General features: G+C 58.8%; 98 protein-coding genes, 2 tRNA genes and 1 pseudogene. 70 read left to right on the forward strand and 31 right to left on the reverse strand.

Annotation, left to right across the window (positions count from 1 at the left end; all coding sequences use genetic code 11):
- Positions 1-53 precede the first annotated feature (53 nt).
- From GTP27_RS18175 to tssK, 9 genes and pseudogenes are all read left to right on the forward strand, one after another.
- Complete coding sequence (locus tag GTP27_RS18175) at positions 54-350, forward strand: GPW/gp25 family protein (protein WP_229634195.1); 297 nt, start codon at positions 54-56, stop codon at positions 348-350.
- A 4-nt stretch (positions 351-354) separates the two neighbouring features.
- Positions 355-2,181 (forward strand): annotated as a pseudogene (gene tssF, locus GTP27_RS18180) (type VI secretion system baseplate subunit TssF).
- Positions 2,145-3,182, forward strand: coding sequence for a type VI secretion system baseplate subunit TssG (gene tssG / locus GTP27_RS18190; protein WP_161040581.1), 1,038 nt, complete (start codon positions 2,145-2,147; stop codon positions 3,180-3,182). The pseudogene tssF and the gene tssG overlap by 37 nt, the downstream one beginning before the upstream one ends.
- On the forward strand, positions 3,179-5,986 hold the full coding sequence (locus tag GTP27_RS18195; RefSeq protein WP_161040582.1) for a type VI secretion system Vgr family protein: 2,808 nt from the start codon (positions 3,179-3,181) through the stop codon (positions 5,984-5,986). The genes tssG and GTP27_RS18195 overlap by 4 nt, the downstream gene beginning before the upstream one ends.
- Before the next feature lie 13 nt (positions 5,987-5,999).
- Positions 6,000-7,709, forward strand: coding sequence for an esterase/lipase family protein (locus GTP27_RS18200; RefSeq protein WP_161040583.1), 1,710 nt, complete (start codon positions 6,000-6,002; stop codon positions 7,707-7,709).
- 3 nt (positions 7,710-7,712) lie between these two features.
- On the forward strand, positions 7,713-8,843 hold the full coding sequence (locus GTP27_RS18205; protein WP_161040584.1) for a T6SS immunity protein Tli4 family protein: 1,131 nt from the start codon (positions 7,713-7,715) through the stop codon (positions 8,841-8,843).
- A 267-nt stretch (positions 8,844-9,110) separates the two neighbouring features.
- Positions 9,111-10,844 carry an esterase/lipase family protein gene (locus tag GTP27_RS18210; RefSeq protein WP_161040585.1) on the forward strand — a complete coding sequence of 578 codons (1,734 nt, stop codon included), beginning with the start codon at positions 9,111-9,113 and terminating at the stop codon, positions 10,842-10,844.
- Positions 10,841-11,926, forward strand: a complete 1,086-nt coding sequence (locus tag GTP27_RS18215; RefSeq protein ID WP_161040586.1) for a T6SS immunity protein Tli4 family protein — start codon at positions 10,841-10,843, stop codon at positions 11,924-11,926. Before GTP27_RS18210 ends, GTP27_RS18215 begins: the two co-directional genes overlap by 4 nt.
- 26 nt (positions 11,927-11,952) lie before the next feature.
- Positions 11,953-13,305 (forward strand): type VI secretion system baseplate subunit TssK, encoded by a 1,353-nt coding sequence (gene tssK / locus GTP27_RS18220; protein ID WP_161040587.1) that lies wholly within the window; start codon positions 11,953-11,955, stop codon positions 13,303-13,305.
- A gap of 16 nt (positions 13,306-13,321) precedes the next feature.
- Here tssK and murQ read toward each other — a convergent pair whose 3' ends face one another.
- Together murQ and GTP27_RS18230 are read right to left on the reverse strand one after the other, a co-directional pair.
- Positions 13,322-14,200 (reverse strand): N-acetylmuramic acid 6-phosphate etherase, encoded by an 879-nt coding sequence (gene murQ / locus GTP27_RS18225; RefSeq protein ID WP_161040588.1) that lies wholly within the window; start codon positions 14,198-14,200, stop codon positions 13,322-13,324.
- A 19-nt stretch (positions 14,201-14,219) separates the two neighbouring features.
- Complete coding sequence (locus GTP27_RS18230; RefSeq protein WP_155435664.1) at positions 14,220-14,960, reverse strand: GntR family transcriptional regulator; 741 nt, start codon at positions 14,958-14,960, stop codon at positions 14,220-14,222.
- Positions 14,961-15,126: 166 nt separating this feature from the next.
- Between GTP27_RS18230 and GTP27_RS18235 the strand changes: the two genes are divergently transcribed.
- The 10 genes from GTP27_RS18235 to GTP27_RS18280 all read left to right on the forward strand — a co-directional run bounded on the left by GTP27_RS18235 (position 15,127) and on the right by GTP27_RS18280 (position 26,377).
- Complete coding sequence (locus GTP27_RS18235; protein WP_161040589.1) at positions 15,127-15,558, forward strand: YchJ family protein; 432 nt, start codon at positions 15,127-15,129, stop codon at positions 15,556-15,558.
- A 42-nt stretch (positions 15,559-15,600) separates the two neighbouring features.
- Positions 15,601-17,208 (forward strand): carboxyl transferase domain-containing protein, encoded by a 1,608-nt coding sequence (locus GTP27_RS18240; RefSeq protein WP_161040590.1) that lies wholly within the window; start codon positions 15,601-15,603, stop codon positions 17,206-17,208.
- A gap of 13 nt (positions 17,209-17,221) precedes the next feature.
- Positions 17,222-18,007, forward strand: coding sequence for an enoyl-CoA hydratase/isomerase family protein (locus GTP27_RS18245; protein WP_161040591.1), 786 nt, complete (start codon positions 17,222-17,224; stop codon positions 18,005-18,007).
- A gap of 26 nt (positions 18,008-18,033) precedes the next feature.
- On the forward strand, positions 18,034-19,362 hold the full coding sequence (gene bioA / locus GTP27_RS18250) for an adenosylmethionine--8-amino-7-oxononanoate transaminase (protein ID WP_161040592.1): 1,329 nt from the start codon (positions 18,034-18,036) through the stop codon (positions 19,360-19,362).
- Positions 19,363-19,364: 2 nt separating this feature from the next.
- Complete coding sequence (gene bioF / locus GTP27_RS18255) at positions 19,365-20,549, forward strand: 8-amino-7-oxononanoate synthase (RefSeq protein ID WP_161040593.1); 1,185 nt, start codon at positions 19,365-19,367, stop codon at positions 20,547-20,549.
- A 1-nt stretch (position 20,550) separates the two neighbouring features.
- On the forward strand, positions 20,551-21,321 hold the full coding sequence (gene bioD / locus GTP27_RS18260) for a dethiobiotin synthase (RefSeq protein ID WP_161040594.1): 771 nt from the start codon (positions 20,551-20,553) through the stop codon (positions 21,319-21,321).
- A gap of 17 nt (positions 21,322-21,338) precedes the next feature.
- Complete coding sequence (gene bioB, locus GTP27_RS18265) at positions 21,339-22,388, forward strand: biotin synthase BioB (RefSeq protein WP_161040595.1); 1,050 nt, start codon at positions 21,339-21,341, stop codon at positions 22,386-22,388.
- A gap of 82 nt (positions 22,389-22,470) precedes the next feature.
- A complete protein-coding gene (locus GTP27_RS18270; protein ID WP_161040596.1) occupies positions 22,471-24,513 on the forward strand; it encodes an acetyl/propionyl/methylcrotonyl-CoA carboxylase subunit alpha in 2,043 nt (680 codons plus the stop codon).
- A gap of 9 nt (positions 24,514-24,522) precedes the next feature.
- The gene (locus GTP27_RS18275) at positions 24,523-25,455 is read left to right on the forward strand and encodes a 2-hydroxyacid dehydrogenase (RefSeq protein WP_161040597.1); all 933 of its coding nucleotides are present in this window, start codon (positions 24,523-24,525) and stop codon (positions 25,453-25,455) included.
- Position 25,456: 1 nt separating this feature from the next.
- Complete coding sequence (locus GTP27_RS18280) at positions 25,457-26,377, forward strand: hydroxymethylglutaryl-CoA lyase (RefSeq protein ID WP_161040598.1); 921 nt, start codon at positions 25,457-25,459, stop codon at positions 26,375-26,377.
- 137 nt (positions 26,378-26,514) lie between these two features.
- Here the strand turns inward: GTP27_RS18280 and GTP27_RS18285 are convergent.
- Together GTP27_RS18285 and rsmI are read right to left on the reverse strand one after the other, a co-directional pair.
- A tRNA-Pro gene (locus tag GTP27_RS18285) sits at positions 26,515-26,591 on the reverse strand.
- Positions 26,592-26,690: 99 nt separating this feature from the next.
- Positions 26,691-27,599, reverse strand: coding sequence for a 16S rRNA (cytidine(1402)-2'-O)-methyltransferase (rsmI, locus tag GTP27_RS18290; protein ID WP_161040599.1), 909 nt, complete (start codon positions 27,597-27,599; stop codon positions 26,691-26,693).
- A gap of 9 nt (positions 27,600-27,608) precedes the next feature.
- Between rsmI and GTP27_RS18295 the strand changes: the two genes are divergently transcribed.
- Genes GTP27_RS18295 through GTP27_RS18315 form a run of 5 tightly spaced genes read left to right on the forward strand, consistent with a single transcriptional unit; the run spans position 27,609 to position 31,119 of the window.
- Complete coding sequence (locus GTP27_RS18295; RefSeq protein WP_161040600.1) at positions 27,609-28,946, forward strand: penicillin-binding protein activator; 1,338 nt, start codon at positions 27,609-27,611, stop codon at positions 28,944-28,946.
- A gap of 7 nt (positions 28,947-28,953) precedes the next feature.
- Entirely contained in the window at positions 28,954-29,304 is a 351-nt protein-coding gene (locus GTP27_RS18300) for a YraN family protein (protein WP_161040601.1), read from the forward strand.
- Positions 29,305-29,361: 57 nt separating this feature from the next.
- Positions 29,362-29,958, forward strand: coding sequence for a phosphoheptose isomerase (locus GTP27_RS18305; protein WP_161040602.1), 597 nt, complete (start codon positions 29,362-29,364; stop codon positions 29,956-29,958).
- Positions 29,951-30,598, forward strand: a complete 648-nt coding sequence (locus GTP27_RS18310) for a BON domain-containing protein (RefSeq protein WP_202416924.1) — start codon at positions 29,951-29,953, stop codon at positions 30,596-30,598. Before GTP27_RS18305 ends, GTP27_RS18310 begins: the two co-directional genes overlap by 8 nt.
- A 2-nt stretch (positions 30,599-30,600) precedes the next feature.
- On the forward strand, positions 30,601-31,119 hold the full coding sequence (locus tag GTP27_RS18315; protein ID WP_202416926.1) for a TlpA disulfide reductase family protein: 519 nt from the start codon (positions 30,601-30,603) through the stop codon (positions 31,117-31,119).
- A gap of 63 nt (positions 31,120-31,182) precedes the next feature.
- Here GTP27_RS18315 and GTP27_RS18320 read toward each other — a convergent pair whose 3' ends face one another.
- The 5 genes from GTP27_RS18320 to GTP27_RS18340 form a co-directional block, all read right to left on the reverse strand.
- Entirely contained in the window at positions 31,183-32,502 is a 1,320-nt protein-coding gene (locus tag GTP27_RS18320) for a DUF3034 family protein (RefSeq protein WP_371865947.1), read from the reverse strand.
- On the reverse strand, positions 32,499-32,921 hold the full coding sequence (locus GTP27_RS18325; protein WP_161040603.1) for a PaaI family thioesterase: 423 nt from the start codon (positions 32,919-32,921) through the stop codon (positions 32,499-32,501). Before GTP27_RS18325 ends, GTP27_RS18320 begins: the two co-directional genes overlap by 4 nt.
- Before the next feature lie 89 nt (positions 32,922-33,010).
- On the reverse strand, positions 33,011-33,577 hold the full coding sequence (locus tag GTP27_RS18330; RefSeq protein WP_161040604.1) for a TadE/TadG family type IV pilus assembly protein: 567 nt from the start codon (positions 33,575-33,577) through the stop codon (positions 33,011-33,013).
- Between the two features lie 12 nt (positions 33,578-33,589).
- Positions 33,590-34,045 (reverse strand): TadE/TadG family type IV pilus assembly protein, encoded by a 456-nt coding sequence (locus GTP27_RS18335; protein WP_161040605.1) that lies wholly within the window; start codon positions 34,043-34,045, stop codon positions 33,590-33,592.
- Positions 34,042-35,568, reverse strand: a complete 1,527-nt coding sequence (locus GTP27_RS18340) for a pilus assembly protein TadG-related protein (protein ID WP_161040606.1) — start codon at positions 35,566-35,568, stop codon at positions 34,042-34,044. Before GTP27_RS18340 ends, GTP27_RS18335 begins: the two co-directional genes overlap by 4 nt.
- Positions 35,569-35,776: 208 nt before the next feature.
- On the opposite strand from GTP27_RS18340, the gene GTP27_RS18345 reads away from it, so the two are divergent.
- A complete protein-coding gene (locus tag GTP27_RS18345; protein ID WP_161040607.1) occupies positions 35,777-36,823 on the forward strand; it encodes a MerR family transcriptional regulator in 1,047 nt (348 codons plus the stop codon).
- Positions 36,824-36,883: 60 nt separating this feature from the next.
- Here the strand turns inward: GTP27_RS18345 and glmS are convergent, their stop codons facing one another.
- Entirely contained in the window at positions 36,884-38,713 is a 1,830-nt protein-coding gene (gene glmS, locus GTP27_RS18350; protein ID WP_161040608.1) for a glutamine--fructose-6-phosphate transaminase (isomerizing), read from the reverse strand.
- Positions 38,714-38,853: 140 nt separating this feature from the next.
- Between glmS and GTP27_RS18355 the strand changes: the two genes are divergently transcribed.
- Positions 38,854-39,306, forward strand: coding sequence for an Lrp/AsnC family transcriptional regulator (locus GTP27_RS18355; protein WP_161040609.1), 453 nt, complete (start codon positions 38,854-38,856; stop codon positions 39,304-39,306).
- Positions 39,307-39,722: 416 nt separating this feature from the next.
- Here the strand turns inward: GTP27_RS18355 and glmU are convergent, their stop codons facing one another.
- Positions 39,723-41,087, reverse strand: a complete 1,365-nt coding sequence (gene glmU, locus GTP27_RS18360) for a bifunctional UDP-N-acetylglucosamine diphosphorylase/glucosamine-1-phosphate N-acetyltransferase GlmU (protein ID WP_161040610.1) — start codon at positions 41,085-41,087, stop codon at positions 39,723-39,725.
- Positions 41,088-41,113: 26 nt separating this feature from the next.
- Here glmU and GTP27_RS18365 point away from each other — a divergent pair, with 26 nt between their 5' ends.
- From GTP27_RS18365 to GTP27_RS18385, 5 genes are all read left to right on the forward strand, one after another.
- A complete protein-coding gene (locus GTP27_RS18365) occupies positions 41,114-42,028 on the forward strand; it encodes a DUF6279 family lipoprotein (protein ID WP_161040611.1) in 915 nt (304 codons plus the stop codon).
- A gap of 46 nt (positions 42,029-42,074) precedes the next feature.
- Positions 42,075-42,722, forward strand: coding sequence for a 16S rRNA (guanine(966)-N(2))-methyltransferase RsmD (gene rsmD / locus GTP27_RS18370; RefSeq protein WP_161040612.1), 648 nt, complete (start codon positions 42,075-42,077; stop codon positions 42,720-42,722).
- A gap of 107 nt (positions 42,723-42,829) precedes the next feature.
- Positions 42,830-43,321: a pantetheine-phosphate adenylyltransferase gene (coaD, locus tag GTP27_RS18375; RefSeq protein ID WP_155435614.1), complete on the forward strand. Its 492-nt coding sequence runs from the start codon at positions 42,830-42,832 to the stop codon at positions 43,319-43,321.
- A gap of 15 nt (positions 43,322-43,336) precedes the next feature.
- Positions 43,337-43,591, forward strand: a complete 255-nt coding sequence (locus GTP27_RS18380; RefSeq protein ID WP_161040613.1) for a YfhL family 4Fe-4S dicluster ferredoxin — start codon at positions 43,337-43,339, stop codon at positions 43,589-43,591.
- 139 nt (positions 43,592-43,730) lie between these two features.
- Positions 43,731-44,324 carry a chalcone isomerase family protein gene (locus tag GTP27_RS18385; protein ID WP_161040614.1) on the forward strand — a complete coding sequence of 198 codons (594 nt, stop codon included), beginning with the start codon at positions 43,731-43,733 and terminating at the stop codon, positions 44,322-44,324.
- A 2-nt stretch (positions 44,325-44,326) separates the two neighbouring features.
- Here the strand turns inward: GTP27_RS18385 and GTP27_RS18390 are convergent, their stop codons facing one another.
- Positions 44,327-44,608 carry a hypothetical protein gene (locus GTP27_RS18390; RefSeq protein ID WP_229634166.1) on the reverse strand — a complete coding sequence of 94 codons (282 nt, stop codon included), beginning with the start codon at positions 44,606-44,608 and terminating at the stop codon, positions 44,327-44,329.
- A 167-nt stretch (positions 44,609-44,775) separates the two neighbouring features.
- Here GTP27_RS18390 and GTP27_RS18395 point away from each other — a divergent pair, with 167 nt between their 5' ends.
- Positions 44,776-45,744, forward strand: coding sequence for a LysR family transcriptional regulator (locus tag GTP27_RS18395; RefSeq protein ID WP_161035812.1), 969 nt, complete (start codon positions 44,776-44,778; stop codon positions 45,742-45,744).
- Between the two features lie 19 nt (positions 45,745-45,763).
- Here GTP27_RS18395 and GTP27_RS18400 read toward each other — a convergent pair whose 3' ends face one another.
- Positions 45,764-47,338 (reverse strand): methyl-accepting chemotaxis protein, encoded by a 1,575-nt coding sequence (locus GTP27_RS18400; protein ID WP_161040616.1) that lies wholly within the window; start codon positions 47,336-47,338, stop codon positions 45,764-45,766.
- Positions 47,339-47,395: 57 nt separating this feature from the next.
- Entirely contained in the window at positions 47,396-47,851 is a 456-nt protein-coding gene (locus tag GTP27_RS18405; protein ID WP_155435608.1) for an Lrp/AsnC ligand binding domain-containing protein, read from the reverse strand.
- 210 nt (positions 47,852-48,061) lie between these two features.
- On the opposite strand from GTP27_RS18405, the gene putA reads away from it, so the two are divergent.
- Positions 48,062-51,718 carry a trifunctional transcriptional regulator/proline dehydrogenase/L-glutamate gamma-semialdehyde dehydrogenase gene (putA, locus tag GTP27_RS18410; RefSeq protein WP_161040617.1) on the forward strand — a complete coding sequence of 1,219 codons (3,657 nt, stop codon included), beginning with the start codon at positions 48,062-48,064 and terminating at the stop codon, positions 51,716-51,718.
- A gap of 53 nt (positions 51,719-51,771) precedes the next feature.
- Here putA and GTP27_RS18415 read toward each other — a convergent pair whose 3' ends face one another.
- Together GTP27_RS18415 and GTP27_RS18420 are read right to left on the reverse strand one after the other, a co-directional pair.
- Positions 51,772-52,473: a 5'-methylthioadenosine/adenosylhomocysteine nucleosidase gene (locus GTP27_RS18415; protein WP_161040660.1), complete on the reverse strand. Its 702-nt coding sequence runs from the start codon at positions 52,471-52,473 to the stop codon at positions 51,772-51,774.
- Between the two features lie 391 nt (positions 52,474-52,864).
- Positions 52,865-55,498, reverse strand: coding sequence for a bifunctional diguanylate cyclase/phosphodiesterase (locus GTP27_RS18420; RefSeq protein ID WP_161040618.1), 2,634 nt, complete (start codon positions 55,496-55,498; stop codon positions 52,865-52,867).
- 461 nt (positions 55,499-55,959) lie between these two features.
- Here GTP27_RS18420 and GTP27_RS18425 point away from each other — a divergent pair, with 461 nt between their 5' ends.
- From GTP27_RS18425 to GTP27_RS18460, 8 genes are all read left to right on the forward strand, one after another.
- Positions 55,960-56,997 (forward strand): NAD(P)H-dependent flavin oxidoreductase, encoded by a 1,038-nt coding sequence (locus GTP27_RS18425; RefSeq protein ID WP_161040619.1) that lies wholly within the window; start codon positions 55,960-55,962, stop codon positions 56,995-56,997.
- An 18-nt stretch (positions 56,998-57,015) separates the two neighbouring features.
- On the forward strand, positions 57,016-58,644 hold the full coding sequence (locus tag GTP27_RS18430) for a GMC family oxidoreductase (protein WP_161040620.1): 1,629 nt from the start codon (positions 57,016-57,018) through the stop codon (positions 58,642-58,644).
- A gap of 123 nt (positions 58,645-58,767) precedes the next feature.
- Positions 58,768-59,538, forward strand: a complete 771-nt coding sequence (locus GTP27_RS18435) for an ABC transporter ATP-binding protein (RefSeq protein WP_161040621.1) — start codon at positions 58,768-58,770, stop codon at positions 59,536-59,538.
- Positions 59,538-60,245, forward strand: a complete 708-nt coding sequence (locus GTP27_RS18440) for an ABC transporter ATP-binding protein (RefSeq protein WP_161040622.1) — start codon at positions 59,538-59,540, stop codon at positions 60,243-60,245. Before GTP27_RS18435 ends, GTP27_RS18440 begins: the two co-directional genes overlap by 1 nt.
- A gap of 50 nt (positions 60,246-60,295) precedes the next feature.
- Positions 60,296-61,504: an ABC transporter substrate-binding protein gene (locus GTP27_RS18445; protein WP_161040623.1), complete on the forward strand. Its 1,209-nt coding sequence runs from the start codon at positions 60,296-60,298 to the stop codon at positions 61,502-61,504.
- 89 nt (positions 61,505-61,593) lie between these two features.
- Positions 61,594-62,478, forward strand: coding sequence for a branched-chain amino acid ABC transporter permease (locus tag GTP27_RS18450; RefSeq protein WP_161040624.1), 885 nt, complete (start codon positions 61,594-61,596; stop codon positions 62,476-62,478).
- A gap of 10 nt (positions 62,479-62,488) precedes the next feature.
- A complete protein-coding gene (locus tag GTP27_RS18455; RefSeq protein WP_161040661.1) occupies positions 62,489-63,472 on the forward strand; it encodes a branched-chain amino acid ABC transporter permease in 984 nt (327 codons plus the stop codon).
- 100 nt (positions 63,473-63,572) lie between these two features.
- Positions 63,573-65,636 carry a 3-hydroxybutyrate oligomer hydrolase family protein gene (locus GTP27_RS18460; RefSeq protein ID WP_161040625.1) on the forward strand — a complete coding sequence of 688 codons (2,064 nt, stop codon included), beginning with the start codon at positions 63,573-63,575 and terminating at the stop codon, positions 65,634-65,636.
- A gap of 29 nt (positions 65,637-65,665) precedes the next feature.
- On the opposite strand, the gene GTP27_RS18465 is transcribed toward GTP27_RS18460, so the two are convergent.
- On the reverse strand, positions 65,666-66,832 hold the full coding sequence (locus GTP27_RS18465) for an iron-containing alcohol dehydrogenase (protein ID WP_161040626.1): 1,167 nt from the start codon (positions 66,830-66,832) through the stop codon (positions 65,666-65,668).
- A gap of 142 nt (positions 66,833-66,974) precedes the next feature.
- On the opposite strand from GTP27_RS18465, the gene GTP27_RS18470 reads away from it, so the two are divergent.
- From GTP27_RS18470 to GTP27_RS18540, 15 genes are all read left to right on the forward strand, one after another.
- Positions 66,975-67,739, forward strand: coding sequence for a sulfite exporter TauE/SafE family protein (locus GTP27_RS18470; RefSeq protein ID WP_161040627.1), 765 nt, complete (start codon positions 66,975-66,977; stop codon positions 67,737-67,739).
- Positions 67,740-67,927: 188 nt separating this feature from the next.
- Positions 67,928-69,871, forward strand: a complete 1,944-nt coding sequence (gene mnmG, locus GTP27_RS18475; protein ID WP_161040628.1) for a tRNA uridine-5-carboxymethylaminomethyl(34) synthesis enzyme MnmG — start codon at positions 67,928-67,930, stop codon at positions 69,869-69,871.
- Complete coding sequence (gene rsmG, locus GTP27_RS18480; RefSeq protein ID WP_161040629.1) at positions 69,868-70,518, forward strand: 16S rRNA (guanine(527)-N(7))-methyltransferase RsmG; 651 nt, start codon at positions 69,868-69,870, stop codon at positions 70,516-70,518. The genes mnmG and rsmG overlap by 4 nt, the downstream gene beginning before the upstream one ends.
- A gap of 136 nt (positions 70,519-70,654) precedes the next feature.
- Positions 70,655-71,425 carry a ParA family protein gene (locus GTP27_RS18485; protein WP_161040630.1) on the forward strand — a complete coding sequence of 257 codons (771 nt, stop codon included), beginning with the start codon at positions 70,655-70,657 and terminating at the stop codon, positions 71,423-71,425.
- Positions 71,426-71,434: 9 nt separating this feature from the next.
- Positions 71,435-72,322 (forward strand): ParB/RepB/Spo0J family partition protein, encoded by an 888-nt coding sequence (locus tag GTP27_RS18490; protein ID WP_161040631.1) that lies wholly within the window; start codon positions 71,435-71,437, stop codon positions 72,320-72,322.
- 216 nt (positions 72,323-72,538) lie between these two features.
- The gene (locus GTP27_RS18495; protein ID WP_371865948.1) at positions 72,539-72,895 is read left to right on the forward strand and encodes an ATP synthase subunit I; all 357 of its coding nucleotides are present in this window, start codon (positions 72,539-72,541) and stop codon (positions 72,893-72,895) included.
- Positions 72,896-72,916: 21 nt separating this feature from the next.
- Positions 72,917-73,720, forward strand: coding sequence for a F0F1 ATP synthase subunit A (gene atpB / locus GTP27_RS18500; RefSeq protein WP_161040632.1), 804 nt, complete (start codon positions 72,917-72,919; stop codon positions 73,718-73,720).
- A gap of 64 nt (positions 73,721-73,784) precedes the next feature.
- Positions 73,785-74,066: a F0F1 ATP synthase subunit C gene (gene atpE / locus GTP27_RS18505; RefSeq protein ID WP_155435588.1), complete on the forward strand. Its 282-nt coding sequence runs from the start codon at positions 73,785-73,787 to the stop codon at positions 74,064-74,066.
- Between the two features lie 42 nt (positions 74,067-74,108).
- A complete protein-coding gene (locus GTP27_RS18510; RefSeq protein WP_161040633.1) occupies positions 74,109-74,579 on the forward strand; it encodes a F0F1 ATP synthase subunit B in 471 nt (156 codons plus the stop codon).
- Positions 74,580-74,581: 2 nt separating this feature from the next.
- The gene (locus GTP27_RS18515) at positions 74,582-75,127 is read left to right on the forward strand and encodes a F0F1 ATP synthase subunit delta (protein ID WP_161035828.1); all 546 of its coding nucleotides are present in this window, start codon (positions 74,582-74,584) and stop codon (positions 75,125-75,127) included.
- Between the two features lie 62 nt (positions 75,128-75,189).
- Positions 75,190-76,731, forward strand: coding sequence for a F0F1 ATP synthase subunit alpha (atpA, locus tag GTP27_RS18520; protein ID WP_155435585.1), 1,542 nt, complete (start codon positions 75,190-75,192; stop codon positions 76,729-76,731).
- A gap of 52 nt (positions 76,732-76,783) precedes the next feature.
- A complete protein-coding gene (atpG, locus tag GTP27_RS18525) occupies positions 76,784-77,659 on the forward strand; it encodes a F0F1 ATP synthase subunit gamma (protein ID WP_155435584.1) in 876 nt (291 codons plus the stop codon).
- Between the two features lie 29 nt (positions 77,660-77,688).
- Positions 77,689-79,089 (forward strand): F0F1 ATP synthase subunit beta, encoded by a 1,401-nt coding sequence (atpD, locus tag GTP27_RS18530; RefSeq protein WP_155435583.1) that lies wholly within the window; start codon positions 77,689-77,691, stop codon positions 79,087-79,089.
- Between the two features lie 61 nt (positions 79,090-79,150).
- The gene (locus GTP27_RS18535) at positions 79,151-79,573 is read left to right on the forward strand and encodes a F0F1 ATP synthase subunit epsilon (RefSeq protein ID WP_155435582.1); all 423 of its coding nucleotides are present in this window, start codon (positions 79,151-79,153) and stop codon (positions 79,571-79,573) included.
- A 216-nt stretch (positions 79,574-79,789) separates the two neighbouring features.
- Complete coding sequence (locus tag GTP27_RS18540; protein WP_161040634.1) at positions 79,790-80,464, forward strand: cyclic di-GMP-binding domain-containing protein, MshE-related; 675 nt, start codon at positions 79,790-79,792, stop codon at positions 80,462-80,464.
- Positions 80,465-80,486: 22 nt separating this feature from the next.
- Here the strand turns inward: GTP27_RS18540 and speD are convergent, their stop codons facing one another.
- Genes speD through GTP27_RS18565 form a run of 5 tightly spaced genes read right to left on the reverse strand, consistent with a single transcriptional unit; the run spans position 80,487 to position 83,984 of the window.
- Positions 80,487-80,885 (reverse strand): adenosylmethionine decarboxylase, encoded by a 399-nt coding sequence (gene speD / locus GTP27_RS18545; RefSeq protein ID WP_161040635.1) that lies wholly within the window; start codon positions 80,883-80,885, stop codon positions 80,487-80,489.
- Entirely contained in the window at positions 80,882-81,061 is a 180-nt protein-coding gene (locus tag GTP27_RS18550) for a hypothetical protein (protein WP_161040636.1), read from the reverse strand. The genes speD and GTP27_RS18550 overlap by 4 nt, the downstream gene beginning before the upstream one ends.
- The gene (locus GTP27_RS18555; RefSeq protein WP_161040637.1) at positions 81,058-82,530 is read right to left on the reverse strand and encodes a DUF4178 domain-containing protein; all 1,473 of its coding nucleotides are present in this window, start codon (positions 82,528-82,530) and stop codon (positions 81,058-81,060) included. Before GTP27_RS18555 ends, GTP27_RS18550 begins: the two co-directional genes overlap by 4 nt.
- Positions 82,531-82,549: 19 nt before the next feature.
- The gene (locus GTP27_RS18560; protein ID WP_161040638.1) at positions 82,550-83,581 is read right to left on the reverse strand and encodes an SPFH domain-containing protein; all 1,032 of its coding nucleotides are present in this window, start codon (positions 83,579-83,581) and stop codon (positions 82,550-82,552) included.
- A 16-nt stretch (positions 83,582-83,597) separates the two neighbouring features.
- The gene (locus tag GTP27_RS18565) at positions 83,598-83,984 is read right to left on the reverse strand and encodes a DUF350 domain-containing protein (protein WP_161040639.1); all 387 of its coding nucleotides are present in this window, start codon (positions 83,982-83,984) and stop codon (positions 83,598-83,600) included.
- Positions 83,985-84,035: 51 nt separating this feature from the next.
- Here GTP27_RS18565 and GTP27_RS18570 point away from each other — a divergent pair, with 51 nt between their 5' ends.
- The 4 genes from GTP27_RS18570 to GTP27_RS18585 all read left to right on the forward strand — a co-directional run bounded on the left by GTP27_RS18570 (position 84,036) and on the right by GTP27_RS18585 (position 89,531).
- On the forward strand, positions 84,036-85,547 hold the full coding sequence (locus tag GTP27_RS18570; RefSeq protein ID WP_161040640.1) for a polyamine aminopropyltransferase: 1,512 nt from the start codon (positions 84,036-84,038) through the stop codon (positions 85,545-85,547).
- Positions 85,547-87,172 (forward strand): NAD(P)-binding protein, encoded by a 1,626-nt coding sequence (locus GTP27_RS18575; protein ID WP_161040641.1) that lies wholly within the window; start codon positions 85,547-85,549, stop codon positions 87,170-87,172. The genes GTP27_RS18570 and GTP27_RS18575 overlap by 1 nt, the downstream gene beginning before the upstream one ends.
- Entirely contained in the window at positions 87,169-88,011 is an 843-nt protein-coding gene (locus GTP27_RS18580; protein WP_161040642.1) for a PPK2 family polyphosphate kinase, read from the forward strand. The genes GTP27_RS18575 and GTP27_RS18580 overlap by 4 nt, the downstream gene beginning before the upstream one ends.
- Positions 88,012-88,076: 65 nt before the next feature.
- Positions 88,077-89,531, forward strand: a complete 1,455-nt coding sequence (locus tag GTP27_RS18585; protein WP_161040643.1) for an NAD-dependent succinate-semialdehyde dehydrogenase — start codon at positions 88,077-88,079, stop codon at positions 89,529-89,531.
- Here the strand turns inward: GTP27_RS18585 and GTP27_RS18590 are convergent.
- A complete protein-coding gene (locus GTP27_RS18590) occupies positions 89,503-90,636 on the reverse strand; it encodes an extracellular catalytic domain type 2 short-chain-length polyhydroxyalkanoate depolymerase (RefSeq protein ID WP_229634173.1) in 1,134 nt (377 codons plus the stop codon). The two genes, GTP27_RS18585 and GTP27_RS18590, sit on opposite strands and share 29 nt — an antisense overlap.
- Positions 90,637-90,800: 164 nt before the next feature.
- On the opposite strand from GTP27_RS18590, the gene GTP27_RS18595 reads away from it, so the two are divergent.
- Complete coding sequence (locus tag GTP27_RS18595; protein WP_161040644.1) at positions 90,801-91,397, forward strand: glutathione peroxidase; 597 nt, start codon at positions 90,801-90,803, stop codon at positions 91,395-91,397.
- A gap of 34 nt (positions 91,398-91,431) precedes the next feature.
- On the opposite strand, the gene GTP27_RS18600 is transcribed toward GTP27_RS18595, so the two are convergent.
- Positions 91,432-91,836, reverse strand: a complete 405-nt coding sequence (locus tag GTP27_RS18600) for a rhodanese-like domain-containing protein (RefSeq protein ID WP_161040645.1) — start codon at positions 91,834-91,836, stop codon at positions 91,432-91,434.
- Between the two features lie 95 nt (positions 91,837-91,931).
- Here GTP27_RS18600 and ftrA point away from each other — a divergent pair, with 95 nt between their 5' ends.
- Both ftrA and GTP27_RS18610 read left to right on the forward strand, forming a co-directional pair.
- Positions 91,932-92,885 (forward strand): transcriptional regulator FtrA, encoded by a 954-nt coding sequence (gene ftrA, locus GTP27_RS18605; RefSeq protein ID WP_161040646.1) that lies wholly within the window; start codon positions 91,932-91,934, stop codon positions 92,883-92,885.
- A gap of 110 nt (positions 92,886-92,995) precedes the next feature.
- The gene (locus GTP27_RS18610; protein WP_161040647.1) at positions 92,996-93,355 is read left to right on the forward strand and encodes a DUF1428 domain-containing protein; all 360 of its coding nucleotides are present in this window, start codon (positions 92,996-92,998) and stop codon (positions 93,353-93,355) included.
- A gap of 13 nt (positions 93,356-93,368) precedes the next feature.
- Here the strand turns inward: GTP27_RS18610 and pabB are convergent, their stop codons facing one another.
- Genes pabB through GTP27_RS18625 form a run of 3 tightly spaced genes read right to left on the reverse strand, consistent with a single transcriptional unit; the run spans position 93,369 to position 96,622 of the window.
- Entirely contained in the window at positions 93,369-95,249 is a 1,881-nt protein-coding gene (gene pabB, locus GTP27_RS18615; protein WP_161040648.1) for an aminodeoxychorismate synthase component I, read from the reverse strand.
- 16 nt (positions 95,250-95,265) lie between these two features.
- Positions 95,266-95,844, reverse strand: a complete 579-nt coding sequence (gene slmA, locus GTP27_RS18620; protein WP_161040649.1) for a nucleoid occlusion factor SlmA — start codon at positions 95,842-95,844, stop codon at positions 95,266-95,268.
- 49 nt (positions 95,845-95,893) lie between these two features.
- A complete protein-coding gene (locus GTP27_RS18625) occupies positions 95,894-96,622 on the reverse strand; it encodes an HAD-IA family hydrolase (RefSeq protein ID WP_371865949.1) in 729 nt (242 codons plus the stop codon).
- 39 nt (positions 96,623-96,661) lie between these two features.
- Between GTP27_RS18625 and GTP27_RS18630 the strand changes: the two genes are divergently transcribed.
- Entirely contained in the window at positions 96,662-97,567 is a 906-nt protein-coding gene (locus GTP27_RS18630) for a TraB/GumN family protein (RefSeq protein WP_229634183.1), read from the forward strand.
- A 69-nt stretch (positions 97,568-97,636) separates the two neighbouring features.
- Here GTP27_RS18630 and GTP27_RS18635 read toward each other — a convergent pair.
- Together GTP27_RS18635 and argB are read right to left on the reverse strand one after the other, a co-directional pair.
- Positions 97,637-97,711, reverse strand: a tRNA-Thr gene (locus GTP27_RS18635).
- A 51-nt stretch (positions 97,712-97,762) separates the two neighbouring features.
- Positions 97,763-98,656 (reverse strand): acetylglutamate kinase, encoded by an 894-nt coding sequence (argB, locus tag GTP27_RS18640; protein WP_161040666.1) that lies wholly within the window; start codon positions 98,654-98,656, stop codon positions 97,763-97,765.
- A 144-nt stretch (positions 98,657-98,800) separates the two neighbouring features.
- Here argB and GTP27_RS18645 point away from each other — a divergent pair, with 144 nt between their 5' ends.
- The 3 genes from GTP27_RS18645 to GTP27_RS18655 are packed head-to-tail and all read left to right on the forward strand — an operon-like array spanning position 98,801 to position 99,864.
- The gene (locus GTP27_RS18645) at positions 98,801-99,376 is read left to right on the forward strand and encodes a sigma-70 family RNA polymerase sigma factor (protein WP_161040650.1); all 576 of its coding nucleotides are present in this window, start codon (positions 98,801-98,803) and stop codon (positions 99,374-99,376) included.
- Between the two features lie 12 nt (positions 99,377-99,388).
- On the forward strand, positions 99,389-99,598 hold the full coding sequence (locus tag GTP27_RS18650) for a zf-HC2 domain-containing protein (RefSeq protein ID WP_161040651.1): 210 nt from the start codon (positions 99,389-99,391) through the stop codon (positions 99,596-99,598).
- Between the two features lie 2 nt (positions 99,599-99,600).
- The gene (locus tag GTP27_RS18655) at positions 99,601-99,864 is read left to right on the forward strand and encodes a hypothetical protein (RefSeq protein ID WP_161040652.1); all 264 of its coding nucleotides are present in this window, start codon (positions 99,601-99,603) and stop codon (positions 99,862-99,864) included.
- On the opposite strand, the gene GTP27_RS18660 is transcribed toward GTP27_RS18655, so the two are convergent.
- Both GTP27_RS18660 and GTP27_RS18665 read right to left on the reverse strand, forming a co-directional pair.
- Positions 99,861-100,886 carry an extracellular catalytic domain type 1 short-chain-length polyhydroxyalkanoate depolymerase gene (locus GTP27_RS18660; RefSeq protein WP_161040653.1) on the reverse strand — a complete coding sequence of 342 codons (1,026 nt, stop codon included), beginning with the start codon at positions 100,884-100,886 and terminating at the stop codon, positions 99,861-99,863. The two genes, GTP27_RS18655 and GTP27_RS18660, sit on opposite strands and share 4 nt — an antisense overlap.
- A gap of 9 nt (positions 100,887-100,895) precedes the next feature.
- A complete protein-coding gene (locus tag GTP27_RS18665; protein WP_161040654.1) occupies positions 100,896-101,309 on the reverse strand; it encodes a ribbon-helix-helix domain-containing protein in 414 nt (137 codons plus the stop codon).
- An 830-nt stretch (positions 101,310-102,139) separates the two neighbouring features.
- Between GTP27_RS18665 and hxsB the strand changes: the two genes are divergently transcribed.
- Genes hxsB through hxsA form a run of 3 tightly spaced genes read left to right on the forward strand, consistent with a single transcriptional unit; the run spans position 102,140 to position 105,497 of the window.
- Positions 102,140-103,660: a His-Xaa-Ser system radical SAM maturase HxsB gene (gene hxsB / locus GTP27_RS18670; protein WP_229634185.1), complete on the forward strand. Its 1,521-nt coding sequence runs from the start codon at positions 102,140-102,142 to the stop codon at positions 103,658-103,660.
- The gene (hxsC, locus tag GTP27_RS18675; RefSeq protein WP_161040655.1) at positions 103,648-104,775 is read left to right on the forward strand and encodes a His-Xaa-Ser system radical SAM maturase HxsC; all 1,128 of its coding nucleotides are present in this window, start codon (positions 103,648-103,650) and stop codon (positions 104,773-104,775) included. The genes hxsB and hxsC overlap by 13 nt, the downstream gene beginning before the upstream one ends.
- Complete coding sequence (gene hxsA, locus GTP27_RS18680; RefSeq protein ID WP_161040656.1) at positions 104,772-105,497, forward strand: His-Xaa-Ser repeat protein HxsA; 726 nt, start codon at positions 104,772-104,774, stop codon at positions 105,495-105,497. Before hxsC ends, hxsA begins: the two co-directional genes overlap by 4 nt.
- The last annotated feature ends 160 nt before the right edge of the window (positions 105,498-105,657 follow it).

Genomic DNA, 105,657 nt, shown 5'->3' on the forward strand with positions numbered 1-105,657 from the left:
GAAGATGCCGCAGCGAACTTGGAAGATGGCAGCAAACCAGTTTGCCATTCTGTTTGGGGAACGCTTCACCAACGCGATTAATTAACTACGAACCGCGACCCCGGCACACAAAATTCCTGACAGGTCCCCGGCGCGCGATCTGCGCCGCCGTCCAGCAAACCATACAGCGCCATGAACCCCGCCTTAGCAAGCTGCAGGTACATCTGCATGCCGAAACCAGTTCCATCAACCGGCTCGGCTTTATCCTGCAGGCACAACTTAGAGACACGCCGGATACCCCACCGGTAAAGTTTGGCGGCGTACTGGAACCTGCCGCGCAGCACTACACTGTTCGCCTCGTTGGTAGCTGACCGTATGACATCGCCTTTCACCGAACTGCTGCATCGCTACGAACGCGAGCGTATCGACCAGCAGACCATGGTCCGCGAATTTACCCAGCGCTTCCCCGCCGAGACCGCCACGCTCGGCTTAAGCAGTGGCAGCGCCGAGCATCCGCAGACCCGTGCCCTGCTCGATGCCATCAGCTTTACCAATGCACGCACGCAGCAATGTCTGGATAAAAGTCAGCAGCAGCTACCCAGCGATCTGCTCTCCGTCATCTATCCGCAGGCCGTGCGGCCACTACCGCCGCTTACTATCGCGCACTTTGACAGCCGCAATACCGTATCGACTACAAATAGCCTTATCCCGCGTGGTACCACGCTACTCTCCCAACGGATCGGCCATACCCGCTGCCAGTTCCGTACCGTCTACGAACTCGAACTCGGTACGGCCCAAGTACTGCAGGCCAGCTTCCGGCATCAGATCAGCCTCCCTGCGGGCATCATGGCAGCGGAACCGCTAGACGGCGAGATCAGCTTGAAGATTTCCGTCGGACCGGACAGCACGCTACCCTATCTACGCTTGTTTATCGATGCCGATCCCGCATTTGCCGCCGCACTGCGCGACAGTCTATTCATGCGCTCGGCGGCCGTCTATCTGCAACAGACAGGCAGCCAGCACTGGCCGCCGCTCGAGCACGTCCCGCTGCGGCCAGTGGGGTTTGCCGAAGATCAGGCAGTTACCCCAGATGAGCCCCGAGCCCATGCTACCGCTAGGCTACTACTGGAATATTTTGCCTATCCGGAGAAGTACAACTTCTTCGATATCGCGCTGGACGAGATCCGCTCACAACTAGAGCCAAGTTGTCAGAGCTTTACACTGCACTTCCTGCTAGCACAAGATAGGCACAATAGCGCAACTGCTCGCACCCTGATGCCTCTGGCGGCGCATCACTTGCTCACTGGCTGTACGCCGCTGGTGAATCTGTTTTCCGTCAGTGCCTGCCCCATCTATCAGGATTACAGCAAATCCGAATACATTCTGCAGGCACATGCCCAGCATCCCGCCGATTACGAAATCTACAGCGTGGATCGGGTCACTGCAGTGAAGAAATCACGTAGTGGCATCCACGTGGATGAATACCATCCCTACTATTCGCTCAAACATGGCGAGGCCAGCGACCAGACTGGGCGTCACTGGTTCGCCCGTCGCGACGAACATCTGGCAGAAATCAGTCCCGGCTACGAAACGCGGATTGCCTTTGTGGACCATGCGCTCGATCCGCTGGATACGGATATCAGCACCGTCTCCGTCAACCTGACCTGCACCAATCGGGATCTATGCTCACGCCTGCCGCTAGGTCATACCGATGGCGACTTCCAGCTCACCAGAGGGCAGGGTGCTTATCCCATCCGCATGCTACGTCAGCCAACCCCGCCGCGGCGTCTTGCCGCTAGCGACTAATGGCGTCTGATTTCCCACCTTGCCAGCAGCCAGCAATCTTTGCTGCACGACGATCTTGCCCCCTTGAAGGAAATGCTGGTACTACATGACCCCGTACAGAGTCCCGCCAGCCGTAGCCAGATCCAGGGCCTGATTGCGCTCAATACCAGAGCGGACTTTCTGCCTTACCGCAGCGCCGCTACCCGCGGCTTTCTGTTCGGCATACGCATAGGCGTCACCATCAATGAACCTGCCTACCACACCTGCGGCCTGTACCTGTTCAGCCAATTACTCGATCACCTATTCGGCCTGAGTACGCAGCTCAACACCTTTGTGCGTCTGAGCTTGTGCTCACAACAAACCGGTAAGGAACTGATGCAATGTCCAGCACGCAGCGGTTACCAGAACATACTGTGATAGCGCGGCTCGTAAGTGCCCCCTATCGCTTCGAATTCGTCCAGGCGGTGAGACTGCTCGACGGCTGGCTGGGGCACAGCGATACTGACCGGCTCAGCTCCTGCATCCGCTTTCGCAGCCGAACCCGGCTTGGCTTTGCAACGAGCCAGATTGACGCCATCGAACTCGAATATGCCGCAGCGACCAGTACCGACGCAGGGCAACGACCTAGAATCACCCTTACACCTACACTACCCAGCCTGTTCGGCTCGACGGGCGAATTACCCTATGCCGCCAGCTATCGCCTGATGGAAACCCACAGCAGGGGACGCATGGAAAGCACACAGGCGTTCTACGATATGCTGTTTCATCGCTCTATCGAGTTGCACTATATCGCCAGCAACCGTAGCCGCATCTTCCGCTCCATCACTGCGCAAGGCAAGCCGGCATTACTGCCCGTGCTGATGGCGCTCACCGGAGTACCTGCCGGATCAAGACAGCCAGGCGGCATACCCGATGCAGCCATCGCCAGCTACGCGGCGCTTCTGCAACGCCCCGTCACGTCGGTCACCACCCTCGCGCCTGCACTGGCCGACTACCTCAGCTTACCTGTCGAAATCATTCAGTTCCTGCCTGACTACTACCAGCTTGGTGAAGAAGAAAGAGTCCAACTGGGGAAGCGAAATCATCGTCTGGGCAGGACACTCATACTGGGGCGCCGGATTCCCAATTTCCAGCGCCGTATCCGCCTGAGTATCGGTCCACTTAAACGACAGCAATATGACCCCTTACTGCCAGAGCGGGAGGGATGGCGAGCCTTGAAGAGCTTTATTTCTTTATTCAAATTGAGCAGTCTTCAGCTCGAAGTTCTGCTCTTTCTGGCGCAGGGAGAAACCCGTCAAAGCCGTCTCGGCAAGACCGCTCTCGGCTATGGCTATCACCTCGGTCTGACGGCACACGGGCCCCACTACGGGGCCATGCGCTATGCGCTACCTACCATAGCAACAGGGAATCAGCCATGAATCTGGATAGTGCCCTTACCAGTCTTTATGACGCTTTCACGCGCCTCACATCCGCCCAGCGCCCCTTGCGTCTACGTCTGGCCATGGCCGATGGCGTGCACGATAACTTACTGCTGCCACAGCGACTAGTCGGCCACGAGGCTATTTTCGACGGCCACACTTTTCACCTGCTCTGCATCGCTGACACTGCCATGTTGGCGCTTAAGGATTTCATCGGCGTGCCAGCGGAAATCCAGATCGTCACGGCGACGGGTGAGCTACGCAGCATCTGCGGCATCGTCGCCAGCGCCGCCAGCGGCGAAAGCGACGGTGCTCTGGCCACCTACGAACTGACCATCACCGATGCCCTACAGATCATGGAGCACCGTCTGAACACACGGGTGTTTCGCAACATGAACGAACTCGACATCATCTCTACGCTGGTGAACGAATGGCAGCAAAAGATGAGCGTCATGCGTAGCAGCTTTGCGCTGCAGATCGATAGCGTGCTGGCTAGCCGCGATCATCCGGCACGCGAATTCACCTTCCAGCACAATGAGTCGGATGCCGGCTTCATACGCCGGCTGATGAAACGGCGCGGCATCGCGTGGTTTTTCCAGTCCGGCCAAGGGAACGCCGAACTGCCCGCGCATAGGCGCAGCACCGACACGCCTATGCACACGCTGCTGCTGTTCGATGCCAGCATGCGACTGCCACGCAACGAGGCTGGCTCGGTCGCATTCCAGCGCGATCTCGCCACCATGGAGAGCGATGCAATTACCGGATGGAGCGCCGTCAGAACGCTGCAAAGCGCACAGGTACAGAACTTCAGCTGGGACTATCTGCAGCCAGCAGCACGCGACGCCATGCGCAGCACTGCCGCCAGCACTCGCGATCAGGGCGAACTAGGCAGCCGGCTTGCAGATGAACTGCTAAGCCATCTGGTGCTGGCGCCGCATAGCGGTGATGACAAGGCCGATCTCGATAGTCAGACAACGGCACGGCTGGATAGCCATGATTACGCCGCCAAGCACTTTCGCGGCGAAGGCACGGCACGCGATCTGGCCGTGGGTACATGGATAGAACTATGCGGCCATGCGGAACTGGACAGCCATGCGGCAAACCAGCGCGAATTCGTCATAACCGCACAGGACATTGCCGCCGACAATAATCTCCCCAAAGAGATGAATGAGCGTATCGTCCGCCTGTTCGCGGATAGCGGCTGGAGCACTGGCCGCTACCATGTCTTTCAGCAGCACGGCCGGCCTCTGCGCTTTCTGACGCGCTTTCAATGCGTGCGCCGTGGAACGCCGATCATCGCGCCTTACGACTCGCGCACTGATATCCCCCAGCCCCGGCTGCAAAGTGCCCTAGTAGTCGGGCCGGAACTGCATAAGGTCTGGTGTGACGAATACGGCCGCGTCAAAATCCGCTTTCCTGCCACGCGCGAAGAAGATCATCACCATGCAGGCGGAATAGGCGCTAACGAAGCCGAGTCGGATTCGGCCTGGGTACGCGTGGTGTCAAACTGGGCCGGCGATGGTGCGGGCAATCTCGCACAATGCGGCGCACTACATCTGCCCCGTGTCGGCAGCGAAGTGCTGGTGGACTTTCTCGGCGGTGATCCGGACAAGCCCGTCATCATCGGCCAGCTGTTCAACGGCGCGGCGCCACCGCCTGCATTCAGCCGCACTGGGGCCTTACCGGGCAATGCTGCACTATCCGGACTGCGCAGCCGTGAGCTGGGCGGAACGCGCGGCAATCAGCTCCGGCTCGATGACACGGAAGGGCAGATCAGCGCACAACTGGCTTGCGATCATGGTGCGAGCGAGCTTAATCTGGGATACCTGACCACTCCCCGCATCAATGGCAGTGCAGAACCTCGGGGCGAGGGTGCGGAATTGCGTTCGGATCAGGCGGTAGCCTTGCGCGGCGTACAGGGCGTATATCTGGTAGCGGGCAGCAGGGCAGATCTACAGCTTGAACGGCAAGCGCTGAAGGCCGTCACTGACGATGCCGAGAACGTGCGTAAGGAGCTAGACCGTCTAGCTACAGTGCACGAGCTCGCGCACGCACAAAGCACAAGCGTCGCGGAACTAGTCAGCAAAATCGAGCACTGGGACGGCGCATCCAACCTCGCACAGAATGCCACGGGCGCAACTGATGCCGGCACCATGGCCGGTGCACCGCTCATCGCAGCGCACGGCGACGCAGGCGTCGTGATCAGTAGCGCAGACACCGTGCTGATCGGTACGCAGAAAAATTTCGAGACGAGCAGCATAGGCGACCATCAGGCATCCGCTGGGCGCAGCCTATTTCTGCGAGCGACTCAGGCCGTGCAATTATTCGCTGCCAAACTGGGCATGCGTCTGATTGCAGGCGCGGGCAATATCCAGATCGAAGCCCACGAGGGCGAAATCGTCATCAAATCTCTCAAGCGCATCCACCTGATATCCAACGAATGCGTGCGACTGGAAGCACCCACACTGCAATTCATCTCGCAGGGCGCCAAGACCAGCTATGTCGATGGCCAGATTGCCGACGAATGTAAAGCCAATTACACCGTCAAATGCGCGGAGTATGTCCAGCTAGGCGCAGGCGACTCCAGCAGCGAAACACTCAAGCTGCCACACAACGACGACGAGCATGACCAGCAAGTCCAGCTACGCGATCTGCAAACTAAGGCGGCCCTGCCCAATCAGCGCTATCGCATTACGGTCGAAGATGGAAAAGTCTATGAAGGTAAGTCCGATGCAAACGGGCTGACAGAGCGCTTTAGCACCAAGGAAGCCTTCGCTCATTACGACATTGAGTTACTAGATTAATAGTGAGGAAACCATGGCAGATGGCCAGCATTTACCACTCGACCCATTTAACGCCCGAAAATGTGCAAGTGGCTTTTGTACACCGCTAGCTGATCAGAGAACCCAGGTAGTGCACATACCACCTACGGAGGTGATACCGATCATTTTTATCCCTGGCATCATGGGATCGAACCTGCGCATGTCAGCCAAGCGACAGGTACTGCTGAAAAAGAACAACAACATCGCATGGCGCGTGGACTCAGATTATGAGACCAGTCTCTTCATTGGACTCACTGCGGGTGAAAGACAAAAGCAGCTCGACCCCAGCGAAACATGTGTGGATACCTATGACGAAGGCCAAAGTGAAACTGGCGATCCTAGTGAGACGGCATTAAAGCGAAATAACGGTGTCAAGCTCAGAAAGGTCTTTCAGCAACACATCCCTAACAATTTCGGCGTTCTGCTTACCGCTGATCCTTCAGGATCAAAAAGAAGAAAGACCCATTTGGAAAAGGCACTAGAACGTGGTTGGGGTGAAATTCTTTTTGACAGCTATGGAGCGCTATTGCAGCTCCTAGAAAAACATCTGAAGGAACCTATGTGCTCGGAATCTGAATTATCAGAGTGGTGGAAAAACACCCTAGTCCAAGTTGATCCAAAAAAATGGGGAGCCGTATCACCCACAGATCTCCCACAATTGAAGGACACAGAAATCATTGCTGCCCTAGCCCAAAGATGGTTCCCGACACATGCAATGGGCTATAACTGGCTTGAATCGAATTCAATTTCAGGAATCAAGATATCTGAACGAATCACAGCACTTATTTCAAAATACAACAATACAGTCTATAAGTGTGAAAAAGTAATCTTAATCACGCATTCAATGGGCGGCCTAACTGCTCGCGCTGCCATGCATCCGGCAATCGGAAAAATCGAAAATAGTGTACATGGTGTAATTCATGGAGCCATGCCAGCCTTGGGGGCGGGTACAGCATACAAGCGCATGCGCTGCGGCTTTGAGGGCTATTCCCTCAGTATTGTTCGAAATGTTCTGGGCGCGACAGGAGCGGAAGTAACTTCTGTGCTTGCAAATGCACCTGGAGGGTTAGAACTGCTTCCCAGCAAAGCATATGGAAATGGGTGGTTACAGGTAATGCATGAAAATCAATTAATTTTCGCGCTTCCACAAAATGGTGATCCGTATAGCGAAATATATAAATTGAAGGACAAATGGTTCCGGCTATTAAAAGAAGAATGGATAAATCCGGGCCTTTTAGGCGAAAGAAATATCAATCGAAGCTTCGCTCTGCTAGATGAAGCAAAGACTTTTCATGAAAAACTAAATGGATACTTCCACCCCAATAGTTATGCAGTATATGGGGCTGACAGAAAAAAGGCCGCTTGGGGCAATGTGACGTGGCAACTCGATTTTGAAGTTACGCCAAAAGAGAATCTGGACCTCTGCGTGTCTATCGACAATGGCATAGGTGAAATCTATTTCACTCAAGAGCTTGCCCTAAAAAAATTAAGCACCGACCTCGGGCCCTTCAAAGCCGACCTCGCCACAGCTCAAGATCCAGGTGATGAGACTGTAGCAATATGCTCCTCAGATAGCCAAAGGAAATTCTGCAAAGCAGTCTTTCGCCAAACGGGTTACGAACACCAAGAGAGTTTCAAAGACGAAAAATCTATTGCAGCCACCTTCTATTCATTAATTAAAATTATTCAAAGTATAAAACGTTGAAAAATGAAGAAAATTTTAATTAGAAAATTTTTGAAGGCTTCTTTGATCATGTGCTTTATAGAACATGATTATGCGTATTCATCAGAATATAGAAAAACAGAAGTCGTGGAGAATCAAATGAATGATAGATTCGCAAATAAATTAAAAGTTCATGACATCTGTTTTACGAGATTTTTGATGTCTGCGCCAGAAAAAACTACTATTGTTTATGGCCGGCTTACCGCCGGCGGAGAAATAAGTAGGCTTAAAAATCAGGCTGAAAATTTAGGAAATATAATTCAAGAAATGATCAAAGAAAATGAAAGAAACCATCATTTATTTCCAAAAGATGAAGATGTCGATTTTGCGGTAGATGCACCAATCCTGATCAATGGAGTGAATATCACTCACTTAGTTAACATTGTCGGATTTTCCTATTACGACATATACACCTTTATAAAAATCGGAAACGATGCTTATGTTATTGAGGCGAAAGGCATGCCCAAGAGTCTGGTCAGGGAATATTTGGGGAAAAATCTTTCCACCGCAAAGCATTTAAGAGCTCTGGAAGAGAAAACAGTTCCAGATGATCCTGGAATATGTCTTGACGGAGTAATTTCCACCATAGATTCGCCTTACGAGGGCATCGAAATGGGACTCAGACTACATGATCATCCTGATGTTCATTTCTCGATAACCATAATGAAGAATCGCGATTTTTTACAGAAATTTGATTTAGCAAAAGATATCGCTAATGGACAAAAAGAAGCGGCGGAAAAAGGACTTGGCGCATGGGCAAGTCATCTCAAAGTTCTCAGGCTTAGAAAACGTGTAGTGAATAATTGGGACGGAGAGGAAGCTCTACTTCGAATTCCCAGCGGTTATGGAAAGCCTTCCGTTCATAAATTCACATTTCGGGCCAGCGGAAAAACTAACGCAGCACTTTATCCCTTTGTTCAAATGACTCTAGATACTGGAGTCAAAGGCAATATGTCCACCGGACAAAAGCCTAGCCTCTCGGACGAAGCAGCACTCGCTCTCTGGGATAGTCTGCTCAACTCCATACGTGTCCGTCCGAATGCGCTGGTGCCTAGTGCAACAACGACCGCCAAACAGAACGACTCACTGCCCAAGTCAGCCCCAACCGAGGAATAGACCATGACCGCAACGCTCAAAGTCTTGTGTCGTCGATGAATGCAAAGCCAATTACACCGTCAAATGCGCGGAGTATGTCCATCTAGGTGCAATTGCGCGATCTGCGAACTAGAGCCGCCCTGCCCAATCAGCGATACCGCATTACGGTAGAAGATGGAAAAGTCTATGAAGGAAAGTCCGATGCAAACGGACTGACAGAACGCTTCTGCACGAAGCTAGCCTTTGCGCATTACAACATCGAGTTACTTGATTAAGAGGTCGAAAATTATGCTAGACGGTCAGCATTTACCGATCAATCCTCTAGACACCCGAAAATGTTCAAGCGGCTTTTGTACATCAGCTACTGACGTTCGACCTCAGGTTGTTCTGGTGCCTCCCAAAAAGGTGATTCCTATAATTTTTATTCCGGGAATCATGGGCTCGAACCTCCGCATGACTGCAGATAGGCAGGCGCTTCTAAAAAAGAAAAATAACATCGCATGGCGCGTGGATTCCACTTCAGAAAATGCTCACTTTATGGCACTCAATGCCGCTGATCGCCAAAAGCAGCTCGATCCTGATAAGACGTCCGTCGATACATTCGACTCCGGTCATTCCGAAACTGGCAATCCCAAGGAAACGACGTTTGAGCGAAATAAAGCTGTCAACCTTAGTAGTATCGATATGTGGCATGTCTCTAATGCCCCTTTAGTGCTACTACTACCTGATCCACCGGGGGTCACTCCGCGCAAAACTCATCAGCATAGAGCCTTAGAACGCGGGTGGGGCGAGGTGCTGTACGACAGCTACGGCGAACTGCTACAGCTCATGGAAAAGCAACTTAATGATGCATTCTGCGAACTTAATGAACCTTCCATCTGGTGGAAAAAAAACGTTCTGGACATTTCCCCTCAATCATGGGGAGCAGCACCAGAGAACCAGCTAAAACCTATCCGTGCTGACGAGCTCAAATCAGCATTAACGGAGTGCTGGTTCCCTGTACATGCAATGGGCTACAACTGGCTCCAATCCAACAGAGCCTCAGGTTCAGCTACGGCCAATCGCATTAGAGCCCTAATAAAAAAATATGCTGATGCTAAGTTCGACTGCAGAAAAGTAATCCTAATCACGCACTCTATGGGTGGGCTAGTTGCAAGAGCCGCCATGCACTCATCAATTGGAAAAATAGAGGATCTGGTCTTGGGCGCAGTGCATAGTGTGATGCCGGCTTTAGGTGCCGCTATTACCTACAAGCGCATGCGCTGCGGTTTCGAAGGCGGCCCAGCAAATATTCCCAAAAGAGTCTTAGGTTATGACGGACACGAAGTAACGGCTGTATTGAGCAATTCTCCTGGTGGTCTAGAACTATTGCCTACAAAAAATTATGGCAATTCATGGTTAAAAATTGTCTTCGATAATACAACCTTACTCTCACTCCCTCAAAAAAATAATCCAATAACCGAAATATATAAAATTCAGAATAAATGGTATCAATTATTTAATCCGGAATGGATTAATCCGGCAAAGCTCCAAAATTCACAAATTTCTAGAACATTTGAATATATTGATCTAGCAGAAAAATTTCACAAAACAATAAGCAATTATTATCACAAAAACAGTTATGCCATATACGGATCAGACAAAGAACGGCTTACTTGGGGAGAGGTAGTCTGGCAATTTGATCAGGACGTCAGTTCGCTAAATAGCGAAAATTTTGCAGTTTCAAGTGACAGTGAAAACGGAAAAATAAAGTTTGAACCTATCAATGTTTTACATATACCAAAATTCAATTTTCATAATATTTCTATTCTTTCCCCCTCTGCACATTTAGTTCCGCCAAAAGAACAAGGAGATGAAACTGTACCAATTCGATCTGCAAATAATCAGGATAAGTTTTGCAAAGCAATATTTCGTCAGAAAGGGTATGAGCATCAGGACAGTTTGAAATATCAATCCTCAGTCTCAGCAACTTTCTATTCAATAATCCGAATTATTCAAGAAATGAACTGGAGCAAGACATGAAAACTTACAAAGCCATAAAGTCAGGAATTTTTATACTATCTTTTTTGTTATTTCAACCAATTGCAACTTCAAAAGATATTCACAACCAAAATATGAATAAAACATTAATTAATAGTATTGACAATTTTAAAAATATATGTTTTACAAGATTTGTTATGAATATTCCTAAAAATTCTCAAACTGTCTATGGTCGACTGTCCGTCGGCGCCGAGCTTACAAGAATTGAAAATGGGGCAGAGAAAATTGATGAGATTATCAGAGATGACATAAGAGATAACACTGAAAATGCCAAATTATTCCATTCGAACAATGAGGCCGACAAAATAGCAGGGGTAGTACTTCCTATTTTACATCCGGATGTAAAACAATTAGTCACCGTCAGCGGATTTGAAACATATATTGTGCATAGCTATTTCAAGTTGGCTCAAGATGCCTATATAAGTCCCGGGGGAAGTGTGACCGCTAGCTCCATTCACCAAAATTTTAAAGACGATATAGAGGTATTTAAGCACTTACGCGCCCGCAAAGATGATGAAATACCTACCGAGCCGGGGATCTGCATCGATGGTGCCTTCTCAACCCTCGAAACACCCTACGAATCGATCGAGTTCGGCGTTCGGCTGACGGATTTTCCGGACGTGCACTTCTCTTTCCAATCCATAAAAAGTGGCAACAAGGGCATGAAATTGGAGCTCAGAAAAGAACTGGAAGAAGGGAAGCAGAACGCACGAGCCACTGGCCTCGGCACCTGGGTGAAAAAGCTCAAAGTCCTCCGGCTCGACAAACGCACCGTGAACGATTGGCATGGCGAAGAAATGCTCTTGCACATCCCTAGTGGGAATGGAAAACCTTCGTATCATAAGTTTATCTTCCGTTCTCTCAGCATAGGAGATGACCCCCTTCATCCTTATGTGGAGATGACTCTGGACACCGGCGTTGTGGATAATCAATCTGCCTCCAGAGAACCCAGCCTCTCCGATGAAGAAGCCCTTGCGCTGTGGGATAGGCTACTAAACTCGATCCGCGTCCGTCCTAATGCCGTCGCCGCAGGATCGCGCGATTCTGTACAAACGGAAAACTAACGCCGCATCCCCCGATGGAGTAGACCATGACCGCAACGCTCAAGGTTCTGTGGACCGAAGGCCTCAATCTCGACGCCCAACACCTGCAGCAGCAAGATCGATACCACGAATCACGCCTGCAGCACATCGCAGCGACCATCGAGCCAAACCACTGGGGGGTGCAAAGTGCTCGCTGGGCGCTGCCCGATATCACCAGTGACACACTTTGCGCGCAGGCACTTACCCTCATCTTCAAAGACGGAGAAATCTATCAGGCGCCATTGGCGGACACGCTGCCGCTGCCTATCGATCTGAGCAAAATCCCAGCCGAGGCACAGAGCATTACTTTCTACGCTGCGCTGCCAGTCGCGCAAGCACACGGTGGAAACCTCGCGTCAGACGACAGTCAACACGGTGAAGCGCGCTACACACTCGACAGCCGCGAAACACCCGACCTATTTTCCACCAGCCTGCCAGCCCACATCGGCTACCTGCGCAAGGCCGTGCGCCTGCTGTCCGATCTCGACGTACGCGAAGGCTACGACTGCCTGCCCGTGATCCGTTTGCAGCGCCGCGCCGATGGCAGCTTCGATCTCGATCCACGCTTCATGCCGCCCTGCGTCAGCATCGCCGCTGACGCTGCCATGCAGGATTTGCTGCGCAGCGTACTGGCCAGACTAGGCGCCAAGTGCGAATCGCTGCAACGCTTGCAGCGCCAGCCGCGCGGCCATGTGGTGGAGCTGCACACCGGCGATGTGGCCACGTTCTGGATGCTGCAGACCATCATGTCGGCCTGCGCCACGCTGATGCATCTGTCCCGCAGCGGCCACTGCCACCCGGAACGCCTGTTCGAACGGCTGATGGCACTGGCGGGCGGGCTGATGGCGTTCTCGCGCAAATACACTATCACCGATCTTCCCAGCTACAACCACGAAGAACCAGCCAGCGGCTTCCACACCCTCAATGACATCATTCGCGATCTGCTCGACACGGTGGTTTCGTCGAAATACATCAGCATCCCGCTGACCGTCAGCGATCAAGGCATGCGCTACCATCACGCCACGCTGGATCCTACGCTGATCGAGCGCAAGGCTGCGCTCTACATTGCAGCCAGCGCCAGCATGCCCGCCCTGAATCTGGTGGCCGAAGCGCCGCGCCAGCTCAAGATCGCCTCGCCGCACGACATCGACGCGCTGGTGCGCAGCGCCTTGCCCGGCGTGCCGCTCTCGCACATGCCGCAAATACCGATGGAAGTGCCGGTACGCCCGGAAACCTATTACTTCTCGCTGGAGCAGCGTAGCGATTTGTACGAAGCCATACTCAAGGCACAGGCCATCGCCATCTATGCGCCGGCCACGCTCACCGATCTGCGTCTGGAATTATTCGCCATCTCGCCCTGATGGCGATGCCGTGCAGCTAGCGCAGCGCGCGGCGCATGTCGCCGCCCGTCTGCTCGAGCAGGCTTTGCGCCTGCTCTACCTCCAGATTTTTACGCAGCGCCACGATCGCCAGCTTCACCTGATAGTGGCAGCGCGCCAGCATGGCGCGCGCACTGGCTTCATCTACGCCCGCCACCCGCATGGTCAGACGCAAGGCCCGTTCCACCAGCTTGGCATTGGTGGCATGCAGGTCCACCATCAGATTGCCATACACCTTATGCAGGCGCACCATCAACGCGCTGGATAAGGTATTGAGCACGATCTTCTGCGCCGTCCCCGCTTTCAGCCGCGTGCTGCCCGCAATCACTTCGGGCCCCGTATCGAGACAGATGCCCACATCGGCATCGCGCAGCAGCGGCGTCGCGGGATTATTGGCGATACCTATCGTCAGCGCGCCCACTGTATGCGCCGCCTTGAGCGCGCCCAGCACATAGGGCGTGGTGCCGGAAGCTGCAATCAGCAGCACCACATCGTTATACACCGGATAAATCAGACGCAGATCGGCCGCGCCTTTGCCGTCATTGTCTTCGGCGCCTTCCACGGCATCGAACATGGCGCCTAAGCCTCCCGCCAGCAAGGGCACGGCGCGCTCATGGGGCCACGAGAAAGTAGGGAACAGTTCTACGCTATCGAGGATGCCGAGCCGGCCGGAAGTACCGGCCCCCACATAGATCAGCCGCCCGCCAGCCGCGATGCGCGGCGCCATGGCGCTAACCGCTGCGCTGATGGCAGGCGCTGCTGCCTGCACGGCGCGCACGGCCAGGGCATGATCGTCTACCAGCGCTGCCACCAGCTGATCCACGCCGTACAGATCGAGTTCGGCGTGTTCTACGCTGCTGGTTTCGGTCCTGAGCATGGTGGCAGTCTGCCGGGCCTCAGGTGGCGCGGCGCATCTCCGCAACGAAGTCATAGTGGTCGCTATGACAGTAGGAATGGGTCAGCTCCATCGCCTCGCCCGATTCCAGATAGGCGATACGGGTAATGTAGAGCACCGCCTGGCCTTCCGGCACACCGAGCTGGCGCGCCAGATCGGCCGAAGCATTCATGGCGCGGATGTGCTGCAGGGCACGCACCGGCGCCTGGCCTATGCTTTCCAGATACTGGTAGAGCGAAGCACCCACCGCGTTCGGATCATTGAGCACCGTCTGCGGCAGCACCGACACTTCGTAGGCCATCACCACATCATCGGCCAGACGCAGACGTTCCAGCCGCGCCACCTTGGAATACGGCGACAGGCCCAGACTGAGCTGCTCCTCCGGCGTAGGCGTCACCACAGCGCGCTTGAGCCAACGCGAGCCCGGCACGTGGCCGCGCTGCTGCAACTGCTCGGAAAAACTGGTCAGATTGGACAGCGGCTGCTCGATGCGGGGGGCAATATAGTTGCCCGAACCACGGCGGCGCACCACCAGACCCTGATCAACCAGCTGGTCGATGGCCTTGCGTGCCGTCACGCGCGATACGTTCAGCAACTCCGACAGGGTGCGCTCGGACGGCAGCGCCTGATCCACCTGATAGCGGCCATTGTGCACATCTTCGCTCAACTTGCGCGCAATCTGCATATACAGGGGCGAACTGTCGTTGGCGTCGGCTTTGAATTCGAAACTGGTCTGGCTCATGCAAAAATTCTCCTCACGCCTCTAGTGTAATAGCGTTAGAGAAAAGGTGTGACCCCGTCTCCATGAATTTAGCAATATTTATTCAACTACCAGTCGGGGCAGCAAGGCGCGGGGGCGCCATTTGACGGATAATGCTGGCTTGTTTCACCAGTCCGACCTTGCTGCCATGTCCAAAAAGACCTCCGCCGCCCCTGCCTGCCCCTGTGGCGGCGCTACACTGGCCACCTGCTGCGGCCCGTATCTGAGCGGCAACGCCATCCCGCCCACGGCCGAAACCCTGATGCGCTCGCGCTATACGGCCTATGTACAGGGCAACGAGCCGTATCTGTTGTCAACCTGGCATGCTAGTACCCGCCCAAGCGAGCCCATCATCAATAGCGAAGAAAAATTGCAGTGGCTGGGACTTGAGGTAAAATCTGCTTTACGTTTACGTCAACGTAAAGCAGAAGATGATGAAAACCGCGACACAGTCGAATTTGTCGCCCGCCTGCGCGTCCATGGACGCGGCCAGCGGCTGCACGAAATCAGCAACTTCGTGCGCGAGCCGGCCGAAGGCGGACTGCGCTGGTTTTACGTTGACGGTAGTTTTCCAGAATAAATCAGACGACGCGTCGGAGACCACGCGCACAAAGGAAAAGCCATGCCGCAGATCGAAAGCAAACTCAATCCCCGCAGTGAGGACTTCAAGGCCAACGCCGCCGCCATGCAGGCCGTGGTGGATGATTTGCGCGCCAAGGTGGCGCGCATGGCCGAAGGCGGCGGGGCAGCAGCCTGTGCCAAGCATGTGGCCCGTGGCAAACTGCTGCCGCGCGACCGCGTGCAGATGCTGCTCGATCCCGGCACGCCCTTCCTCGAACTGTCGCAACTGGCCGCCTACGGCATGTATGACGATGCCGCACCGGCAGCGGGCATCATCACCGGCATAGGCCGCGTAGCGGGGCAGGAATGCGTGATCGTCTGTAACGACGCCACCGTCAAAGGCGGCACCTACTACCCGATGACGGTGAAAAAACACCTGCGCGCACAGGAAATCGCCGACCAGAACAACCTGCCCTGCATCTATCTGGTCGATTCGGGCGGCGCCAACCTGCCCAATCAGGATGACGTATTCCCCGACCGCGACCACTTCGGCCGGATTTTCTACAATCAGGCCAATCTGTCGGCCAAAGGCATACCGCAGATCGCCGTGGTGATGGGCTCCTGCACCGCCGGTGGCGCCTACGTGCCGGCCATGAGCGACGAGTCCATCATCGTCAAGGAGCAGGGCACGATTTTCCTCGGCGGCCCGCCGCTGGTGAAAGCCGCTACCGGTGAAGTGGTAACGGCGGAAGATCTGGGCGGCGGCGATGTGCACACCCGTCTGTCCGGCGTGGCCGACCATCTGGCGCAGAACGACCTGCATGCGCTGTCGCTGGCGCGCACCATCGTCTCGAATCTGAACCGCAGCAAGCCGCAGCAGGGCGCGCTGCGTCCGGCCGAAGAACCGAAATACCCGACTGAAGAACTGTATGGCGTAATTCCTGTCGATACGCGCAAGCCCTTCGATGTGCGCGAAGTCATCGCCCGCATCGTCGACGGCAGCGAGTTCGATGAATTCAAGGCCCGCTATGGCACCACGCTGATCTGCGGCTTTGCCCACATCTTCGGCATGAAGGTCGGCATCATCGCCAACAACGGCATTCTGTTCTCCGAGTCGGCGCTGAAAGGCACGCACTTCATCGAGCTGTGCGCCCAGCGCAAAATCCCGCTGGTATTCCTGCAGAATATCACCGGCTTCATGGTGGGCCGCAAATACGAAAACGAAGGCATCGCCCGCAACGGCGCCAAAATGGTGACGGCAGTTGCCACCGCCGCCGTGCCCAAGTTCACCGTCATCATCGGCGGCAGCTTCGGCGCCGGTAACTACGGCATGTGCGGCCGCGCTTTCTCGCCGCGCTTCATGTGGATGTGGCCCAATGCGCGCATTTCCGTCATGGGCGGCGATCAGGCGGCCTCCGTGCTGGCCACCGTCAAACGCGACGGCATCGAGAGCAAGGGCGGCAGCTGGAGCGCGGAAGAAGAAGCCGCCTTCAAGCAGCCGATCAAGGAGCAGTACGAACATCAGGGCCATCCTTACTACGCCACGGCGCGCCTGTGGGATGACGGCGTGATCGATCCGGCCGATACCCGCATGGTGCTGGGCCTGGGCCTGTCCGCTGCGCTCAATGCGGAAATCCCCGATACCAAATTCGGCGTATTCCGGATGTAATAGGGGGCTGACTATGACTTACACCACCCTCAACATCAGCCGCACGGGCCATGTGGCCACTGTGACGCTGGACCGGCCCGACGTACGCAACGCCTTTAACGAACTAACGATTGCCGAAATCACCCGCGCCTTCCGCGAACTGGGTGAGCAGAACGATCTGCGCGCTATCGTACTGGCCGCCAACGGTCCGGCCTTCTGCGCCGGTGCAGACCTGAACTGGATGAAGAAGATGGCGGGCTACACGCACGCCGAAAATCAGGCCGATGCACTGCAACTGGCCGAAATGCTGCGCACCATCTACCTGTGCCCGCACCCTGTAGTGGCGCGCGTGCAGGGCGATTGCTATGCCGGCGGCATGGGCCTGGTCGCCGCCTGCGATATCGTGGTCGCTGCCGAAGCGGTGCAGTTCTGCCTGAGCGAAGTGCGGCTGGGTCTGATCCCCGCCACCATCGCGCCGTATGTGATCAAGGCCATGGGCGAGCAGGCGGCACGCCGCTACTTCCTCACGGCCGAACGATTCGACGCGGCGCAGGCGCTGCGTCTCGGCTTCGCCCATGAGGTGGTGGCTGTGGAAGCGCTGGACGACAAGGTCGGGGAAATCGTCAAAGCGCTAGTGAATAACAGCCCGCACGCCGTGCAGCAAGCCAAAGTGCTGGTGCGCGAAGTGAGCGGGCAAACCGTCAACGATGCGCTGCTGGCCGATACGGCCCAGCGCATTGCCCATATCCGCGCTTCGGAACAGGGCCGCGAAGGCGTCGCCTCCTTCCTCGAAAAGCGCAAACCCGCGTGGCTGCTGTAGCGCGGTAATCAACGTCTGGAGTCGTTTTGGAATTGAATCAACAGAGTGACTGGGTAGCCCGCAGCCTGCGCAGCGTATGGCACCCTTGCACGCAAATGCAGCACCACGAAACCGTTCCCCTGATCCCGGTAAGCCGGGGGCAGGGCGTCTGGCTGTATGACCATCAGGGCAAACGCTACCTCGATGCCATCAGCTCGTGGTGGGTCAATCTGTTTGGTCATGCCAACCCGCGCATCAACGCGGCGCTCAAGCAGCAGCTCGATACGCTGGAACACGCCATGCTGGCCGGCTTTACGCACGAACCCGTGATCGAGTTGTCGGAAAAGCTGTCGGCACTCACCGGCCATGTGCTGGGCCACAGCTTCTACGCCAGCGATGGCGCATCGGCAGTGGAAATCGCCCTGAAAATGAGCTTCCATTCGTGGCGCAACCGCGGCCATAGCGCCAAGCAGGAATTCGTCTGCCTCAAGGGCAGCTACCACGGCGAAACCATCGGTGCGCTGGCCGTCACCGATGTGGCGCTGTTCAAGGATGCTTACGGCCCGCTGCTGCGCGCCTCGCAAACGGTGATGTCGCCCGATGCGCGTCAGGCCGGCGAGGGTGAAACGGCTGCCGATGTAGCGCGCCGCGCTGCTGCCGATGTAGAACGCCTGTTCATGGAAAAGGGCGAGCGCATCGCCGCCATCATCATCGAGCCGCTGGTGCAGTGCGCTACCGGCATGGCCATGCACGACCCGCTGTATCTGCAACTGGTGCGCGCACTGTGTGATCGCTATTCGGTGCACCTGATCCTCGATGAAATCGCCGTCGGCTGTGGCCGCACCGGCACTTTCTTCGCCTGCGAGCAGGCCGGTATATGGCCGGATTTCCTGTGCCTGTCCAAAGGCATCAGCGGCGGCTATCTGCCGCTGTCGCTGGTACTGACGCGCGACGACATCTATCAGGCTTTCTACAGCAGCGACGTCACGCGCGGTTTCCTGCATTCGCACTCGTACACGGGCAATCCGCTGGCCTGCCGCGCTGCGCTGGCAACGCTGCAGATTTTCGAAGAGGACGATGTGCTGCGCACCAACCGCGTCAAAGCAGAGCGCCTGACGGCTGCGCTGCAGCCGCTGGCGCAGCATGAAAAAGTGCGCAACTTCCGTCAGCGCGGCATGATCTGGGCGTTCGACGCCATCGATGCCGCGCCGGACTTCTCGCGCCGCTTCTTCGCCACCGCCGTCGAGCACGAACTACTGATGCGGCCCATCGGCGCGAGCGTCTACATGATGCCGCCGTATGTGCTGAACGATGAAGAAATCGACACGCTGGCTAACAACACGCTAGCCGTGTTCAATCAGGTCATGGCGGCGTAACGATGGAACTGCTCCGACAACTAAGCCAGCAACTGCACACGCTGGATCAGCACAGCCTGATCCGCCAGCGCCGCACGGTGGACTCTCCCTGCGGCCCGCGCGTGCAGGTGGATGGCCGCGAGCTGCTGGCCTTCTGCAGCAACGACTATCTGAGTCTGGCCAACCATCCGGCCATCAAACAGGCTTTGCAGGAAGGCGTAGCCCTGTATGGCGCCGGCAGCGGCGCTTCGCACCTGATCAGCGGCCATGGCCGCGCCCACGTGCAGCTGGAAGAGCGGCTGGCAGCCTTTGTTGGCGCGCATCTGGAAGCACCGCGCGCGCTGACCTTCTGCACCGGCTACATGGCCAATCTGGCCATCATCACGGGCCTGACAGTCGCCGATCCTGACGCCGCCATCTTCTCCGAATCGCTCAACCATGCGTCGCTGATCGACGGTGCACGGTTATCGCGCAAGCGCGTGCAGGTTTATCCGCACGCCGATCTGGCCGCGCTGTCGCAGCTGCTGGCCGATTCCAACGCTGCCACCAAAGTGGTGGTGACGGACAGCGTGTTCAGCATGGATGGCGATCTGGCGCCGCTGCCGCAATTACTGGCACTGTGCGAGCAGTATGGCGCATGGCTGGTGGTCGATGATGCCCACGGCTTCGGCACGCTCGGCGCAAGCGGCCACGGTGCGCTCGAACATTTCAACCTGCGCTCGCCGTATCTGGTCTACATGGGCACGCTGGGCAAGGCCGCCGGTGTTGCGGGCGCTTTTGTCGCCGCCCACGAAACTGTGATCGAGACGCTGATCCAGAAAGCCCGTCCCTACATCTTCACCACAGCCACGCCGCCAGCACTGGCGCACGCTCTGCTCACCAGCCTCGATCTGCTGGAAGGCGACGAGGGCATAGCCCGCCGCACTCACCTGCAAAGCCTGATCGCCCAGCTGGACAGCGGCCTGCAGCTACAGCGCTGGCAACGCATGCCGTCGAGCACCGCGATCCAGCCCATCGTGATCGGCGATAATGCTGAAACCATGCGCGCTGGGGCCGCCCTGTACCAGCAAGGTCTGTGGCTGGGCACTATCCGCCCGCCTACCGTGCCAGCCGGTACGGCACGGCTGCGTGCAACCCTGTGCGCCGGCCACACCGGCGCCGATGTAGAACAACTGATAGTCGCGCTCAACGCGCTGGAAAGGACTTGAGATGAGTCTCGATGATCCGCTAATCGCCCAACCGCAAACCCAGACCCAGTCCGCTGCTAGCGGCTTTCCGCCCCGCTTCAGCTGCTTCGTCACGGGCACGGATACGGAAATCGGCAAAACCCTGATTTCCTCGGCCATGCTGCATGCGCTGGTGGCGCGCGGCGTGCGTGCCTGCGGCATGAAGCCCGTCGCCGCTGGTGCGGAACTACGCGACGGCGTATGGCATAACGATGATTGCGACCAGCTGGCCGCTGCCGGCAATGTGCACCTGCCACAGTCCATCACCACGCCGTTTCTGCTGAAAGAACCGGCGGCGCCACACATCGCCGCTGCGCTGGAGGGCAAAACCATCACCGCCGTGCCGATACTGGCCGCGTTCGTGGAAATCAATGCCGCCTCCGACGCCACTGTGGTGGAAGGGGTGGGCGGCTTCCGCGTACCGCTGAACGACACTTTTGATACGGCTGATCTGGCCGCACAGCTGGAACTGCCGGTAGTGCTGGTGGTTGGCCTGCGTCTGGGCTGCATCAGCCATGCGCTGCTGACAGTGGAAGCCATCGCCGCGCGCGGCCTCAAGCTGGCCGGCTGGGTTGCCAATGAAACCGTGGCCGACATGGCTTTTGCCGATGAGAACATAGCTACCCTGCAGCAGCGTATCGATGCGCCGCTGCTGGGCCGCGTGCCGCGCCTGGCCGAGCCTGGTGCGCAAGCGGCAGCGGCCCATCTCGATTTTACGCAGCTGCCGAACTGGCCAGCTCACACCCAACTCTGAAACTAGAAGGAAACACGATGTCCCAGAATACCCTGCAAGAACCTAAGACCGTCGAGCTGCACCGTCCTGCCGCCGCCATCAAGCTGCCGGAAGCAGCCACCTGGCCACTGGACGAAGTGATGGCCCTGTTCGATCTGCCGTTCACCGAGCTGATGGCGCGTGCTCAGGAAACCCATCGTGTCAACTTCCCGGATGGCGATGTGGAACTGGCTACCCTGCTGTCGATCAAGACCGGTGGCTGCGAAGAAGATTGCGGCTACTGCCCGCAAGCGGCACGCTACGACACCGGCGTGGAAGCGAAAAAAATCCTCGACATCGACACCGTGCTAGAAGCCGCCCGTCAGGCCAAGGACAACGGCGCAACCCGTTTCTGCATGGGCGCTGCATGGCGCAGCCCGAAAGACCGCGATATGGACAAGGTCGAAGAAATGGTGCGCGAAGTGAAGGCGCTGGGCATGGAAACCTGCGCCACGCTGGGCATGCTGGAAGAAGAACAGGCCAAGCGCCTGAAGGACGCCGGTCTCGATTACTACAACCACAATCTGGATACCGCACCCGAGTTCTACGACAACGTCATCTCCACCCGCGAGTATCAGGACCGTCTGGACACGCTGGGCCGCATCCGTGAAGCTGGCCTGAAAGTCTGCTGCGGCGGTATCGTCGGCATGGGCGAGAGCCGTTTGCAGCGCGCCGGTCTGATCGCCCAGCTGGCCAACCTGAATCCGTATCCGGAATCGGTGCCGGTCAACCATCTGGTGCAGGTAGAAGGCACGCCGCTGTACGGCCTCGATCCGCTCGATCCCTTCGAATTCGTGCGCACCATCGCCGTGGCCCGTATCACCATGCCGAAAGCACGCGTGCGCCTGTCCGCAGGCCGCCGCCAGATGGGCGAAACGGTACAGGCCATGTGCTTCCTGGCTGGCGCCAACTCGATCTTCTACGGCGACAAGCTGCTCACCACCGACAATCCGGAAGCCGACGACGACCGCAAGCTGCTGGCCAAACTGGGCCTGAAAACCCGCGGCACGGTGCTGGAATCGGCACCGAAGGAAAAGTGCGGCTGCTAAGCACTACAGCGCACCTTTCCTACTAAAGTCTATAGCCTCACAATAAAAAAACTTCCAGCCATAAGCTGCAAAGAGAGAGACCATGTTCACAAAAATACTGATCGCAAACCGGGGCGAAATCGCCTGCCGTGTGGCCGCTACTGCGCGCCGCATGGGCATCAAGACTGTCGCCGTGTATTCCGCAGCAGATGCCAACGCCAAGCATGTCGCCGTGTGCGATGAAGCCGTGCTGATAGGCCCGGCCGCCGCCAAGGAAAGCTATCTGCGCGCCGACAAGATCATCGAAGTGGCCAAGGCCACCGGTGCGCAGGCCATCCACCCCGGCTATGGTTTCCTCTCCGAAAATGCGGAATTCGCCGACGCCTGCGCCGCAGCAGGGCTGGTGTTCATCGGCCCGCCAGCTTCGGCCATGCGCGCCATGGGTTCCAAGTCTGCAGCCAAGTCGCTGATGGAAAAAGCCCATGTGCCGCTGGTGCCGGGCTACCACGGCGACCAGCAGGATGCCGACTTTCTCCACGCGCAGGCCGACCGCATCGGCTACCCCGTGCTGCTGAAGGCGTCCGCAGGCGGCGGCGGCAAAGGCATGCGCGTGATCGAAAGCTCGGAACAGTTCAAGGACGCGCTGGCCTCGTGCAAGCGCGAAGCGATCAGTTCCTTCGGCGACGACAAGGTGCTGGCAGAGAAGTATCTGCAGCGCCCGCGCCACATTGAAATTCAGGTGTTTGCCGACACGCTGGGCAACTGCATCTATCTGTTCGAGCGCGATTGCTCGGTGCAGCGCCGCCACCAGAAAGTGCTGGAAGAAGCACCTGCGCCGAACATGACGGCCGAGCGCCGCGCCGCCATGGGCGAAGCGGCTGTGGCTGCGGCCAAAGCGGTAGGCTATGTAGGCGCCGGTACGGTGGAATTCATCGCCAATCAGGATGGCTCGTTCTACTTCATGGAGATGAACACCCGCCTGCAGGTAGAGCATCCGGTGACGGAAATGATCACCGGCACCGATCTGGTGGAATGGCAGCTGCGCGTGGCCGCTGGCGAAGCGCTGCCGAAGAAACAGGACGAGCTGACCATCCACGGTCACGCCATCGAAGCCCGCATCTACGCCGAGAATCCCGAAAAAGGCTTCCTGCCTTCGATCGGCACGCTGCGCCACATGCAGATGCCAGCCGCAGTTAGCTTCGAGCTGGGTGGCACGCCGCTGGAACCTGCCGCTGTACGGGTGGATTCGGGCGTGCGCAGCGGTGATGCGATTTCGCCCTTCTACGACCCGATGATCGCCAAGCTGATCGTCTGGGGCGCCGACCGCAAGCAGGCACTGGCCCGCATGGCGCAGGCGCTGGCGCAGTACCAGATCGTCGGTCTGGCCACCAACATCGCCTTCCTCAAACGGCTGGTAGAAGGGCAGGCCTTCTCCAGCGCCGATCTCGATACGGGCCTGATCGAGCGCCACCACGCCAGCCTGTTCCCTGCTGCGGCAGCGGCGCCAGACTGCGTGCTGGCACTGGCCGCCGTGGCGCTGATCGAAGCGGAGAAGGAAGTGTCGGCTGCCCAGTCGGGCGCCAATGCGGCCGATCCGTGGGGGCAGGCACTGGGCTGGCGCATGAATCAGGCCTATCTGCGCAAGCTGTCCTTCAGCGACGAATTCAGCGTACAGTCAGGTGAGCCTTACTGCGTGGGCGTGCGCTACCGCGCGCACGACTGGCTGTTTGGCGTAGGCGACGCGGAGCCGCAGGTACTCAGCCTGATGTCGCAGCAGGGCTGCGATTTCAGCATCAAGCTCGGTGATCTGGCCGTGCACGGCAGTGTGCGGCGCGATGGCGAAGTGCTGCATGTGTTCTGCAACGGCGCCCACTATCCGCTCAGTTATCACGACCCTATGGCCCATGCCGGCGAAAGCGAAACAGAAGGCGGCCGCCTGACGGCGCCGATGCCGGGCAAGGTGGTGGCGGTGATGGCCAGCGCCGGCCAGAGCGTGAAGAAGGGCGATGCGCTGGTCATCATGGAAGCCATGAAGATGGAGCACACCATCGCCGCGCCGCATGACGGCGTGGTGCAAGAAGTGCTGTATGGTGTGGGCGATCAGGTAGCCGACGGCGCACCGCTGCTGGCGTTTACAACGGCTTAAGGAGTAGGTATGCGGATTCTTTTGCATCGCGCGGATGGCAATACGGGACCATGGATAGAGGACTTTGCCCGCCATCTGCCGGAGGCTCAGGTAGAGGTGTGGAGCGAGGAGCATAGCCAGGGCCCATATGACTATGCCGTGGTGTGGTCGCCGCCGCAGGCCATGCTGGCCCAGCTGGCACAGGTCAAGGCGATTTTCCTCACCGGCGCCGGGGTTGATGCGCTGATGCGCTACAACGACGACATTCCGGCCCACATACCCGTGATCCGGCTGGAAGACGCCGGCATGGCCGCGCAGATGGCCGAATATGTGAGCTACGCCGTGCTGCGCTACTTCCGCCGGCTGGACGAATACGAGGCACAGTCGCGCGCTGGCGTGTGGCAGCCGCTGCCTCAGCATGTGCGCGCCGATTTCAGCGTGGGCGTGCTGGGCATGGGTGTGCTGGGCAGCCGCGTGCTGGAAGCGCTGAAGACTTTCGGCTTCCCCCTGCGCGGCTGGAGCCGCAGCCCGAAACAGGTCGATGGCGTGGCATGCTTCCACGGCAGCGATGGTCTGGATAGCTTCCTGCGCGGCAGCCGCGTGCTAGTCTGCATGCTGCCGCTGACGCCGGAAACCAGCAATCTGCTCGACCGCAGCAATATGAGCAAACTGCCTGCCGGCGCCTACCTGATCAACGTAGCGCGCGGCGCCCATGTGGCCGAACCGGATCTGCTCACGCTGATCAAGTCCGGCCATATCAGCGCTGCCACGCTCGATGTGTTCCGCAACGAACCGCTGCCGCAGCAGCATCCGTTCTGGCAGGAGCCGCGCATTACCATCACGCCGCATATCTCGGCGCTCACGCTGCGCAGCGAAAGCATCGCGCAGATGGCGGACAAGATACGTGCACTCGGTGCCGGCCAGAGCGTGGCCGGTGTGGTCGACCGCAGCAAGGGGTACTGATATGAGCATCAACAGCAGCCTGCCCAAGCAGGTCAAAATCGTCGAAGTGGGCCCGCGCGACGGCCTGCAGAACGAAAAGGAAAACGTCCCGGCCGAGATCAAGATCGAGCTGGTCAACCGTCTTACCAGCGCCGGCTTCCGCAACATCGAAGCAGCGTCCTTCGTGTCGCCCAAGTGGGTGCCGCAGATGGCCACCAGCGCCGAGGTGATGGCCGCCATCGAGCGCCGGCAAGGCGTGATCTATTCCGCGCTGACGCCGAATATGCAGGGCTTCGAAGCCGCGCTGGCCGCCAAAGCCGACGAGGTGGTGATTTTCGGCTCGGCCTCGGAAGCGTTCTCGCAAAAGAATATCAACTGCTCGATCGCCGAATCCATCGCCCGTTTCGAAAGCGTGGCCAGGGCCGCCAAGGATAGCGGTCTGCGTCTGCGCGGCAGTATCAGCTGCGCTTTCGGCTGCCCGTATCAGGGCGACGTGCCGCTGTCGGCCGTGGCCGATGTGGTGGGGCGCATGCGCGATCTGGGCTGCGACGAAATCGACATTGCCGACACGATAGGCGTGGCCACGCCGCGCAAAACGCAGACGGTGATGGAAGCAGCCATCCGCGCCTTCCGCATCGACGGCCTGTCCGGCCACTTCCACGATACCTATGGTCAGGCGCTGGCGAATATCTACGCCAGTCTGGAAGTAGGCATCTCGATATTCCACTCGTCCGTCACGGGTCTGGGCGGCTGCCCTTACGCCAAAGGCGCCACCGGCAATGTGGCCACGGAAGATGTGCTGTACATGATGCAGGGGCTGGGTATCGAAACGGGGATCGATCTCGATATCGTGGTCGATGCGGGCCAGTTCATAGCCCAGTTCCTGGGCCGTAAGGGCAACAGCCGCGCTGGCAATGCCATCGCGGCCAAGCGCGCCAGCTAGGCCAGCCCGATTACGGCAGACAGAAAGCAGACCTGCACAGGGTCTGCTTTTTTTCGTCTGGCCACCGGAGGAAAAGGGGAGCACAGATAAAAAAAAGACTCAGGAGCAGAAACTCTTGAGTCTTCTTTTTTGAATCTTGGTCGGAGTACAAGGATTCGAACCTTGGACCCTCTGGTCCCAAACCAGATGCGCTACCGGGCTGCGCTACACTCCGAAGAAGCAAGATCATACAAGCTAGCGTAGCTGGCGTCAAGTATCTCTATGAAAATCTATCCAGATGGCAGCAATTCATTGTCATTTGAATAAATATCCCTCACATTGCTTCTTTGAGCTGCAAGGCACGCTCGTACAGCGCATTCTTTTTGCGCCCCGTAATCTGGGCCGCCAGATTGGCCGCCTGCTTAACAGGACATTCGACCAGCAGAATTTTCAGGATACGTTCGGCTTCGGCGTCGTTTTCCTCGTCCGCAGCAGGCGCGCCTTCGAGCAGCACGACGAACTCGCCTTTCTCGCGATGGCCGTCCGCTTTCAGCCAGGCCACGGCTTCGGACAGCGGGCAGCGGTGGATTTCCTCGAACATCTTGGTCAGCTCGCGCGCAAACACCACCTGACGCTCCCGCTCGAACACTGCCGCCAGCGCGCTGGCGCAATCGAGGATGCGGTGCGGTGCTTCGTAGAACACCATCGTCGCCGTCACGGCGCGCAAGGTGGTGAGGAAGTTCTCGCGCTGCTTGGCCTTGGCCGGCAGGAAACCGACAAAGTAGAACTGGTCGTTGACCAGCCCACTGGCCGACAGTGCCGTCACGGCCGCCGAAGCGCCGGGCAGGGGCAGCACGCGCAGGCCGGCAGCACGCACGGCATCAACGATGCGCGCACCGGGGTCGGACACGGCCGGCGTACCGGCGTCGGACACCAGCGCGATCCGCTCGCCAGCCTGCAGACGGGCAATCAGCGTCTCGGCCACTTCGCGCTCGTTGTGCTGGTGCGCCGCAATCAGCGGCTGGTGCAGACCGAAGCGCGTCATCAGCTGGGCCGTGTTGCGGGTGTCTTCGCACGCCACCGCATTGACCAGACTCAAAACGTGTAACGCGCGCAGGCTAATATCGGTCACATTGCCGATCGGCGTCGCCACCACGTACAAGGTTGCGCTAGGATAGGACTGATGTGCCATTTCGCCCATCACGGGCAGGTTGGCAATGGAACTGGTGGCTTGAGCAGTCATGGAGGTCGAATGAAAAGAATGAAGTGGTGGCAGTTCTGCATACTGGCGATGCTGGTGAGCGCCTGCAGCACGCCGTTCTGCAACGCGCCCGGTGGATTGTGCGCGTCCGGCCCGGCAATTACAAGTGCTGTAACGGCGCCTGCTGCGGTGACGCCCGCCGCGCCGTCAGCCAGCACACTGACCGCTGCCGCCCCTGAACCGGAGCCGGAGGCTGCCCAGACTTTTGCTGTCCAGCTGCCGCCGCCAGCGCCTCCTGCCAGCGCCAGCGCTGCCTATATCTCGGTGCCCCCCGCCGGCAATCATACCGACAGCAATACCGGCGCCAGCTCCGGCCCGCCGCTGCGCATTGCCCTGCTGCTGCCGCTACAGGCCGAAGCGCTGGCGCAAGCCGCAGCGGCTGTGCGTGACGGCGTGCAGGCGGCGTGGGAACGCGAACCCGATAGCATCAGCATCACCACCATCGCCACCACCGACGTGGCGCAGGACGTGCTGTACAGCTACGCCCACGCCGTGCAGCAGTACGACGTGGTGATCGGCCCGCTGTCGCGCGCCGCTGTCAGCACACTGGCCGAGAGCGTGCTGGTGACCAAGCCCACCATCGTCCTCAATTATCCGGAAGGGCATGGCGGCGCGCTGCCTACGCTGATGCTGGCCATGGGCCTGTCGCTGGAAGACCAGGCACGCCAGCTGGCCCGCCGCGCCCTGCAGGACGGAGTGACGGCCAGCGCCAGCATCATCAGCACCACCACGCCGTGGCAGCGCCGCGTGGCCGGGGCCTTTGCCGACCAGTGGCAGGATGACGGCAAGGTAGCCAACATCGAAGAACTGGGCACGCCGGAAGGGGAACTGGGCGAGGCCGAAATCCTGCAATGGTATGCGCGCCTGCGCACCGAGCGTCCGGGCCTGCTGTTTTCCGCCATGGGCGCGGAGCAGACCCGCCACCTGCTCGCCGTGCTGGCCGACGCCGATGCGTCCGAACCTGACCCCGTGCTACCACGGCTACGCCTGTATGGCACCTCGGCGCTGAACAACGGCACGGCGCTGCCCGCCCTGAACGGCCTGCGCCTGCTCGATATGCCGTGGCGGCTGCAGCCCGACCACGCCGCTGTGATGAGTTATCCGCATACGGCCGGGGCCCTGGGCCCCGATCTGGAACGGTTGTACGCGCTGGGCATCGATGCCTATCGCGTGGCGCGCGCCATCAGCCGCCAACCCGATGGCACCATCCGGCTGGACGGCGTAACGGGCCAGCTCAGCGTAGAGTTCGGCCGTGGTCCGGCCCGTTTCGAACGGCGCGAAGCGGTGGCAGAGTTCCGCGACGGCCAGCCGCAGGTGCTCACGCCTTAGGCAGGCCATGAGCAGCACCCTGCAGCAGCGGCTGGGCCAGCAAGGCGAGGATAGGGCGCTGGCATTTTTACAGCAGCAGGGGCTGCATCTGCTGGAGCGTAATTTCCGCTGCAAGCTGGGCGAGCTCGATCTGGTCATGCAGCAGGGCGGCACACTGGTATTTGTGGAAGTACGCCAGCGCGCCAGCCGCCGTTTTGGCGGGGCAGCCGCCAGCGTCACGACGGCCAAGCAGCGCCGCCTGCTGCGCGCCGCCCAGTACTTTCTGCTACGCTATGCCGAACTGCCGCCATGCCGCTTCGATCTGCTCGCCATCGACGGAGAAAACTTGTCCTGGATGCAAAACGTGCTCGAAATGTAAGCATTTTTTTCAGCACTTGTCCGGCGTACTGAACGCCTGCACTATAATCAGCACACTATGAATAATCAACGCATCCTCTCGCACTTCCACGAAAGTGCCGAAATCAAAATCCAGTCTGCCACCGTGCTGGCGCCCCATATCGCCCAGGCGATCGAACTGATGTTCTCGGCGTTATCCAATGGCAATAAGATTCTCGTCTGCGGCAATGGCGGTTCTGCGGCCGATGCCCAGCATTTCGCCGCCGAGCTGGTGGGCCGCTTCGAACGCGAGCGCTTCCCCCTGCCAGCACTGGCGCTGACCACCGATACGTCTATCCTGACGGCGGTGGCCAATGATTACAGCTACCGCGATATTTTCTCGAAACAGGTACAGGCTTTCGGCCAGGCGGGCGATATTCTGCTGGCGCTGTCCACCTCGGGCAATTCGGCCAACGTGATGGCCGCCATCGAGGCAGCGCTGGAACGCGAAATGCGCGTCGTGGCGCTGACCGGCAAAGGCGGCGGCGCCATCGGCAAAATGCTCACCGATGCCGACGTGCATATCTGCGTACCGGCCGACCGCACGGCCCGCATCCAGGAAGTCCATCTGGTAACCATACACTGCATTTGCGACGGGATCGACGTCGCCCTGTTCGGAGGAGATGTGAATGAGTAAGTCTGCCGCCATCTGGCAAACCCTGCGCCGGCCGCTGGCCATGAGCCTGCTGTGTGCCGGTCTGGTCAGCTCGCTGTCCGGCTGCGTCGCTCTGGTCGCTGGCGGTGCCATTTCCGGCACGCTAGCCGCGACCGACCGCCGCACCTTCGGCGCCCAGACGGAAGACCGTGCCATCGAAGTCAAAGGCGGCATCAAGCTCAATAACGTGATCGGCTCGGCCGGCCACATCAACATCAATGCCTTCAACCGCCGCGCCCTGCTGACGGGCGAAGTGCGCGATGAAGCTACCCGCGCCCAGGCTGAGCGCGAAGTGGCCGGCATCGAAGGCGTAGTCTCGGTGATCAACGAACTGGAAATCGCCGGTAGTTCGAGCTTCTCTTCGCGCTCGAACGACACCATGATCACCACCAAGGTCAAAGCCAGCCTGATCGACCGCAAGGATATTTCGGCCAACTCCTTCCAGGTGGTGACCGAACGCGGCAACGTCTATCTGCAAGGCCGCGTCACCCAGCGCGAAGGCCAGATCGCCGCCGATATCGCCCGCGGCGTGAGCGGCGTGGCCAAAGTGGTGAAGGTCTTCGAATACATTACCGAAGAGGAGTGGAAATCGTTCCAGCCTCGTCCAGCTAGCAACTCCTGATCATGTCTACCTCGCAAGCTTCCAAGGGCTGGGTCAAGCCCGTACTGGCCGCCGTCGTGCTGGCGCTGGCCGGCGCTGGCGCCTACGTCAGCCTGAACAAACGCCCCGCTGCGCCGCAAGTGGCTTTTGTCAGCATCAAGGGCGACAAAATCGCGCCGGATAGCCTGAAAGGCAAAGTGGTGATGGTCAATTTCTGGGCCACTTCCTGCACCACTTGCGTGGCCGAAATGCCGAAGATGGTCGAGACCTATAACAAGTTCAAGGATCAGGGACTGGAGTTCGTCGCTGTAGCAATGAGCTACGACCCGCCTAACTATGTGCTGAACTACGCGGAAACGCGCGCGCTGCCGTTCAAGGTGGCGCTCGATACCGATGGCTCGGCTGCGCGCGCCTATGGCAACGTGGCCATGACGCCCACCACCTTCGTAATCGGCAAGGATGGCACCATCCTCAAGCGCTATCTGGGTGAACCGGATTTCGCTGCCCTACACAAGCTGCTGGAAGAATCTCTGCACGGCTAAGCCCCGTGCAGACCAGAACGGCCAGCGCCTAGCTGGCCGTTTTGCTTTGTGCTGCAGCATGCATCAGAAACCGGCCTGCACCGACAGATAGGCACCGCGCTGGCGCTTGGGGTTGAACACGGTAATGTCGCCCAGCACCGCATAAGCCAGCGTCAGCGACAGGTTTTTGTTGGGGAACCATGCCGCAAACACATCGTAATAGGCCTTTTCATGGTCCAGCCCGAGGTTGTGCGGCTTGCGCCGGTATTCCGCGCCTATGGCCAGCTTGCGGTCGGCCAGATAGGCCACAGACAGTTCCGGCATCAGCCGCGTGCGCGTGCCCTGATCGCCGCCCAAGCCCAGCAGCCCCATCTGGTTGGCGCGGGTAGCGCGCACCGTCGCATTGAGCAGCAGGCTGTGCTCCAGCACCAGCTTGGTCGCTGCCAGATAGTAGTCGTAGCCATGATCGTCGCTGGCGCCCAGCTGCTGCACCCTGCTCACACCGAGCGCGTCTAGCCCGCCCAGCCGCTGATGGCGCTTGTACAGGATGCCGGCCGCTACTTGCGGCATCAGGCTGTCCTGATCGTACACCACATCACCCGCCAGCTTTACTTTCAGGCCGAAAATCTGCTGACGGATAGCCAGCCGGTCCAGCGGTGCCAGACTGCCCCGCAATTGCTGATCGGCCAGCGAGATTTCCAACCGGTCCGCGATGCCCACCACCACGCCGTAGCTGGCTAACTGATAATCCTGCGTGCCCAGATAGGTGTAATAGGCGTTTGCCCCCCAGCTATCGCGCGAACCATAACCGCTGATCAGCGCCCACGGCACGATGCCGCCCCCTGCGGCGCCTTCCACCGTGCTGACACCGCCCGTGGCCAGCAGCTTGCCCCTGTCCGGCGCTGCCGGCGTGGCGCGGGCTGTGACAATATCGCGCTGCATGGGCGCCAAGCGGGCCACCAGACGGTTGGCCGCGCTATTCGGCACGCCTTGCTGCTGCATGGCGAGCTGCAAATTTTCAGCTAGTGCATTGAACATGGCATTGCTGATTTGCAGATCCTGATGCACGGTCACCATATCGCGCACCGTGCCCACGCCATCCATGGTCCTGTCACGATATTTGCCCGTGTAGCGGCAGGGCCCGCCGCTGATTTCGCAGAACTGTTCCTGCAAGCGCAGCTTGAGCTGCTCCAGATCGAAATCGGCAAAGTTATCCTTGATGCGGGCATCGGCCACCACCAGCGGCAGGAAGGTATCCACTACGTTTTTGATGCCCGGCTGGCCACCGAGTGCACGGAACAGCGTGTCGTCGCTGGCGGCGGGCTGGGCTAGCGCCAGCGAGGATGCCAGCAGCAGGCTCAGGCCACCAAGGCGGCGCAATGATGGCATAGCGTATCGCCTCATTTCGGATACAGGATCATTTGCGTGCAGCGGAACAGCGCCATGGTTTTTCCCGTGGCCTGATTCACCACCGTGGCATCCCACACCTGCGTGGTGCGGCCCAGATGCACGGCCTTGGCCGTGGCCATCACCATGCCTTCGCGCGCCGTGCCCAGATGGTTGGACTTGAGTTCGATGGTGGTGAAATTCTCGGCGCCGGCCGGCAGGTGGGCAAAGCAGGCATAGCCGCACACGGTATCGGCCAGCGTCACCACACTGCCCGCATGGAGAAAACCGTTAGGCGCTAGATGCTGCCGGGTCACCTGGAACTGGCCAAGGACTTCGCCTTCACTGACGCGGTTGATCTGAATGCCCAGATGGTCGGGCAGCGTCCCCCGGCCAAAGTTGTTGAAATATTCCGCAGTAAATTTACTTGTATCCATCAGCAGCTTTCATGGTGGCGAGGCAGGTCACTATAGCCATGATGATAGCAAGTTGTGGCCAAGCCAGTGCGGCAGGGAAAAAATCCGCTTCAGGGCGGGCTGGCGACGTAGCCGAGTCCGTCGGCCTTGACGATGGTGGGCGCCGTGCCCAAGGCGATATTCAGCTGCACCCACGGAAAGATACATTGTAGCTGCACAGGCTGGCAGGTCGCCGTATCGGCCGCATCGCACAGGCGCACACGCACAAACTGCACGCACTGGCTGCTGTATGGGTCGGCGGTACAAGCCACCTGACTGGCGGCGGGAGAAGCCGGCAGCACCGCCATGGGGAGCAGACTCAGGCTGCCGTCACCGGCTTTGGCAATACTCAGGTAATCAATGCGCACATGGGCATCGCTCACCGGCGCGGCAAACGCCAGCAGACCGGGCGTGGAGCGGAATACCGCCTGCTGGCGTATCTGCTGTAGCGCTGCACTGTCGCTAAAGTCCGTTTTGGCGGCGGCCACCGCCGCGCGCCGGCTCACCTCCTGCACTGTATTTACCACATACAGCCCCTGCGCCACCGCCAGCAAGCCGAATAGCAGCAGCAGAAATATGACGAGCACGACGGCGAATTCCACCGCCAGCGTACCGCGCTGCTGCACAGCTAAAGGCATACGCGGCCGCATCTACTGCCCCACGTACAGCATCGACACATCGGCCTGCAGCAGCAGCCCCTGATCACCGACAAAAAGATCGCTGAACGGAGCAAACAACTGATCGGTCACCTGCATCTGCACCACCACTCTGACTTTTTCCGGCAACACCCAGCCGGTGCACGGGCTGGGCGCACATTCCACCACCACCGCCACCGGCCCTGCCTGCAAGCCCGCCATTTCCTGCTGGGCGATGCTTTGCGCCAGCAGCATGGCCGGCACCTGCGTGGCACCCGATAGCTGGGTTTTCATTTCGCGCCGCGACACCGTGGCCAGATAGCGCGCGCCATCATGCGCCGCTTTCTGCGCCATGCTGTAATAAGTGAAATAGCGGCCAAAAAATACCAGCCCGGCCAGAAACACCAGCAATACCGGCAGCACCAGCAGCATTTCCAGCGTCGCCACGCCGTACTGGCGGCGCCCCCTCATGGCAACAGCTCCAGCCTGCCGCTGAGCGTCTGCTCCGCCGCGATACCGGCAAATTCCCCATACAGGTGGCTGCTATCGGCAGGTACGGTCATGAAGAAGCGCCCAACGGCCAGCACTGTCGCGTGGCTGATGCCGCTGGCGGGCAGCGGACATTGCAACAAAGCGACGTTCAGCAGGCGCCGCCCCCGTACGCCCGGCGCCCCAGTCGCAGGCGCAAGAAAGAAGTTGCCGCCGATCGCCTGATACGGCGTCGCCGTGGCGCCCGAGGGATAGCTGGCCGTCTTGAGGCTGGGTACACCCCCACCGCTATTGACCGGATACAGCAGGTTCCAGCTCGCCTGCGAGGCGGCGTAGGGGGCATAGCCGCTGGCCGGCTCCGGCTCGCCCGCAACGTAGGCGCTGAAAGGCACGGCACGCGCATAGCTCCACAAGGGGCCATATTTATCAGGCCCCGTATTGGCGGGCAGCACGGCGGGGTCGGCATAGGTCCACAGCGGCTCGCTAGTGCCGGAAGGCGAGGCCGGATAGCGTGCTGCCGCTAGCGCGCCGAGTACGGGACTGCTGCCATTCATCCATGAAGCACTGGTACTAAACAGCCCGCTGACGCTATAGGCTTTGACGTTGGCATCGGGCGGCGCCGTGGTGGCATTGCAGGGCGCCGTGTACTGGCCGAAGCGCGAGTTGAGCTGGGAATATAGCGCGGCCAGCGGAAACGGCCCCTGTACGGTAATGGGCGCCCCCGTTACGCGCGCCATGGCCAGCGTGCCGCTACAGATAAACGGCTTAATGGTGTCGAGCGCGAAATCTTCCGGCGCACCCGGGATGCCGGGCGCCGCCAGCGGATCGATCAGATAATGCGCGCCTATGCCGTCGGTATCGGCCGGATCAAGCGCCATCAGGTCATAGCTGATGCCGCGGCGGAAACCATATTGCACGAGTTCAGTTCCGCGCGCTGCAGCGGCCTGCGCCGACATGGCACACAGCGCCAGCGGCAGCACATTGATAGAAGCCGGGCCAGCCACGCTGGGCCCGCCTACCGCCACCACTTGCAGCGCTGCCGACAGCACGCGCATAAACACGGTGGGCATGGCGGTGAGGGCGGCATCGAGCTGGAAGGGATCGACTTTGACGAAAGCCAGCCCCTGCGGCGCAGCGGCGGCGGCCGCCGCGTCCAGCCAGGGGCCGTGGGCACTGGCTGCAAAGCTCAGCGCCGCCGCATTCCAGCCCGCCTGCGCTCGGCCATACTGGTAACGCACGCCATCGGCACTGCTCAGCCTTTCGCTGGCTGCGGCCAGCGCGGCGCTGACACCCGTGCTGCGGCCATTAAGCTGGCGCGCTGCGGCCAGCGCCAGTGCGTCCGTCAGCGTCTGGATTTCCGCACGGCGGTTGAACAGCTGCCCCGTCTCCAGCGCCAGACCGGCCAGCGCGATCAGCAGCATCAGCATGGCCGCGAACAGCACCACGACGGCACCGCGCTGGGATATCCGGCGCGGTTTGCCTGAGCCTAGGCGGATCAAGTGCATCTTCCGTCCCTCCCGCCGCTTGCGGCTGCAAAAGTTGCCAACAGGAGAGATTGTAGGCAGGCATGATTAGTGAGACTTGCGTCAGCGCAAAGGCGAGCCCCGGCGATGCGCACTTTCAGCGCACGGTAAAAATCGCTATCCTTGCGCTTGACCCTGACGCAACGTCAGGCTGCAAGCTGGCATCACGCTGGAGCTGAGGGAGTGACCGATGTTGTTAAAGATAGGCGAACTGAGCAAGCGCACCGGCCTGACCGTGCGGGCGCTGCACCACTATGACGCCATTGGCCTGCTCACTCCGACCGCGCGTACCGATGCCGGCTACCGCCTCTACAACCGTGATGACATCGCCCGGCTGCACCAGATACAGGCCTTGCGCAAGTTCGGTCTGACGCTGGCCGACATCGGTACTTATCTGGCCAGACCGGACCTGCCCTTTAGCAGCGTGATTGCCGAGCAGATCGCCCAGCTCACGCGACAGATCGAACAGGCGACCACGCTGCGCAGCCGCCTGCAGGATCTGCAACAACAACTGCAACAGGGGCAGCAACCCGAGCTGGCCGAATGGCTAACGACTCTGGAGCTGATGACCATGTATGACCAATATTTTTCGCAGGAAGAACTGAAGCAGTTGCCGCTCTACCGTGCCGGCGACACCGTCAAGCAGGAATGGAAAACGCTGGTGGCCAGCGTCGCTGCGCTGATGGCCAGCGGCGCCGGACCGGAACACCCGCAGGCCATAGAACTATCCAGCCAGTGGATGCGCATGGTGGTGCGCGATACGGGCGCCCGCGCGCAGCTGTTCGCCAAGCTCAACCGCATGCACGAACAGCAGCAGCTGGTACAGGAACAGAGCGGCATTTCGCCCGAGATGATGCGCTTCGTGCTGGCCGCCTCGCGCCAGCGCCAGCTTGCCATCTACCGCAACTATCTCGATGATGACGAGTTTGCCTTCCTCAGCGCCAATCTGGGCCGCCGCTCCGCAGAATGGCCACCTCTGATTGCGCAGGTACAGGATGCTATGGATCAGGGCATGAGTCCCACTGCACCATCGGTACGCCCACTAGCCCTGCACTGGCTGGAGTTGTTCCGCTCGTTTGCCGGTGACAACCCGGCAACCCAGCAAAAAATCCGGCAGGCCCTCAACAACGAAGCGGCACTCAGCGATTCCGGCTTTGTGCATGCAGCCATGCGCGACTTCATGCGGACTGCTATTGGCAGCCTGCAAACTACTGCAGCGGCAAAGGTCACCGGCTAGGTAAAAAAAAATGCCGGCCCTGTGCGGGCCGGCATTGTGTTTGCGTCATCCGGAACTGGCTTATTCCACCGTCACGGATTTGGCCAGATTACGCGGCTTGTCCACATCGGTGCCGCGCGCCAGCGCGGCGTGATAGGCCAGCAGCTGCAGCGACACCACGTGCAGGATAGGCGACAGCAGACCATAGTGTTCCGGCAGGCGGATCACATGCAGGCCTTCGCCGGAAGTGATGCGCGAATCGACGTCGGCGAACACATACAGCTGGCCGCCACGCGCACGTACTTCCTGCATATTCGATTTCAGCTTCTCGATCAGCGTGTCGTTCGGTGCAATGGTTACCACCGGCATTTCTTCCGTCACCAGCGCCAGCGGGCCATGCTTGAGTTCGCCTGCTGGATAGGCTTCTGCGTGGATATACGAAATCTCTTTCAGCTTGAGCGCACCTTCGAGCGCGATCGGGTAGTGCATGCCGCGGCCCAGGAACAGGGCATTTTCTTTACGGGCGAAATCTTCAGCCCAGGCAATGATCTGCGGTTCCAGCGCCAGCACCGACGAAATCGCAACCGGCAGATGGCGCATGGCTTTCAGGTGGGCTTCTTCTTCCGCATCGCTGAGCCGGCCATTGACTTGCGCCAGCGACAGCGTCAGCAGGAACAGTGCGGCCAGCTGGGTGGTGAAGGCCTTGGTCGATGCCACGCCTACTTCCACACCGGCGCGGGTGATATAGGCCAGTTTGCACTCGCGCACCATGGCACTGGTGGCCACGTTGCAGATGGTCAGCGTGTGCTCCATGCCCAGACTGCGTGCATGTTTTAGTGCGGCCAGCGTATCGGCCGTTTCGCCGCTTTGCGAAATCGTCACCACCAGCGTGTTCGGATGCGGCACGCTGTCGCGGTAGCGGTATTCGCTGGCAATTTCCACATTGACGGGAATCTTGGCGACGGATTCGATCCAGTACTTGGCCGTCAGGCCCGAGTAATAGCTGGTGCCGCAAGCGAGGATCAGCACACGGTCGATCTGCTTGAAGACGTTATAGGCGCCATCGCCAAACAGCTCGGGCATGATGCCGGTGACGCCTTCGAGCGTATCGCCGATCACGCGCGGCTGCTCGAAGATTTCTTTCTGCATATAGTGGCGGTATGGGCCCAGCTCGGCCGCACCGGTATGGGCGTGCACGGTTTTCACTTCGCGCTCGACCGGCTTGCCGGCGCTATCGACCACCCAGATGCGGCCCAGCTGCAGGTCGACCACGTCGCCTTCTTCCAGATAGATGATCTGGTCGGTGGTACCGGCCAGCGCCATAGCGTCCGAAGCAACGAAGTTTTCACCTTTGCCCAGACCGACGATCAGCGGCGAACCCTGACGGGCAGCCACCACGCGGTGCGGCTCTTCGCGGGCAAATACGGCAATCGCGTATGCGCCATGCAGACGTTTGACGGCCTGCTGCACGGTATCGAACAGATCGCCGTTATACATATGATCCACCAGGTGGGCGATCACTTCCGTGTCGGTCTGGCTCTGGAACACATAACCGAGGCCCACCAGTTCGGCGCGCAGTTCGTCGTGGTTTTCGATAATGCCATTGTGGACCAGCGCAATACGGGCCTGCTCGGTGCTCGGCGAGAAGTGCGGGTGAGCATTGTGCGAGGCCGGCGCACCGTGGGTCGCCCAGCGGGTGTGGGCAATGCCGGTGAAACCGTGCATGCCGGCTTCATCGATCTGCTTTTCCAGATCGGCCACGCGCGAGGTGCTGCGCGAACGTTGCAGCTGACCATCCAGATGCAGCGCCACGCCGCACGAATCATAGCCGCGGTATTCCAGGCGTTTCAGACCTTCGATCAGAATAGGGGTGATGTTGCGTTGCGCTACCGCGCCGACGATGCCGCACATAAAAAACCTCGACTAGAAAATGGAATCGTCATGCTAGTTCAGTCGTTATGAAATATGCTTTCTATTTGATGTACATTATGGAATATTATTTCACCATCACATCGCAGTGAAATATTCTTTCATTTTATTGGAAAATTTTTATGGATGAGATAGATCGCCGCATACTCAATGCGCTACAAATTGATGCTTCGCAAACAAATGCCGAACTGGCGCTGGCGGTCCACGTTTCCGCGCCCACCTGTTTGCGCCGCGTCAAGCAATTAACCGAGAGCGGCTTGATCCAGCGACAGGTCGCCATCATCGCACCGGAAAAGGTGGGCCCCAGCCTGACCGCCATCGTTGAAATCTCGCTCGATAACCAGGCTGCCGAACGGATGAGCGAGTTCGAAGCCCATGTGGCGGACGAAAGTGCCGTGCTGCAGTGCTACCGCGTGGCGCCGGGGCCGGATTTTGTGCTAATCGTACAGGTGAACGATATGCCGGCCTATCACGCACTAGCGCATCGCCTGTTCACCGCTCACCGCAATGTGCGTAACGTGAAAGCCTATTTTTCTACCTCGCGCAGCAAATTCGAGACGCGCATCCTGCTCTAGCAGATTTATCCTCAGCCTATCCCCCGCTTGTTCCCCTGCTTGCCCACAGCTTTATGCACAGGCACGGCCAGGCAGGGGAAGTTTTCCCGCTTTTCCCACCGGCTATTCCCGCGCTATACACAGGCTTACACACAAGTTTATCCACAGATAAAACTTATCCCGCATAACCCACAGCGTTTTCAACAAGCTTATCCACATACGTGGAAAAACCACCCGTATCTGTCATCCGGAAACATTTCCAGTGATCGAATCCGGTATTTATTCACTTGTTATCCAGTGTTTATCCGTCGCTTACCCAGCCGATATCCGCAGGCTTCTCCACACGTTTATCCACAAGGATAAAAACACTGCTAATAACTCGAGCGGCAACAAAAAAGCCGGGAAGAATCCCGGCTTAGGCTGGCGCTATGCTGCGCTTATTTCGGCTTCTTGACGGGACGGGTCCATTCTTCGATGGTCAGCTGGCGCGCCCGCGAAATGGTCAGCTTGCCTGCCGGTGCGTCCTTGCTCAGCGTAGTGCCGGCACCCAGCGTGGCGCCTTTGCCCACGGTGACAGGGGCGATCAGCTGGCTGTCGCTACCGATAAAGGCATCATCCTCGATCACGGTGCGGAACTTGTTGGCGCCATCGTAATTGCAAGTAATCGTGCCGGCGCCGATATTCACGCGCGAGCCCACGGTGGCATCGCCGATATAGGCCAGATGGTTGGCCTTGCTGTGTGCGGCCACCTGACCATTTTTGATTTCGACGAAGTTACCCACATGCACATCTTCCGCCAGCACGGTGCCGGGACGCAGGCGTGCATAGGGGCCGATGATAGAGACCGGGCCCACGACGGCTTCCTCGATATGGCAGAACGGCTTGATCTGGGCACCGGCTTCGATGCGGGCATTCACCAGCACGCTATGCGCACCCACCTGCACGCCATCGGCCAGTTCGACCTTGCCTTCGAACACACAGCCCACATCGATCACCACATCGCGCCCGCAGATCAGTTCGCCACGTACATCGATACGGGCCGGATCCATCAGAGTCACGCCCTGTTCCAGCAATTTCAGCGCAATATTGCCCTGATGAATGCGCTCAAGCTCGGCCAGCTGCACCTTGCTGTTCACGCCCGCCACTTCCCACTGGGCCGAAGGCTGCGCTGCCACCACCGGCACACCATCAGCCACCGCCATGGCGACGATGTCGGTCAGATAGTACTCGCCCTGCGCATTGTTATTTTTCAGCGCGCCCAGCCACTGTTTGAGGCGGGCAGTCGGCACCACCATGATGCCGCTATTGATTTCCTTGATAGCGCGCTCTTCCTCGGTGGCATCTTTCTGCTCGACGATGCGCTTGATTTCGCCGTTTTCGCGGACGATACGGCCCAGACCGAAAGGGTCGTCCTGCACCACGGTCAGGATGCCCAGCTTGTCCTGCCCGGCCACATCGATCAGACCTTGCAGCGATGCGGCGGTGGTCAGCGGCACGTCGCCATACAGGATCAGGGTAGGCGCCCGATCATCGAGTTCCGGCAGAGCCTGCATAACTGCATGACCCGTACCCAGCTGCGGTTCCTGCAAGGCAGTCGCCACCTTTTCCGGCTGCTTAGCCAGCATGTCCAGTACGGCCGCGCCACCATGGCCGTAAATCACGCATAATCGGCTGGCCGCAAGACTGCGCGCGGTATCGAGTACGTGCGACAGCAGCGGCTTGCCGGCCAGCGGATGCAAAACTTTCGGCAAAGCGGACTGCATGCGTTTGCCCATGCCTGCGGCGAGGATCACTACGTTCATAGTTGCCAGTTCAAAAGAGTTAACGAATGCGAAAGTTTAACATGGCCTTTCCTGCTGCCCGTGCACTCTGGCCTTACACCTTTGCACTATTTCTGCTGCTGGCGCTGGGTGCCTGCAGCTCGCTGCGACTAGCCTACAACCACGGCGACACCTTGCTGTACTGGTGGCTGGACGGCTATGTCGATCTTGACCGCGAGCAAAAAACTCAGGTCCGGAAGGATATCGATCAGCTCTTCCAGTGGCATCGCACCAGCCAGCTGCAGGATTATGCCCAGCTACTGCAGACGGGCCAGCAGCGCCACCTGAATAATCCCACCGATACGGCCAGCCTGCGCGCCAGCTGGGGCGAAGTACGCCAGCGCATGCAGGTGCTGCTGCTGCATGCCGTGCCGGAACTGGCTGACCTGCTGCGCTCGCTGCGGCCCGAACAGATCCGCTCCATGGAAAAGAAGTTCGCGGCCAATAATGCCGAATTCCGCGACAAATATATGCGGGGTGATATAGCAACCCAGCAAAAGGCGCGCTTCCAGCAAGCGCTGGACCAGTTCGAACTGTGGTTTGGTGATTTCAGCCGGACGCAGGAAGCGCAGATCCGCCAGCTGTCCGATGCCCGGCCTCTGCTTACCAGCCAGCTGCTGGAAGAGCGCATGCGGCGCCAGAGTGAAATCGTGGCGCTGGCGCGCAAAATCCAGCAGGAACAACCGGGCCGCGTCGCCACCATGGAATTGCTGCGCCAGCTGATCAACGACACTTTCCGGCAGATGGAGAGCGGGCCCCGTGCGCCTGCCCTGGTCGAGTATGAGGAAAGCACCGTGCAGATGGTGCTGGGCGTCATACAGTTATCCACAACAAGTCAGAAAGCTCACGCCCAGCACAGAATACAGGACTGTATCCACGACCTGAAAGTGCTGGCGCAGGAAGGCCACAGCAGCAGGCCGTGAAGCCCCGTATGTTATAGTCGCGCCTGATAAATCAACCACCTGCATCATGCCTAGAAAGCCCGCCAGCAAACCCGCCAAACCGGCCAAAGTTCCCGTCCATGGCCCGCAGCACAGCCATCAGGTGCGCATCATCGGCGGTAGCTGGAAACGCACGCCCCTGCCAGTGCTCAGCGCCTCCGGCCTGCGCCCGACCCCGGACCGCGTGCGCGAAACCGTGTTTAACTGGATCAACCACCAGCGCGATGGCGATTGGGCCAGCGCGCGCGTGCTCGATCTGTTCGCCGGCAGCGGTGCGCTCGGTTTCGAAGCGGCCAGCCGGGGCGCGCTCAGCGTCACCATGGTCGATAGCGTGACGGCCGTGGTGCAGCAGCTGGAAACCATCAAACAGAAACTCAAAGCCGACAAGGTGCAGATCATGCGCGGCGATGCTCTGGCCGTGGCGCAATCGGCCGCCAGCCGGGGCCAGCGCTACGATCTGGTCTTCCTCGATCCGCCTTACCAGCAAAGCTTTATCGAGCGTGCTTTGCCGCTGTGCAGCAAATTGCTGGAAGAGGGTGGACTGGTGTATGCCGAGTCGGGCATACCGCTCGAGTTTGCCGATGATGCCAGCCCGGAATGGATGGCCGGCTGGGAAGTGATCCGCGCCGATAAAGCGGGCATGGTGCACTTCCATTTACTAAAACGCAAGATTTAAGCCCGCCGGCTGTCCAAAAGCCGCCGTCAGAGTGCCCGAAATGCGGGCAAACGGCATTTTTCAGGCATAATGGCGCGTTCTAAATTGGTGCACTGCAAGGAGCCGACATGGTCGTAGCTGTTTATCCGGGAACTTTTGATCCGCTGACCCGTGGTCACGAGGATCTGGTGCGTCGCGCATCGGGTCTGTTCGACACGCTGGTGGTCGGGGTCGCCGATAGCCAGAGCAAGAAACCATTTTTCACGCTGGAAGAACGCCTGACCATCGCCAATGAAGTGCTGGGTCACTATCCCAACGTAAAAGTGCAGGGCTTTTCCGGCCTGCTCAAGGATTTCGTGCGCGAGCATGATGCCCGCGTCATCGTGCGCGGCCTGCGCGCCGTGTCCGACTTCGAATACGAGTTCCAGATGGCGGGCATGAACCGCTACCTGCTGCCCGATGTCGAAACCATGTTCCTGACGCCATCCGACCAGTATCAGTTTATTTCCGGCACCATCGTGCGCGAGATTGCCGTACTCGGTGGCGATGTTTCCAAATTTGTGTTCCCCTCGGTCGACCGCTGGCTGCAAAAGAAAATTGCCGCCACCCGTGACCAGTAAGCAGCGAGTACCAGCATGGCCTTAATGATTACCGACGACTGCATCAATTGCGACGTGTGCGAGCCCGAGTGCCCCAACGACGCCATTTTTATGGGCGCCGAAATTTACCAGATCCACCCCGACAAATGCACCGAATGCGTGGGCCACTTTGACGAGCCGCAGTGCCAGCAAGTGTGTCCGGTAAGCTGCATACCCTTCAATCCTGCCATGCGGGAGAGCAAGGAAGAACTGCAGGCCAAGTTCGAGCGCCTGCAGGCAAGCAAGGCCTGACAGGCCACACCACCATGCCGCAGCGGCCAATTCCGGCTGCCTGCGGTTTTCCCTGCATGATGTCGTGCCAGCGGTGGTATATTCCGATCGAGTCCAGAGCGCCCGGTGCGCCGGCCCCACTACCTTTCGGAGACGACATATGAAACGCAGAAATATCCTGAAAAGCCTGTTTGCCGCCACCATGCTGGCTGGCAGCTTCTGCCTGCCCGCACTGGCTGCGGTGGAAGTCGCTGGCGTCAAGTTCGACGATAGCATCAAGGTCGCGGGCAGCGAGCTCAAACTCAATGGCGCAGGCGTGCGCACCAAAGTCATCTTCAAGGTGTATGCCGCCGGCCTCTACCTGACAGAAAAGAAAACCAGCGTGGCCGACGTGCTGGCCACCAGCGGCCCGCGCCGGGTTGCCATCACCATGCTGCGCGAAGTCAGCTCGGAAGATTTCGGCAAAGCCTTCATGGATGGTCTGAACAACAATACCGACAAGAACGAGCGCACCCGCATCCTGCCGCAGACCATGAAGTTCGGTGAAGTGTTTGCCCAGATTCCCGCCCTGAAAAAGAACGACCAGCTGACGCTGGACTGGACCCCGAACGAGGGTACCCAGTGCTATCTGAACGGTAAAAAGATCGGTGAGCTGATGCCTGACGTGGCGTTCTACAACGCCGTACTGCGCATCTGGCTGGGTGAGCATCCGGTCGATAGTGACCTGAAACCAGCACTACTGGGCGGAAAGTAAGTCTAGACGCGCGAAGCAATCGCGCGCAGCTCGGCCACGTGACTAGGCTCGCCTTCGATGGAATTGAGCATATGCTTGAGCAGCATGGCATCGCGCATCTGGCGGCGTTGCAGCTGCTCTTCCTTGCTCAGGCGCGGGCGGACCAGCAGCATGGCGGCGCGGGCCAGGCCCGTCAGCAAAGGTTTAAACAAGAGCAGCACGGCGCACACGGCGCCGCTTGCCAGCGCCAGCTCGCCAGCGCTGATCAGAGAGATATTTTGTACGGCAGAAATCAGGGTAGACATGGTGTTACAAGGCATTTAGAATCAGACGGTACTATAGTGCAGTGCAACATAAGTAGCCAATTTACTTCCCCGATAACAATTATTCATTTGGTGAATGGAATGTCGTATCATTGATGCAAAATGATATTTCTTGTCCATCCGACCATCTGAGCCACGACTGAGCCGCCATGAGCTTCCTGACGCTAGACTTGAACCTGTTACGCGTCTTTGACGCCGTGATGACCGAGCAGAACCTGACCCGCGCCGCCGGCCATCTGGCCATGACGCAGCCGGCCGTCTCCAATGCCATCAAGCGTCTGCGCGAAAGTCTGGGCGACGAGTTGCTGATCCGTACCGCCTATGGCGTCAAACCGACGCCGCGCGCCGAGTCGCTGTGGCCGTCCGTGCGCAGCGCGCTGGCCAGTCTGGAAGCGGCAGTCGCACCGGAAACCTTCGATGTATCGGCGGCCCACGCCACCTTCCGTATGGCCATGGCCGATGCCACGGCGGCCTTCTGGCTGCCAGCCCTGATGCGCTCGATCGAAAATGAAGCACCGGGCGTGAACGTGCGCATGGTGCCGCTGACCACGCGGGAACCGCGCCCCATGCTGCTGCGCGGCGATATCGATCTGGCCGTCGGCTTTTTCCCCGGCGTGGCCGCCCAGCTGTCCTACGAAACGGGTTCGCCTATCCGCCACGAACGGCTGTATTCGGGCCATTATGTGTGCGTGATGCGGCGCGACCACCCGCTGTCGAAAGTCGACCTGACGCTGGATAACTATTGCGCCGCCAATCACCTGCTGGTGAGTTTCTCCGGCCGCGCGCATGGTCTGGTGGATGAAGCGCTGGCACAGATCCAGCGCGAACGCCGCATTCTGCTGACCGTGAACCAGTTCTTCACGGCAGGCCGGGTAGTGGCCAACTCCGACCTGATTACCGTGCTGCCGCGCCACCTGATCGCCTCGACAGGGATGACCGACGCGCTCATTTCCAAGGAATTGCCGTTCCAGCTGCCTGCCGTCCACCTCGACATGCTGTGGCACGAACGCGATGCGCGCAGCCCCGCCCACAAGTGGCTGCGCCGCCATCTGGAAGGCATGAACAGCGTGGCCCAGCGCACGGCGCCCGGTTCGGCGCCGCGCAGCGACACCTACTGAGACTGTCCGGCCGCAGCTATTAACTGTGGCTGGAACGGTAGCCGACGCGGAAGCCGCCCCAGTGGCGGCCGTTCACATAAATCGGCACGGATAAATCGTGCATCACTTCGCCCGTATCGCGTTTGTAAGTCTGTAGCAGGAAGGGCTGGGTGCTGCTGCCGCAGCGCTTGCCGGTGCGGTCGCTGAATATCCGCTTGGTGCGGTTATTCACCATGTCGACATCGTAGTCGCCCGTCAGCGGCTGCGAGAACTTGCGGTTGTGGGTGGGGAAATAGCCATTGTTATCCACCGCACCGGCATAAGCCAGCTGCGGCATGGCTTCCAGCACGGCTTCCTGCAAAGGTGGCAATACCCGGTCGGTGAAATCATCGAAGCGCGATTTATGCTTTTGCGGATTGGTGTTCGGTATCGGCGTGTAATGGCGGTCGAACAGCGCTTCCTGACTGATCTGACCGCTGGAAATGGCCGATTCGAACAACCGTCCCACATCGCGCGCCGCCTGCTGGGCAGCGATCCGGATCGGATCATGCGAGCTTTCGATGGCCGATGCGCTCAGCGCACGGGTAATCACTTCGGCCCGTTCGGCCAGAGCCTGCGCCGAACCGGCCGCACGTGGCAATTGCTGCTCGGTCGAATGCAGGCTGTCGCGGATACTGCTGACGCCCTGAGCAATAATTTCACTGGTATCCACATGCTCGCGCGCCGCCTGGGCAATCTGGCCAATCTGCTGTTCCGATACGCTCGACGACTGTTCTATGTTACCCAGCAATCCGTGCACGGTTTCGACATTGCCCACCGCCACGCTCACGCTTTGCGCCAGTGTGGTCATACCGCCGGCTGCCTGTTCGGCCTGCTGGTTAATTTCGCGCACCATGGCGCTGATTTCATCAGTCGCTTCTTTGGTGCGTAAGGCTAGCTGGCGCACTTCGTTGGCCACCACGGCAAAACCGCGCCCCTGTTCGCCAGCCCGCGCTGCTTCGATGGCGGCATTCAGCGCCAGCAGATTGGTACGGGCAGAAATCTCGCTGATCGCTTCGGTAAAGCTATAAATTTTGCGGGCATTGGACTGCAAGCTGGCCATCATGGCACCGGCCGTCTGCGCTTCTGCGCGAGCGGCCTTGATACGCTGTAGGCCCAGATCCGCTTCGCTGCGCCCTGCGACAGTTTCACCTTTAACCTGCGCTGCAATGCGGGCAGCCTGCTCGGCATTGGCGGCGATAACGCTGGAGGCTTCGAGATTTTCCGTGGCGCGGTCGGCAATGTCGGCGCTGGTGCCGACATCGAGCGCCACTTTGGTTTTGACGGAATCGACGAAGAAAGAGGTTTCGGCGGCGCCTATCATGATGGCGTCGATTTCATCGCCCACCACACGGGCAAAACGGCGCGCCCCGTCGTCACTGTAGCGACGCGCTTCGTACCAGCGCATCAGCAATGCTGCAGCCAGTGCTGTAGGGAAGGCCAGCCCGGCCGTCGCTAGCAGAGAAGCGGGGCTATCGGTAAGCCAGCCCAGCACTAAAGCGATCACCATGCCGAGTAGCGTTGCCGCGCCCAGCCACAGTCCCCTTAACAGCCATGGCTGCTGAAAAAGCTTCATCTATCTCCCCCGTTACAGGCTGCAACAGGAGAACGATGTAAATTTCGTTCTCTGCTGCTATTTTATGGGCAACTTGGTGGTATTCTTCACCTCTTCCATAACGGCGTAAGTGTGGGTTTCACGTACACCTTTCTGGAGCAGGGTTTTACCAAGGAATTCGCGGTATGCTGCCATGTCCTTGACGCGAGCTTTTACCAGATAGTCAAAACCGCCAGCAACCATGTGGCATTCTAATACTTCTGGTATCAGCTGAACGCTATGTTTAAAGGCATCGAAGACTTCGGGCGTGGTGCGATCGAGCACAACCTCGATGAAAACGAGTAAGGAAACGTCCAGTAACTGCGGATTGAGCTGGGCCGTATAACCCATGATATAGCCGGATTCGTGCAGTTTTCGCACACGTTCCAGGCAAGCTGCTGGTGACAGATTCACCCGCGCAGCCAGTTCTACGTTGCTGATGCGGCCATCGCTCTGCAATTCCATCAAGATTTTTTTACTGATCTTGTCTAGCATTTCCGGGGACTCCAAAATTAATATTATTTGGTTAAATTGTCTCACTAAAAACAATCTATTGCTAGTACCTTGTAATACCAGAATTAATCCAGAAGAAATCGCTTTACAATCGAATCATTAGCAGTTCACTTCAAAATACGCTCGCCAGCACTCGCCGGTCGGGCGTTTTTTCTAATGTACGGCACTAAAATTTCTTACTGAAAGTATCCCATGTCTGCTGTCATCAGCCCGCGTTTTACCCCGTTCTCCGCGCTTCAGGACGAGATCCTGCGTGATCCGATTCCCCTCCGCTCCGCAGTAACTGCCGCCTACCGGCGCGATGAAGTGAGCGCCGTGCAATGGCTGCTGGAACAGATAACCAACAATGACGAAGCCACGCTGAAACAGTCGCAGCAACTGGCGCATAAACTGGTCAGCTCGGTGCGTGCCCAGCGCACCCGCGCTTCCGGCGTCGATGCCCTGATGCACGAATTTTCCCTATCGTCCGAAGAAGGCGTGGCACTGATGTGTCTGGCCGAGGCACTGTTGCGTATTCCCGACAACGCCACGGCTGATCGATTGATCGCCGACAAGATCAGCAAAGGCGACTGGCGCAAGCATCTGGGCGAATCGCCTTCGCTGTTCGTCAATGCTGCCACCTGGGGCCTCTTGATCACCGGCAAACTGGTCAGCACCAGCAGCGAAACGGGGCTGGGTTCGGCCCTGACCAAGCTCATTTCCAAAGGCGGCGAACCACTGATCCGCAAAGGCGTGGATCTGGCCATGCGCATGCTGGGTAACCAGTTCGTCACCGGCCAGACGATCGACGAAGCCATCAAGAACGGCCAGGCCAACGAGGCACGCGGCTACCGCTATTCCTACGACATGCTGGGCGAAGCGGCGCTGACCGAAGCCGACGCCAAAAACTATTACGCTTCCTACGAAACGGCTATCCACGCCATCGGCAAGGCCTCGAATGGGCGCGGCATCAAGGACGGCCCCGGCATTTCCGTCAAACTGTCGGCCCTGCACCCACGCTACAGCCGCGCCCAGCGCGAACGCGTGATGACCGAATTGTTGCCGCGCGTGCGCGCACTGGTGCTGCTGGCCAAGCAATACGACATCGGCCTGAATATCGACGCAGAAGAAGCCGACCGTCTGGAACTCTCGCTCGACCTGATGGAAGCCCTGGCGCACGATGCAGAACTGGCCGGTTTCGAAGGCATCGGCTTCGTCGTGCAGGCTTATCAGAAACGCTGCCCGTTCGTGATCGACTATCTGATCGATCTGGCCAAGCGCAGCGGCCGCAAATTCATGGTGCGTCTGGTCAAAGGCGCTTACTGGGATGCGGAAATCAAGCGTGCACAGGTCGATGGCATGAGCGGCTATCCCGTCTATACGCGCAAGGTCTATACCGACGTGTCGTATCTGGTCTGCGCGCAGAAGCTGCTGGGCGCCACCAGCGTCATCTATCCGCAGTTTGCCACCCACAATGCGCAGACGCTGTCCACCATCTACACCTGGGCCAAGCGCGATGGCGTGACCGATTACGAATTCCAGTGCCTGCACGGCATGGGCGAATCGCTGTACGACCAGGTGGTGGGCAAGGACAATCTGGATAAAGCCTGCCGTATCTATGCGCCGGTCGGCACCCACGAAACGCTGCTGGCCTATCTGGTACGCCGCCTGCTGGAAAACGGCGCCAACTCGTCCTTCGTCAACCAGATCGTCGATGAAGCGATACCCGTCGAATCACTGATCAAGGATCCCGTTGCACTGGCGCGCGAGCAGGGCGGTCAGCCGCACCGCGGCATTCCCTTGCCGCTCGATATGTTTGGCACGGAACGCAAAAACTCGGCCGGTTTCGATCTGGCCAATGAAAATGTGCTGCGCCGCGTGGCCGCCGAGCTGGCCGAGCCGCGTAGCTGGCACGCCACGCCGCTGCTGGCCGGTGGTGTCAGCGCTGGCCAGCCAGTACAGAACGTCACCAATCCGGCCCAGCGCAGCGATGTGGTGGGCCAGCTGGTAGAAGCCAGTGCCGCCGACGTGGAAACGGCGCTGACCAGCGCCAGCCAGTACGCCATGGACTGGCAGGTTACGGAACCGGCCCTGCGCGCCGCGGCGCTGGACCGTGCAGCCGAGCTGTTCGAAACCCATGCCATGGAGCTGATGACGCTGGCGATCCGCGAAGCGGGCAAATCGCTGCCCAATGCGATTGCCGAACTGCGTGAAGCGGTCGATTTCCTGCGTTACTACGCCAACCAAGTGCGCGGCGGCAGCAACACGCTGGCGCTCGGCCCCGTTACCTGTATCAGCCCATGGAACTTCCCGCTGGCCATCTTCACGGGCCAGGTGGCCGCTGCGCTCGCTGCCGGTAACGTGGTGCTGGCCAAACCGGCCGAACAGACCCCGCTGATCGCCCACCGCGCCGTAGAACTGCTGCATGAAGCGGGCATTCCCCGTGCGGCTCTGCAATTCCTGCCGGGCCGCGGCGAAGTGGTTGGCGCTGCGCTGACGGCCGATAGCCGGATCAAGGGCGTGATTTTCACCGGCTCGACCGAAGTAGCCCAGCTGATCAACCGCACCCTGGCCAAACGCGCTGTCGCGGAAAACATCGATATTCCCCTGATCGCCGAAACGGGTGGCCAGAACGCCATGATCGTGGATTCCTCGGCACTGCCGGAACAGGTGGTACAGGATGCGATTTCGTCCGCCTTCGATAGCGCCGGCCAGCGCTGCTCGGCGCTGCGCGTGCTGTTCCTGCAGGAAGATATCGCCGACAAAACCATCAAAATGCTGAAAGGCGCAATGCTGGAACTGAATGTGGGCAGCCCGGACCGTCTGGTAACGGACATCGGCCCTGTCATCGATGCTGAAGCCCAGCAGAATCTGCTTTCGCACATCAACAAGCTGAAAGCCACTGCGCTCAACTACTTCTCGCTCGATCTGCCCTCCCACGTGACTTCGGCCGGTACTTTCGTGCCGCCTACGGTACTGGAAATCCGTACACTGGAAGAACTGACGCAGGAAGTTTTCGGCCCCGTGCTGCACGTGATCCGCTACAAGCGCGCCGATCTGCCAAAACTGGTGGACCAGATCAATGGCAGCGGCTTCGGTCTGACGCTGGGCGTGCATTCGCGTATCGATGAAACCATCGATTACATCACCAGCCGCGCCCACGTCGGCAATATCTATGTCAACCGCAATATTGTCGGCGCCGTGGTCGGCGTGCAGCCATTCGGCGGCGAAGGCAAATCGGGCACCGGCCCGAAAGCGGGCGGCCCGCTCTACCTAAAACGCCTGCAGCGCAATGCCCATTGCGGCCAGCCAGCGGTACATAGCGATTCGCCTGCTCTGGACGCCTTCAAAGCCTGGGCGCACAACCTCGGCCACGAACAGCTGGTCCAGCTGGCGGATAACTATGGCCGTCAATCGCAACTGGGCCAGCTGACGGTATTGCCCGGTCCTACGGGTGAACGCAATACGCTGGCTCTGGTAGCCCGCGGTGCGATCGGCTGTGCGGCCAGCAATCAGGCGGTGCTGCTCAACCAGCTGGCAGCGACGCTGGCTACCGGCAATATCGCCCTGATGAGCAATGAAACGGCGCAACATCTGCCCAAAGACCTGCCGGCAGCCGTCAGGGACCGCATACAGGTGATCGCCCAGATCGATCACTTCGATGCCGAGTTCCAGATCGTACTGGTGGAATCTGCGCTGACGGCCAGCCTGCGCAGCCGCATGGCCGCACGTGACGGCGCACTGGTCGGTGTCATCGATACCAGCGCCAACGAAGCGATACCGCTGTGGCGATTGCTGGCCGAGCGCGCCCTGTGCGTCAACACCACCGCTGCGGGCGGCAATGCCAGCCTGATGACGCTGGACGCATAAACACGACGGTTACCTGTTGCTGTCTTAAGGCCGGAAGCATTCCGGCCTTTTTTTTATTCTGCGCCACCTCGCGCTTTGCAGAAGTTCTCGATGATGTCGTAGGCGTAGCGCGAGGCCACTGTCTTTACGAAGCGCATGAAATCGACTGCCGCATCGTCATTGGCGTTATCGGAAATGGTGCGGATCACGGCAAATGGTATACCCAGCTCGAAACAGACCTGCGCCACTGCAGCGCCTTCCATTTCCACCGCCAGAACGTCTGGTATAGCAGTTTTCAAGGCGTCGATCTGGCTGCGCTTGCCGATAAACTGATCACCGCTGGCAATCAGACCGCGATGGACACGGCCGGTTTTCTCCGCTGCCAGCACCAGCCGTTCAGTCAGCGCGCGATCGCTGGCAAACCGGGTGAGCCCGGTCAGAGGGATTTCAAAACGGGGAAACAGGGGACTGGCATCGAAATCATGCTGGATCAGTTCTTCCGCCACCACAATATCGCCGACATGGACGTTTTTATCCCCGCTACCGGCCACGCCGGTAAAGATGATGTGGGTAACTTCGAACTTTTCCACAAGGATGGCAGCTGTCATGGCTGCAGCAACCTTGCCTATACGCGATAAAACGCACACAGCGTCGATTTCCCACAGTTTTCCGTCCGTGTACTCACGCATGCCGTGAAAACGCTTGGAGGGGCTCTCCATGGCTTCTATCAAGCCATGCTGTTCTTCCGCCAATGCACTGATGATGCCTAAACGCATACTTTTTCCCTGGAATTTGCCATCTGGTCTGTGGATGAATCGCGATTTTTCCACAGCTGACTGCTTAAAACGGTGAATTTTAAGGCGTTTTTTGTGTGTCAGTGGCTTTTCAGAGAGCGTACAGGGCCTCAGATTTCGGGCAGACTTCGCGTTTTCGTGGTTTAGTAGTTTACAAGAGTTTTATATAAAAATAGTAGTAATAGTAAACGTACAAGTAGCTGTGGATAAGTCCTGTATACGTTTACAAATCATTTGTTTACGCGAAAGATAAGGATCTGCATAAGCGCTGTACCAAATCAGGAGCAATTCTGTATAAAATGCGGCCGTCTGGAAAACTTAGTCCTTACTCACAACTCGTCCTGTGGATATTCAGCGAGTTATTCACAGTCGCCTAGCCAGTTTTGAGCATTTTTTGCAGTTCTGGCCCGGAAATCGGTCGGGAAAACAGGTAACCCTGACCGAAATCACAGCCGGCCTGTTTCAGAATCGCCAGTTGTTCCGGGGTTTCGATGCCTTCGGCGATGACTTTGATGTCCAGCTTGTGTGCCATCACGATAATGGCTTCCCACAATGCATGGCCCTGACCGTTCTGGCCCAGATCCGTGATCAGAGTCCGGTCCAGTTTGATGTAATCGACATTGAAACGCTTGAGGAAAGCGACCGAGCAATAGCCGGTACCGAAATCGTCGAGCGAAATCTGCATATGGGCCTGCTGGAATGCCGTCAGACGCTGGGCCACCTGAGCTGTGCTGTCGAGCAGCAGGTTTTCCGTTACTTCGATGATGATGTTTTCTGTCGGAACCTCCAGCTCACGCAGATAATCGAGCCAGCTCTGGTAGTTGCTACCGTTTTCACGGAACTGCCAGGCAGATTTATTCACGCCGATCTGGAAGTTTTCATGGCCTAGCTGACGCAAACGCTGTACTTCCAGCGCAGTCTGGCGGAATACCCAGTCGCCAATTTCCACGATCATGCCGCTACTTTCGGCTATGCTGATAAATTCGGCAGGGTTCAGCAGACCCCGTTCCGGATGTTCCCAGCGCACCAGTGCTTCGGCTTTACAGATTTTTCCCGTTTGCAGATCGACGATAGGCTGGAACAGGATGCGTAATTCATTGTGCGCCACGGTTTCGCGCAGTTCGCTGATCAGCTCCATTCGGACCCGCGTAGCTTCCTGCATATAGGGCGCGAAATAATGGAAGCGGTTACGTCCTTCCTGTTTGGCAATATACATGGCCTGATCGGCATTTTTGATTAAAGTTTCGGCATCCTGGCCATCTTCGGGATACAGCGTGATGCCTATGCTGCTGGAAACATGGGCCGTATGTTCGCCCAGTTCGAATGGTGTGCTCATCTGGCGCAGAATTTCCTGTGCTATGCGGGCGACATCGCTGGCATTACGCAGCTCGCTCAGGATAATGGTGAATTCATCGCCGCCCAGACGGGACACAATATCGGTACTGCGCACACAGGCAGTGAGTCGCTGGGCCACCTGTTTGAGCAAAATATCGCCCTGATCATGGCCCAGCGTATCATTGACTTCCTTGAAGTGGTCCACATCGAGGAATACCAGCGCCATCGGCAGTTTCGAGCGCTCGGTTTTTTTCATTTCCTGACGCAGATGTTCATGGAACATGCGCCGGTTCGACAAGCTGGTCAGGGCATCGAAATTGGCCTGGCGCCAGATCAGTTCTTCCGAAGCTTTTTTCTTGGTGATATCTCTGAGCAAGGCGACATGGCGTATGGGATTACCTTCTTCATCAAAGACTGTATTGACGCGCATCGAAACGAGGAAGGTATCGCCATCCTTATGCTGCTGCCAGATTTCACCTTCCCATTCGCCATGTTCGATAATCGATTCGTACATGCGATCGAATACGCTCTGTTCTTGCTGGCCAGCTGCCAGTTCATAGCCACGGTGCTCGATCAGGTCTTTTTCCAGATAGCCGTAAAGCAGAGAAAATGCCGGATTTACTGCCAGAATTCTGCCTTCTATATCCGTCACCATCATCGCTTCGCTACTGTTCTGGAATAACAGCGCAGCCAGTCGCATGGATTCTTCATTGGCCCTGAGTTTATTCTCCATTTCGCTACTGGCCACATACAGTGCCCGATAGCGATGCTCGCGTTCTTCCTGTTTGCGGTAAGTACGCAAAGAAAAATGGCCTGCACCTATCATCAGCAATAGCAGCACTGCTAAACCTGCGCCGGCAATCAGATAGTTTTGCTGCAGCAGGCGCGTCGCTTCCGCATCATTGCTACCGACGACAATTATCAGCGGCATATCATCAAGGGCACGATAGCTATATACCCTTTTCTGCCCGTCGATGGTGCTCACGTCGTGATAGGTGCCGGTACTACTACGTTTCAGATATTCGAACAGCCGGGTAGGGGAGAGATTATGACCAAAGCTCGTGGTGAACTCCGGCACGCGGGCAATTACTTTGCCTTGTCCATGCACCAGGCTGATGACGATGTCGGCATCAAAACGCGAGTTCTCGAATACCGTGACAAACCGTTGCACGCTCATCGGTGCAACGATCACTCCCAGAAATTCACCTTTGTCATTTTCAACACGCCGGCTCAGAAATAGCAGGGGAATTTTTTTCGCCGTAAACAGCATCGGTTCACCGATATACAGATGTCCGCGCATAAAGGAATCAAGATGGACTTTAAAAAAGTCCTTGTCCTGAAAATGCATATTGGCCAGCTTGCTGCCATCCGAAGTAGCAATGCTGTTGCCGTGGTTATCCAGAAAAATGATCGAGTAATCGCCGCTGAAATTGGCGTTATGGGACGACAGCAATTCCGTCATGGTGGAAGTGGAGCGGCTTTGCTGGCGTGTCAGTACCTTGATGGCACTGGAAAAACTCAGCAAAGTGAGATCGACCGACTGGATGGAATACAGCACATGGGCTTCCATCGCTTTGGCGTAATGCTCGGTCTGGCTGCGAACTGCGTATTCGCGTTCGTTGTAGCTGGTTCGGAATTGGGAAATAACAACGGCGATAGCCAGTATCGCCATCAGAAAAAGGCCAGTAAGCAAGCGTCGCCGGAATCTCAGATAGCCGGGCGACCGTTGATTGTTGCGCAATTCAGGCAAGTCATCTCCGGCAAAGGCTTTGTTGCTCTACAAATGAGGCTAGCGCTATTTATACCGAATTCCCCTTTCGTAGTCATGGAATTTTTTCGCTGTTGGGTAGTGTCGCCTGCGGCTTTTGCGGTTATGGTTTACTTTAAAGATGTATACATAAAAAATAGTAGTAGTTGTTAACACAGATACTTTTCTGTGGATAAGTCTTCATTTCGGATTAAAATCAGCTGTTTACAAGCTGCATAAGCAGGCGAGCAAGCCGTGTATGAGCAGAGAACTGTTTTGGGATAAGAAAAAGCCTTCCCAAAAAACTTTTGTTTACTCACATTTGGTGCCTGTGGATATCCAAACACTTATCCACAGAAGATTTCGCCGCAAAAGTGAGAAATCTGATGAAGCTCGCAACTGTTTTTCCTCATCCCATAGTGCAGGGCCCTACTGCCGGTGGCTGTAACACGCCTGCGCAGGTGGCGGCCGTATCCAATGCCGGTGCACTGGGCAGTCTGGCCTGTTCATTACTGAGTCCCGATGCTATCCGTAGCCAGACGGAACAGATCCGGACACTGACGGACCGGCCGTTCTGCCTGAATTTTTTTGTGCTGGAAACGCCACAGCCTGATCCCGCGCAGGTGGCGCAGGCTGCCGAATATCTGCGGCCCGTATGGTCTGCACTAGGCTGGACCGCACTGCCTACCCCGGCAAAATGGTGCGAAGATTTTTCCGGGCAGTTTGAAACTCTACTGGCTTTGCGGCCTGCGGTGGCGAGTTTTACCTTTGGTATTTTGAGCGAAGAACAGATCAGAAGACTGCATGAAGCAGGAATTTTGGTCGTAGGGACGATTACCCATGTGGCTGAGGCGCTGGCCTGGCAGGAGCGTGGTGCCGATGCCGTGATCGCTTCCGGTATCGAAGCAGGCGGCCATCGCGGCACTTTCATCGGCCGGCAGGAAGATGCCCGGCAGGGCATAGACGAATTATTGCCCGAAGTCGTGGCTGCGCTGCATATTCCGGTCATTGCAGCGGGCGGTTTCATGACGGGCGCCGACATTAAGCGGGCTTTGCAAGCTGGCGCACAGGCAGTGCAGATGGGCACGGCATTCCTCGCCTGTGCCGAGTCGGCTATTCCCGCCATTTACAAGCAGCGCCTGCTCGAGGCGGGCGATCATCCTACCCGTCTGACCCGTAGTTTTTCTGGCCGTTATGCACGCGGACTGGAAAACCGTTTCATGCAGGTGATGACGCCCAATGAATCGCTGCTGCCGCCTTATCCTATCCAGAACGCGCTGACAGGGGCGATTCGTGCCGAGGCGGCCAAACGGGGCGAAACAGAATGGATGTCGCTCTGGTGCGGCACCGGCGTAGCCCGTATCCGCACCCTGCCTGCGGCACAATTAATCACTACTTTGCTGGCGGAGATCGCTGCCGCCTGAGCGGACGAAGGAGACGTTTTGGACTCTGCAGGTACGTACGATTACATCATCATCGGTGCCGGTTCTGCCGGCTGTGTGCTGGCCAACCGTCTGAGCGCCGATAGCAGCAAGCGCGTGCTGTTGCTGGAAGCTGGTGGTAAGGACGATTATTTGTGGATACATATTCCCGTCGGTTATCTGCATTGCATCGATAATCCCCGCACGGACTGGCGCTTCCGCACGGAAGCCGATGCAGGTCTGAATGGACGCAGCCTGCTGTATCCGCGCGGTAAAGTGCTGGGCGGCTGTTCTTCCATCAACGGCATGATTTATATGCGCGGCCAGCGCGAAGATTACCAACGCTGGGCCGAGCTGGCTGATGACGCGAGCTGGCGCTGGTCATCCGTACTGGAGTTGTTCAGGAAGAGCGAGGATCACCACGGCGGTGCTTCGGCACTGCATGGCGCCGGCGGTTTATGGCGGGTAGAGAAGCAGCGGCTGTCGTGGCAGGTGCTCGATGCTTTCCGTGATGCGGCGGAGCAGACAGGCATAGCCAAAGTTGATGATTTCAATGGCGGCGATAATGCCGGCTGCGGCTATTTCGAGGTCAACCAGCGGCGCGGCATACGCTGGAATACGGCCAAGGCCTTTCTGAAACCGGCCATGCGGCGGCCCAATCTGACCATCATGACGGGCTGCCACGTGGAACGGCTGCAGATTGAAAATGAGACGCAGGGCGCATCGTGCCGCGGCGTGATTTTTACCCGCGACGGCAGCCGCTATACTGCCCAGGCGGTGCGCGAGACTGTGCTGGCGGCGGGAGCGATAGGCTCGCCGCAGATACTTCAGTGTTCCGGCATCGGCGCGGCGCCCAGGCTGCACGCACTGGGGATCACGCCGCAGCGGGATTTACCGGGAGTGGGCGAGAATCTGCAGGACCATCTGCAGCTGCGCATGATTTTCAAGCTCGGCGCTAATGCCCGTACGCTCAATACCATGGCGGCTACGGCCTGGGGCAAGTTCCGCATCGGTCTCGAATATGCGCTGTTCCAGAGCGGGCCGATGTCTATGGCCCCTTCCCAGCTGGGTGCGTTCGCCCGTTCCGATGCCGCTCAGGCTACGCCCAATCTGCAATATCACGTCCAGCCCCTGTCGCTGGAAAAGTTCGGCGATCCGCTGCACGCTTTTCCTGCCTTTACGGCCAGCGTGTGCAATCTGCGTCCGACTTCGCGCGGCCATGTGCGCATAGCCAGTGCCGATAGTTATGCCGCGCCAAAAATCTCGCCCATGTATCTGAGCACGGCAGAAGACCGCAAAGTGGCGGCCGATGCGCTGGCACTGACACGCCGCATCGTGGCGGCGCCCGCCATGCAGCGTTACGCGCCGGAAGAATACAAACCCGGTGTGGTTTTCCAGACGGAAGCAGAACTGGCCCACGCGGCCGGCCAGATCGGCACCACGATTTTCCATCCGGTAGGGACCTGCAAGATGGGGCGGCGCGATGATCCGATGGCTGTGGTCGATAGTCATTTGCGTGTAATCGGGGTAAACAACTTGCGCGTGGCCGATGCGTCCATCATGCCGTTGATTACCTCGGGAAATACCAATTCGCCCACCGTGATGATTGCCGAAAAAGCTACAGAGCTGATCATTTCAGGGCCGAAATGAATCGTCGTGTACGCTAGGCCTAGATCAAAAGTTAACCGTAGTTATACTGTATTGTTAGCCAATTTGTTACTGTGTATGATGAAAAAAAATAAGTAGTTTGAGAAAAAATTACTAGGAGACAGGATGTCCGGCTTTATTCTGGAGACCAAGCATCTGACCAAGGAATTCAAAGGATTCACTGCGGTCAATGATGTAAACCTGAAAGTGCAGCGCGGCCACATCCACGCGCTGATCGGACCCAACGGGGCCGGTAAAACCACGTGCTTCAACCTGCTGACCAAGTTTCTGGTACCGACTTCGGGCCAGATTCTGTTCAATGGCAAAGACATTACGGCCGCCAGGCCTGCCCAGATCGCCCGTATGGGCGTGATCCGGTCTTTCCAGATTTCCGCCGTGTTCCCCCACCTGACAGTGTTGCAGAATGTCCGCATCGGTTTGCAGCGCCAGCTGGGCACCAGCTTCAATTTCTGGCAGAGCGAACGTTCCCTCAACCAGCTCAATGATCGCGCCATGCAGCTGCTGGCCGACGTAGACCTGAGCGAGTTCGCCGACACCATCACCGTCGATATGCCTTATGGCCGCAAGCGCGCGCTCGAGATTGCCACCACGCTGGCGATGGAACCGGAACTGATGCTGCTCGATGAACCGACCCAGGGCATGGGCCATGAAGATGTGCACCGCGTGACCGAACTGATCAAGAAGGTGTCGGCCGGGCGCACCATCCTGATGGTGGAACACAATATGAAAGTCGTGTCCGGTATCTGCGACAAGATCTCCGTGCTGCAACGGGGCGCCATGCTGGCCGAAGGCAGTTACGCGGAAGTGTCGAGCAATGCGCAGGTCATGGAAGCGTATATGGGCACGGAAGCCACAGTGCTGGAAGGAGCGCACTGATGACGGCCGCACTGGAAATATCCAAACTGCATACCTGGTACGGCGAATCGCACATCCTGCATGACGTCAATCTGGTGGTACAGCCCGGCGAAGTGGTGACGCTGCTGGGCCGTAACGGCGCCGGCCGCACCACCACGCTGCGCGCCATCATGGGTCTGACGGGCGTGCGTACCGGTTCGATCAAAATTAACGGCGTGGAAGCGCTGGGCCTGCCTACCCATAAAATCGCCCATCTGGGTGTGGGTTACTGCCCCGAAGAGCGCGGCATTTTTTCCTCGCTGTCGACGGAAGAAAACCTGCTGCTGCCGCCGCAGCTGGCCACAGGCCAAAAAGGCATGTCGGTAGAAGAAATCTACGCCATGTTCCCTAATCTGGAAGAACGCAAGCATAGCCAGGGCACCCGTCTGTCCGGTGGCGAACAGCAGATGCTGGCCGTCGCGCGCATACTGCGCACGGGCGCACGGCTGCTGCTGCTCGATGAAATTTCGGAAGGGCTGGCGCCCGTCATCGTGCAGGGTCTGGCACGCATGATTACCACTCTCAAAGCCAAGGGCTACACCATCGTGATGGTGGAACAGAATTTCCGGTTTGCTGCACCGCTGGCGGACCGGTTCTACGTGATGGAACACGGTCAGATCGTCGAGACTTTTGTTGCATCGGAATTGAGCACCAAGATGCCGGTACTGACCGAGCTACTGGGTGTGTAAGCAGACTGTAAAACAATAAGCACAACCTCATTTTTAGAGACGGAGACGCCATGAAACTCAAAGCCATCACCCTTGCAGCCACTGCCGCCTGTGCCTTCGGCCTGTCCTTTGCCGCGCAGGCGCAGGTGTCGGGCGATACCATCAAGATCGGCCTGATTACCGATATGTCCGGCCTGTATGCCGATATCGACGGTGCCGGTGGCGCCGAAGCCATCAAGATGGCGATCGCCGATGCGGGCGTGGTCATCGCCGGTAAAAAGGTCGAGTTCATTTCGGCCGACCATCAGAACAAGGCCGATATCGCGGCCTCCAAAGCACGCGAATGGTTTGACCAGCAGGGCGTGGACATGCTGATCGGCGGCACCAATTCGGGCGCCAATCTGGCCATGGCCAAGGTGGCGGCCGAGAAGAAAAAAGTCTTCATCTCCATCGGCGCCGGTTCGGCCCGTCTGACCAATGAGGAATGCACGCCCTACACCATCCACTATGCCTACGACACCATCGCGCTGGCGCGCGGTACCGGCGGCGCGATTGTGAAGCAGGGCGGCAAGAGCTGGTATTTCATGACGGCTGACTACGCTTTCGGCGCGTCGCTGGAAAAAGATACGGCCGATGTGGTGAAGTCCTCGGGCGGCAAAGTGCTGGGCTCGGTCAAGCACCCGCTGTCGGCTTCCGACTTCTCGTCCTTCCTGCTGCAGGCCCAGTCTTCGGGCGCGCAGATTCTGGGTCTGGCCAACGCAGGTGGCGATGCCATCAACTCCATCAAGGCCGCCAACGAATTCGGCATCACCAAGAAAATGAAGCTGGCCGGTCTGCTGATCTTCATCAACGATATCCACTCGCTGGGCCTGAATCTGACCCAGGGCATGTACCTGACCGATGGCTGGTACTGGGATGCGAATGCGGAAACCCGCGCCTGGTCGAAACGCTATTTCGAGAAGATGAAGAAAGAGCCATCGATGCTGCAGGCGGCTGATTATTCGGCGGCCAGCAACTACCTGAAAGCCGTGAAAGCGGTCGGTACGGATGACACGGAAAAAGTCATGGCCTACCTGAAGGCCAACAAGATCAACGACATGTTCGCCAAGAACGGCGTGATCCGTCCGGACGGCCGCATGGTGCACGATATGTATCTGATGGAAGTGAAGAAGCAGTCGGAATCGAAGTATCCATGGGACTACTACAAAGTGGTCGCCACCATCCCCGGTGATCAGGCCTACGCCACCAAGGCGGAAACCAAATGCTCGCTGTGGAAATAAGCTGAGTTGTGCACAGGCCGGAGCGAGTCCGGCCGTTTCCCTGTTACACGCCTGCCCGTCCGGGCGGGCGATCTTTATATTGTGATCTCATGGAAATCTTCGGCGTTCCTCTGCCCGCGATGCTGAGCCAGTTACTACTGGGGCTCGTCAATGGCTCGTTCTACGCAATGCTGTCGCTGGGTCTGGCCGTGATTTTCGGCCTGCTCAATGTGATTAACTTTTCCCACGGCGCGCTGTACATGATGGGCGCGTTTCTGGCGTGGATGGGCATGGCGTATTTCGGCCTCAATTACTGGGTGATGCTGGTGCTGGCGCCGCTGGTGGTGGGCGCGTTCGGCATCGTCATCGAAAAGACCATGCTGCGCTGGCTGTACAAGCTCGATCATCTGTATGGCCTGCTGCTGACCTTCGGCATCACTTTGCTGCTGGAAGGCGTGTTCCGTTCCTTCTACGGCGTGTCCGGCCAGCGTTTCGAAGTGCCGGAAGCACTGGCGGGCGCTACCGATCTGGGCTTCATGATGCTGCCCAATTACCGCGCGTGGGTGGTGCTGGCATCGCTGGCTGTCTGTCTGGGTACGTGGTTCGTGATCGAAAAAACCAAGCTGGGTGCCTATCTGCGCGCCGGTACCGAAAATCCGAAACTGGTAGAAGCGTTCGGCATCAATGTGCCGCTGATGGTGACTCTGACGTATGGCTTCGGGGTGGCGCTGGCAGGCTTTGCCGGCGTGCTGGCCGCGCCAGTCATTCAGGTGCAGCCGCTGATGGGGCAGAACCTGATTATCGTGGTGTTCGCCGTGGTGGTGATAGGCGGCATGGGCTCGATTATCGGTTCCATTCTGACCGGGCTGGGACTGGGCGTGATCGAAGGCCTGACCAAAGTGTTCTATCCCGAGTTTTCCTCGACGGTGGTGTTTCTGGTGATGGTGATCGTGCTGCTGATCCGTCCTGCCGGCCTGTTCGGTAAAGAAAAATAGGAGGCCGATGATGCACAAGAAAATTGCTTATACCCTTGCATTGCTGGTGGCGCTGCTGGCGCCGTTTATCGGCTATCCCGTGTTTCTGGCCAAGCTGCTGTGCTTTGCCCTGTTTGCCTGCGCCTTCAATCTGCTGATCGGCTACACGGGTTTGCTGTCGTTCGGTCACGCGGCCTTTTTCGGCGCGGCGGGCTATGTGGCGGGCAATGCCATGAAAGTCTGGGGCTGGCCTGTCGAGCTGGGCTTGCTGGCCGGGGTGGCAGCGGGCGCGGCTATCGGTCTGGTGATGGGCGCGCTGGCGATCCGCCGTCAGGGCATCTATTTCTCCATGATTACGCTGGCGCTGGCGCAGATGGTGTACTTCGGTGCGCTGCGGGCTGGCGAATTCACGGGCGGCGAAGATGGCTTGCAAGGTGTTCCACGTGGCAAGCTGTTCGGCGCTATCGATCTGGGCAACGATGTGGCGCTGTACTTCTTCGTACTGGCGGTGTGCATACTGGCGTTCATGCTAATCGTGCGCACCATCCATTCGCCGTTCGGCCAGGTACTGAAAGCGATCAAGGAAAACGAGCCGCGTGCGATTTCGCTCGGTTACGACGTGGACCGCTACAAGCTGCTGGCCTTCGTGCTGTCGGCGGCGCTGGCAGGTCTGGCTGGTGCTTCGAATATGCTGGTGCAGGGCTTTGAAACGCTGACCGATGTGCACTGGAGCATGTCGGGTCTGGTGATCTTGATGACGCTGGTCGGCGGCATGGGGACGCTGGCTGGTCCCGTGCTGGGCGCCATCATCATCATCGCACTGGAGAACAAGCTGGGCGATCTGGGCATTGCGCTGGCTGAGCGCAGCGGTATCGAATGGTTCAACACGCTGGGCGAAGCCGTCAGCATGGTGACGGGGCTGATCTTTATTGCCTGCGTGCTGCTGTTCCGGCGCGGTATCGTGGGCGAAATCATCGCCCGCCTGCCGAATGGACTCAACAAGAAAGCCGCATGACTTTCAGGGTTTGATACAGCACAGGCGCCGGACGAACAGTCCGGCGCTTTTTTTTTGTCCGGCGTACATTGGCAGTCCACCTTTCTCTGCCGAGGTAGATATGGCTATCAGGACGATAGGGCTGGCGCTGGCCAGCTGCGCGCTGGCCGCTTGCGGTGCGCATCATCACCATGACGATGTTGAAGAGCTGAATCTGGCACCGGCTTTTCTGGGCACCATTAGCGCGACCAGCTACGATGGCCAGAGCGACGATCTGCTGACCGCTGGGCTGGGCGCCAGCGGTCTGGCAGGGCCTACCCCTGCCTATGCCGATCCGGCGCGTCCTACGGCCTCTGAGCTGCGCCGTAACGCGATCTATGCCAACTACCGTGCCGTGCTCGATATCGCTGCCAATAGCGGCTATGGCACCTTGTACGGCCCGAATGTGGATGCGGCAGGCAGCGTGACCAGCGGGCAGGGGCTGGTAGCCGGTACCGAGTATCTGGCCTATGCCGATGATGGCAGCGGCCAGCAGAATGTGACGCTGATGGTGCAGGTGCCGGCCAACTTCGATCCGGCCCAGCCTTGCATCGTCACTGCCACTTCCAGCGGTTCGCGTGGCGTGTATGGCGCCATCGGCAGCGCGGGCGAGTGGGGTCTGAAGAATCGCTGTGCAGTGGCGTATAGCGATAAGGGCAGCGGCACCGGGCTGTACACCTTCGATGACGACAGCGTGAACTTGCAGAACGGGGTAAGGGCTACACGTGTGGCAGCGGGCAAGGCGGCCAGTTTTGTGCCCGTGCTCGGCGATAACGAGCGTGCTGCCTATGCTGCCAGCTTCCCCGCGCGCGTGGCATTCAAGCACGCCCACTCGCAGCAGAACCCGGAAAAGGACTGGGGCAGAATGACGCTGCAGGCGGTGGAGTTTGCTTTCTATGTGCTCAACCAGCAGTATGGCGTGCTGGCGCGCGATGGCCAGCATCATCTGCTGCGCTTCACGCCACGCAATACGTTGACCATAGCGTCGAGTATTTCCAATGGCGGCGGCGCCGCTTTGCGGGCTGCCGAGCAGGATAGCAAGGGGCTCATTAGTGGTGTGGCTGTCAGCGAACCGCAGGTGCAGCCCGCCGCTGGCCCCGCGTACACGGTGCGGCAGGGCGCTGCGGCCGTGAGCGGCTACGGTAAGGCGCTGTTTGACTACGCCACTTATGCTGCGCTGTACCAGCCTTGCATTGCAGCGTCACCTGCGGCAGCGGGACGTTGCACTTCGCTGGTAGCGAAAGGTTTGCTGGCGGGTGGCGATCTGGCGGCCCAGCAGGCCGACGCCAGGGCGCGCTTGCAGGCCTATGGCTGGCTGGCCGATTCCGATCCCTTGCAGGCCGCCCATGCGGGGACCAATGTGCTGGTGGCGGTGACCTACGCTTATGCATATGGCAAGTTTTCCGTGACCGATAAGCTGTGCGGTTTTTCCTTCGCTGCGACCGATGCCAGTGGAGTTCCCGTCGCCTTCACCGCTGCGCAGCGAGCCAGCAGCTTTGCTAGCCAGAACGGCATAGTCGGCAACGTGATTTATGAGGATGCAGTGGGCGGCGCCGTGGCCTATCCGTTCGGGGTTTCGCCGAGCAGCCATCTGGCTGACCAGTCGCTCGATGGTTTTCTCTGTCTGCGCGCGCTGGCGACGGGTGTCGATCCCGTCAGCGGCAATGCACTAGCTCCGCTGCTGGCCGTGCAAAGTGCGCGGGTCAAGGCGGGCATGGCCGAGGTTCTGGCGAGCGCTAATCTGCATGGCAAACCCGCCATCATCGTGCACGGCCGTAGCGATACGCTGATTCCTGTGAACTTTGCTTCGCGCGCCTATCTGGGGCTGAATGCGGCGGTGGAAGGAGCGGTCAGCCAGCTACGCTATATCGAGGTGCTGAACGCTAACCACTTTGATTCGTTCACCAGTGCGCTGCCGGCCAATATCGTGCCGCTGCATGTGTATCTGTTCCGCGCGCTCGATGCCATGCTCGCGCATCTGCGTAATCCGGCGCAGGCATTGCCGCCTTCGCAGGTGGTGCGCACGCTGGTACGCAGCGATAACACGACCCCGATTACCCTGTTGAATCTGCCTGCTCTGGCGACGGCGCCGCCGCTTTCGGACGCCATCATCGTGAAGGGGACGAGTGTCACGGTGCCGGACTAGGCTGGGTGTCGGCAATCTGGTGTCGGCAATTACAGGGCCGCGGCGTAAATGGCGCGCGCATCGTCGCGGCTTACATGGCGCAGATTATTCCCTAGCAACCGGGTCTGCAGCATGGCGTCGTCGGCCAGCTTATCCAGATCCTGCTCGGTGATGCCGACCTGCTGTAGCCTGCGCTCGATACCGGCCGCGGCGGCTAGTTGCTCCATTGCAATCACAAGCGCTTCGGCGCGAGCTTCCGTGCTGCCGCTCGCCTGCGGCACCACGACCTCGGCCAGTTCGGCGTACAGCGGGGTGGCCACTGGCATATTGAAGCGCAAGACATGGGGCAGTACCAGCGAATTGGATAGTCCATGCGGCACATGGAAGTTGCCGCCTATGGGGTAGGCGAGCGCATGGACGGCGGCCACGGGCGCGTTCGAGAACGCCTGTCCGGCCAGCATGGCACCGAGCAGCATAGCCTGTCGTGCGGCCAGATCGCGTCCATGTTCGCAGGCATGCAGCAGGTTGGCCGACAGCAGGCCCAGCGCCTGCTTCGCCAGCATATCGGATAGCGGATTCTTTTTATGCCGCGTGGTGTAGGCTTCGATCGCATGCACCATGGCATCGATGCCTGTGGCCGCTGTTACGGCGGGCGGCAGGCCCAGCGTCAGTTCCGCATCTAGCAATGCCAGATCGGCATACAGTTGCGGCGCGACGATGCCCATCTTGGTGGTAGCGCCGGTGGTCACGATGGCGATGTTGGTGACTTCGGAACCGGTACCCGCAGTGGTAGGGATCTGCACCAGCGGCAGGCGCTGGCCGACGACATTGCCGATGCCGTAAATGGCGCTCAAGGCCTGATCGCTATTGGCCAGCACGGCGATCAGTTTGGCCACATCCATGGAACTGCCGCCGCCTATGCCGATGATGATATCGCTGGCCGCCACCCGCGCCACATCGAGCGCATCGAGGATGGTCTTTTCGGGTGGATCGGCGATCACTTCCGAGTAGATCTCGCAGGCTAGTCCCGCTGCCTTGACGCTGGCGACGGGAGCTTGCACCAGACCGGTACGTAGAAAACCCGCATCGGTGACAAACAGGGCGCGGCGAGCGCGGGGAAAGTGCTGGCGCAGCAAGGCGCCTAGATTGGCTGCAGCACCCGGTTCGGCAACGATGTGGGCGACGGTGCTGAAAGCAAACGGGGGGAAGTCGTGCATGGGATTTCCTCGTTGGACAATGTTCCGGCGGACCTTTCTAGCTTACCCCAAGTATGCAAGATCGGTATAAGCGGCGTGAAATTTCTTCCGTACAATGTAGCCTTTGCTCTGACGGGCTAGTGCATATTGTTGAAGGTTGCTGATGGTTGATTATCTGTTGTTGGGGGGGGCGGCATTCAGTGCCGGTCTGGTGGATGCCGTGGTGGGTGGGGGCGGGCTGATCCAGTTGCCCACCATGTTTTCAGTGTTCCCGAATATGGCGCCGGCTACGCTGATCGGCACGAACAAGCTGGCCAGTATTTTTGGCACCAGTGTGGCGGCAGTCAGTTATGCGCGGCGCGTGGCGATAGCGTGGTCGGTAGCCGCTCCCGCTGCCATTGCTGCGCTGGTGTTTGCTTTCTTTGGCGCTTACACGGTGACGCAGGTGTCAGCCGAGTTCATGCGCTTATTGCTGCCCGTCGTGCTGGTGGCGGTAGCGGCATACACCTTTGCCCGTAAGGATTTCGGTGCCGTGCATGCGCCCGTGCATAGCGGTGTGAAGGAACAGTCGCTGGCGCTGCTGGTCGGTTCCGGCATCGGTTTCTACGATGGCTTCTTCGGTCCCGGCACAGGCAGCTTCCTGGTATTCCTGTTCGTACGTATCTTCGGTTTCGACTTTCTCGGTGCCTCGGCGGTGGCCAAGGTGGTGAACGTGGCGTGTAACTTTGCCGCGCTGATATGGTTCGGCTACAGCGGCCACCTGATCTGGCAGCTGGGTTTGCTGATGGCTATCTGCCAGATAGGCGGTGCCTTCATCGGCTCGCGTCTGGCCATGAAGCATGGCAGCGGTTTTGTGCGTAAATTATTCCTGCTCGTGGTGTCGGTGCTGATACTCAAAACGGGACATGATGCGTGGCTGAGGTGGTAGTGGATACCGATCACTGTTCCACGTGAAACAATTTCGGAACACCAAAAGGGGCATAGGACCACCATCCAGTGCCCCTTTTTCATTGTTTCACGTGGAACAAAAACAGAAAAATTTGTGCTTAAAAAAGTCGCAGCTACAAAAAGACTCTATAATCTGACCTTGATCCTCACGCTTTAAAGCATTCCAACATGTTATTTCCTACTCAATTCGACGTCATCGTGGTCGGCGGTGGTCACGCCGGTACCGAGGCTGCGCTCGCTTCTGCCCGCATGGGACAGAAGACTTTGCTGCTCACGCACAATATCGAGACGCTGGGCCAGATGTCGTGCAACCCGTCCATTGGCGGTATCGGCAAAGGCCATCTGGTCAAAGAAGTCGACGCCATGGGCGGCGCTATGGCCATCGCAACCGATGAATCGGGCATCCAGTTCCGTATTCTGAACTCGTCCAAAGGCCCGGCTGTCCGCGCGACGCGCGCCCAGGCTGACCGCATTCTGTACAAACAGGCTATCCGTTCGCGGCTGGAAAACCAGCCCAATCTGTGGCTGTTCCAGCAGGCCGTCGATGATCTGATGGTGGAGGGCGACCGCGTGGTCGGCGCCGTCACCCAGATCGGCCTGAAATTCCTCGCTCCGGCCGTGGTGCTGACGGCGGGTACTTTCCTCGACGGGAAGATCCACGTCGGCCTGCAGAACTATTCCGCTGGCCGTGCCGGCGATCCGCCCGCCATTTCGCTGTCGGCCCGCCTGAAAGAACTCAAGCTGCCGCAAGGCCGTCTGAAAACCGGTACGCCGCCGCGTATCGATGGCCGCAGTATCGACTTCGCTGCCATGACGGAACAGCCCGGTGATCTCGATCCCGTGCCAGTGTTTTCCGTGATGGGCAATGCCGCCATGCACCCGCAGCAGATGCCTTGCTGGGTCACGCATACCAATACCCGCACGCACGACATTATCCGTGCTGGCCTGGACCGCAGCCCCATGTACACGGGCGTGATCGAAGGCGTGGGCCCCCGTTATTGCCCGTCCATCGAAGACAAAATCCACCGTTTCTCGGCCAAGGAATCGCACCAGATTTTCCTCGAACCGGAAGGCCTGACGACCAACGAGTTCTACCCGAACGGCATCTCGACCAGTCTGCCATTCGACGTGCAGATCGAACTGGTGCGCTCGATGAAGGGCATGGAAAACGCCCATATTCTGCGTCCCGGCTATGCCATCGAATACGATTATTTCGACCCGCGCGGCCTGAAAGCCTCGCTCGAAACCAAGGCCATTAACGGTCTGTATTTTGCTGGCCAGATCAATGGCACCACCGGCTACGAAGAAGCCGCGGCGCAGGGCATGCTGGCCGGTATCAACGCCGCACTGCAGACGCAGGGCCGCGAAGCGTGGACGCCAGCCCGTTCCGAAGCCTATCTGGGCGTGCTGGTGGACGATCTGGTGACGCAGGGCGTGCAAGAACCGTACCGTATGTTCACCAGCCGCGCCGAGTACCGCCTGAGCCTGCGTGAAGACAATGCCGACATGCGTCTGACGGAAATCGGTCGCAAGCTGGGCTGCGTAGGCGATGCGCAGTGGCAGGCATTCGAAGAAAAACGCGAAGCTGTGGCGCGCGAACTGGAGCGTCTGCGCTCCACCTGGGTCAACCCGCGCATCCTCGCGGCAGCCGAATCGGAGCGTGTGATAGGGCAGGCCATCGAGCGTGAATACTCGCTGGCCGACCTGCTGCGCCGCCCCGGTGTGGAGTACGCCAAGCTGATGAGCCTGTCCGGCGTCGATGGCCGCGAGCTGGCCGGTCCCGGCGTGAGCGATGAAGCGGTGCGCGAACAGGTAGAAATCCAGCTCAAATATTCGGGCTATATCGACCGTCAGTTGCGCGAAGTCGAGCGCCACGAGCACTACGAAAACCTCAAGTTGCCGGAAGGTTTCAGCTATCTGGATATCACCGCGCTGTCGGTGGAAGTGCGGCAGAAACTGCACGCGCAGCGACCTGAAACGCTGGGTCAGGCCTCGCGGATTTCAGGGGTGACGCCAGCGGCCATTTCGCTGCTGCTAGTGCATTTGAAGAAGAGTGGTTATGGCGGTTTCATCGCTGAAGCCGACGCAAAGAAGGATGAGGCTGTTCAATGAAGGTGTTTGACCGCGCTGCAATAGCGGACGTTTTAAAGCAGGGCATCGCTGCGCTGGAACTGAACCTGAGCGAGGCACAGGTAGAAAAACTGCTCGACTATCTGGCTTTGCTGAACAAGTGGAACTCGGTGTACAACCTGACGTCGGTGCGTGATCCGGTGCAGATGGTGACGCTGCACGTGCTGGACTCGCTGGCCGCCGTGCCAGCGTTTGCCGGTGCGCAGAACGTGCTCGATGTGGGTGCCGGCGGCGGTTTGCCCGGCATGGTACTGGCGATCAGCCGGCCCGATATGAAGGTGGCGATGATCGATACGGTGCATAAGAAGACGGCATTCCTGAATCAGGTGAAGGCCGAGCTGGAACTGGCCAATGTCACGGTGTACACCAAGCAGGTGCAGCAACTGGAGGTGAAGACCAGGTTCGATGTGATCACTTCGCGCGCCTTTGCCGACCTGTCCGACTTCGTCAACTGGTCGGGTCATCTGCTGCAGGAGGGCGGCCAGTTCATCGCCCTCAAAGGTACGGCACCGGAGGACGAGCGCGAGCGACTGCCAGCGCCATGGAAAGTGCAGAAACTGCAGCCTCTGGCAGTGCCGGGGCTGGATGCAGAGCGCCATCTGGTATTCATACAGGCTGAATCGGTATAAATGATTTATACGGTATAAACAGTTTATATAGTTTATTGTGTATAAATAATATAAATCGTTTATATCGTTTTAATAGTATAAATAATTAGTGGCGATTTTTTAAAAAAAACACCACGAGAGTAACAAGAAGAAATACATGGCGAAAATTTTTTGCGTAGCGAATCAAAAGGGCGGCGTCGGCAAGACCACCACCACGGTGAATCTGGCCGCCGGCCTGGCCAAGCTGAACCAGCGCGTGCTGCTGGTGGATCTGGACCCGCAGGGCAATGCCACGATGGGCGCAGGCATCAACAAGGCTGGCCTGTCGGCATCTACCTATGAAGTCATGCTGGGCACTTCCGATGTCGCTACGGCGCGTCAGCGTTCCGAGCCGGGCCAGTTCGACGTGCTGCCTTCCAACCGCGAGCTGGCCGGTGCCGAAGTAGAGATGGTGGAACTCGATAACCGCGAGCGCCGTCTGAAAGATGCACTGGCCTTAGTCGACAAGGAATACGACTTCGTGCTGATCGACTGCCCGCCTGCTCTGTCCATGCTGACCCTGAACGGCCTGTGCGCAGCGCACGGCGTGATCATTCCCATGCAGTGCGAATACTATGCACTGGAAGGGCTGTCCGATCTGGTCAACACCATCAAGAAAGTCCACGCCAATCTCAACCCCGACCTGAAGATCATCGGTCTGCTGCGCGTGATGTTCGATCCGCGCATGACGCTGTCGCAGCAAGTTTCGGCCCAGCTGGAACAGCACTTCGGCGACAAGGTCTTCAAAACCATCATTCCGCGTAACGTGCGTCTGGCCGAAGCGCCATCCTATGGCGTGCCGGGCGTCACCTTCGATCCTAGCTCGAAAGGTGCGCAGGCCTATATCGCTTTCGGCGCCGAGATGGTCAAACGCATCAAGAAAATGTAAGGCAATCCCATGGCAACTAAAAAAATGAAAGGCCTCGGTCGCGGCCTGGACGCCCTGCTGGGCGGAAATGGCGATCTGAACACGGCGGATGCCAATACGCCCTCCACGCTGCCCGTCGCACAGATGCAGGCCGGTAAGTATCAGCCCCGTACCCGCATGGACGAGGGCGGTTTGCAGGAACTGGCCGCGTCCATCAAGACCCAGGGCATCATGCAGCCGATACTGGTGCGTCCCGTTGGCACCGACAAGAAGAGCGGCAATACCCAATATGAAATCATTGCCGGCGAACGCCGTTTCCGCGCTGCCCAGCTAGCGGGACTGGAAGAACTGCCGGTGCTGGTACGCGATGTGGACGATCAGGCTGCCGCCGCCATGGCGCTGATAGAAAACATGCAGCGCGAAGACCTCAACCCGCTGGAAGAGGCGCAAGGCATACACCGCCTGATTACCGATTTCGCTTTCACCCATGAGCAGGCGGCGAATGCAGTAGGCCGTTCTCGCAGTGCAGTATCGAATCTGCTGCGCCTGATGAATCTGGCCTCGGCCGTACAGACCATGCTGATGGCGGGCGACATCGACATGGGCCATGCCCGCGCGCTGCTGGCCGTCGATGGTGCTACCCAGATCACGCTGGCCAATCTGGTCATCGCCAAGCGACTCTCGGTTAGGGAAACTGAAAAACTGGTTACCCGCACGCTGGAAGAGCAGAAAGCCGCCCCCGTCGAAGCACGCCAGAAGGAAAAGTCGGGCGACATCGTCCGCCTCGAAGAAGAACTGTCCGATACGCTGGCCACGCCGGTGGTCTTCAAGATGGGCAGCAAAGGCCGTGGTCAGATGATTATCGACTTTGCCGACCTCGACATTCTGGAAGGGGTGCTGGCCCGTTTGCGCGCTTAATTTTCCCGTCAGACCACTTTCGTTGTCATTCATGACACAAAGTGGTCCGGTGCCTATCTGGTTCCAACTTGGTGCAAACGGTTTTAAAAGCGTCGCTTTCGTGCACCAAATGCTCTGCTGCGGTGCAGCAAAGTTTGACGCACTACATTAAAGACACATATAATCCCGTGTCTTTGTGGTTTATCGGCGGCTTGGGAGCTAGTCAAATTGAGAGATGTGACGAGTGATTCCAGACCGATATTCAAGGTTGTGGCCCTGCAGCTGGTGATCGTCACCGCATTTGCCTTATTGGCATGGATCTGGGCCGGATCCGGCAAAGCATGGTCGGCCGCGTATGGCGGAGCAGTCGCAGTCATCGGTAGTCTGATGTACGCGATGTTCGTCACGCGCGGATCAAACGACCCCAAAGTCGTATTCCGCTCGCATGTGCGGGCCGAAGTAATGAAAATTTTTGCAACAGTAGTGCTGTTCATCGTCGCGCTGGTGTTGTTTCAGTCGGCCTCATGGTTATGGCTGATCTTGGGTTTCGCGGTGGCAACCTTGGCATACTGGTTCTCACTGCTCGCAGTTTAATCACCAAAATCTAATACTATTATGACCACAGAAATTGCTGTTGAAGGAGCGCACGAGGCGCCGACTTCCATCGAATACATCCAGCACCACCTGAGCCACCTCAAGAGTGCTGATAACGCTTTCAACCTGGACACGTTCTGGGTTTCGGCCGTTCTGGGCCTGATTTTCCTCGGCGTGTTCTACCTGGCATCGCGCCGCGCCACCGCCGGCGTACCGGGCAAGCTGCAGAACTTCGTTGAAGCCGTGATGGAACTGGTCAACGAAGTGGTCAATTCTGCTTTCCACGCCAAGAGCAAAGTGATTGCGCCGCTGGCCATCACCATCTTCTGCTGGGTCTGGCTGATGAACGCCATGGACTTCCTGCCGGTCGATCTGCTGCCTAAGATTCTCGGCTATTTCGGCGTCCACAAGCTGCGCGTTGTGCCTACCGCCGACGTCAACCACACCTTCGGCATGTCGTTCGGCGTCATGCTGTGCATTATTGGTTTCTCGATCAAAGCCAAAGGTCTCGGCGGCTGGGGTAAAGAGCTGTTCACCGCACCGTTCCACGCCCATGGCTTCATGGCTGTGGTGCTGGCTCCGGTCAACTTCGTCTTCCAGATGATCGAGTTGCTGGCTAAGCCACTGTCGCTGTCGCTGCGGTTATTCGGCAATATGTACGCCGGCGAACTGCTGTTCATCCTGATCGCTCTGTTGCCATGGTGGGCGCAGTGGCTGCTCGGTGGTCCATGGGTTATCTTCCACATCCTGGTGGTGACCCTGCAAGCGTTTGTGTTTATGGCGCTGACTGTGGTGTATCTGAGCCTCGCGGTTGAGAAACATTAAGTTTAAAAATCTGTTTTCACTTTTTTAGTATCTGTAGTCTTTTTTAAAATCTTAGGAGAAATAAATGCAAGCTCTGATCGCACAAGTACAAGGCATGACCGTTCTGGCAGCAGCTATCATCATCGGCCTGGCCGCTATCGGTACCGCTCTCGGTTTCGCAATTCTGGGCGGCAAATTCCTGGAAGCTTCGGCACGTCAGCCTGAACTGATGCCACAACTGCAAACCAAACTGTTCGTTATCGCTGGTCTGCTGGACGCGATCTCGATGATCGGCGTTGGTGTTGCTCTGCTGTACACCTTCAGCAACCCATTCTTGGCCGCTATCATCGCTGCTGCTGGTAAGTAATTCGCTCCCTTCTAGGAGAAACTTTTAGTTAGGAGCAAAGGTATGGACATCAATATGTCTCTCATCGGCCAGATGATCACCTTCGCGGTGTTGGTCTGGGTATCGATGAAGTTCGTATTTCCATCGCTGAATGCAGCGCTGGATGAGCGTGCCAAGCGTATCGCTGATGGTCTGGCTGCGGCCGACCAAGGCCAGGCTGCGATGGTCATGGCTGAAAAACGTGCCAGCGAAGCGCTGGCCGGTGCGCGCGAAGAAGCTTCGCAACGCGTTGCAGACGCTGAAAAGCGCGCGCAACTGGTCGCTGAAGAAATCAAAGCTAATGCACAAGCCGAAGCCGACCGCATCATTGCGCAAGCTAAAGCCGACGCCGATCAGCAACTGGCCAAAGCGCGTGAAGCGCTGCGCGCTCAGGTGGCTGACCTGGCTGTGAAGGGCGCCGAGCAAATCCTCAAGCGCGAAGTCAATGCATCGGCTCACGCTGATCTGTTGTCGCGCCTGTCTGTCGAGCTGTAATCATGGCAGAAAACGCAACCGTCGCCCGTCCCTACGCGGAAGCTCTGTTCCGCGTAGCCCAAGCAGGTAAGGAATCGTTCACCCTCGCGGCGTGGTCCGAACTGGTCGCCGAACTGGCCCAGATCGGTGCCCACCCCGAGGTACAAGCATTCGCCCGCAATCCGAAAGCTTCGGCTAGCGATGTGAGCGCCGCCATTACGGCCCTGGTGAAATCGCCGCTGAATCAGGAAGCCAAAAACTTCCTGAGCATGCTGGTCGAAAACGGCCGCGTCAGCCTGCTGCCGGAAATCGGCAGCCAGTTCCAGGCGCTGAAAAACGCCGTAGAAGGCGCAGCTGATGCCGAAATCACCAGTGCTTTCGATCTGAGCTCGGCTCAGGTGACCGAACTGGTCGCCACGCTGGAAAAGAAATTCAGCCGCAAGCTGAACCCGGTAGTTACCGTGGATCCAGCCCTGATCGGTGGTGTGCGTGTGGTCGTCGGCGATGAAGTGCTGGACACTTCGGTACGCGCCAAGCTGCAGCAAATGCGTGTTGCGCTGGTGGCGTAAGCGTCGCTTAGAACAGATTCTTCATCTCGCGTAAGCTGAGAGAAACACTTTTAGGAGTTAGTATGCAACTCAACCCATCTGAAATCAGCGAGCTGATCAAGAGCCGTATTCAAGGCCTTGATGGTGGCGCTGAAGTACGTAACCAAGGCACGGTGATTTCCGTTGCCGACGGTATCGTCCGCATTCACGGTCTGTCCGAAGTAATGCAGGGCGAAATGCTGGAATTCCCAGGCAACACCTTTGGTCTGGCAATGAACCTGGAGCGTGACTCCGTCGGCGCCGTGATTCTGGGTGCTTACGAGCACATCTCCGAAGGCGACACGGTGAAATGCACCGGCCGTATTCTGGAAGTGCCAGTTGGTCCTGAACTGCGTGGCCGCGTGGTCAACGCTCTGGGCCAGCCTATCGACGGCAAAGGCGCTGTCGATGCCAAACTGACCTCGCCGATCGAAAAAATCGCTCCGGGCGTTATCGCCCGTGAATCCGTGTCGCAGCCTATGCAGACCGGCCTGAAATCGATCGATGCAATGGTACCTATCGGTCGTGGCCAGCGTGAGCTGATCATTGGCGACCGTCAGACCGGTAAATCCGCCGTAGCCGTTGATGCCATCATCAACCAAAAAGGTCAGGGCATGACCTGTATCTACGTCGCGATCGGTCAGAAAGCCTCGACCATCAAGAACATCGTGCGTTCGCTGGAACAGCACGGCGCGCTGGAGTACACCATCGTGGTGGCTGCTTCCGCTGCTGAATCGGCTGCTATGCAGTACATCTCGGCCTACTCGGGCTGCACCATGGGCGAATACTTCCGCGACCGTGGCGAAGATGCACTGATCGTCTACGACGATCTGTCGAAACAGGCTGTCGCTTACCGTCAGATCTCCCTGCTGCTGCGTCGTCCGCCAGGCCGCGAAGCTTACCCAGGTGACGTGTTCTACCTGCACTCGCGTCTGCTGGAGCGTGCTGCTCGCGTGAACGCTGACTACGTTGAAGCCTTCACCGGCGGCGCCGTTAAAGGTAAAACCGGTTCGCTGACCGCACTGCCTATCATCGAAACCCAGGCGGGTGACGTATCGGCCTTCGTGCCGACCAACGTGATTTCGATTACCGACGGTCAGATCTTCCTGGAAACCTCGCTGTTCAACGCTGGTATCCGTCCTGCAATTAACGCCGGTATTTCCGTATCGCGTGTGGGTGGTGCAGCGCAGACCAAGGTCATCAAAAACCTGTCCGGCGGTATCCGTACCGACCTGGCACAGTACCGTGAACTGGCTGCGTTCGCGCAGTTCGCTTCCGATCTGGACGAATCGACCCGCAAACAGCTGGACCGTGGTGCGCGCGTAACCGAACTGCTGAAGCAGGCTCAGTACTCGCCACTGTCGATCTCGCTGATGGCTGCTTCGCTGTTCGCTGTCAACAAGGGTTACCTTGATGACGTCGCAGTGAAACAAGTGCTGTCCTTCGAAGCTGGCCTGCACAGCTACCTGAAGACCAAGCAAGCTGCGCTGCTGGCGAAGATTGAAGAGACCAAGCAACTGGATAAAGACGGCGAAGCTGCGCTGTCGGCTGCCATTGCTGACTTCAAAAAATCCGGCGCATTTTAAGCGGCACGGCGATCCTGCGGGATCGCCCTCAGCGCAGAAGGAGTAAGGACTCATGGCAGTAGGCAAAGAGATACGAGGCAAGATCAAGAGCGTAGAAAATACGAAGAAGATCACCAAGGCGATGGAAATGGTCGCCGCATCGAAAATGCGCAAAGCGCAGGATCGTATGCGCGCCGCCCGTCCCTATAGTGAGAAGATTCGCAATATCGCCGCTAATCTGGCCACCGCAAATCCGGAATTCACCCACCCGTTCCTGGCTGAAGAGCAGAAGGAATCGGCCAAGGCTGTTGGCTTCATCGTTGTGACGACCGACAAAGGTCTGTGCGGCGGTATGAACACCAACGTGCTGCGTATGGTGACGGCGAAGACCCGTGAGCTGGAAACGGCTGGCAACAAGATTGCTGCGGTAGCTATCGGTAACAAAGGTTTGGGTTTTTTGAATCGCGTAGGCGTTCCTGTCGTTGCGCAAGTAACGCAGATCGGCGATACCCCGCATCTGGACAAACTGATCGGACCTGTCAAGGTCATGTTGGAAAAGTTCGAGAACGGCGAAATCGACGCAGTCTATCTGTGCTACACCAAGTTCATTAACACGATGAAACAAGAGCCGGTTGTGGAGCAATTGCTGCCACTGCCAGCGGCCAAGAAACAGGCAGATGCAGGTAATCACAACTGGGATTACATCTACGAGCCTGATGCGGCCAGCGTGATCAATGAACTGCTGGAGCGCTATGTAGAAGCGCTGGTGTACCAGTCGGTTGCGGAAAATCTGGCGTCGGAACAGTCGGCGCGGATGGTGGCGATGAAGGCGGCAAGTGATAACGCCGGTAATGTGATCGGCGAACTGAAGCTGATCTACAACAAGACTCGTCAAGCTGCGATTACCAAAGAACTCTCTGAAATCGTCGCCGGTGCGGCAGCGGTTTAAACAAAACATTCAATATAGAAGGAACGAACATGGCTGATGGCAAAATCGTTCAGTGTATCGGCGCTGTGGTGGACGTTGAGTTTCCACGCGATGCGATGCCCAAGGTATTCGATGCCTTGAAAATGGCAGGCTCCGACCTGACCCTGGAAGTACAACAACAGCTGGGCGACGGCGTGGTCCGTACCATTGCTCTGGGTTCGTCGGACGGTCTGCGTCGCGGCATGCAGATCCAGAACACCGGCAAACCGATCATGGTTCCAGTAGGTAAAGCTACCCTGGGCCGTATTATGGACGTGCTGGGTAACCCGATCGACGAGTGCGGCCCGGTTGCTCACGACCAGATCGCTTCGATTCACCGTACCCCGCCTGCCTACGACGAATTGTCGCCATCGCAGGATCTGCTGGAAACCGGTATTAAAGTGATTGACCTGGTTTGCCCATTCGCTAAAGGCGGTAAAGTGGGTCTGTTCGGCGGTGCAGGTGTAGGTAAGACCGTGAACATGATGGAACTGATCAACAACATCGCTAAAGCGCACTCGGGTCTGTCCGTGTTCGCCGGTGTGGGTGAGCGTACCCGTGAAGGTAACGACTTCTACCACGAGATGGCCGACGCTAAAGTAGTTGACCTGGAAAACCCAGCCAACTCGAAAGTAGCGATGGTGTACGGTCAGATGAACGAACCACCTGGTAACCGTCTGCGCGTAGCGCTGACCGGTCTGACAATCGCGGAATCGTTCCGTGACGAAGGTAAAGACGTTCTGTTCTTCGTGGACAACATCTACCGCTTCACTCTGGCCGGTACCGAAGTATCCGCACTGCTGGGCCGTATGCCTTCCGCAGTGGGTTACCAGCCGACTCTGGCCGAAGAAATGGGCCGTCTGCAAGAGCGTATTACCTCGACCAAAACCGGTTCGATTACCTCGATCCAGGCCGTGTACGTTCCAGCGGATGACTTGACCGACCCATCGCCAGCGACCACCTTCGGTCACTTGGATTCGACCGTGGTTCTGTCGCGTGACATCGCTTCGCTCGGTATCTACCCAGCAGTTGACCCGCTGGATTCGACCTCGCGTCAGCTGGACCCGCTGGTCGTTGGCCAGGAACACTACGACACCGCCCGTGCCGTACAGGGTACCCTGCAGCGCTACAAAGAACTGCGCGACATTATCGCGATTCTGGGTATGGACGAACTGGCACCGGAAGACAAACTGCTGGTAGCGCGCGCACGTAAGATGCAGCGTTTCCTGTCGCAGCCATTCCACGTTGCTGAAGTGTTTACCGGTTCGCCAGGTAAATACGTTTCGCTGAAAGATACGATCAAAGGCTTCAAGATGATCGCATCGGGCGAACTCGATCACCTGCCAGAACAAGCGTTCTACATGGTTGGCACGATCGATGAAGCCATCGAAAAAGCCAAGAAACTCAACTAATCATTGAGCTATTGCTGAGCGGTTCCGTACGCGGAACCGCATCACAACCGACAGGATAGACATGGCAAACACTATACACGTGGACGTGGTTTCCGCCGAGGAGTTGATCTACTCGGGCGAAGCCGAATTCGTCGCGTTGCCGGGCGAACAGGGCGAGCTGGGGATTTATCCTAAGCACACGCCGCTGATCACCCGCATCCGTCCGGGCGCAGTGCGCATCCAGATCCCAGGCCAGGCTGAAGAAGAGTTCGTCTTCGTCGCCGGCGGTCTGCTGGAAGTGCAGCCGAACGCCGTGACGGTGCTGGCGGATACCGCGATTCGCGGCAAGGATCTGGACGAAGCTAAAGCGGCAGCGGCCAAGAAACGTGCCGAAGAATCGCTGGCGAACAACACTGCCGGCATCGACTACGCGAAAGCGCAGGCGGAACTGGCAGCAGCGATCGGCCAACTGGCCGCTATCGCCAAACTGCGCGCCAAGCACTAAGCAACGCAAGCAGCACAGCAAAAAGGCAGCCTCGGCTGCCTTTTTTTATGCGTGAACAGATTGGGCATCGTTGCAGATTCTGCGAAAAATCAAAAACTGCCTGCGCCCCTGATCTGACACCAGCGCAGTTTTCTAGATGAATGCCTCCACTCGGGATGGCTGGTCTGGCCTTAATTTAATGCTATCTTATTCGCTGGTTTAAAGCGGAGAACAAGCATGGCATGGCTGCACGAATTTCATCATCGCTCGAGGTTTGGCCAGTTGCTGGTCAAGCGGGGGCTGATTACACAGGAACAGCTGGACCGGGCGATCGCCCATCAGGAGGAAACCGGGCGCCGCCTCGGTGAAATTTTTACTGAATGGGATATCCTCACCCATCAGCATCTCGATGAACTGCTGCATAGCCAGTACAACATGCGTGCTGCCGCTGCCATTGCTGTGGCCTTGCTGTCGCCGCTGACGGCGTTAGCTGCTCCAGTCGCGCCGCAAGTACCGGCCAATCCGCCCGCAGCCGCCATGCAGCAGCTGAGCGAAAGCGAAATGCGCGGCAGCGCGGCGCAAGGCCTGAGCGCCGATCTGGTGGCGCAGATCAGCCAGCCGGCCAGCGTGAACGGCGTGGCCGTGATCGGCGATATGGCCAAGCTGGTTAATCCTGTGCTGGGTTTTCTGGAAGCCGATGCCAGCGCCAGGAACGTGGTCTACGATGCGCGCAATGCCAGTGCAGCCGTGCAGGCCGATGGTTCGCTGACGCTGCAGCTGCCCACTTCTATCGGTTCGCTCAGCTTTAACAATGTGCATGTGCGCGGCAATAGCGGCGGCAGCTTCGGCAGCGTGGAAGTGCGCGGCATAGATCTCAGTAGTACCGTAGTGTCCCTCGGCGCGCGTCACTGAGCGGCATCGCTAGAAAACCTTACTAGCCGGGCTGTCGGGCGTGGCGTGCAATGCTGCGAATCTGGCGGCTGGCTGGTGCCAGCGCCTGCTCGATTACCGCCAGCGCCAGTTCCGGCTGCGCCGCACCGCACATGAAAATGTCGGCTGCGGCGTAGCCGTTTTCAGGCCATGTGTGGATGGTGATGTGGGATTCCGCCAGCAGCACCACGCCCGTCACTCCCAGCCCCGTACCAAAACCATGGAAGTGGCTGAACAGTACATGTGCACCGGCTGCCAGCGCGGCCTGCCGCAGCAGCAGCTCCAGCGTGGCGCAGTCGCTCAGGCGCTGCGGCTCGACGCCGCTCAGATCGGCCAGCAGATGCTGGCCGGCTGGATGATGGATGGCGTTTGCTGCCAGTTCGGGCAGGTCTACGCGTTTCATTTGTGGCCGCCTCCGCCGGAACCGCCGCCGTAACTGCCGCCACCGCCGCCTGTATGCGAACTCCAGGTACTGCCGCGATAGGCGTTGCCGGAACTGCTGCCGCTACCGAAACTGACCCAGCTGCTGGCCGAAGTGACAAACGCCACCACGATGGCGTAAAGCAGATACTTGCTCATGTCTGCTCTCCGTTATCGAGGAACCACGCAGGCAGGTAGATGGCCGCTGCGCCTATCAGGCTGAGGAACCATGTAGCGGAAAAATTGATCAGCAGGGGGATGGCATTCAACGCCAGCATCACCCAGATGATGCGCTGGGCAAGATTGCGGTGGTAGCGCGGATTGCGTCCGCTGCCCGCCACAGTAGCCGTTCTGCGCGGGCCCTTGAACTGGCTGCCGAACCATGCCGCCAGCTGGTCGGCGGCGACGGGCGCAGAACGTGACCACGTCATTTCCTGCGCCGTCGTTTCGCTGGCCAGCCGCAGCTGCCCGGCGCTGTATTCCGAAACTTGCGTACGGTCGCCCACGGCCACGCGCCAGTTGAACGCACCGGCAGCAAAAGTGACCACCGAGCCATAGTCATACAGTTTGCTGTACTGGGTGCGTTCCACTACCACGCCGGGTGCGCCGGGCTGGTAGCTGAGCGGCCATTCGGACAGCACATTGGCGCCGGACCAGCCTTCATCCGTTTCGACCAGCCACGAGAAGCCGGCGCGGGTGCCGTACAGCAGATACTCATTCCACTGCGTGCCTTCGTCGTCGGCGCGGCGCATCATGCCGATGATGGTGAATTCCTGATTGTCGATGCTGGCCGTGGCGCCCAGTTCTATGCTCATGGGCACGCTGGCCAGCCGCTCGCCAGCTGCCAGCACGGCCGCTTTCGGGCTAGCGGCATCGATCTGGCTATGGCAGGACTGGCATACCAGCGTGGTGGTCACGCCGGGCAGGTATTTGATCTGCGTGCCGCAGGATGGGCAGTCGAGTGCACTGAGCTTGCCGCGATAGCGTCCGGCCGCGCGCTGGATTGCGTCGTCTTCGCGCAGCAGCTGGCACTGCAGGCTTTCCAGCGTCACGGCCAGCCCCGTGTAGACCACCGGCTGCGGCCCATCCGAGTAATCGAGCGTGATGAATTCGCTGCCGCGGCGGAAGTCCGCCACGCGGGCTTGATAGCCGTCGCCCACCTTGAACGGCAGTTCGCCCTGTCCGCCCACGCAGTCGGCCATGCGGATTTCGGCGGCTGTATAGGGTGCGCCATTGAGATCGTAGGTGTAGCCCGGATGCAGCGCGTCGAACGGGGGCAGGGCCGCCGTGCCGCGGTATTCAGCGGTGATGGTGTACAGGCCGGAGGAGTCGCCCAGCCATGAGGTGGCGCCGTCGTCGAACAGCAGATACCACTCGTTCCACAGCCCCGCGTCGTAGCGCAGCTGCAGCCGGCCCACTACTGTGAACGGGCGCTGCCCCAGCACGCCGCTGGTGCCGATCTGGATGCGCGTGTAGTCCTCCAGCACGGACGACATCTTGCCGAGATCGCGCACGGCATCGGCATCTTTCAGTACGCTGGTGCTGCAGTATTCGCAGACAGCCATGACCGACGCATGCGAGCGGAAGTGGACTTCCGCGCCGCAGCTAGGACAGGAAACGGTTTGCATGTAGTTCTGTGCGCCCCGCTTAGCCTATGAGTTTTTTCAGCAGTTCGGCTTTGCTGCTGTCGTAGTCGGCCGCCGAAATCAGGCCTTTGTCGAGCAGGCCTTTGAGTTTTTCCAGCCGCGCTTCGATGCTGTCTTCGGCTGGCGCTGGTGCAGCAGCCGGTGCCACAGCCGGAGCGATGGCGCCGCCCAGCGCCTGACCCATGACCTGACCGAGCGAGACACCGGCCCCCAGGCCTATGCCGAGGCCGGCCACGCCGCCTTCGTTCTGGGCTGCCAGCGGAATGGCGTTGGCAGTCTGGTAGCGCGTGTAGCCCGTCATCTTGTCGGCGCTCAGGCCGCCCTTCATGCCGGCCGAAATCCGCTCGTCTAGCGCCGATTGCAGTTCTTCCGGCAGGCTGACACTGGCTACGTTGAATTCGTCAAGGCCGATGCCGTAACGGCCAAAGGCCGTGCCCAGATCGCCCTTGATCTGCTGCGCCATCAGCGTCTGGTTGGCAGCCATGTCGAGGAAGGGCACTTGCGAGCTGCCCAGCGAACCGGCCATGCTGGCCATCAGGATGCCGCGCAGCTGTTCTTCCACCTCGTCGCGGGTGTACAGCTCGCGCGTACCGCTGATCTCCTTGAAAAACAGGCGCGGGTCCGTCACGCGGTAGGAATACATGCCGAAGGCGCGCACGCGCACCATGTCGAAATCCTTGTCGCGGATGGTGATCGGTTGCGGCGTACCCCATTTGCGCGCCGTCTGCACGCGCGTGCTGAAGAAGTACACATCCGATTTGAACGGGGACTCGAACAGTTTGTCCCAGTTCATCAGGTTGGTCAGCAGGGGCAGGGTCTGGGTGCTTAGCTTGTGGGTGCCGGGGCCGAACACGTCGGCGATCTGGCCTTCGTTGACGAAGACGGCCATCTGCGATTCGCGCACGATCAGCACGCCACCGTTCTGGATTTCCTGATCCTGCATGGGGAAGCGCCAGGCCAGTACGCCATCGCTGGTTTCATTCCACTGAATTACGTCGATAAACTGCTTCTTGATAAAGCTACCGATGCCCATAATGGTCCTCGCGTTGTTAGGAAATGCAGGCGCCGTTGATGACGCCGATGGAAATGGAGATGGCGCCCAGCAGGCCGCCAAAAGCTGCGTTGTTGCCCTCGATCTGGTCTTTGGCCATGTTCAGCAGCCAGGTGGTGACGGCATAGGCCAGCATCTGTACCACCATGGCGCCCGCCGCCCACATGACGAATTCGCGGTAGTCGGCGGTATGCACGAGCGCCGAACCGATGGTGATGGAAAAGCCGATCAGCGCGCCGCCCAGCGACAGCGCAGCCGCCATATTCCCTTGCCGGATCAGCAGCACTTCGTCAAACGGGGTCCAGGAAGTGTAGGCTTTGAAGAACACCGCCAGCAGCACGGCGGCCAGTAACAGGTGGATCAGATAATTTAGGATGGCGGGCACGGCACACCTTCAGTTAAAGTGGTTGACTTGATAATAGTGCAAAATCGACGAATGAACAAAAAGATTCTGATCCTGTCCGTTTTTGTGGTGGCTTCCTGCGGTCTGGCCTATGAGCTGATTGCCGGTGCGCTGTCGAGCTACCTGCTGGGCGATTCGATACTGCAGTTCTCCACCATCATCGGTTGCTATCTGTTTGCTATGGGCGTGGGGGCCCATCTGTCCAAATATGTGCGCGATGAAGATGTGCTGGCCCGCTTTGTCGATATCGAACTGGCCGTGGGGCTGGTGGGTGGGCTGTCGGCGGCGCTGCTGTTTCTGACCTTTTCGTGGATGGCCGCGCCGTTCCGTACGCTGCTGTATGTGATGGTGTTTCTGGTCGGGGCGTTTGTCGGCATGGAAGTGCCGCTGGTGATGCGCGCGCTGAATGCACGCCAGACGGCATTCAACGAACTGGTAAGCCGTGTACTGACCTTCGATTATCTGGGGGCGCTGGCTGTTTCGCTGCTGTTCCCGCTGGTGCTGGCGCCGTATCTGGGGCTGGTGCGCACCGGTTTCCTGTTCGGCATGCTCAATGTGGGCGTGGCCCTGTGGACAATTACCGTGTTCCGCACAGAGCTGCAGAACGTGGCGGGGCGCATGCTGCGCGCCGCCAGCGTGCTATGCGTGCTGGTGTTCGGCTTTGCCTTTGCCGACAAGCTGACCTACTGGGGCGAGCATGGCCTGTTCGGCGATGAAATCGTGTTTGCCACCACCACGCCGTATCAGCGGCTGGTGATCACCCACTGGAAAGATGATCTGCGCCTGTACATCAACGGCAATCTGCAGTTTTCCTCGCGTGACGAATACCGCTACCACGAAGCGCTGGTGCACCCTGTGCTGCAGCCGCTGCCGTGGGCCAAACGGGTGCTGGTGCTGGGCGGCGGCGATGGCCTCGCGCTGCGCGAAATCCTGCGTTATCCACAGATCGAGCATGTCACGCTGGTCGATCTCGATCCGGCCATGACGGGCGCTTTCAGCAAGCGCGAAGAACTGGTCAAGCTCAATCACGGCTCGTTCAGCGACCCGCGCGTGCGGGTGATTAACGCCGATGCCGCCATCTGGCTGGAACAGCACGACGATATGTTCGATGCCGTGATTGTCGATTTCCCCGATCCGTCCAGCTTCGCGCTGGGCAAGCTGTATTCCGTGCCGTTCTACGGCATGGTGAAGAAGCATCTGGCGGCTAATGGCCTGATGGTGGTGCAATCGACTTCACCGTTCTTTGCCCCCCATGCCTACTGGACCATCGATGCCACGCTGCGCGAAGTGGGCCTGAAAACCTATCCCTATCATGCTTATGTACCATCGTTCGGCGAATGGGGCTTCATCCTCGCCACGCCGCAGGCCGACTACAAGGCGCCAACCAGTTATCGCCTGCCTATGCGTTATCTGAACGCCGACACCACGCGCGAAATGTTCACCTTCCCGCCCGATATGCAGCGTTTGCCGATGGCGCCCAACCGTCTGAACACCCAGTCGCTGGTACATGAATTCGAGCAGGACTGGCGCAGGGTGATCCGCTGATGCTGCGCCGCTCGTTTTTGTTGTGGGCCGGTGCCTCGGGGGCGCTGGCAGCGGGCAGCGTGGCCGGTTTTCTGCGCTGGCGCGAAGTCACGCCCACTGTGCATTACCCCGGGCGTGACGAAGGCCACTATCTGCGTGACCGCCGCGCCTTGCCGCCACCGTCCGAAGTGATCGAGACGGGAGTGGCGATACTCGGCTCCGGCGTGGCCGGGCTGACGGCGGCGTGGAAGCTGAATAAACTGGGCGTGCGCGAGATGCTGATGATCGACGGTCCGCAACCATATGGTAATGCGGCCGGCGGTGCCTTCGGCGTATATGCCTATCCTACCGGCGCCCACTATCTGCCGCTGCCATCGCCCGAATCCGTGCATGTGCGCGAGATACTGGCCGATCTGGGCATCATCGAGAAGGATGCCTATGCCGAACAGCCGACTTACGACGAGCGCTTTATCCTGCATGCGCCGGAAGAGCGGCTGCTGAAAGACGGCCACTGGCAGGACGGCTTTATTCCCACCGAAGGCGTACCGCAATGGGAGCGCGAACAGCACGCGCGCTTTTTTGCCGAAGTGGCGCGGCTGCGCCAGACCCGCGGCAGCGATGGCCGGCGCGTGTTCGTGTTTCCCACCGTGCTGTCGTCGCAAGACCCGCAGTGGGAAGCACTGGACCGGATCACGCTGAAAGACTGGCTGACGCAGAATGGCTACACAGCGCCTACCTTGCACTGGTATCTCAACTATTGCTGCCGCGACGACTACGGCACCCGCTACGATCAGGTGTCGGCATGGGCGGGGCTGCATTACTACTGCAGCCGCTGGGGACAGGCCGCCAACGCCGGCAATGGCGCCTGGCTGACCTGGCCCGCCGGCTTGCAGCCGCTGGCCAGCGGACTGGAACGCGCTGCCGGCATACAGCGCCGCAGCGGAACCGTGGTGTCGCTGAAGGAAACCGCCAGTGGCATCGAAGCGCTGTGCTTTACCCTCAAGGATGGCCAGCCGCACAGCTATCTGGTGCGGGCGCGCAAAGCGATCTGCGCTATGCCGCTGCATGTAGCGGCGCGCGTGGTGGAGAATATCGCCGCCTACGGCTTCGATCCGGCCAGACATAGTCCGTCCTATGCGCCATGGATGGTGGCGAACTTCCTGCTCAAGCGCTTCCCGCACGAGCTGCCGGACCAGCCGCTGTGCTGGGATAACGTGGTGTACAGCGAACCGGGCCTCGGTTACGTGGTGTCTACCCATCAGGATATCCGCGTGCGGCCACCGGAAAAGACTGTGTTCAGCGCCTATGTGGCGCTATCTGACCGCGACCCGGTCAGCGCGCGCAAATGGCTGCTGGCAGCCACGCCGGAAGAACTGCTGGCGCTGGCCAGCGCCGATCTGCGCACGGCCTATGGCAGCGAGCTGGCCTCCTGCGTGGAGCGGGTCGATATCACCTTGCGCGGCCATGCCATGGCCGCGCCTTTGCCGCATTTCCGCAGCAATGCCGGCGTGCGCGCGCTGCGCGAGCACGAGGGCCGCATCCTGTTTGCCCACGCCGATCTGTCGGGCTTCTCCGTGTTCGAGGAAGCGGCGTGGTGGGGCTGCCGTGCCGCGCAGCTCGCCGCCAGTGGTATGCTAGCCGCATGACTCATAATGCCCGCCAGCGCTTTCGCGCCTCGTCCCGTCTGAAACTGCGTGAAGCTGACGCAGGCAAGGCGGACTTTTCCAGCCGCACGGCCAATCCCGAGCTGTCCAAGGCCAAAGCCAAGGCGCTTGATATCAAGCGCACGGGCGAACTGATAGACCATATTTCGGCCTTGCAGGACAAGCTGTATGCGCAGCACAACAAGAAGGTGCTGCTGGTGCTGCAGGGGATGGACACCGCCGGCAAGGACGGCACGGTGCGCGCCATGTTCAGCCGCGTCAATCCCATGGGCGTGCGTGCCGTGGCCTTCAAGGCACCCACCGATAACGAGCTGGCGCACGACTACCTGTGGCGCGTGCACCAGCAGGTGCCGGTGAAAGGCGAGATCGCCATTTTCAACCGCAGCCATTACGAAGATGTGCTGATCACCCGCGTGCAGGGCATGATAACCATGGACGAATGCCAGCGCCGCTACGCCCAGATCCGCGATTTCGAGCGCATGCTGGCCGAGACGGGGACGGTGATCGTGAAAGTGTTTCTGCACATCTCGAAGGAAGAACAGCGCCAGCGCCTGCAGGAGCGGCTGGACGATCCGGACAAGCAGTGGAAATTCAATCCGGCCGATATCGAGCAGCGCAAGAAATGGACGGCCTACCAGCGCGCTTACGAGGACGCGATCCGCGCAACCAATCTGCCCCATGCGCCGTGGTACGTGGTGCCTGCCAACTCCAAGACTCACCGCAATCTGGTGATCGCCAGCCTGCTGCTGGAAACGCTGGAGCACATGGACCTGCATTATCCGGCGCCCCATCCTGACCTGTCCTCCTTCACGGTGGAGTAAAACAGCGCGCCGCAGTCTGTGGCATAGTAATCCTTTGCCCGCTTAAGGATGGAAGGAGCTACCTCATGCTGCAACTCAAAGACCCCAGTCTGCTGCGTCAGCAGGCCTATGTGAACGGCGCGTGGTGCGACGCCGATAACGGCGCCACGCTGGCCGTGCACAATCCCGCTACCGGCGAAAAACTGGGCAGCGTGCCGCTGATGGGCGCTGCCGAAACCCGTGCCGCCATCGCTGCCGCCCATGCCGCGTGGCCGGCATGGCGCAAGAAAACCGCCAAAGAACGAGCGGCCATCCTGCGCCGCTGGAATGACCTGATACTGGCCCATGCCGAAGACCTCGCGCAGCTGATGACGGCCGAGCAGGGCAAGCCGCTGGCCGAAGCGCGGGGCGAAGTGGCGTATGGCGCGTCCTTCATCGAATGGTTTGGCGAGGAAGCCAAGCGCATCGCCGGTGAAACGCTGGCGTCGCCATGGCCGGACCGGCGCCTGCTGGTGACCAAGGAGCCGATCGGCGTGTGCGCTGCCATCACGCCGTGGAACTTTCCGATTGCGATGATTACCCGCAAAGTGGGGCCGGCGCTGGCGGCGGGCTGCACCATGGTGCTGAAACCGGCGGAAGCAACGCCGTTTTGCGCGCTGGCGCTGGCCGAACTGGCTGAGCGGGCCGGTGTGCCGGCTGGCGTGTTCAGCGTGGTGACGGGCGACCCGGCAGCCATCGGCGGCGAACTGACGGCCAGCCCTATCGTGCGCAAGCTGACCTTTACCGGCTCCACTGCTGTGGGCCGACTGCTGATGGCGCAGAGCGCACCCACCATCAAGAAGCTGTCGCTGGAACTGGGCGGCAATGCACCCTTCATCGTGTTCGACGATGCCGACCTCGATGCGGCCGTGGAGGGGGCGCTGGCGTCCAAATACCGCAACGCGGGCCAGACCTGCGTGTGCGCCAACCGCATCTACGTGCAGGATGGCGTGTATGAGCGGTTTGCCGAAAAGCTGGTGGCAGCAGCGCGCAAGCTCAAGGTGGGCAACGGTGCCGAGGACGGTGTGACGCAAGGCCCGCTGATCAACGAGAAAGCCGTGCAGAAGGTGGAACAGCATGTGGCGGACGCCGTTGCCAAAGGTGGCCGCGTGCTGCTGGGCGGCCAGCGCCATGCGCTCGGTCATGGCTTCTTCGAGCCTACCGTGATTGCCGATGTGGATAACACCATGCTGGTGGCGACGGACGAAACTTTCGGTCCGCTGGCGCCACTGTTCCGCTTCCATACGGACGAGGAAGCGCTGGCGCTGGCCAACGCTACGGAGTTCGGGCTGGCCAGCTACTTCTATTCGCGCGATATCGGCCGCATCTGGCGCGTGGCCGAGGGGCTGGAAAGCGGCATGGTGGGTGTGAATACGGGACTGATTTCCAACGAGATTGCACCGTTTGGCGGCGTCAAGCAATCCGGTCTGGGGCGCGAAGGTTCGCACTACGGCCTCGATGACTACCTCGTCATCAAATACATCTGTCTGGGCGGCATCTAGACGGGCTCAGGGTACTGGCCGGCTGCACCCCTGTGAGCTTGTCCACCATGCGTTTGACGGCCGCCATCTGGTGGCCGGACTTGAGCGCGTAGCGTGCATCGTCGTAGGCAAACCAGTCCCAGCATGCTTCCGGATTGGACGCGATGGCGGACGCCTGCGGGTACAGGATCATCAGGCGGTTGCTGTCGGCCCAGGCGTTATAGCCAGCGTGCTCGATGAAGGTGCTGCCTATGCTGTCGGTATCCTGCAGGCAGCCGTGGAAGGCCACGTGCAGCCGGCAGCCCGCGCCGGCGCTGTCTTCGCAGCTTTTCGGCAGATACAGATAGCCCACTGTCGCCATGCCGTGCAGCGTGGGGAAGGGCAGGAATTCGCCCTGCACGAAGGCCAGCACGCGCCCTGCAGGCGGCCCGCTGTTGCGCGGGAGCAGCGGGCCGTAGATCCATTGCAGCAGTTGCCCTGCGGCATCGTAGGTGCAGTTGTTGATGTAGGGGCTGCCCAGATGGGCGCAAGGGTTGCCATACAGGTCGGTGGGCAGGGCGTGCTCGGCGGGCAGCATGCGGCGGTAGACGATCTGGCTGGCCGCCATATAGTGCCGGTAGTAGTTGTACAGGTCGGTCATCACGGGTTGCGGCACGATGCTGTCCACACTGCCCGACAGCATCCAGACCTTGTGGCTGGCCAGCCGTTCGGGCGGGTCGATGGCGCCCTCGGCGGCAAACCAGTCAGTGAGCACGATCAGGTCGGCGATATTGGTGCCGCCCGGATGGACGCGGCAGGCAAACAGGCTGCTGGTGCAGCTGCAGCGGGTAGTAGCGGTATAAGCGCTGCCCTGCGCGCAGAAATACGGCCCGCCGGCGATGATGCCCGCTCCCTGCACCGTGGCGGAGTAGGCCACTTCGAACTGCACGGCCATGAAGCCGCCCGAAGACAGGCCCGAAACGCTGACCTGTCCGGCCGCCATGGGCGGTAGCAGCTGCACTTGCACCTGAGCCGCCACGCTGCCGGCCGCCAGCAGCCAGAGCAGACAGACCAGCTCGCGTAGCAGGGCAAGACCGTATCCCTGTGGTCTGAACTGCCGTGTCTGCCTTGTTTGTCGCCATTTCATCGCTATTCCTTCGCGCTACTGCTAGCCAGTTTGGAATCTGGTGGATGCGCGAATTTAATCTGTCTCAATCGTGTGGCGGCGCGAGTAAGGGAAAAAAGTTGCGCTCCAGCGAAGTGTTGGCTTTTGGAATAGAATCATTTTTTTACCTTTTTCGGCGAACCATCATGTCCAAGACCTTTGCTCAGTTGTGCCTGGTTTCTTCCCTGACCATGCTGCTCAGTGCTTCGGCATCGGCGCAGACGTCCGCTGCCGTGCCCGCAGCCAGTGCGCCCGCAGGCAGCTGCCCTGCCATCCTGAAGCAGACCTTCAAGCGCCTGCAGGATGACGCGCCACAGGATCTGTGCCAGTACGCCGGCAAGGTAGTGCTGGTGGTGAACACGGCCAGCTACTGCGGTTTCACCAGCCAGTACGAGGGGCTGGAAGCCATGTATGCCAAATACAGCGGCAAGGGACTGGTGGTGCTGGGCTTCCCGTCCAACGATTTCGGCCAGCAGGAGCCGGGCAGCAGCAAGGAAATTGCCGATTTCTGCTTCAACACCTATGGCGTGAAGTTCCCCATGTTTGCCAAGTCCATCGTGTCGGGCAAGGAGCCTAATCCGCTGTACGTCAACCTGATCAAGGCGACGGGCAAGACTCCGGCCTGGAACTTCCACAAATACCTGATCGACCGTAAGGGCAACGTGGTGGAAAGCTTCGGCAGCAAAGTCACGCCGACCGACAAGCAGCTGGTGAGCGCAGTAGAAAAAGCGCTGGCCATGTAAGCCGCCGCTGGTGACCGGCGCTGCTTGAGCAAGTTCAGGCGCCGGTGACCAGCGTAAATCCTTCATCGAGCCAGCCGGTGATTCCGCCTGGCATCACTTTGACGGGCCGACCCAGTTGCGCCAGCCGTACGGCGGCGCGCGCAGCGCCATTGCAGTGGGGACCCGCGCAATACACCACGAATAGCGTGTCTTGCGGGTAGTGCGCCAGTTTCGCGGCGATGATCTTGCCATGGGCCAGATCGAGCGCGCCCGCCACATGGCCGGCCTGATATTTTTCCGTACCGCGTACATCGAGCAGCACAAAATCGTGCGGGCCGTTGCTGAGGGCGTCGTGCACGTCCCAGCAATCCGTTTCGTAGCGGAACTGGTCTTCGAAATAGCTGAGGGCGGCGCTGCTGCTGGCGGCGGGAATGGCGCTGACACGCGAGGCTGAGGACATGCGATCTCCTTGAACGGTGGTTGATGTGGTGATTGTGGCGCTGGCCAGTCGCGCAAACTAGTGGCGCATCAGCCAATCTACGTTAAGATTGCGCCATGAAAAAGCATCTGGTAGTGGCTTTGGCCTATGACCGTCTGTGCACCTTCGAATTCGGCTGCACGGTGGAACTGTTCGCACTGGAACGCCCCGAATTGGAGGTGGACTGGTACGACTTTGCCGTCTGTGCCATCGAGCCGGGGGCTATCCGTGCGGCAGGCGGCATCATGGTGCAGGCGCCGTATCAGCCGGAACTGCTGGCGCAGGCCGATACCATCGTGATTCCGGGCTGGCGCGATGCCGACGAAGTGCCGCCAGCCGCCTTGCTGGAACAGCTCAGGGCTGCGCACCAGCGCGGCGCGCGTCTGTGCTCGATCTGCTCCGGTGTGTTCGTGCTGGCGGCGGCGGGGCTGCTCGATGGTCTGCCCGCCACTACCCACTGGCGTTATGCCGCAAAGCTGGCGCAGCGCTATCCGCAGATACAGGTGCAGCCCGATGATCTGTATGTGGATAACGGCCAGCTGATTACGGCCGCCGGTTCGGCGGCGGGGCTCGATATGCTGCTGCATTTGGTGCGGCGCGATTACGGCGCCAGGGTAGGCAATCAGGTCGCGCAGCGGCTGGTAGTGGCGCCCCATCGCGAAGGCGGGCAGGCGCAGTTTCTGCCCCGTCCCATGGCCAGTAGCGAAGCAGGGCGGCTGTCGCGCCTGATGGACTGGCTGCGCAGCCATCCGGCCCAGCCGCATACGGTGGCCAGCATGGCCGAACAGGCGGCCATGAGTCCGCGTACCTTGCAGCGCCAGTTCCAGCAGGCCACCGGCATGGGGCCGCTGGAATGGCTGATCCGCGAACGTGTGGCGCTGGTGAAGGACATGCTGGAAGTGCCCGATGTGCCGCTGGCGCAGATTGCCGAGCGCACGGGCTTTGCCTCGGAAGAGTCCTTGCGCCATCATTTCCGCCGTCTGCTTGCGACCTCGCCCGGTGCCTACCGCAAGCGCTTTGCTACGGCCTAGCGCGCTGCCTGTCTGCGGGCAGAGCAGCGCTGCTGGCCGGTATCGTGCGGCGCTTGTGATTCTCCGCCTAACTGGCTACTCTGGAACTCTGGACGGAAAAGGAGAACAGCATGGCTTATGTTGATGGATTTGTGATTCCTCTGCCCAAGGAAAACCTTGAGGCCTATCTCGATATGTCGCGCCAGTGCGGCGCAATCTGGAAAGAATACGGTGCGCTGGAGTTCCGCGAATGTGTGGGCGACGATGTTCCGCCGGGCAAGGTGACTTCCTTTCCTCTCAGCGTAGATCTGCGCGACGGCGAAGCCGTGGTGTTCTCGTGGATAGTCTATGCTTCGCGCGCCGAGCGCGACGCCATCAACGACAAGGCCATGAACGATCCCCGCATGGCGCACTTCATGGACCCGAAAAATCTGCCTTTCGACGGCAAGCGCATGATCTACGGCGGCTTCGAAATGATGATCGATCTGTAGTGAGGCAGGGAGGCTAGCCGGCCAGCACGGCAGGTATTACGCCGCGCAAGGCATTGCAGACCATGATGGCCTGCGCCTTCTCCAGCATGGCGCGGGTGATGACGGCTTCCTCGATCTGCCATTGCGGATCATCGAGCAGCACGGCGCGCATTACGCCCGGCAGCAGTCCCGACGATAGTGGCGGGGTGTACCAGCGTCCGTCCAGCTGCACCAGCACATTGCTGCGGCCGCCCTCCGTCAGTTCGCCCCGTTCGTTAAAGAACAGCGTGTCGAAGCCACCTTGTGCTTCGGCGCCACGCCACGCCGCGTCGTAGCGCGTGCGGATGCTGGTTTTGTGGCGCAGGAACAGGTCGCTGGCGCTGGTGGCATCCGCCGCCAGCAGCAGTTTGACGGGCGTGGCCAGCGGCGTGATAGCGGCCTGCTGGACGGTCAACTCGCCACTGGCAGACAGTGCCAGCCGCAGGCGGTAGGTGTGGTGCGGCGCCATGCTGGCGCAAGCTTGCGCGATGGCTGCCGCGGCAGCATCGGCATCGCACGGATAGCCGAAGTACTGCGCCGAAGCGGCCAGCCGTGCCAGATGGCGCGCCTGATGCCGAGCGCCTGCATGGCTGGCCTGCAGCGTTTCAAAAATTTCGAACTGGCTTTGCAGGCCGGTAAGGAAGCGGGCTTTGAGCTGGCATTCGGCATATTCCCCGGCCGCGTCGCTGTCGAACACGATGCCTGCGCCCACGCCCATTTCACCGCGCCGGATGCCGAGAGCAGCATCGGGCGCCTGCAAAGCCAGCGTACGGATGGGAACCGACATGCAGAAGTCGCCCACCTTGCCATCGCTGCGCGGATCGAACCAGCCGATGGCGCCTGTGTAGATGCCGCGCGGGTCGGGCTCCAGCTCGCGGATGATTTCCATGGTGCGGCGCTTGGGCGCACCGGTAATCGAACCGCAAGGGTAGAGCGCGGCAAAGATGTCGGCCAGCGTGGCGTCGTCACGCAGTTGCGCCGTAATGGTGGACGTCATTTGCAGCACGCTGCTATAGCGCTGCACGTCGAACAGGGCAGGTACCTGCACGCTGCCGGTAGTGGCAATGCGCGCCACGTCATTGCGCAGCAGGTCGACGATCATCAGGTTTTCTGCGCGGTTTTTGGCGTCCGCTGCCAGTGCCTGTGCGCGGCGCCGGTTTTCGGCCTCGTCGTCGCAGGCGGGAGCAGTGCCTTTCATCGGACGCGCCGTCAGCACGCCATGCTGATGGCGTACAAACAGTTCCGGCGAGAGCGACAGGATGGCACTGCCATCGTCCAGTTGCAGCAGCGCGCCAAAAGGCACGGGCTGGCGCTCGCGCAGGCGCGCGTACAGCGCGTAGATGCTGCCGTAGGCGTCGAAACGCAGGCGGTAGGTGTAGTTGACCTGATAGGTATCGCCCGCCGCGATGTAGTCGTGGATGCGTGCCAGCGCGGTGCTGAAGGCCGGCTGGTCGATATTCGGGCGGATGTTGGCAATGCCGGCGTTGTGCGGCAGTGGCTGCGCTGCAATCGTGTTGCCTGCACTGTCCGGCGCGCTGCTGCGCGCCGCCAGCCATGCGCCGACTGCTTCGCTGTCGAGCAGGTCGCAGCGCGAGAACAGCAGTATCTGCGCCAGTCCCGCTGTAGGCGCCGCATTGATGCCGTCCAGTTGCAGCAATTGTTCGCCCAGTTCGTAATGGCAGACGGTGACGGCATAGGCGCCTTGAGTGAGCGCCGTCTGCATCTGTTCCAGCAGCTGCGGCCACTGGCTGATGTGCTGGCAGTGCAGGGTGGCCAGATGGCCGGTGTACAGGCGCGAGCGGTGCGGCGCACCTGCGCCGGCGGGAGGGGTGTGCGGGCTGGCGTCGTCCAGCAGCGCAAAGACTTCTACTTCCATGCTTCTACATCCATGTTCAGGAAGTCAGCAGCAAGGCAATTTGCAGCGGCGCGTCCTGGGTGGGGTTATTCTTGAAGCCGCTCTTGGCATAACGGTGCCAGCGTCCGATCACGAAACTCACCAGCATGCTGGCGCGCGCCGGCACATCGGCCTCGCGCGCATGGCCTTCGCTGGCGGCGATGCGCAGGGCCTGTTTCAGCGCCAGCTCCACGCGGTCGTAGAACTGGTTCATGCGCAGTTGCAGCCGTTCGTCCTCGTTGACCAGCGCTTCACCCGTCAGCACGCGTGTCATGCCGGGGTTCTGTGCTGAAAAATTCAGCAGCATGCCCACCATATCACGCGCTTGCAGCAGGCCGTCGCTCTGTTGTTCGGTGATGCGGTTAATCAGGCCGAACACGGTCGCTTCGATAAATTCGATCAGACCCTCGAACATTTGCGCCTTGCTGGCGAAATGGCGGTACAGCGCCGCCTCGGAAAACTCCAGCTTGCGCGCCAGCGCAGCGGTGGTAATCCGGTCGCCCTTGGGCTGTTCCAGCATTTCGGCCAGTGCTTGCAGTATCTGCATGCGGCGTTGGCCCGGCGGTGTGCTTGCCATGTGATCTCGCAGTGGTGATGGTCGAATCGGGTGGGCTGCTAGCGGGGTGTTAGCGCAAATGGTGCAGGCGGGCCGGCAGCTGTCGGACAGATTTTACTTTGACATCGACATAAGCGGGGCGAATTAAGCGTTTTTGCTGGTGCGCCATGCCGGCCCAGTCTTCCTGCGTCAGGTACTGGGTGACCCATGCCGTGCGGATGCCCAGCTGGTGCGCCGTGCGCAGATTGGCCAGCGTGTCCTCCACCAGCACGCAGCGGCCGGGGCGCAGCTGGTGGCGCCGCAGCAGGCTACGCAGCAGCAGGCGCGATGGCTTGGGGCGCATTTTGCCGTGTACCGTCATGGCTTCCACCGCCACGTGGTGGCTGAACTGGCGCTGCAGGCCCAGATGGCGCACCACCCTGGTGGAATAGCGGTGCGGCGCATTGGTTAGCAGGATTTTGCGGCCGGGCAGGCGGCGCAGCAGCTGGCGCAGGCCTGTTTCGGCGCGGATCATGCTGTGCAGCTGCTCCAGATTGTGGGTCTCGTGCAGGAAATGCGCGGCGTCCACGTTGTGGTGCTTGACCAGTCCCAGCATGGTTACGCCGTAGCGGCGCCAGTAGCCGGTGCGGGCCGCTTCCACCTGCTCCGGCGTGGCGGGCGTGGTGCCGTCGCCCAGCACGCGGGCGATGTAGTCGTTCATCCGCCCCATAATTGCGGGGAAGATGGCGTGCGAGGCGTTGTGCAGGGTGTTATCGAGATCGAATAGCCACACCGTGTCTTTGCGGGTAATAATGCTCACTTCAAGTATTCATTTCGGATTTGCTGAAAAAAGGGTGTCATGCTGCGTCAGATTATAGTGATGTTCTGCAGTTTGCTCGCGCTGCTGCTCTCGCCCCTTGCCGCATACGGCGAAAACACCGGTAGCCGGCATGGCGCACTGTTCAGGATCGAGCAGCAGGGCCATACACTTTACCTGTTCGGCACCATCCACGTTGGCGCCGCCGATTTTTATCCATTAGAGCCGCAGCTGGCGCAACTGCTGGAGCAGGCACCGGTGCTGGCGCTGGAGATCGATCCGCTGGGTGACCAGCAGGCGCTGGCCCGCGTGGTGCAGCGCTATGGCATGCAGGCCAGAGGCGGCGCTGCGCCATTGCTACCAGCATCGTGGCGTTTGCGGCTGGAGCGCCTGCTGCGCGAATATCACATCGAGGCTGGCAGCGTGGCCGCCATGAAGCCGTGGCTACTGGCCAGCGTGCTGACGATTTCCGAGTTTTCCAATCAGGGCTACAGCACGGCGCTGGCGGTGGATGCCTACCTGTCGCAGCAGGCGCACAAGCGTGGCCAGAAAGTGGTGGAGCTGGAATCGGCGGAAAGCCAGATGGCGCTGTTCGACGGCATGGGCGGGGCGCAGCAGCTGGTGTTTTTGCAGGAGGCTATCGCCGGTATCGAATCGCGCGAACAGGCCAGTCAGGCACGCGCTATCGGCGATGCGTGGCGCCACGCCGATGCAGCGGCGCTGGACGAACTGGCCAGCAAGGCCGAGCAGGACGACAGCTATTCGGGACGTTTTGTGCAGAAGGTGCTGCTGGAAGGGCGTAATCCCGCGCTGGCCGATGGCATGCAGCGGCTGATGGAGCAGTCCGATAAAGCGGTGGCCGCAATCGGCATTCTGCATCTGGTGGGACGCTACAGCGTGCCGGAACTGCTGCGTCAGCGCGGCCTGAAGGTAGAACGGCTGTACTAGCGCAGGGCGTCACAAAGCCTGACAGGGCAGTCTGATGACAATTCTAGAGCGGGGGAGGGTACAGCAGAATGGTGCCCTTGACGTGGATTGAACACGTGGCCTCTCCCTTACCAAGGGAGTGCTCTACCACTGAGCTACAAGGGCATTGAATGTGGCGGTACGCTAAAACTGTGGCTTAACAGCACCGCCAAATTTTTAGTGAGACCGGATCATAGTGCCAAAAGCCTGTTCGGTCAAGACTTCCAGCAATAAAGAGTGCTCAATCCGGCCATCAATGATGTGAACCGTGTTCACGCCAGACTTGGCAGCGTCCAGTGCTGACGAAATTTTAGGCAGCATACCGCCCGAAATCGTACCGTCGGCGAACATTTCGTCGATCTCCCGGGCGGACAGGTCGGTGACCAGATTGCCCTGTTTATCCTGCACGCCGGCGATGTTGGTCATCATGATCAGCTTTTCAGCTTTCAGGATTTCGGCGATCTTGCCAGCGACGACGTCGGCATTGATGTTGTAAGCCTGACCATCCTGACCGAAGCCGATAGGCGAGATGATAGGAATGAAGGCATCGTCCTGCAGGGCTTTTACCACGGCCGGGTTGATGGCGTCGATTTCGCCCACAAAGCCGATGTCGAGGAACTCGCCCGGGTTGTCGCGGTCTGGCATCGCCATTTTGCGTGCGCGGATCAGACCACCGTCTTTACCCGTCAGACCCACGGCCTGACCGCCGTAGTGATTGATCAGCATCACGATATCCTGCTGCACTTCGCCGCCCAGCACCCACTCCACCACTTCCATGGTTTCTTCGTCGGTGATACGCATGCCCTGCACGAAGGTGCCCTGCTTGCCGATTTTTTTCAGCGCGTTGTCGATCTGCGGACCGCCGCCGTGCACCACCACCGGATTCATACCCACCAGCTTGAGCAGAATCACATCGCGCGCGAAGCCGTGTTTCAGGCGCTCGTCCGTCATGGCATTGCCACCGTATTTGATGACGATGGTCTTGCCATGGAAATTGCGGATGTAGGGCAGGGCCTCAGCCAGAATCTGCGCCTTGATCTGCGGCGAAACCGCAGTCAGGTCATCATTCATGCCTAAGTTCAGGTTGGTCAGTTGGGTCATGGCGAGTCCGGAAAAAATTTTTGTGCAATTTTACAGCCTGTAGCGGCCGTAGACCACGCATTATAGGGCTATCTGGTTGTATTTTCTTAGATCCTCCGCTACGCTGGCCGCCATATGAGCCCACCTGACACCTTGCACCGCCAACTGGAACAGATGCGTCCCCAGCTTGTCCGATTTGCACAATTGCAAATTAGGAATCAGGCGCTGGCCGAGGATGCCGTGCAGGACGCCCTGATCGCCGTGCTGGAAAAGCCCGAGCGTTTTAGCGGCGCATCCACGCTGCGCACCTATGTGACGGGCATCCTCAAGTTCAAGATCATCGATTGCCTGCGTGCCTCCACCCGCGAGCGCCAGTTCGATACCGACGAGGGGCAGGGCGATGATGAGCTGATCGATGCGCTGTTCACGGCCAACGGCCACACGGTGGCGCCGCCGCAGTCGTGGGGCGACCCAGATACGGCGCTGGAGCAGAAGGACTTCTTCCGCACGCTGGAGCTGTGTCTGGAAAAGCTGCCGTCCCAGACGGCGCGCGTGTTCATGATGCGCGAATGGCTGGAACTGGAGACGGAAGAAATCTGTAAGGAACTGGCGATTACTTCGTCTAATGCCTGGGTGCTGCTGTATCGCGCGCGCTTGCGCCTGCGCGAATGCCTGGACCTGAACTGGTTCGGCCAGCGCAGCCCTCAATGAATCGAGCCGAATATGACGCATCCTGACAAAACCGGATTGAAACCGACCTGCCGCGAAGCGCACCGGCTGGTATCGGAGGGCATGGATCGCGAACTGTCGTTCGTGGAGCGCACCCGTTTGCGCCTGCACCTGATGGTGTGCGATGGCTGCACCCGTTTCAACGGCCAGATGTCGCTGCTGCGCACGGCCATGCGCCGCTTCCCCGACGAGCACGGAAAATAGCCATGAGCCAGTGCACCCGCTGCGGCGCCCAGTTCCATTGCGCGATGGCGGATGGCGCAGCGCCTGCCATCGATGCTGCTTCCGCGCAGAGCGGCAGTTCCGCCGTGGCAGAAGCGCCGTGCTGGTGTACCGAACTGCCCATGCTGCTGCCGGTGCCGGTAGCCGGTGCCTCCGGCTGCTGGTGTCCCGACTGCCTGCGCGCCGAGATCGCGGCCCAGCAGCGCGCCCACGCTGGCGGCAGCGCCGCTACGGAACTCAAGCGCTAGCGCACGGTACGGAAGAAGCGCAGCATCTCGCGGCTGGCGTTGGGGCCGCGCGCATCCGTGTAACTACCGTTGGCACTGCCGCCAAACCACGCATGGCCCGCGCCATGCACCAGCCAGTGCTCGCCCAGCGGTTTGCCATTTGCGCCCGTGTGGGTGGTGCGCGTGTAGCGGTGGCCGTTGGGCACATCGCCGCTGCGGATTTCGGCCTGGCCATGCTGGGGCAGCAGGCGCTGCGCCATCACCTGTTCGCCATTGCGGGGATTAACGGTGGTATCGCTGTCGCCGTGGAACACAATGATGGGCTGACTGGCCGGTGCGGAAGCCACGGCCATGCTGCTGGCGCCGCGCTTCATGGCCGACAGCGCCGAAGGCAGATCCTGTGCCGAGCCGTAAGGCAGGCCGGAATGCACGCCCACAGCGGCAAACAGCTCCGGATACAGGGTGCCGACGATCACCGCCATGGCGCCGCCTGCGGACAACCCTGCCACATAGACCTGTTCTTTGACGACGGGATACTCTGCCATGACCTGCGCCGTCATGCCGGCGATGATGGAGGGTTCGCCCTGGCCGCGCTGCTGGTCGATGGCATTGAACCAGTTCCAGCATTTGGCCTGATTGGCGGCCGGGCTTTGCGCCGGATACAGCACGAAATACTGGTTTTCTTCGGCCAGCTGGTTCATCTGGGTGCCGGCGGCAAAATCGTCGGGGTCCTGGGTGCAGCCGTGCAGCATCACCAGCAGCGGCATGGGCTGGCCGTGGTAGCAGGCTGGCACATACAGCTTGTACTGGCGGCTGCCTGCGTGGTTGCTGTAGCTGCCTTCGATGAAATGGGCATCGCGCGGCACCTTGGCTACCGGTGCCGGTTGCAGCAGCGAATTCAGATCGATCACGGGCAGGCTGCTCTGGTGCTGGCGCAGCGTGTCCATGGCCTGTTCCACTGCCTGCTCCACCGTCTGGCGGGTGTTACGGTCGAAAAGTTTCAGCGCGCTTGAACGCAGTTGCGAAAACAGAGGTAGTTTCATGATGTCCCTTTAGCGTATGCGCGGGGCCAGCGCCGTTTTGAGGACTGCGCTCGCATGTAGCGAACCCAGTACGAAGATTGATTCGATGGTGGCCAGCGCCAGTTCGACTGACACGTCGCTGGCGATGCTGGCCAGACCCAGTACATGGATGTGCAGGCGCTCACCGGCGGCCTGCAATGCTTCCAGATCGGCGCGCGAGTAATGCTGCATACCGAGCACCAGACTTTTGCGTGCTACCGTCTGTTTCACCACGTCGGCATGCAGGCCCAGCTGGTTGCGGATAGCTGTGCGGATCAGGTCGCTGCGATTGGCGTAAAAGCCTTCCTGCACCAGCAAATCGATCTGGCCCAGATCGATGGGGCCGAGATTGATGGTGATCTTTTCCGCCTCGGCGGTGCGCTCCTTGAGTTCCTGTCTGGCCATGATTCCCATCCAATCACCATCTATGTGGATGGTAGTATAGGACTGAAACGCTGCATAGCAAGCACTAACGTGCATGAGTACGGTTACAGCCTGTTTGTACTTGAAGGTTTTTGCCTAGCCGCAGACTATGGGAAAAATTTGTGTTTCAAAGAATTACTACTCCATCAATAGAATTAAGAGTGGCTATGTTGCGTCGTAATTGTGGTGCGAGGGTGGAATTTAATATTCAAATCGTTGTGTTACGTTTTTCTGATGCTTTGTCAAAAAAAGGCTGTAAAAGTCCTAATCCTAAGTGGAAGTATTTCTGTGAAATTTGGATAGCACGAGAATGCCAGTCTGTCTATTAAGAGTGTCGATAGCGCAAAGATATTCAAGCAAAGCTATACTGTAGCCGGTACTTTTATTATCTTTGGTACATAGGAATACGGATTAGTGGGATTTTCGGCTCAGTTCGGTTTCATGGCACGATTGGTTTGAGGGGGGGAATTTGAGCGCACTTGAATTGCTAAGCTAAGGAAGAAATCCTGATGGGGCTGGCTAGGAGCAGATAATAGGTCCTTAGTGGCTATTTCTATGGGGAAGCAATGAAGGGTGAAACTGATCATTGCTCATTAATATGCGTACTTTTACATACGCTTGTGATATTCCGTGAGAATGTTGTACTTAGTTTTCGATAGCATGTAAGAATTATCTTATTTGCGGCAGTCCGTTGCGCGATTTCTGCATTAGCCGTAACTAAGCGAGACTTAGTTCGCACAATGTGCAATTGTTGCGTAATTTCTTAAATTGCCTTTCGGAAAGTCTGGCAGCAAGAACTTGAAAACTAAAGTATGCATACCCAATCGATCTGCTTTGTAGCGACCAATAAATCAATTGGGCAGAAGCGGCAGACCCAGTTCAGCCATGACTCTGATGATTTGCTGATTGGCAAAATGCGCGCTCGTCGTTTCGCTCCTTTGAAGTACGTCGGAATCTCGACGACTGGCGACTGGGAGTTTCTAAATGAGCAGACGTTGGCAATGCTGGAAGCCCAGCATGCAGAACTTCCTATTGATCTCACGGCCCGGCTGCTGTCGAAATTTTTAATAGAATCGCCCCATCAGGGGAATGGTACGGTTCTACTTAAGAAAGCGCGGCTCGGCGCAAAACGCGCTACCGTACAGAGTGGAACGACGCTACACATTATCGTACCAACGCTCCAGTGTGCTCATTCATGCCAGTATTGTCAGGTCAGCCGGTCTCTGGAAAGTGTCGGCCACACGATGAGCACCGAAGACTTGGATGCTGCTTGCGACTTAATTTTTGATTCACCGTCTCGCACACTTACTGTCGAATTCCAGGGAGGTGACCCACTGCTTCGGTTCGATTTGGTAGAGAGGGCGATATTACGGATCCAACAACGCAACGCCGTTGAACAGCGTGCCATAAGGTTTGTTATAGCGTCGACACTTCATCAATTGACCTCCGATATGTGTGTGTTTTTTAAAGCACACAACGTCTATCTTTCAACGAGCATTGATGGCCCAGCCTGGCTACACAACAAAAATAGGCCAATCAGGGAAAAGGATTCGTATGAACGAACTTGGTCGAGCATTGATCTCGCTAGAAGATTAATAAGTGCAGACAGCGTATCGGCGCTGATGACGACTACTCGATTGTCTCTCCAATACCCGCATGAAATTGTGGATGAGTATGTACGCCTTGGATTCCGTGAAATATTCATCCGCCCTTTGAGTAGCTACGGATTCGCCAAGCGTAATCAAGCAAAATTGGGATACTCGATCGATGACTTCATGGCGTTTTACGACACTGCGTTGGAACGTGTGTTGTGGTGGAATGCGCGCGGTGTCGAAATTCGAGAGGTGTATGCAGCTATTATCGTCAACAAGCTTCTTTCAACTTTCGATGCTGGCTTTGTGGATTTGCAAAGCCCTACCGGAGCTGGGGTAGGCGTGCTGGTTTATAACTATGACGGCTATATCTATCCTAGTGACGAGGCGCGGATGCTGGCCGAAACTGGTGATCAAAGTCTGAGAATGAGAGCGATTCGGGGACCTGCTGATAAGGACGTGCATGTCGTTACGCAGCTACGAAAAGCGAGTGAACCTGATAGCGTCGATGGATGCCAGACGTGTGCCTACCATGCCTATTGCGGACCGAATCCGGTCGATGCTCAAGCCCAGCACGGGAGTATGTTCGCGCCAGTCAGATCCACGGAGCATTGTGCTAGGCATTTGAGGCTATTTGACGGGATGTTTGAACGGCTTTCGACAGCCTCTGAAGATCAATTAGATCTTTTTCATTCGTGGGCGCAGCCTGCATTTATGCGTGGGCGTGTATGCGAAAAATAGCGGCGGTAACGAGCCCAGGAATCCAGCGTCGAGCCTATAGAACGGTCACTATTGATCAGGTCATCGCAGGATGGGTTCCTGATATTAATTTTATCGTTCCAATATGTGACGAGGCTGATGCAAGCCAAATTGAACAGCTTGCAGCGCGCGGCATTAATAACCTAGCTTGGATTAAAGCGTCGGAAATTGAACTCGGCGACATTATCTTTCCTGTTCCTGAAAAAGGGATTGTCGACGTTTCTTATCGCTGTTCGGATACGCACCATACGCTATTCGTGACGAATCGATGCAACAGCAATTGTTTAATGTGTTCACAACCACCAACAAAGGAGGAAGACGGCTGGCTTGTAGATGAGGCAATTGAAGTTGTTCGTCACATTGAACATTCGCCTCAAAACATTGGCATCACAGGAGGCGAACCATTGCTCTTGAACGCTCGCTTGCGTGATCTACTTAATGAAATAGAGCGCAGGCATCCCGCGACGCAAATTGATTTGCTAACAAATGGACGGCGACTTAGTGAACAAAGAGTCGTAGGAAATATACTTGATGGCTTGACAGCGAATGTGGCTTGGCTTGTTCCCCTGTACGGTCACGCGCACATGCTTCATGACTTTGTTGTGCAATCTCCGGGGGCGTTTGAGGAAACGCTGGAAGGTCTTTTGCGCCTTCAACAATATGGCCAACAGATTCAGTTGCGAGCGGTCTTGATCGAACCTGTGCTTGAGCACCTAGATGACCTTTGTGAGTTTATCGGAAGGAATCTGCCATTTGTCCACGAAGTCGCATTGATGGCGTGCGAGCCGATTGGATTTGCACTTGCGAACAAGGAGATCTGCGATCTTGATCTTAAAGATTGGTGGTCGCAGTTAACGGGGGCATCTCGGATATTGCGGCGGTATGGAGTCCGTCACTTAATTATGAATGCACCACTATGCGCGCTGCCAGAGTCGCTGTGGCCAATTGCCAGCCGTAGCATCTCCGATTGGAAGCAGGTCTATGCAGGCGAGTGCGAAGGGTGTGAGTTAAAGAGTTCTTGCAGTGGTCTGTTCGCTTGGCATGAGAGAGGCTGGATGCCTACAAGGATAATGAAAATAAAGAGGAGTGTGGAATGAGTCGATTCGTAAAGAACTTGGCATTATTTGTAGCAGGATTGCAGTTCTTGCCCGGAAAGTCGAATGCTGCGCAAGCGTTAGGGCCTTCAATAAATGGTAATGACGACTCTCGGGGAATCACCCTGCAGCCATTAAACGGAAAGTTCGATAATCTTTTTGCTGCTCACCGCTCACACTCCAGCCATAGCTCTCATTCAAGTCATAGCTCTCATGCATCACATTATTCTGGATCGACTGGGACAGTAGGAGCCTATACGGCGCCACAACCCGTGACAGCTGTGCCAACGACCCCATTACCGGCCCCAAGCCCGTCAACGTTAGCGGCGCCAACTGGCTCCGGCACCAATATTCAAACTGGCCGCGAAAGCATATCAACATTTTCGCCGCAGGGCTCAAATCAAGGGGCGACGTCGAATAGCACTTCTGCGCCGAATACGCGTTCAACACCAACTTCTAATCCAGGAGGGCTGGAGAGCGCCGCTCAAGGCGTGGGACAAAAAAGTGAGGTCACTCTATCGAAGGCTGAAAAACTTCATCTGCAAATTTTCCGAGTTCAGTTGAGGTTAAATAGTCTTGGTTTATTTAATAGTCAAATCAATGGAAAGATGGACGACGAGACGAAGAAGGCACTGAGGATGTTTCAAAGTATCAAAGGACTTCCTGAAAATAGCCTTATGACAAACGACACGTTAAATGCACTAGGTGTTCCTGCGGTGAAGTAAGCGGCGGCAACGATGCCCGCTCAGCTTAGTTTACAGCATGCCCTTATACACAAGTCCAGCCGGAGCCTCGCCCGAGCTGAAACCGGCTTAGCTGGTCAATTTTCGCATCTGCCCTTGTAAACTGCCGACTTTTCGCGTTTACTCTCGTCTTTTGGGTGAC

Origin of the sequence: Duganella qianjiadongensis (genome assembly GCF_009857915.1) — a bacterium.
Taxonomy (GTDB): domain Bacteria; phylum Pseudomonadota; class Gammaproteobacteria; order Burkholderiales; family Burkholderiaceae_D; genus Rugamonas; species Rugamonas qianjiadongensis.

Bases quoted from the DNA above. Each gene is read 5' to 3' on its own strand.
- mnmG (WP_161040628.1), top strand. From the start codon at position 67,928: ATGTTATTTCCTACTCAATTCGACGTCATCGTGGTCGGCGGTGGTCAC.
- GTP27_RS18205 (WP_161040584.1), top strand. From the start codon at position 7,713: ATGAAGAAAATTTTAATTAGAAAATTTTTGAAGGCTTCTTTGATCATG.
- GTP27_RS18240 (WP_161040590.1), top strand. From the start codon at position 15,601: ATGCCGCAGATCGAAAGCAAACTCAATCCCCGCAGTGAGGACTTCAAG.
- GTP27_RS18645 (WP_161040650.1), top strand. From the start codon at position 98,801: ATGAGCCCACCTGACACCTTGCACCGCCAACTGGAACAGATGCGTCCC.
- GTP27_RS18385 (WP_161040614.1), top strand. From the start codon at position 43,731: ATGAAACGCAGAAATATCCTGAAAAGCCTGTTTGCCGCCACCATGCTG.
- GTP27_RS18270 (WP_161040596.1), top strand. From the start codon at position 22,471: ATGTTCACAAAAATACTGATCGCAAACCGGGGCGAAATCGCCTGCCGT.
- slmA (WP_161040649.1), bottom strand. From the start codon at position 95,844: ATGGCAAGCACACCGCCGGGCCAACGCCGCATGCAGATACTGCAAGCA.
- GTP27_RS18420 (WP_161040618.1), bottom strand. From the start codon at position 55,498: ATGGCGATACTGGCTATCGCCGTTGTTATTTCCCAATTCCGAACCAGC.
- GTP27_RS18535 (WP_155435582.1), top strand. From the start codon at position 79,151: ATGGCAAACACTATACACGTGGACGTGGTTTCCGCCGAGGAGTTGATC.
- GTP27_RS18235 (WP_161040589.1), top strand. From the start codon at position 15,127: ATGTCCAAAAAGACCTCCGCCGCCCCTGCCTGCCCCTGTGGCGGCGCT.
- GTP27_RS18230 (WP_155435664.1), bottom strand. From the start codon at position 14,960: ATGAGCCAGACCAGTTTCGAATTCAAAGCCGACGCCAACGACAGTTCG.
- GTP27_RS18215 (WP_161040586.1), top strand. From the start codon at position 10,841: ATGAAAACTTACAAAGCCATAAAGTCAGGAATTTTTATACTATCTTTT.
- GTP27_RS18380 (WP_161040613.1), top strand. From the start codon at position 43,337: ATGGCCTTAATGATTACCGACGACTGCATCAATTGCGACGTGTGCGAG.
- hxsB (WP_229634185.1), top strand. From the start codon at position 102,140: ATGCATACCCAATCGATCTGCTTTGTAGCGACCAATAAATCAATTGGG.
- GTP27_RS18195 (WP_161040582.1), top strand. From the start codon at position 3,179: ATGAATCTGGATAGTGCCCTTACCAGTCTTTATGACGCTTTCACGCGC.
- argB (WP_161040666.1), bottom strand. From the start codon at position 98,656: ATGAATGATGACCTGACTGCGGTTTCGCCGCAGATCAAGGCGCAGATT.
- GTP27_RS18515 (WP_161035828.1), top strand. From the start codon at position 74,582: ATGGCAGAAAACGCAACCGTCGCCCGTCCCTACGCGGAAGCTCTGTTC.
- GTP27_RS18455 (WP_161040661.1), top strand. From the start codon at position 62,489: ATGCACAAGAAAATTGCTTATACCCTTGCATTGCTGGTGGCGCTGCTG.
- atpG (WP_155435584.1), top strand. From the start codon at position 76,784: ATGGCAGTAGGCAAAGAGATACGAGGCAAGATCAAGAGCGTAGAAAAT.
- GTP27_RS18585 (WP_161040643.1), top strand. From the start codon at position 88,077: ATGCTGCAACTCAAAGACCCCAGTCTGCTGCGTCAGCAGGCCTATGTG.
- GTP27_RS18655 (WP_161040652.1), top strand. From the start codon at position 99,601: ATGAGCCAGTGCACCCGCTGCGGCGCCCAGTTCCATTGCGCGATGGCG.
- rsmG (WP_161040629.1), top strand. From the start codon at position 69,868: ATGAAGGTGTTTGACCGCGCTGCAATAGCGGACGTTTTAAAGCAGGGC.
- GTP27_RS18555 (WP_161040637.1), bottom strand. From the start codon at position 82,530: ATGCAAACCGTTTCCTGTCCTAGCTGCGGCGCGGAAGTCCACTTCCGC.
- GTP27_RS18340 (WP_161040606.1), bottom strand. From the start codon at position 35,568: ATGCACTTGATCCGCCTAGGCTCAGGCAAACCGCGCCGGATATCCCAG.
- GTP27_RS18560 (WP_161040638.1), bottom strand. From the start codon at position 83,581: ATGGGCATCGGTAGCTTTATCAAGAAGCAGTTTATCGACGTAATTCAG.
- atpA (WP_155435585.1), top strand. From the start codon at position 75,190: ATGCAACTCAACCCATCTGAAATCAGCGAGCTGATCAAGAGCCGTATT.
- GTP27_RS18320 (WP_371865947.1), bottom strand. From the start codon at position 32,502: ATGAGGCGATACGCTATGCCATCATTGCGCCGCCTTGGTGGCCTGAGC.
- GTP27_RS18665 (WP_161040654.1), bottom strand. From the start codon at position 101,309: ATGGCCAGACAGGAACTCAAGGAGCGCACCGCCGAGGCGGAAAAGATC.
- rsmD (WP_161040612.1), top strand. From the start codon at position 42,075: ATGCCTAGAAAGCCCGCCAGCAAACCCGCCAAACCGGCCAAAGTTCCC.
- coaD (WP_155435614.1), top strand. From the start codon at position 42,830: ATGGTCGTAGCTGTTTATCCGGGAACTTTTGATCCGCTGACCCGTGGT.
- ftrA (WP_161040646.1), top strand. From the start codon at position 91,932: ATGAAAAAGCATCTGGTAGTGGCTTTGGCCTATGACCGTCTGTGCACC.
- atpD (WP_155435583.1), top strand. From the start codon at position 77,689: ATGGCTGATGGCAAAATCGTTCAGTGTATCGGCGCTGTGGTGGACGTT.
- GTP27_RS18415 (WP_161040660.1), bottom strand. From the start codon at position 52,473: ATGCGTTTAGGCATCATCAGTGCATTGGCGGAAGAACAGCATGGCTTG.
- murQ (WP_161040588.1), bottom strand. From the start codon at position 14,200: ATGCTCAGGACCGAAACCAGCAGCGTAGAACACGCCGAACTCGATCTG.
- GTP27_RS18485 (WP_161040630.1), top strand. From the start codon at position 70,655: ATGGCGAAAATTTTTTGCGTAGCGAATCAAAAGGGCGGCGTCGGCAAG.
- GTP27_RS18660 (WP_161040653.1), bottom strand. From the start codon at position 100,886: ATGAAACTACCTCTGTTTTCGCAACTGCGTTCAAGCGCGCTGAAACTT.
- GTP27_RS18405 (WP_155435608.1), bottom strand. From the start codon at position 47,851: ATGCTAGACAAGATCAGTAAAAAAATCTTGATGGAATTGCAGAGCGAT.
- GTP27_RS18300 (WP_161040601.1), top strand. From the start codon at position 28,954: ATGAGCAGCACCCTGCAGCAGCGGCTGGGCCAGCAAGGCGAGGATAGG.
- bioF (WP_161040593.1), top strand. From the start codon at position 19,365: ATGGAACTGCTCCGACAACTAAGCCAGCAACTGCACACGCTGGATCAG.
- GTP27_RS18245 (WP_161040591.1), top strand. From the start codon at position 17,222: ATGACTTACACCACCCTCAACATCAGCCGCACGGGCCATGTGGCCACT.
- GTP27_RS18365 (WP_161040611.1), top strand. From the start codon at position 41,114: ATGCGAAAGTTTAACATGGCCTTTCCTGCTGCCCGTGCACTCTGGCCT.
- GTP27_RS18310 (WP_202416924.1), top strand. From the start codon at position 29,951: ATGAGTAAGTCTGCCGCCATCTGGCAAACCCTGCGCCGGCCGCTGGCC.
- GTP27_RS18595 (WP_161040644.1), top strand. From the start codon at position 90,801: ATGTCCAAGACCTTTGCTCAGTTGTGCCTGGTTTCTTCCCTGACCATG.
- GTP27_RS18465 (WP_161040626.1), bottom strand. From the start codon at position 66,832: ATGCACGACTTCCCCCCGTTTGCTTTCAGCACCGTCGCCCACATCGTT.
- atpE (WP_155435588.1), top strand. From the start codon at position 73,785: ATGCAAGCTCTGATCGCACAAGTACAAGGCATGACCGTTCTGGCAGCA.
- bioD (WP_161040594.1), top strand. From the start codon at position 20,551: ATGAGTCTCGATGATCCGCTAATCGCCCAACCGCAAACCCAGACCCAG.
- GTP27_RS18450 (WP_161040624.1), top strand. From the start codon at position 61,594: ATGGAAATCTTCGGCGTTCCTCTGCCCGCGATGCTGAGCCAGTTACTA.
- GTP27_RS18590 (WP_229634173.1), bottom strand. From the start codon at position 90,636: ATGAAATGGCGACAAACAAGGCAGACACGGCAGTTCAGACCACAGGGA.
- GTP27_RS18440 (WP_161040622.1), top strand. From the start codon at position 59,538: ATGACGGCCGCACTGGAAATATCCAAACTGCATACCTGGTACGGCGAA.
- GTP27_RS18575 (WP_161040641.1), top strand. From the start codon at position 85,547: ATGCTGCGCCGCTCGTTTTTGTTGTGGGCCGGTGCCTCGGGGGCGCTG.
- GTP27_RS18570 (WP_161040640.1), top strand. From the start codon at position 84,036: ATGAACAAAAAGATTCTGATCCTGTCCGTTTTTGTGGTGGCTTCCTGC.
- speD (WP_161040635.1), bottom strand. From the start codon at position 80,885: ATGAAACGCGTAGACCTGCCCGAACTGGCAGCAAACGCCATCCATCAT.
- GTP27_RS18335 (WP_161040605.1), bottom strand. From the start codon at position 34,045: ATGAGGGGGCGCCGCCAGTACGGCGTGGCGACGCTGGAAATGCTGCTG.
- GTP27_RS18395 (WP_161035812.1), top strand. From the start codon at position 44,776: ATGAGCTTCCTGACGCTAGACTTGAACCTGTTACGCGTCTTTGACGCC.
- GTP27_RS18490 (WP_161040631.1), top strand. From the start codon at position 71,435: ATGGCAACTAAAAAAATGAAAGGCCTCGGTCGCGGCCTGGACGCCCTG.
- glmU (WP_161040610.1), bottom strand. From the start codon at position 41,087: ATGAACGTAGTGATCCTCGCCGCAGGCATGGGCAAACGCATGCAGTCC.
- GTP27_RS18400 (WP_161040616.1), bottom strand. From the start codon at position 47,338: ATGAAGCTTTTTCAGCAGCCATGGCTGTTAAGGGGACTGTGGCTGGGC.
- hxsA (WP_161040656.1), top strand. From the start codon at position 104,772: ATGAGTCGATTCGTAAAGAACTTGGCATTATTTGTAGCAGGATTGCAG.
- GTP27_RS18460 (WP_161040625.1), top strand. From the start codon at position 63,573: ATGGCTATCAGGACGATAGGGCTGGCGCTGGCCAGCTGCGCGCTGGCC.
- GTP27_RS18345 (WP_161040607.1), top strand. From the start codon at position 35,777: ATGTTGTTAAAGATAGGCGAACTGAGCAAGCGCACCGGCCTGACCGTG.
- bioB (WP_161040595.1), top strand. From the start codon at position 21,339: ATGTCCCAGAATACCCTGCAAGAACCTAAGACCGTCGAGCTGCACCGT.
- GTP27_RS18600 (WP_161040645.1), bottom strand. From the start codon at position 91,836: ATGTCCTCAGCCTCGCGTGTCAGCGCCATTCCCGCCGCCAGCAGCAGC.
- GTP27_RS18550 (WP_161040636.1), bottom strand. From the start codon at position 81,061: ATGAGCAAGTATCTGCTTTACGCCATCGTGGTGGCGTTTGTCACTTCG.
- GTP27_RS18200 (WP_161040583.1), top strand. From the start codon at position 6,000: ATGGCAGATGGCCAGCATTTACCACTCGACCCATTTAACGCCCGAAAA.
- GTP27_RS18580 (WP_161040642.1), top strand. From the start codon at position 87,169: ATGACTCATAATGCCCGCCAGCGCTTTCGCGCCTCGTCCCGTCTGAAA.
- glmS (WP_161040608.1), bottom strand. From the start codon at position 38,713: ATGTGCGGCATCGTCGGCGCGGTAGCGCAACGCAACATCACCCCTATT.
- GTP27_RS18510 (WP_161040633.1), top strand. From the start codon at position 74,109: ATGGACATCAATATGTCTCTCATCGGCCAGATGATCACCTTCGCGGTG.
- GTP27_RS18630 (WP_229634183.1), top strand. From the start codon at position 96,662: ATGCTGCGTCAGATTATAGTGATGTTCTGCAGTTTGCTCGCGCTGCTG.
- GTP27_RS18210 (WP_161040585.1), top strand. From the start codon at position 9,111: ATGCTAGACGGTCAGCATTTACCGATCAATCCTCTAGACACCCGAAAA.
- GTP27_RS18540 (WP_161040634.1), top strand. From the start codon at position 79,790: ATGGCATGGCTGCACGAATTTCATCATCGCTCGAGGTTTGGCCAGTTG.
- GTP27_RS18305 (WP_161040602.1), top strand. From the start codon at position 29,362: ATGAATAATCAACGCATCCTCTCGCACTTCCACGAAAGTGCCGAAATC.
- GTP27_RS18295 (WP_161040600.1), top strand. From the start codon at position 27,609: ATGAAAAGAATGAAGTGGTGGCAGTTCTGCATACTGGCGATGCTGGTG.
- GTP27_RS18470 (WP_161040627.1), top strand. From the start codon at position 66,975: ATGGTTGATTATCTGTTGTTGGGGGGGGCGGCATTCAGTGCCGGTCTG.
- GTP27_RS18610 (WP_161040647.1), top strand. From the start codon at position 92,996: ATGGCTTATGTTGATGGATTTGTGATTCCTCTGCCCAAGGAAAACCTT.
- GTP27_RS18275 (WP_161040597.1), top strand. From the start codon at position 24,523: ATGCGGATTCTTTTGCATCGCGCGGATGGCAATACGGGACCATGGATA.
- GTP27_RS18435 (WP_161040621.1), top strand. From the start codon at position 58,768: ATGTCCGGCTTTATTCTGGAGACCAAGCATCTGACCAAGGAATTCAAA.
- GTP27_RS18280 (WP_161040598.1), top strand. From the start codon at position 25,457: ATGAGCATCAACAGCAGCCTGCCCAAGCAGGTCAAAATCGTCGAAGTG.
- GTP27_RS18355 (WP_161040609.1), top strand. From the start codon at position 38,854: ATGGATGAGATAGATCGCCGCATACTCAATGCGCTACAAATTGATGCT.
- GTP27_RS18445 (WP_161040623.1), top strand. From the start codon at position 60,296: ATGAAACTCAAAGCCATCACCCTTGCAGCCACTGCCGCCTGTGCCTTC.
- hxsC (WP_161040655.1), top strand. From the start codon at position 103,648: ATGCGAAAAATAGCGGCGGTAACGAGCCCAGGAATCCAGCGTCGAGCC.
- rsmI (WP_161040599.1), bottom strand. From the start codon at position 27,599: ATGACTGCTCAAGCCACCAGTTCCATTGCCAACCTGCCCGTGATGGGC.
- GTP27_RS18425 (WP_161040619.1), top strand. From the start codon at position 55,960: ATGAAGCTCGCAACTGTTTTTCCTCATCCCATAGTGCAGGGCCCTACT.
- GTP27_RS18390 (WP_229634166.1), bottom strand. From the start codon at position 44,608: ATGTCTACCCTGATTTCTGCCGTACAAAATATCTCTCTGATCAGCGCT.
- GTP27_RS18330 (WP_161040604.1), bottom strand. From the start codon at position 33,577: ATGCCTTTAGCTGTGCAGCAGCGCGGTACGCTGGCGGTGGAATTCGCC.
- pabB (WP_161040648.1), bottom strand. From the start codon at position 95,249: ATGGAAGTAGAAGTCTTTGCGCTGCTGGACGACGCCAGCCCGCACACC.
- putA (WP_161040617.1), top strand. From the start codon at position 48,062: ATGTCTGCTGTCATCAGCCCGCGTTTTACCCCGTTCTCCGCGCTTCAG.
- atpB (WP_161040632.1), top strand. From the start codon at position 72,917: ATGACCACAGAAATTGCTGTTGAAGGAGCGCACGAGGCGCCGACTTCC.
- tssK (WP_161040587.1), top strand. From the start codon at position 11,953: ATGACCGCAACGCTCAAGGTTCTGTGGACCGAAGGCCTCAATCTCGAC.
- tssG (WP_161040581.1), top strand. From the start codon at position 2,145: ATGTCCAGCACGCAGCGGTTACCAGAACATACTGTGATAGCGCGGCTC.
- GTP27_RS18315 (WP_202416926.1), top strand. From the start codon at position 30,601: ATGTCTACCTCGCAAGCTTCCAAGGGCTGGGTCAAGCCCGTACTGGCC.
- GTP27_RS18650 (WP_161040651.1), top strand. From the start codon at position 99,389: ATGACGCATCCTGACAAAACCGGATTGAAACCGACCTGCCGCGAAGCG.
- GTP27_RS18325 (WP_161040603.1), bottom strand. From the start codon at position 32,921: ATGGATACAAGTAAATTTACTGCGGAATATTTCAACAACTTTGGCCGG.